The sequence below is a fragment of the Janthinobacterium sp. GW821-FHT03A03 genome (assembly GCF_059421435.1).
Map to the genome: position 1 here is coordinate 1 of NZ_JBWKUZ010000003.1, position 114,154 is coordinate 114,154.

Genomic DNA, 114,154 nt, shown 5'->3' on the forward strand with positions numbered 1-114,154 from the left:
CGCCAGGCGCCGCCCGCGAACGCGGCCGCCAGCAGCAGCGCGGCCGCGGCGGCGGCCGGCGCGTATGCGCGGCCGCCCGCCAGCAGCAGGGCCAGCGCGGAGGGCGCCAGGCACAGCAGGAACAGCAGGCCGGGCACGCCGGCCAGCGCAGCCACCTGCAGCACGGCAAGATTGTCGGCTTGGGAATACGCAAGGCTGCCCCAGTTACCATCGAGCAAGAAGGCCGCCATCACGGTATCGATGGCCACCCACAGCACGGGATAGGCCAGCACCGTCCAGGCTGCCCGGTAGCGCAGCACGAGGCGCCGCGTGGCCAGCACCACCAGCAGCCACAGCAATGCCTTGACGGCGAGCACGGCCAGCACGGCCGGCAAGGGCATGAGCAGGCGGAAATACGCGACGTTCGAGGACAGGCCCAGCATGGCGGCCAGCAAGGTCATCCAGGCCGCATCGCGGCGCGACGAGCGCAAGGCCAGCCACAGCACGGGCAGCGGCGCCAGCCAGGCCAGCCAGCCGACGGGCTGCGGTCCCAGCACCCAGTACAGGGGCAGGCCCGCCGCCAGCGCGGCGGCCAGTTGTGACAGGCGCGCGCGCAGCGCGCCACTGCCGGCAAACAAGGGGGGCGCAGACAGGATATTGAGCATGCTCAACCTTTCAAGGGCAGCCAGATTTCCACCCCGCCCACGCCGCTGGCCGGGTCGAAATGCTGGTCGTAGCGTTCGAAATCAGGCGCGTCGGCCGCTTCCAGGCCGGAGCGGGGCAGCCACTCGTTCCACACCGTATGCCAGGTGGCGCGGATGGTGGAAATGTGGCCGCGGTGATGAAACACGGCATAGCGCCGCGGGGCGATGCGCAGCCGCGTCCAGCCATCGGGGGCCTGGGAAAAGTCGTTCACCGGCATGGCGCACAGGTAATCGAAATTGCCCGCATCGTCATTGTTGCAGCACACGCCATACACGAGCTGGCCGGGCGCAGCATGGGGCAGGAAGCGCTGCCACAGGGCGGGAATGCCGGCAGCCGTTTCTGCGCGATAACGTTCGACGAGGCCCGCCAGCAGCAAGGCGGGGCCCTGCTCGAAACGGGGAGCTTCCAGGGCCACGCCAGGCGCCACATCCAGTTTGATGGCTTCCACCAGGGCCAGGTTGGCGACATGGCGCTGCGCCCGCACCATTTCCGGCGTGACCTTGAACTGCTCGCGGAAGGCGCGCGTAAACGCTTCGTGGGAGCCGTAGCCCGCCGCGAGCGCGACGGCAAGGATGTCCTGCGCGCCCTGCGCCAGCGCGCACGCCGCGACGCTGAGCCGGCGCGCCCGCACATAGCGCATCACGGAGTGGCCCGTCGCCAGGCCGAAAGCGCGCGTCAGGTGGCAGCGCGAGGCGCCGCCCACGCGGGCGATGTCATCGAGCGAAATATTGTCCGCATAGTGCGATTCGATATACCAGAGTGCCTTGGCCAGATAGTGCATATGCGCTTCCCGTGGAACGAGCAGCGACTGTAGCATTTCCGGGTGCGGAGGATTTGACTGGAATTGCGCAATACCGGGCGGGCGGCACGGGTATCCCTATTTGCGCGCGCGCTTTTCGTGCGCCAGCTGGCCGCCGCTGATGCGCGCCAGCTCCGCCATTTCCGCCGCCATGAAGGCCAGCAGGTCGTCGATGCTGACAATGCCGAAGAGGCCGCCAAGGCTGTTGACGACGGGCAAGCGGCGAATGCCGTTGACGCGCATGCGTTCGATGATGTCGTAGACGTCCTCGTCTTCGCTGGCCGTGAGCAGCTGCGCGCTCATGATGTCGCCCACCAGCAGGCTGGCGGGATCGAGGCCCAGGGCGATGACGGAGACGACGATGTCGCGGTCGGTGAGGATGCCGACGGGAACGCGCTCGCCATTGGGCTGCTCGGCCACGACCAGGTCGCCCACGTGGTGCTGGCGCATCATCAGCGCCGCCTGCTCCACGCTGGTGTCACGCTGGCAATGGATGGTTTGCTGGGTGCAGATATCGCCGATACGCATGTCGCCACTCCCTCACGTGCAGAAGTGTCAACGCTACGCCTGCCCGCCGGCACGGGCTTTGCGCCAGATCAATTGAAGCAGGCTTTACTTTTCTTCCGGCGGTGGCAGGAAGCAGGCTTCGACGATCTGCAAGTCGTTATCCTTGGCGAACTCGCGCACGAAGTGAAACGCCATCGGCTCGATCTCGCGCAGCTTGGTGTTGACGACCACGGATTTGACGCCATTGACGACGGTCGGGCGCACGTAGGGCGAATACTGGAGGTGCGCATTGCGCCCGCCGCCTTCGGGATTGAAACAGGACATCACACCGCAAAGGCGCTCGGCCCAATCGCTGGGTCGAAATTGCTTGCCATTGCTGGTGAGACCCAGGATGAAGAACTCGTCTGAGAGTTCGTTTTGAGATAACTCGGCCATGTGGCTTGTCGGGACTGGATTGCGTGAATGGCCCCGGCGGGTAGCCGGGCTGGTAGTTCAACTGCGTAACTGCGTGTACTGCGGTAAGCCAGTATTATATCTTATAGAAGACTTGGGTTCTACCTCGATCTGCCCCGCCATGCAAACAGGGGCTGGCGCGCATCGCACACCAGCCCCTATTTTAACCTTGTTCCACGCGCAGGGCGCGGGGACAGGCGGCAGGCGTCAGCCCAGCCAGACGGCGCCCGACATCAACAGCAGCAGCAGCATCCACAGCAGCAAGGCGCGCCACACGAGGCCCACCGTGCTCTGCAAGGCGCGCGCGCCAGGCTCTTCGCCGGGCAGGATATCGCTTTCGCTGTCGCTGTCATCGACGGCCATGTCCGGCGTGACGACCACGCGGGCCGCCGTCTCCGCCGGCGTGCCCAGGCGCACGCCCATGGCGCCGCCGCCGGCCGTCAGGATGATGCCGATGGCCTCGTCCTGCCAGCGCTGGGCGAAATTGCGCCAGGCATAGATGGCATCCTCGAAATTGCCGACCACGGCAAAGGCCACGGCCGTCAGGCGCACGGGGATCCAGTCGATCCAGTAAAAGGCGCGCGCGGCAAACTGGCCGAACGCTTCATTGCGCATGTGCTCGGGCTCGTTCCAGGCGCGCGCCAGGTATTCGGCCACGCGGTACATGACGGCGCAGGCAGGGCCCAGCGGCATCAAAAACCAGAAAAATACGCCAAAGACATTGCGGTGCGTGGTGACGAGGGCTTTTTCCACGGCGATGCGGGCGATTTCGCCCGCTTCCATGCCCACCGTGTCGAGCTTGGTCCAGTCGGCCAGCAAGGTGCGCGCGGTCGCTTCGTCGCCGGCGCTCAGGGCCAGCTGGATCGACGTGAAATAATGGCTGTAATGGCGAAAGCCCAGGGTCAGGTAGACGATGAGGACGTTCCAGGCAAAGGCCAGCAGGGACAGCTGATAATGCTGCAAGAGCCAGTACACGCCCGCCGTCGGCACCATCAGCGCGCCGATCATGAGGAACCAGCCCATGCGGCCATGGTTGGCGTGGCCGGCATTGAACCAGGTCTCCATGCGCATTGCCAGGCTCTTGATTTCGGCGTAGATGGGATTATCCGCGCGCAAAGGTTTGAGCTGCTCGATCAGCAATGCGCAAAGTATGGAGAGAAATGTCATCAAACGTCCTTTTTGTCTTTTTCAGCAATACCGCAATGCCCGCTACGATAGCGCAGTGCCGTGCTGGAATCAAACTTATTACGTGCGCGGCGCCATTTTACGCGCGCAAGAGGTGAAACAGATTGCGCAGCATGCCGGCCGTGGCGCCCCAGATATAGAAGCGCTCGTACGGCATGGCGTAGAACGAGCGCCGTCCGCCCGGCAATTCCACCGACAGGCGCTGATGGTTGAGGCCATCCATCAGGAAGGCCAGCGGCACTTCGAAGATTTCCGCCACTTCGGACGGATCGGCGCGCAGTTCGAACGGCGGCGTCACCAGGCCCACCACGGGCGTGACCTGGTAGCCGGTGCCCGTCAGGTAGTCGGGCAGGCAGCCGAGCACTTCGACGTGCCGGCGCGCCAGACCCACCTCTTCCTCCGTCTCGCGCAGGGCCGTGGCCACGGGCGAGCCGTCGAACGGTTCGCTGCGCCCGCCGGGAAAGCTGACCTGGCCCGCATGGCTGCTCAGGTGGTCCGTGCGCATGGTCAACAGGATGGTCAGGCCGTCCGGCCGCCGCACGAGGGGAATGAGCACGGCGGCGCGCACGGGCACGGCGCGGGCGGAGAGGAAATCCTGGGTAATCTCGGGCTGCCAGTCCGGCGGTTCGGCCAGGCGCTGGCGCAGCCAGTCCGGCGTCATGCGCGCGGCGTCCAGCGCCGCCTCGCCGGCGATCGAATCGATGGCGAGTTGCTTGGGATCAAATGCGATGGTGGCCATTGCCCCTCCCTCATGATTAACATCACCTGGCAAAAGCGGCGCGAGGGGAAGGAAGAGGCGGCCGAGACGCGCAACCGTACGCTAGTACGGCGAGCATCGCAGGCTACCTATGCCGACGCGCAGCAGCTTGGGCCAGGTGTCACCATAAAAAAAAGGGCACCCTGAGGCGCCCTTTTTTTCCAACGCAGGCGCTGATATTACGCGCTTGCTTTCGCCACAACGCGGCGATTTGGCAATTTTTCTTTGATACGCGCCGATTTACCCGAACGCTCACGCAGATAGTACAGCTTGGCGCGGCGAACATCACCACGGCGTTTCACTTCGATCGAAGCGATCAGCGGCGAGTACAGCTGGAACGTACGCTCGACGCCTTCGCCGGACGAGATCTTGCGAACGATGAAGTTCGAGTTCAGGCCACGGTTACGACGGGAGATAACGACGCCTTCGTAAGCCTGGGCGCGCTTGCGCGTGCCTTCGACTACGTTGACGCTGACGATAACGGTATCGCCTGGTGCGAAGTCAGGAATCGATTTACCCAGACGGGCGATCTCTTCTTGCTCTAATTGTTGAATCAAGTCCATTTTTAACACTCCGAAAACCATCATGCCGGCGCACTGTGGATAGCGAGTATCCGCCCGGTAGAGGATGGGTATTACCAATTTGGGCAACATGCCCGGCACTGCAAAGCCACCCTGCCGGCCGTCCGAAAACGGCTTACAGGCTGGCCAGGAATTTTTCGTCGGTCTTGCTGAGCAAGCCGGCGGCGCGCGCACTGACCAGCAGGTCAGGCCGCTTGCTCGCGGTCGCTTCCAGCATGCGCTGGCGGCGCCACTTGACGATCTCGGCATGATTGCCACCCATCAAGACGGGCGGCACGGCCATGCCTTCATACGTTTCCGGCCGCGTATAGTGCGGCGCATCGAGCAAGCCATTGACGAAGCTGTCCTCGATGGCCGATGCTTCCGTGTTCAGGACACCGGGCAGCAAGCGGATCACCGCATCCATCAGCGCCATGGCGGGCAACTCGCCGCCCGACAGGACGAAGTCGCCCATGCTGATCTCTTCGTCGACGCAGCGCTCCAGCAAACGCTGGTCCACGGCTTCATAGCGGCCGCACAGGATGACGAGGCCAGGCTCGGCTTTCAGCTGCGTGACGCGCTCATGCGTGAGCGGACGGCCTTGCGGCGACATGAACACCACGCGCGGCGCGGCCAGTCCCAGTTCCGTCTGGCGTTGCTTGGCGGCATTAATTGTCGCTTCGAGCGGACGGGCCATCATCACCATGCCGGGGCCGCCGCCATACGGGCGGTCATCCACGGTGCGGTGATTGTCGCTCGTGAAATCGCGGGGATTCCACAAGGACAAGCCACATTTGCCCTGCTCGAAGGCACGCCGGGTCACACCCGACTGCGTCAGCGCGGCAAACATTTCCGGGAACAGGGTCACGACATCAAATTGCATCGCTCGCCATCCTGAAAATATTGCCCGGCGCAAAGTTATGCGCAGGCGGTTTAATAATCGAGGCCCCAGTCGACCGTGATCTTGTTGGCAGCCTTGTCAACATTAATGACAAACTGGCCGACAAACGGGATCAGGCGCTCAGGCGCCTTGTCGACGGCGTCATCGGGATGGGCGACGGGCCTGATGCGCAAGATCGACTGCGGACCATTGCTCATCATGTCAGTCACTTCGCCGAGGCACTCGCCTTGCAAATTCTCAACTGTCAGTCCGATCAGATCGGACCAATAAAATTCATCGGCCGACAGCGTCGGGAAATGGCTACGCGGAATTTGCACAGACACGCCTTTCAGCGCTTCCGCGGCATCCCGCCCGACCACACCCACCAGCTGGGCCACGACGTCGCCGCCGTGTAACTTCGCTTGCCTGACTTGAACATCATGCAAGGTCGGTTTATCAAACCACCAGGTCTTGACGCTTAATAATGCATCCGCGTCGTCGGAGAAAGGAGTGATCCTGACCCCGCCAGCAATGCCATAGGCACCGGAGACATAGCCTACCTGTACCAGGTCATCGGGGACTTTCACCCCGGATGCAGTCTTGACCGTCAAACCAGTGATCTAATTAAGCTGCTGCTTTGCCGTTGCTGGCAACCAGACGAGCAACGGTTGGCGACAATTGTGCGCCAACGCCTTGCCAGTAGGCCAGACGGTCTGCGGTGATACGCAGTGGAACTTCGCCACCTTGCGCCATCGGGTTGTAAAAACCGATACGCTCAATGAAGCGACCATCGCGGCGATTGCGCGAATCAGTAGCGACGATGTTGAAGAACGGGCGCTTCTTGGCGCCTCCACGAGCTAAACGAATAACGACCATAATATTTCCAAAAAGTGTGCTGAGGCGGAAAAAGCCGCAAATTATAGCGCGCTTTACCGCCAGGCAGCAAGCGTTATGATGACGGGCGTGTAATTTGGGCTAATCGAACATTATGACCAGACATCGCCGAAGACGCAATAGGCGCGTGCGCCTATCGTGCCGGCAATGCGGCGGCTTTGCCACCGGATCACGCGACATCATCGCACAATGCCCGATGAAAATGCTATCGCTGCGGGCGACAATGAGCAATACTGACTATCTTTACCGATGAGCAACTCTGGAGTCCCATGAACACCACGACTGTTTTGCAACACTCGCACAAGAACAAGGCATGCACTTCCCTGCTGGCCTTCCTGCTGGGCGCCCTGGGCGCGCACCGCTTCTACCTGCACGGCGCCAGCGACCGCTGGGGCTGGCTGCACGTGGCCGCCCTGCCCGCCAGCCTGGCCCTGCGCCAGGCCTTTCCCGACGCCGACTGGTTTTACCAGATCCTGCCGCTGATCCTGTCCGCGCTGGCCGGCTTCCTCGAAGCCCTGGTGCTGGGCCTGATGCCGGACGACAAGTGGGATGCCCGCTACAACGCCGCCTCCGGGCGCCTGTCGGACACGGGCTGGCCCCTGGCCGTGGTGCTGGTCGCTACCTTGATGCTAGGCGCGGGCGTGCTGATCGCCACCATGGCGCGCCTGTTCGACTTGCTGTACACGGGCGGCGCCTACGGTTAATTTCCACGCAGAAATGACATCACATGGCGCGCGGCACACGCACATGTAAGTGTTGGTAAGCAATCATGATTTTCCTCTATACTGCATTCACAATGCCGACATTACCGGCACATTCAACACACCCCAGGAGAAGATCATGATTCGTCGCCCACTCATCCTCGCAATGGCCGTCACGGCCCTGTTCAGCACCTCCGCCTTCGCACAGAACCTGTCGCCGAAGGCGCAATATGCCTACGACACGAAACAAGCGAACACGCGCTATGCGGACGACAAGAAATTGTGCGCAGAAGAAAGCAGCTCGAAAGCCCGCATGCAATGCCTGCGCGACGCCAAGGGCGAATACGACCAGGCCATCATCAATGCCAAGGCCGCGCAAAAAGCGGGCAATTCCTACGCCGGCCAGCCTTCCAAACAGCCGCAGCACCAGATCTGCGCCGAGTGCGGCAAGGTGCTGGCAGTCAACGTCGCTGAAAAAGCCGGTGAAGGCGGCGCCCTGGGCATGATAGGCGGCGGCGTGGCCGGCGCCCTGCTGGGCCGCCAGGTCGGCGGCGGACGCGGCAAGGACCTGGCCACCCTGGCCGGCGCCGCCGGCGGCGCGTATGCCGGCAAGCAAGTCGAAGGCCACATGAAGAACGCCAAGACCTGGACCGTCACCGTGCAGTACGAAACGGGCGCCAAGGCCGACTTCGCGTTTGACCAGGACCCAGGGCTGGCTGCTGGCGACTTGGTGCGCAATTCCGGCAACGGCATCGCCCGCCGCTAAGAACGCAGGGAAAGCGTCCATGGCGGCGTTGCCCGAGTCTGGCCGACATTGCCGTACTAACGGCGGACGGCGACAAGGCGCCTTGCCCTGAGCGCTTTCTCAGGCGTTCTTAATATAGAAAAAGCGCTGGAGAGTGATCTCCAGCGCTTTTTTTTGCATTCAGCCGGCGAGCGCCGGCCAAGTTTCAACTTAAAACTGCTCTTCCGACAGCGCCATCACGCCGGCGCTGCCGTCGATGATGGTGGCGCGCAAGCCCGGTGCCTGCGACAGGATGTGGTCGGCAAAGAAGCGCGCCGTGGCGATCTTCGCCTTGTAGAACGCCGCGTCGCCGCTGCCCTCGCCCAGCTTTTGCTGCGCCGCCACGGCCGCGCGGGCCATCTGCCAGCCGCCCAGCACGATGCCGGCCAGTTTCAAATAGGGCACGCTGCCCGCGAAGACGGCCTTGATGTCCGACTTCATGTTCGCCACCACATACTCGACCACGGCTTCCAGCGCGGCGCTGCCTTCGGCCAGGTGGCGTTGCATGGCCTGGAAGTCGGCGCCGGTCAGCTCGCCCAGCTGGGCTTCCGTGGCGCGCACCTGGGCGATGATGGCTTTCGCCACGGCGCCGCCGTCGCGCACCGTCTTGCGCCCCACGAGGTCGTTCGCCTGGATGGCCGTCGTGCCTTCGTAGATGGTCAGAATCTTGGCGTCGCGGTAATGCTGGGCTGCGCCTGTTTCCTCAATGAAACCCATGCCGCCATGCACCTGCACGCCGTCACGCGTGACGTCCTGCGACATTTCCGTGGCCCAACCCTTGATCACGGGCACCAGGTATTCATAGGTGGCCAGGCTTTCCGCGCGCACGTCCGCGTCCTGATGGTGGTGCGCCACGTCGCTGATGGCCGCGCCCACGTAGGCCAGCGCGCGCGCCGCCTCGGTCTGCGAGCGCATCGACATGAGCATGCGACGCACGTCCGGGTGGTGGATGATGGAGACCGGACCGGCGGAACCGGCCAGGTCGCGCGACTGCACGCGGTCCTTGGCGAACGCCACGGCCTGCTGGTAGGCGCGCTCGGCCAGGCCGATGCCCTGCAGGCCCACGCCGAAGCGGGCCGCGTTCATCATGATGAACATGTATTCGAGGCCGCGGTTTTCCTCGCCCACCAGGGTGCCGATGGCGCCGCCGTGGTCGCCGAACTGCAGCACGGCCGTGGGGCTGGCCTTGATGCCCAGTTTATGTTCGATGGAAACGCAATGGGCGTCGTTGCGCGCGCCGAGGCTGCCGTCCGCGTTGACGAGGAACTTCGGCACGATGAACAGCGAAATGCCTTTCACGCCGGCCGGTGCGTCCGGCGTGCGGGCCAGCACCAGGTGGACGATGTTTTCCGCCATGTCGTGCTCGCCATACGTGATGAAAATCTTCGTGCCAAAGACTTTATAGGTGCCATCGTCCTGCGGCACGGCGCGCGTGCGCACGGCGGCCAGGTCGGAGCCGGCCTGCGGCTCCGTCAGGTTCATGGTGCCCGTCCACTTGCCCGATACCAGGTTTTCCAGGTAGGTGGCCTTCTGTTCGTCGCTGCCGGCCGTCAGCAGCGCTTCGATGGCGCCGTCCGACAGCAGGGCGACCAGGGCGAACGAGATGCTGGCCGAATTGAGCATTTCGATGCAGGGCGTGGCCAAGAGCTTGGGCAAGCCCTGGCCGCCAAATTCCGTCGGATGCTGCACGCCCTGCCAGCCCGCTTCGCCGTAGGCCTTGAACGCTTCCTTGAAGCCCTTTGACGTCGTGACCTGGCCGTCGTGCCAGAAGCTCGGTTCCTTGTCGCTGGGGCCGTTCAGGGGGGCCACCACGCCGCCGCAGAACTTGGCGTTCTCTTCCAGCACGGCTTCGGCCGTGTCGGGCGTGGCGTCTTCGCAGCCAGGCAAAGTATGGATTTCGGCCAGGCCGGCCAGTTCGTTCATCACGAACAACATGTCTTTCAGCGGGGCTTGATAGCTCATCTATTTCTCCAAGAAAAAAGCCACGCGCGGCTCGCCGTGTGGGGCGGGCCGGCGTGGCTTCGTGATATACAAAACCTGAATGGGTAAGACTTAGCCCAGTTCTTTGACCAGTTGCGGCACGATCTCGAACAGATCGCCCACGATGCCGTAGTCGGCCACGGCAAAGATCGGCGCTTCCGGATCCTTGTTGATGGCGACGATGGTCTTCGAGTCTTTCATGCCGGCCAGATGCTGGATCGCGCCCGAGATGCCGACGGCGATGTACAGCGAAGGCGCGACGATCTTGCCCGTCTGGCCCACTTGCCAGTCGTTCGGCACGAAGCCGGCGTCGACGGCGGCGCGCGAGGCGCCCATGGCGGCGCCCAGCTTGTCGGCCAGCGGCTCCAGGATGTGGAAGTTCTCGGCCGAACCCATGCCACGGCCGCCCGACACGATGATTTTCGCGGCGGTCAGTTCAGGACGGTCCGACTTGGCCAGTTCGCGGCCCACGAAGGCGGACTTGCCATTGTCGGCGACAGCGGCGACGGTTTCGGTGGCAGCCGAACCGCCGGTGGCGGCAGCGGCGTCGAAGCCGGTGGTGCGCACGGTGATGACCTTGACCTTGTCGCCAGATTGCACGGTGGCAATGGCGTTGCCGGCGTAGATCGGGCGCTCGAAGGTGTCGGGCGAATCGACCTTGGTGATTTCCGAGATTTGCGCTACGTCCAGCTTGGCGGCCACGCGCGGCAGGATGTTCTTGCCGTAGGCGGTGGCTGGTGCCAGGATGTGGCTGTAGTTGCCGGCGATGGCCAGCACTTGCTCGGCCACGTTTTCGGCCAGGCCGTCGGCAAAGTATGGCGCGTCGGCCACGATGACTTTCGTCACGCCGGCGATTTGCGCGGCGGCAGCGGCGGCAGCCGAGGCGTTCGAACCTGCGACCAGTACGTGCACGTCGCCGCCGCACTGGGCAGCCGCGGTCACGGTGTGGTGGGTGCTGCCCTTTAAGGTAGCGTTGTCGTGTTCAGCAATAACTAATGCGACCATGATATGTCCTGTAATTGTTCTGGAGTGACGGCAAAGCCGCTTAGATGACTTTGGCTTCGGTACGCAGCTTGGCGACCAGGGTGGCGACGTCCGGCACCTTGATGCCGGCCGAGCGCTTGGCTGGCTCGACGACTTTCAGGGTCTTCAGGCGTGGCGCGACGTCGACGCCCAGGTCTTCCGGCTTGACGGTCTCGAGCGGCTTTTTCTTTGCCTTCATGATGTTCGGCAGGGTCACATAGCGTGGCTCGTTCAAACGCAGGTCGGTGGTGATGATCGCTGGCAAGGTCAATGCCAGGGTTTCCAGGCCGCCATCGACTTCGCGCGTGACGGTGACTTTGCCGTCTTCCAGCACGACTTTCGAAGCGAACGTGGCTTGCGGCCAACCCAGCAGGGCAGCGAGCATCTGGCCGGTCTGGTTGCTGTCGTCGTCGATCGCCTGCTTGCCCAGGATGATCAGTTGCGGCTGTTCTTTCTCGGCCAGGGATTTGACCAGCTTGGCCACGGCCAGCGGTTCCAGTTCAGTCGTCGTTTCCACCAGGATGCCGCGGTCGGCGCCGATGGCCATGGCCGTGCGCAGGGTTTCCTGGCACTGCGTCACGCCGCAGGAGATGGCGACCACTTCGGTGACCTTGCCGGCTTCCTTCAGGCGCATCGCCTCTTCCAGCGCGATTTCATCGAAAGGGTTCATCGACATTTTGACGTTGGCGGTATCGACGCCAGTGCCGTCACTCTTGACGCGGACTTTGACGTTATAGTCGACCACGCGTTTGACGGGTACCAAGACTTTCATAGCTATGCCTTTGGGAAATTATAAAAATGACGGATCAAGTGCTGATTGTGCGTTCGATTATAAGAGAAATTTGAATCCTGAACCGAATTTAAGCACGATCGTGCGATTTTTTGTTAGAGCAATCCATCTAAACTGTCCAGCTTTGAGGATTCCGGGGAGTCGCCCGCTACGCTGCAGGGCAGCAAAAGGGGGCAGAAATGGCCCTGCGAGGAGAAAGCCAGGCCGCGCCGCGGCGGCCCCGGCCGGCACAATTATTTGCGTTGCATCAGGAAGACGAATTCGGTGCCCGTCTGCACATGCGACAGCAGGGCATTGCCCGTTTGCTTGGCGAAAGCCTGGAAGTCGCGCACGGAACCGGGATCGGTTGCCATGATGCGCAGCACTTCCCCACTCTGCAGCTCTGACAAAGCCTTTTTCGCCTTCAGAATCGGCAAGGGGCAATTCAAGCCGCGCGCGTCGAGTTCTTTGTGAAATTCCATAATCTCGGTATCAAGTAGTGTGTCGCTCATCATCAATATCCCACCATTTTTGTTGTACTGATTTTCGACATACTACTCTAAATCAGGGGCATTGACGCGCTGCACCAAAATAGTTCATCGGCTGTTGTGGGGTCACAACGGGATTCCAAAAGAAATAACGGCCCGCAAACACCGTCTGCGGGCCGTTTTCACGAGGCAGTGGGGTGAAGAACCCGCATGCCTGCAAGCTTACGCCTTATTTCACGCGTTCGCCGACCCAGGCCGGCACGCCGGCCAGGGCGTTCGCCAGGCCGCTCGGATCGGTGCCGCCGGCTTGCGCCATATCGGGGCGTCCGCCGCCTTTTCCGCCCACTTGCTGTGCAACGAAGTTCACCAGCTCGCCCGCTTTGACCTTGGAAGTCGCGTCCGCCGTCACGCCGGCGATCAGGCTGACCTTGCCGTCGGCCACGCTGGCCAGCACGATGGCGGCCGTCTTCAGCTTGTCCTTCAGCTTGTCCATGGTTTCGCGCAGGCGGGCCACGTCGGCGCCGTCGAGCACGGCGGCCAGCACCTTGACGCCGTTGACATCGACGGCCTGCGTGACCAGCTCATCGCCCTGGCCCGAGGCCAGTTTCGATTTCAGCGCGGCCAGCTCCTTCTCCAGCGCCTTCACGTGGTCCTGCACCTGGCCGATGCGGGCCGTCAGTTCTTCCGGCTGCGCCTTCAGGGCGTTGGCCGCTTCGACGAGGCGGCGGTTGATGGCCTGCACCAGCGCCAGCGCGCCCTCGCCCGTCACCGCTTCCACGCGGCGGATGCCGGCGGCCACGCCGCTTTCGGCGATGATCTTGAACAGGCCGATGTCGCCCGTGCGCTGCACGTGGACGCCGCCGCACAGCTCTTTCGAGCTGCCGATGTCGAGCACGCGCACTTCGTCGCCGTATTTCTCGCCGAACAGGGCCATCGCGCCATGCTTGACGGCGTCGTCAAACGACATCAAATGGGCTTGCGTGGCGCGGTTTTCCAGGATCTCCTTGTTGACGATCGTTTCCACGGCGGCGATCTGCTCGGCCGTCATCGGCGCATGGTGGCTGAAGTCGAAACGGGTCTTGTCCGGGTCGACCAGCGAGCCCTTTTGCGCCACGTGGCTGCCCAGCACTTCGCGCAAGGCCTTGTGCATCAGGTGCGTGGCCGAGTGGTTGCGGATGGTGCGCGCGCGCTTGGCCGTGTCCACTTCGGCCGAGACGGCGTCGCCCACTTTCAATACGCCCGATTCGAGCACGCCGTGGTGGCCGAAGACGTCGGCCTGGATTTTCAGGGTGTCGCTGACGGCAAAGCTGCCCGCGCCCGTGGCGATCACGCCCTGGTCGCCCACCTGGCCGCCCGATTCCGCGTAGAACGGCGTCGTATCGAGCACGACGATGCCCGTGTCACCGGCTTTCAGTTCAGTGACAGGCGTGCCGGCCGCGTACAGCGCGACGACCTTGCTGCTGAACGTCAATTGGTCGTAGCCGACGAATTTGTTTTTCTCGCCCGTGTACTCGACCTTGCTGTCCTTGTGCGTCTTGCCGCCCTTGCGCGACAGTTCCTGGCTTTCCTTCAGGGCCGCGTCGTAGCCCACCTGGTCGAACGTGATGTCGCGTTCGCGGCAGATGTCGGCCGTCAGGTCCGGCGGGAAGCCATAGGTTTCGTACAAGGTAAAAGCGGTGGCGCCGTCGATGCCCGTGGCATCCTTGGCCAGCTGCGCTTCCAGCACTTTCATGCCTGTTTCCAGGGTCTCGCCGAAACGCTCTTCCTCGGCTTTCAGCATGTTGGCGACGTTGTCTTTCGCCTCTTCCAGCTCGGGATAGGCGCCGCCCATCTCGATGGCGAGATCGGCCACCAGCTTGTAGAAGAACGGTTTCGTCTGGCCCAGCTTGTGGCCATGGCGCAAGGCGCGGCGGATGATGCGGCGCAAGACATACGCGCGGCCTTCGCTGCCCGGAATGATGCCGTCGACGATCATGAAGGCGGCGGAGCGGATGTGGTCGGCGATCACGCGCAGCGACTTGTTTTCCAGGTCCGTGGCGCCCGTTTCGCGCGCGGCAGCGTTGATCAGGTGCTGGAACAGGTCGATTTCATAGTTCGAATGCACGTGCTGCAGCACGGCGGCCAGGCGCTCCATGCCCATGCCCGTGTCGACGCACGGCTTGGGCAGCTTGTGCATGACGCCCGCTTCGTCGCGGTTGAACTGCATGAACACGAGGTTCCAGATTTCAATGAAGCGGTCGCCGTCTTCGTCCGGCGAGCCCGGCGGGCCGCCAGGAATGTCGGCGCCGTGGTCGTAGAAGATTTCCGTGCAGGGACCGCATGGGCCCGTGTCCGCCATCTGCCAGAAATTGTCGGACGCGTAGCGCGAGCCCTTGTTGTCGCCGATGCGGATGATGCGCTCGACGGGCACGCCGATTTCTTTCGCCCAGATGTCGTACGCTTCGTCATCTTCGATGTAGACGGTGACCGTCAGCTTGTCGGCCGGCAAGCCGTACACCTTGGTCAGCAGTTCCCAGGCGAAGTGGATCGCGTCGCGCTTGAAATAGTCGCCGAAGCTGAAGTTGCCCAGCATTTCAAAGAAAGTATGGTGGCGCGCCGTGTAGCCGACGTTTTCCAGGTCGTTGTGCTTGCCGCCGGCGCGCACGCAGCGCTGCACGGAAGTGGCGCGCGTGTACGGACGGCTGTCCATGCCCGTAAACACATCCTTGAATTGCACCATGCCGCTGTTCGTCAACAGCAAGGTCGGATCGTTGCCTGGCACCAGGGAGCTGGAACGGACGATGGAATGGCCCTTGGACTCGAAAAATTTGAGGAACTTGTCGCGGATTTCAGATGATTTCATGTTTTTTTGGCAAAAAGTGGCGGCAGCTTTAAAGGGAAGATTATACGTGATATGGGGTGCGGCAATGACGGGTAGCCAGGGCATTGTTGCGCCCGTGCCAACATCGACAGCCTGCCCGTTCAGGCCGGGTCGTAGTGGCTGGCGCAGGCCTGCGGTGTGGCTACGGCCGCGGGCGCCGTGGCGCCAGCGGTCGCATTGCAGTCGGCGCAGCGGCCGTACAGGGTCAGCTCGTGGCGCTCGACGACAAAGCCTTGCGGCGCCATGCGCTTCAAGTCGCCCGGGCAGTCATGCACGTCGAACACGCGCTGGCACGTGGTGCACTGGAAATGGTGGTGGTGATGATTGGCGGCCGTGTTCGACTCATAGCGCGGGTTTTCGCCCGGCAAGGTCACCACGTGCACTTTTTCTTCCAGCACCAGGGACTTCAAGTTGCGGTAAACGGTGGCGATGCCCAGCTGCGTCACCTGCAAGCTGGCCTGTTCGAGGATTTCCTGCGCCGACAGGGGGCGCTGGGCCGACTCGATGGCGGCTTGAATGGCGGTTTTTTGACGTGTTGTGCGTTCCATAGCCGACAGAATACACCATCCGCCTGCATCTACCGCCCGGAAAAACTGTCACACAGTAATGATAATGGGTTATCATTATCATCTTCTGGCAGCCAACCCATACGGCAATGGCCTGCCCCAACCCGCCACCACCGATAGCGAATAAGGAATTCTTGCCCATGTCCGTCCGTCCTCACCAACCCACTCCCCTCGCGCTGGCCATCATGCTGGCCTTTGCCGCGCCCGCCAGCGCCCTGGCGCAACAGGCAGCCACCTTGCCCGCCGTCACCGTTTCGGCCAGCGCCCTGGCCCTGGGCAGCGACGACATGAGCACGCCCGTCACCGTACTGGAAGGCGAGGCACTGGTGCTGGCAAGGTCAGTGACCCTGGGCGAAACCCTGGCCGGCCAGCCCGGTATCACGTCCAGCCATTTCGGTGCCGGCGCCAGCCGTCCCATCATCCGCGGCATGGATGGCCCGCGCGTCAAAATCCTGTCCGATGGCGCCGAAGTGCAGGATGCCTCGACCATCAGCCCCGACCATGCCGTGGCGGCCGAACCGATGCTGTCGGAACAGATTGAAGTGCTGCGCGGCCCGTCCGCGCTGGCCTACGGCGGCGGCGCCGTCGGCGGCGTCGTCAACGTGATCGACAAGAAAATCCCCACGCGCGTGCCGGCCAAGGGCTTCGAAGGCAGCGCGGAAGTACGCGCCAACTCAAACGCGCGCGAAAAGGCGGGCGCTTTTGAAGTGACCGGCGGCTCCGGCAACATCGCTTTCCACGCGGAAGGCGTCAAGCGCGATGCGAAGGAATACAAGGTCGGCAGCGGCTGGGAAGGCGGCTCCAAAGTAGCCGGCAGCTACAACAAGACGGACACGGGCAGCGTGGGCGTGTCGTGGGTGGGTCAGCGCGGCTTCCTGGGCCTGGCCTTCACCAGCCAGCACGCGGAATACGGCTTGCCTGGCCACAACCACGAATTCGAAAGCTGCCACCCGCACGGCACGCACCTGCATTGCGGCGGCCACGACGGCCACGACCATGGCGACGAAGACGAGCATGACCACGAGCATGGCAGCGTGCCCTACGTGAAGCTGAAGAGCGAGCGCTGGGACGTGCGCGGCGAATTGCGCGACCCCGTGCCCGGTTTCGCCAGGCTGCGCCTGCGCGCTTCGTTCACCGATTACAAGCACGATGAAATCGAAGGCACGGAAATCGCCACCACGTTCAAGAACAAGGGTCACGATGCGCGCCTGGAAATGGAACACCATCCCGTCTTCGGCTGGCGCGGCGTGGTCGGCCTGCAAACATCGAAGCGCGATTTCTCCGCCCTGGGCGAGGAAGCCTACGTGGCGCCGACGGTGACCAAAAAACACGCGGCTTTCCTGGTGGAAGAATACAAGCTGGACCAATGGCGCTTTGAGGCGGGCTTGCGCCACGAGTGGCAAGACATCGCGGTGGACAGCGCCACCCTGCAAGACCGCAGCGCCAAAGGCACCTCGATTTCCTTGGGCGCCGTGTGGAAGTTCGCACCGCAATATTCGCTCGGTTCGACCATCTCCCGCACGCACCGCCTGCCCAGCGCCGAGGAACTGTATGCGCACGGCGTGCACATGGCCACGGCCACATATGAACTGGGCAATCAAAACCTGGGCAAGGAAACGTCGAACAATATCGACTTGACCTTGCGCAAATATGCGGGCGCCACGACCTTCTCGGCCAGCGCCTACCGCAACAAGGTCGACAACTACATCTTCGGCTCCACCCTGGACAGCCACGAAGGCTTCCAGCTGATCCAGTATGCCCAGCGCGACGCCACGTTTACTGGCGTGGAAGGACAGATCCGCCAGCAATTGAACCCCATGTTCGGCGCCAGCGTGTTCGGCGACTACGTGCGGGCCAAGCTGGCCGACGGTGGCGCAGCTAACAATAACAACCTGCCGCGCATCCCGGCCCAGCGCTTCGGCGTGAAGGTCGACGCCAACTGGCAGGCGTGGAGCGGCGTGGCCGAGTTCTACCGCGTGGGCAAGCAAGACAAGGTGGCCGCGTTTGAGACGGCGACCCCGGGCTACAACATGCTCAACCTGTCCGCCAACTACGACACGCGCATCGGCACGACGCCGGCCCAGTTCTACATCAAGGCGAACAACCTGACGAATGAACTGGCGTACAGCCACACCTCGTTCATCAAGAATGCGGCGCCTTTGATGGGGCGCAACTTGACTGTGGGAATGCGCGTTACGTTTTAATCCTCAGGACGGCTTGATCAGGTCGATCCGGTCCGTGCAGAAACCGTCCACGCCCCAGGCCAGCAGCTCGCTGGCCCGTTCGGGCGTGTTGACGGTGTAGCAAAACAGTCCCAATCCCGCTTTCTTGACTTCCAGCGCCAGCGCGCGCGTCAACTGCTGGTGGTCGCAATGGAGCGCCACCACCTCCAGCTGTTTCGCCGTGTTCGCCCAGTCGTCCGGTATCTGTTCGACCAGCCAGCCGCGCGCCAGTTCCGGCGCCGCCTGGCGCGCCGCTTCCAGCGCGGCGATGCTGAACGACGAGAGCAAGGGCAATAATTCTCCAGCAGCAATTTCTTTTGCGAAATAATCGCGCGTAGCGCGCGCCACCGCCTCGCCCGTGGCTACGTCGAAGCCCGGCGCCGGCTTGATCTCGATATTCATCCAGATGCGCTGCGCCTTGCAATAGTCCACCACGGCCTCGAACGTGGGTACGCCCTCGCCCGCGAATTGCGGGCCGAACCAGGCGCCCGCCTCCATGGCCCCCAGCTGCGCAGCCGTATAGTCGCTGACCTGGCCGCTGCCGGCCACCGTGCGGCCCAGTTCGGGGTCGTGCACGACGACGGGCACGCCGTCGGACGCCAGCATGACGTCGAATTCCACGGCGCGGTAGCCGTAGGCGAGGCCGCAGCGCAGGGCGGCCAGGGTGTTTTCAGGCGCCAGGGTGCCGCCGCCGCGGTGCGCCAGGGTGCGTGGGTAAGGCCACATGATATTCCTTTATAGCAACTATATGGATGCAAGACTGTCTTGCCATACTATCCCGTGCCCATCCTGAAAAGTAAAGCGGCCCCGTTTGGCGACGCGCCGCGGCGAATGGCGGCTTGCCAGCGCCGTTTCATCGCAGTCCTGTTGCGCCCTGGCCCGCGCTGGCACACAATGCCCAATCGTTACCAGTAGACAACTATATGAAACCCGACGCCCCCTCCGCCGACGCGCCAGCTGCCAAGCGCCGCTCGCCCTACTACCGCATGCTGCACGATGTGCGTTATGCGCTGGTGCTGAACGTGATCTGTGCGCTGGTCATTACCTTCATCCTCAATCCGGGCAGCCATTTCGGACAAAACCTCGTCGCCTCGATGTGCATCGGCACGATCGCCTTCCTGCTGATCGACGGCCTGCGCCTGACCCTGTGGGGCGCAGACCAGCGCCCGAGATTCCTGCCTTTCATGCTCATCATCCTGATTTCCGTGCCAGCGGCGCAAATGCTGGGCCTGGCCCTGTTCAGCTGGCTGACGGGCGTGGACGTGGGCGGCATCGAGAACATGCTGCCTACGCAAATGATGGGCACGCTCGTCTTCACCCTGCTGGCCACGGGCGGCGCCGTGCTGTTTTTCTCCAGCCGCGAAAAGATTGCCCGCCTGCAAATGACGGCGGCCCAGGAAAAGGCCCGCGCCGAATCCGTGGCGCGCCAGGCCATGCAGGCGCAGCTGCAATTGCTGCAGGCGCAGATCGAACCGCACATGCTGTTCAACACCCTGGCCAACCTGCAGGGCCTGATCAGCCTTGATCCGCAGCGCGCCCAGCAGCTGCTCGATCAATTGATCCAGTACCTGCGCGCCACCCTCTCTTCCTCGCGGGCGGAATCCACTACCCTGGAGCAGGAGTTTTCCCTGATGCAAGCCTATCTGGGCCTGATGTCGATACGCATGGGCGCGCGCCTGGGCTACGCGCTGGACTTGCCCGAGGCCTTGCGCGATATCAAGGTGCCACCCATGCTGCTGCAGCCGCTGGTGGAAAACGCCATCCAGCACGGCCTGGAACCGAAGATCGAAGGCGGCCACGTCCACGTGCAGGCGTCCACGGACGGCGGCATGCTGATCCTGACGGTTGCCGACGATGGACTGGGCCTCGGCCATCCGGGCCAGAGCAAGGGCACGCAGCTGGGCGTGGCGAACATCCGCGAACGCCTGCACGCCATGCACGGCAATGCCGCCAGCCTGGTGCTGGCCGCCAACACGCCGGCAGGCGTCGTCGCCCGCCTTCAATTACCGATTCACTCCACCACCGCGAGCCCCACGCCATGACCAGCCCCACCCCGCGCGCCCTGATCGCCGAAGACGAACCCATACTCGCCGCCGCCCTCGCGCACGCCTTGCAGCGGCTGTGGCCGGAACTCGACATCGTCGCCACCTGCCCCAACGGCGTGGACGCCGTGCACCAGGGCCTGGCACTGCTGCCCGACATTCTGTTTCTTGACATCAAGATGCCTGGCAAGACAGGCCTGGAAGCGGCCGAGGAACTGGCCGAGCAGTGGCCGGACGGCACGCCCTTCCCCTGCATCGTGTTTGTCACCGCCTACGACGAATACGCGCTGGCCGCCTTCGAGCACGCGGCCGCCGATTACGTCTTAAAACCCGTCAACGATGCGCGCCTGGGCAAGACGGTGGAACGCTTGCGGCAGCGCCTGCGCGTCAGCGGCAGCGGCAACGCTGCGGCGGCCACGGCGGCGCCCGTGACGGCAGCCGTCACCGCGTCCGCCAGCGACGACAACATGGCCCGCCTGCTGAGCCAGCTGCAAGCCATGCTGCCGCCCGCGCCGCGCCTGCAGATGATACGGGCAGCCGTCGGCAACAGCGTGCGCATGATCGCCCTGGCCGACGTCGTGTACTTCGAGGCGCTGGACAAATACATCAACGTCGTATGCCAGGACAGCGAAGCGCTGATACGCACGAGCCTGAAGGAGCTGCTGCCCCAGCTGGACCCGCAACAATTCTGGCAAATCCACCGGGGCACCATCGTCAACGCCAGCGCCATCGCCACGGCCGTGCGCGACGAGGCGGGCAAGCTGTCGCTGACCCTGCGCCAGCATCCGGCGCAGCTGCGCGTCAGTCCCTTATATGCCCATCTGTTCCGGCAGATGTAAGGCGCGCAAGAGCCAGGTTCTAATGGAGCTGATGCTTCAGGTCCGACAGTTCATCGTGGACTTTCTGCACGGCACTCTTCATTTCCGGCGTCAGGCTGGACGCCGTGCCGCACGCCCGCTTGGCGCGGTCGCCCAGCGATTCCATCTGGTCGACGGCTTGCCGGATGCGCACATCATCCTGCGTGTCGATGGCTTGCCGCACGGCGCTCTTTTGCTGGTCCAGCTGGTTGATGCAATCCTTCAAGTCCATCGGCATGCCCTGCTGCTTGCCGCACAGCCGGGCCGCCTGGCCGATCGCGTGTTCGATGGCGCCAAAGCGCCGTGCCACTTCCTTTGCCTGCATCATGATGTGTCCTCCCATGGTGAGTGGAGTTGGATCGCCAGGCCGGCCCAGGGTTCCCCGCCGGCGGCCATGGCGTCGAAATTTCCATGTGGCACTTTTTTTGTAAGCGCTTGTGACATTTTAGATAATTATCAAATGTCTCAGATACATTGGCGTACCTGAACCACCACGTCCGCCATGACTTCGCTGCCCACCCTGCCCCGCCGCGCTCCCGGCCTGCTGCTGATCGTCCTGCTGCACGCGGGGCTGGCCCATGTCGTGCTGCAGTCGCGGCCCCGCCCTGTCGCGGACGAGCACCTGCCGCAGGGCCCGGCCATCGCCTGGCTGCGCTACACGGCTCCTGCGCCGCCCAGGCCCGTAGCCTTGCCCAGCGCCAAACCAGCCGCCGCACGCCTGCCGGGTTTGCCCATCCTGGCACCCGCCAGCCGTCCCTTGCCCCCACCTGCCGTCGAGCCGGCGCCGGCACCGGCAACGCCGGAAGCGATCACGCTCGTCACGCCGCCGAGCGCGGCCGATATCCTGGCGCAAGCCAAACGCGACGTGGGCAAGATCGACAAGGATTTACGCAAGGAATTCCCGCAGCGGGGAGAACAAAAACCCGACGACACGGCCTTCAAGCGCATGCAGCAAGGCTTTGCCGAAGCCTACGCGGCCGTGCCGCCGAAATGGTACGAGGCATCGAAAATCGAGGAAGTGGGCGCGAATGAGGCCAGGGGCAGCCGCACGTATAAAATCACCAGCGCGCTGGGCACCTTGTGCGTGACCACGCGCGCCGGCAAGCAGGGCGAAACGATGATAGGCATGTGCCCCAAATAACCGGGCTCAAGCCACCACTTCGCGCGCCCCCAGCGGCTGCAGGTGGCGCAGGCGCAAGGCGATCAGCACGCCGCCGCCCAGGCACAGGCCCAGCATGATGATGACGCCCGTCCAGCCGTCGAAGCCCCACATCATGCCCGAGGCCGAGCCGATCAGGCTGGAACCGAGGTAATAGAACAGCAGATAGAAGGCCGAGGCCAGCGCCTGCGGCGCGCGGGCGCGGCGGCTGACCCAGCTGCTGGCGATCGAATGCGAGGCAAAGAAGCCGAAGGTGGCCAGCGCCATGCCGGCGACGATCAGCGGCAGCGAGTCGAACAGGGTCAATACAATGCCACTGAGCATTACCGCCAGCATGATCCACAGCACGCCCCGCCGTCCCAGCCGGTCCACCAGGCGGCCCGCCCACACGGAGCTGAAGATGCCGATCAGATACAGAAAGGCCAGCAAGCCGACCGTACTCTGGCGCAAGCTGAACGGCGCGGCCAGCAAACGGTAGCCGATGTAGTTATACAGGCTGACGAAACAGCCCATCAGCAGAAACGCCAGGCAGAACAGCCACGGCAGGCCCCGGTCGGAAAAATGCTGTTTTATCGCGTGCGGCAAGGCGTTCCAACCCTTGGTACTGGGCACGAAGTTCTTCGACGCGGGCAGGCTGCGCCAGAATTCCGCCGCCGCCAGCACGCCGGCCACGCCCAGCACGCCCAGGGCCCAGCGCCACGACAGAAAATCGCTGAGCATGGAGGCGATCAAGCGTCCCGACATGCCGCCGAACGCGCTGCCGGCAATATACAAGCCCATCGACAGCCCCAGCGACGGCCCCTCGATTTCCTCGCCCAGGTAAGCCATGGCCACGGCCGGCATGCCACCGAGAGCGATGCCCAGCGCCGCGCGGATGGCCAGCAGCTGCGCATAATCCTGGGCGAAGGCGGACAAGATCGTCAATATCGCGGCGGAAAACATCGACGCCACCATCAGCGGCTTGCGTCCCACCCGGTCCGACACGGCACTGAGCAGCACCAGCGAGATGGCCAGCAAGCCGCTGGAGACGGACAGCGACCAGCTGCTTTGCGCCGGCGTCAGATGAAACTGCTGCGACAGCAGCGGGAACAGCGGTTGTATGCAGTACAGCAAGCTGAAGGTGGAAAAGCCGCCGAAGAACAGGGCGCGGTTGCTGCGCTTGAATTCGATGGAACCCTTGGCGATGGCCGTGCGGGCAGCGGGAGCGGAAACCGGGATGGCGGAAGGGGCGGCGGGGGCAAAAGCGAGCGATGAATCAGACATGGCCGTGTTTCGGAAAGGAAGCGAGTCTTCATCTTAGGATTGCCAACTCATATCGTCCAATATATATTCAAGGCCCAACTCATACTTTTAAAATATTACTTATATGGAACTGCGCCACCTGCGCTACTTTGTCGCCGTTGCCGAAGAGCTGCACTTCACGCGCGCGGCCGAGCGCCTGCACATCGGCCAGCCGCCCCTGAGCCAGCAGATCCAGGCGCTGGAAGGGGAACTCGGTGCGCAGTTGTTCGAACGCAACAAGCGCTCCGTGCGGCTGACGCAGGCAGGCCGCCTGTTTCTCGACGATGCGCGGCGCATCCTGGCCCTGTCGGAACAGGCGGCAGTGACGGCGCGCCGGGCCCAGCGGGGCGAAGCGGGCGAATTGCGCATCGGCTTTACCTTTTCCACGCCGTTTACGCCCTACTTCGCCACCGTCATCAACCGCTACCGCCAGCAGTTTCCCCACGTCACCTTGACCCTGCACGAGATGGCGACCCTGCATCAGCTGGAAGCGATCTCGGGCAGGACGATGGACCTGGGTTTCGTGCGCCCGCCGGAAACGACGTATCCGGACGACATCCGCCTGACGCAATTGCGCCAGGACCCGCTGTTCCTCGTGCTGCCCGTCGCCCACGCGCTGGCGGCCAAGCAGGAAATCGCCATCGCCGACATGGCGGGCGAAGGCTTTGTCATGTACCCGAAAGATGCGGGCACGGGGATTTATCCGCAGATCTTCCGCCTGTGCAAGGCGGCCGGCTTCGTGCCCCAGGTCACGCAGGAAGCGGGCGAGGCGTCGACCATCATCGGCCTGGTGGCGGCCGGCTGCGGCATTTCCGTGCTGCCCGCCTCGTTCGACCGCATCCGCATGGATGGCGTGTGCTACCGCCCCATTGCCGATCCGCAGGCAACGACCAGCTTGTTACTTGCACAACGGGAAGAAGAGACGTCGCCGCTGGTGGCGGCGTTCGTGAAACTGGCCGAAGAAGCGGCCATGGAAGGGGGAGCGTAGGCCGGCAGGCGCCAGCCTACGTACGCTGCCTTACGAGTAGTCGGCGTCCAGCTCGGAACCGGCGTAATTCTCCAGGTCCTCGAACAGGCTCTTCATGCTGGCCCGCGTGAGGATTTTATGCACGACGGTGCAGCTGCGGCGGTAGGCATCGATGCGGTCGAGCAGCACCGGATGATGCTGCACGGGCACCTTGGCCACCAGGGCGGCCCAGCCTTCCTCGAAGTCGGGCTTGTTCTTGCGCACGGAACGCACGAAGCGTTCAAACTCCTTCTGCCCCGTGCGCGCGACGATGCGCCCTCCCCCCTCGATGGCGAAGATGATGGCCAGGGCGATGACGCCCTCGGCATTCAGGTCGCTGTCGCTGACGGGGCCGTTATCGTGGTGGCGGCGCAGCCAGCCGGCCAGGCGCACGACGGCTTGCACTTCCTTGCGCTGTTGCAATTGCAGCGCATACTTTTCGTAGCCGGCCCAGTTCTGGTTCGGGTCGGCCTGGCAAATATCGATGAACAGTTCGCGCAAGCGGCGCTGCAAATACACGGGGTCCTGGTCGTATTCGCCCACGAGGGCGTCCTCGGGCAGCTGCGACAATTCCTTGATCAGGCGGAAACCCACCTGGAACGCGTGCTCGGCGCCGTGCTCGACGAGGAAATCGAGCGCGGCCTGGTCGCCTTCATGCGTGACGGCCTGTTCCAGGCCCAAGGACACGCCGCCCACCGTCAGGTACAGCGCTTTCTGGATGCCGTCGGCCGTGCGTTCATTCGTGAACTTCTCGGCCACCATGGCCGTGATGCCCGTCAATTCGTCGGCCAGGTTCAGCGCCGCGTCCTCGCGCGGGTCGCCCGGCAACAGCTTGATGGCGCGCACGAGGCGCGGAAGATTCTCTACAACAATTGCTGGCAGCATTAGTCGATCCCTGCTTTCATCACGAGAAAATGCCCGTGCCCAGGCTGCGGCGCGTGCTGGAACGCGGCGCGCTGCGCGTGCTCGGCACTTGCTTGCGCAGGCGGTACAGCAATTCCTTGGTACTGCGCTGCAACATGGTCGGCTCTTCGTCTGGATCGTCCGAGTATTCGGCGTCGGCCAGGTCGGCGCTGTGGCGGAAGTCGGGGAACAGCTCGAACAGCGAGCGGTCCCAGCCGTCTTCATTGGCTTGCGCCAGCTCGATGGCCAGCGGCACGACGTCGTTGTCGGACGAGGTCACGCCCGTCACGTACGGTCCCTTGATGACGATCTCGCCCGCCACTTCGAGGATTTCCTTCGGCGCCATCGAGAACAGGATGGCGAACGCCGTGGCGCCCCAGTCGGTGGCGGACGCTTCGAGCAGCAGCTCGCGGCGGCGCTCGGCGTCGTCGGTGGAAAACACCACGCCGTGGATGTGCGCGAACAGCGCTTCGGCGATGCGTTCCGGATCATCCTCGATCTGGTCGTCGCTCCAGGTGGCGGCGATGAAGGCCAGGCTGTCGGCCCACGCCTTCGGCGGCACCAGCAGGGTGGCCAGCGACATCTTGCCGCCGTCGAAGCCGGCCAGGTGCAGGGCCGTCACCTGCGGCGGGATGGCGCTCAGTACTTCCACTACGGCAAGATCGCCGTACTGGTCGGCCGCGTCGGCAAACGCCTGCTCGGCATGGCCCAGCGAACCGGACAGCACCAGTTCCGTGACCTGCTTCGTCAGCGCGGGCAGGTTGCTTTTTTGTTCATCCTTGTTATCGGCCATGGTCGTCTCCATCCTGGTCAAACATCTGGGCGAAATCGTCGGTGGCTTCGTCTTCGTCGTGCTCGTCGTCGCCGTCGTCATTGGCGGCCAGCTGGTCGAGCGACTGGTCGTCGTCGTCCCACAGGCGCGGATTCTTGTGCAGGAAGGCCGTGATGATGGCCTGGCGCGCCAGGTCGGGGAAGCTCTCTTCGATGGCGGCGTACATCTTCGCCGCTTCCGGCGCGGCGCACGTCGCCATGGAAAACACGCGGGACGGGTCGCCGAACTCGTAGTCTTCGCTTTCGGCCAGCAAACCCTTCGGGTCGCTGAAAGTGATGTGGTCGACCAGCGCGAAGGCCAGCATGTTCACGTCTTCGATGCCGCCGCCGCTGGCGTACTCGCTCACCAGCGCGTCGACCATGCTTTTGTAGTTCTTGCGGTTCGGCGGGTCGCCGAGGATGCCGTCGATCTGGCCTTCCAGCTCGCGCGACTGGTACGCGAATTCAGGGTGTACTCTTCTCATGCTGTGCTTTCCAATGTGATGCGCGGTACTTTTACTTAAAAGCAAAAGCACCATTGTTTGTTGTTTTTTAAATCATCCGGGCTGTACCGAACAGCCATCAGCGTGCTTAGTCGGCCGGCAGTACCGTGCCGTGAAGGCGGAACACGCCGCACCACAGGGCATAGGCTTCCGCTTCCGGATCGATGATGATGCGGTGGTTCACGCTCTGGTCGTATTCGGCGCGCTTAGCCGGGTCGGCCAGGATTTCATACGCCTTGGTCACGCTCTTGAAGCGCGCCTCGGCGCCGGGGGCCTGGTTGCGGTCGGGGTGGAAGCGCATGGCCAGCGAACGGTAAACCTTCTTGATTTCATCGTCGCTGGCATTGGGCGCGACACCGAGGACGTTATACAAATTTTCCATAAATGGCTCCGGGGTCACGTTTTGTTTGCTAATTAAAGGCGAATTATCCTATAGAACGGCGCCGGCGTCGCTTGCATGCTGGGATATGGGGGCAAATACGTGCTTATAAAGCGCTTGCGGTACGGTAAAATGCTTTTTACTGTCACTCTTCCGCATTGATCAATGAGCAACGATAAACCGAATACCGCCGCGCCAGCGCTGGCGCCCAATTTCTTGCGTAACATCATCGAAGCCGACCTGGCTGCCGGCACCCACGTGCGTCCCGGCATGCCCCAGGTGATCACGCGTTTCCCGCCGGAGCCGAACGGCTACCTGCACGTGGGCCACGCCAAGTCGATCTGCGTCAACTTCGGCCTGGCGCGCGACTACGCCGGCCAGTGCAACCTGCGCTTCGACGACACCAACCCGGCCAAGGAAGAGCAGGAATACGTCGATACCATCATGGACAGCGTGAAATGGCTGGGCTTTGACTGGGAACCGCAGCATGCCGATGGCCAGAGCCACCTGCACTACGCGAGCGACTATTTCGACCAGCTGTACGCGATGGCCGAATACCTGATCACGGCCGGCTTTGCCTACGTGGACAGCCAGAGCGCCGAAGACATGGCCGCCAACCGGGGCAATTTCGGCCAGGCCGGCAAGAATTCGCCGTTCCGCGACCGTCCGCGCGACGAATCGCTGGCCCTGTTCCGCGCCATGAAGGCGGGCCAGTTCAAGGATGGCGAACACATCCTGCGCGCGAAGATCAGCGAAGATGCCATGAGTTCGCCGAACATGAACTTGCGCGACCCGGCCATCTACCGCATCCGCCACGCGCACCACCACCGCACGGGCGACGCCTGGTGCATCTATCCGATGTACGACTACACGCACCCGATCTCGGACGCGCTGGAAAACATCACGCATTCGATCTGCACGCTGGAATTCCAGGACCACCGCCCGTTCTACGACTGGCTGCTGGAAACCCTGGCCGCCGGCGGCTTTTTCCAGCAGCCCGTGCCGCACCAGTTCGAATTCTCGCGCCTGAACCTGACCTACATCGTCACCAGCAAGCGCAAGCTGCGCCAGCTGGTGGAAGAACAGATCGTCGACGGCTGGGACGACCCGCGCATGCCGACCCTGGTGGGCATGCGCCGCCGTGGCTACACGCCGGAAGCGATTCAATTGATGTGCGAACGCACGGGCGTGACGAAATCGGACGGCTGGATCGACTACAGCGTGCTCGAAGGCTGTTTGCGCGAAGACCTGGACCCGAAGGCGCCGCGCACGGTGGCCGTGCTGCGTCCGTTGAAGTTGATTATCGACAATTTCCCCGAAAACGAGAGCGTCGAGTGCACGGCGCCCGTGCATCCGCATTTCCCGGAACGGGGCTTGCGCACCTTCCCCATCTCGCGCGAGCTGTGGATCGAGGAAGACGACTTCATGGAAGTGCCGAATAAGGGCTATTTCCGTTTGTATCCGCCGATCGACGACAAGCCGGGCAGCCGCGTGCGCCTGCGCTACGGCTACGTGATCGAGTGCACGGGCTTTGACAGGGATGCGGACGGCAAAGTGAGCGCCGTGCATTGCACGTACTTCCCGGACAGCAAGTCGGGCACGGAAGGCAGCGCCAACTACAAGGTCAAGGGCAATATGCACTGGATCAGCGCGCCGACGGCGATTGCCGCCGAAGTACGCCTGTACGACCGCCTGTTTACGGACCCGCAGCCGGACGCGGGCGGCAAGGACTTCAAGCTGGCCCTGAATCCGCTGGCCAAGGAAGTGGTGCAGGCGTGGCTGGAACCGGGCGCGGAGCTGGCCCTGCCGGAACAGCGCTTCCAGTTCGAGCGCCACGGCTATTTCGCGGCCGACCGGGTCGACAGCCAGCCGGGCAAACCCGTGTTCAACCGCATCGTCACGCTGAAAGACAGCTGGCAGCCGGCAAAATAAGCCGTCATGTGGCTCACAAAAAAACCGCTGCGGCGGTTTTTTTTCGTCACAGCAACAGACATCTTCAAAGAAATATTGCCTGTTGACTATATTCACGAAAATTTTGTATATTAGGCAGCTATTGAGCAATTTACAATATCGATAGTGCTTGTACAACGCAGCCTAGCCACCGCCACCGAGGCGGCACCCGATTCCTCTTCCTGATACGGATGGCGATGTCCTCTACTGCTGGTGAACAACAGTTATCGCTGGAAAAAAAGCCGCTGTGGCTGCTCGGCTTCGCGCTCTCCCTGATGGTCGGCTTGCTGTTCTACATGGCCGCCTCGCTGTCGATCGAAAGCGATGCCAGCGATATGTTCAACAATCTGGCGCGCAATACCCGGCAAAACATCGAATCGCGCGTGAAGTCCTACGCCAATTTGCTGCGCGGCGCGGCCAGCCTGTTCCGCGCCAACGAACATGTGAGCCGCGAGCAATTCCACCGCTACGTGGCGAACATGGGCTTGCAGCAAAACTATCCGGGCGTGATGAATCTCAATTACAGCCAGGAACTGGATGAAGCCCAGCGCCCCGCCTTCGAAGCGGCCATGCGGCGCGACTATCCGCCCGGGCGCGACGGCTATCCCGCCTTTGCCATCCACCCCTCGCCGCCCCGCGAGCACTACTCCGTGCTGGTGTACATCGAGCCCATCGCCAGCGCCGCGGACCGGTATGGCCACGACATCGCCGCGCGGCCCCTGATCGCCGAGGCGCTGGCGCTGTCGCGCGATTCCGGGCGCATCAGCAATTCCGGCTTGCCCGTGCCCATGGATGGCCGGCCCCAGCTGACGGGCATGGCCATGCGCATGCCCGTCTACCGGCTCGGCATGCCGACCGACACCGTGGCGCAGCGGCGCGCGGCCCACATCGGCTCCGTCGGCATCGGTTACGACCTGGTGACGATGGTGCGCAGCGCGCTGGCCGACATGCCGGTACGCAATGTCCGCCTGACCCTGTTCGACATCGGCCCGCAAGTCACGCAAGCGCTGGACCTGCCGCATGACATGCGCCCCATCTTCGACAGCACGGCGGCGGGCCTGCACGCGCCGTGGTGGCAGCCGGGCAACTCGGGCAAGTACCTGAGCAGCACAATGTTGATTGAATACAATGGCCGCGTATGGCAAGCGCTGTTCAGCGTGCGCAAGAGCGACCTGTATAGCCGCTTCGATGCCTTTTTACCATGGCTGGCCCTGCTGGCGGGCTTCGCCAGCTCCATGCTGCTGTACATCCTGTTCCACACGCTGGCGTCGTCGCGCCGGCGCGCCATCCAGATGGCGAACGGCATGACGGAGGAATTGCGGGCCAGCCAGATCCGCCTGCAGCTGTCGCACCAGAAACTGCGCCGCCTGGCGGCCCACGCCGACCAGATCAAGGAAGAGGAGCGCAAGCGCATCGCCCGCGAAATCCACGACGACCTGGGGCAAAACCTGCTGGTGCTGCGCATCGACGCCGACATGCTGGCCTCGCGCACGCAGCGCCGCCACCCGCGCCTGAACGCCCGCGCCCGCTCCACCCTGGAGCAGATCGACGCCACCATCAAGAGCGTGCGCCAGATCATCAACGACTTGCGCCCCACCGTGCTCGACCTGGGCGTGAATGCGGCCGTCGAATGGCAGGTGGCGCAGTTCCGCCAGCGCACGGGCATCGCCTGCGAGGTCAGCGAAAGTCACGACGATATCTGCCTGAGCGACCAGTGCGCGACGGCCCTGTTCCGCATCCTGCAGGAATCACTGAGCAATATTTCCCAGCATGCCAATGCCAGCCGCGTCCAGGTGCAGCTGGAAAAATGCAGCGACACCGTCTCGATGAGCGTGAGCGACAACGGCGTGGGCGCGGCCTTCGACGGGCGCAACAAGCTGGGCTCGTTCGGCCTGGTCGGCATCGAGGAGCGCATCAAATTGCTGGGTGGCACTTTCTACATCGTCAGCAGCCCCGGCGCCGGCATGAGCGTGCACGTCAGCGTGCCGCTGGGCGCCGACGCCACCCGCTTTCCCTACCAGGACGAGGCCAGCACCTGAGCGGGGCCTCCGGCCCGGAAGCGGACTGGGCTTGCGTATTTTGTGATTAAGTGCAATATTGATGTAGAACAACTCTTACTGCCTGCCGCTCGCTGCCCAGGCGCCCATCCACCTGCCAGGAGTCCACGCCACCAGCCAGCATCTTCCTCTTTCCCGCCGTTTTTCCCCACTCTGCTCTTTACATACAAGGATACTCATGGATACGAACGACAGTTTCAAGGCTATAGCGGATTTGAATTTGGACGCGATCAAGGTCAAGCTGATGCACCGGGAATCAGGTGAAGGATGGAGCCTGGAAAAGGCGAATGCGGTGGAGTTCGAGTACCGGCGCTTCCTCATCCTCATGAAGCAGTTTCCGCAGGAAGAAACGGCGCCGCTGATGGATGTCGACACCTTCTGGCACTACCATATCCTCGACACCCTGAAATATGCGGCCGATTGCGAACAGGTGTTCGGCTACTTCCTCCACCACTTCCCCTACATCGGCCTGCGCGGCGAAGACGACGAAGCGGCGCACCACCGCGTGGGCGAGCGCATGAAACAATTGTACGAGCAGACATTCGGCGAGGATTATATCCGCGCAGAAACGGCGTATTCGGGACGCGCCGTACAGGCGGCATATTCGGGCAGGGCCGTCAAAACGGCGTTTTCCAGCGCTGCGGTGCAGGCGACCGCGTATTCAGGCCGGGCCGTGCAGCAGACGGCGTATTCGGGACGGGCGGTACAGGCTGCGTTTTCCAGTGCGGCGGTGCAAGCGACGGCGTATTCGGGCCGCGCCACCGGTGCTGCGCAGACCGCGTTTTCCAGCGCCCCCGGCACATTGGCCGCAGCGCTCGTCGAGTCGTCCACGACCGGGCTGGAAATGGGACGTTTCTATACCGATCGCCCGGCGCTGAGTCCGGACGCGCAATAGAAAACAAGAAAGACAGATTTGGCTGCCGCACGCGGCAAGCCTGACTTGCGCAGACGGCACCTCTCAGTTTGCCGTCTGTCGGGCGCTCTTAGGCAGCCATCAACTCGCGCAGTTCACGAATGCTGAAATCGCTGATTTCATGCATGCGGATAAGGATCGTGGCGCCGATCGGCAAGGTGTTGTGACGAATCTTGCTGATGACAGGCGGCGCCACTTCCAGTGCGCGCGACAGGGCTGCATCGTTTTTCAGCTGCAGCTTGTCGATGATCGCATCGAGGACGCGATTCGGGTTGTAGGTAGGCAAAGAGGTAATTTGTTTGAGAGACATGGTCGAAAATCCGTACTTGTTGTATTAGTGCCAAAAGAAACCGAATGTCTCTTCTGCAATAATTCAGGGTAAACACACTAAAAAGCGCCATCACTTATGCGGTTTTAATGCCGCAAACAATATAATACACGCTATTGTTGATTTTTGCGTAACTTGAAGCAAAATTGTGATAATTGAAGAGATTTGACGCACTTGGAATGTGCTAGAGGATAACCCAAAATGAAAAAATTTGCTGCAAGTCATCAATTATTACAATGAGAAACGCCGCTATGCATGAGCCAGGCAATGGTCATCAAGGTGCCCAGGCGGGCCATATCGGCTGACAAGTGCCAGCCTTGCGCGGCCAGGCCGGCCGCTGTGGCATGCATGCCGGCGTCCACGCCGGCCCTGACGCGGCACCAGGCCAGCTGGCGGCGGATTTCGTGGGGCGGCGGCGGCGGCTGCAGCGCATGTTCGCGGCGCCGCATGTAGGCGCGCACCTGCTCCTTGCTGGGATGGCTCATGACATGCATAGCACGCTCCTGCGGACGGGACACATCGTCGCGCGAACTCCACTACTGCCCAGCCCGCCATAAATCGGCGACATGCGTGACGACATTGCTCACCATATCGCCAGCCCGCCATGGCGCGTTTGCGCTATATCAATGGCAACGGCTTGCGCCCAGGCCCGCCCGCGGCGTCCAGACGGGGCGGCGCAGCATCTTCAGCTTATTTCATTATTTCTTTTGCTGGCGCACGCGCTGCTGCTGCTTTTCCTGCGTCTGCTGGCGGTTCTGCTTGCGCTCGAACAGGGTCACCGCGTCTTTCTTGGCGTTCTCCGCCGTGCGCATGGCTTCGTGCGCGTCGTGCGGCACGAAGAACTCGGCGTCCTGCGCCGCCACGACCAGCTTGATGGCGGCGTCGTCGTCGAGGTCATACAATTCCGTCAGGACGGTGGTGACCTCGTCCAGGTATTCTTCGTAAGTGAGGGTGGTCATGCTGGCTTCCTTAAATGAATGGCGTGCGGCAGGAACGGCGCGCGGCGCGCCGGCCCCTGAAAAGTGCGGAGATAACCGGCCATTTTACCCGATGCCGGCCCCGCCGGCTGCCATCGCCTGCAAGGCATCGGCCACGCGCGGGTAGCGCAGGCGCACGCCCAGCTCGCGCCGGATGCGCGCATTGTCCATGCGGCGCGACTCGGACATGAACGACAGCAGCATCGGCGTGACCACCGTCTGCAGCTGCGCGCGCGGCAGGCGTGGCGGCCTGGGCAGCTTGAAGGTGTCGGCCACGGCATCGAAATACTCGGCCATTTTCAGTTCGCTGTCGTCGCTGGCGTGGTACACGCGGCCCGGCCGGGTCCGCCACAGGGCCCGCTCGATGATGCGCGCCAGGTCGTCCGCATGGATGTGATTGGTGTACACATCGTCGCTGGCCGCCAGCGCCGGCGTGCCCTCGCGCAAGCGCTTCAGCGGCAGCCTGTCGTCCGCATAAATGCCGGGCACGCGCAGGATGGCCAGGCGTCCCTGGCGGCGCGCATTCCAGCCCCGCAAGACCTGTTCGGCATCCACGCGCCGCTTCGCCCGCGCATTGGCCGGCGCCACGGGCCGCGTTTCCGCCACCGTGGCGCCGCCGCAATCGCCATACACGCCGCTGGTGCTCACATACACCAGGCGCGCGTGCTCGGGTAAAATGGCGGCCAGATTGCGCGTGCGCCGGTCCAGCAAGCCAGACGACTGGGGCGGCGCCAGGTGCACCACGTACGGCGCCAGTCCGGCCAGCCGCCGCAGGCTGGCGCGGTCGTCGAGGTTGGCCACGATGGGCACGGCGCCGGCCGCGCGCAGTTGCGCGCAGCGGGCGGGCTGGCTGGTGACGGCAAAAACGCGAAAACGCGCGCGCAGCAGGGGCAGCAGCCGCATGCCGACATCGCCGCAGCCGAGGATCAGCAGGCGCGGCAGGCCCACCGGCTTGCGCAAAGATTGCATTAACATATTTTTCATCTCAAGGATTGTATGACTTTTCAAGTTACTGTTCAGCCCAGCGGCCACCAATTCAGCTGCGAAGCGGACGAAACCGTGCTGGCTGCGGCGATCCGCGCCGGCGTGGGCTTGCCCTATGGCTGCAAAAATGGCGCCTGCGGCTCCTGCAAGGGCAAGGTTGTTTCCGGCACCGTCCAGCACAAGGCGCACCAGCAGCGCGCGCTGACGCCGGAAGAGGAAGCGGCGGGCTTTTCCCTGTTCTGCTGCGCCACAGCAAGCGGCGACCTCGTCATCGAGGCGCGCGAAGTGGCCGGCAGCAGCGACTACCCGATCAAGAAAATGCCGTCGCGCGTGACCACGATCGAAAAAGTCGCCCCCGATGTCGTCGTGCTGACCCTGCAGCTGCCCGCCAGCGAGCGCCTGAACTACCGCGCCGGACAGTATATCGAATTCATGCTGCGCGACAACAAACGCCGCAGCTACAGCATGGCCAGCGCGCCCGCCGATGGCGGCCCCGTGACGCTGCACATCCGCCACATCCCGGGCGGCCTGTTCACCGACCAGATATTTGGCACGCTGAAGGAGCGCGACATCCTGCGCTTCGAAGGCCCGATGGGCACCTTCTTCCTGCGCGAGGACAGCGACAAACCCATCGTGCTGCTGGCCTCGGGCACGGGCTTTGCCCCGCTCAAGGCCATCGTCGAGCACATGATAGCCGAACAGTCGGCGCGCCCGATCACCCTGTACTGGGGCGGCCGCCGCCCGCACGACCTGTACATGGATGCCCTGTGCCGCCAGTGGGCCGCCGACTTGCCCCAGTTCACCTATGTGCCCGTCGTCTCGGACGCCCTGCCGCAAGACGCGTGGAGCGGCCGCACGGGCTTCGTGCACCAGGCCGTCATGGCCGACCTGCCCGACCTGTCCGGCCACCAGGTGTATGCCTGCGGCGCGCCCGTGATGGTCGATTCGGCCAGGCACGACTTCGTGCAGCAATGCGGCTTGCCGGAAGACGAGTTCTACGCCGACGCCTTCACCACCGAAGCCGACCTGGCCAGGTAAGCATCTCCTTCCAGACAGCGGGGCGCTGCTGGCGCGGCATCCGCTGCGTTCGCCTCCCTGCCACCCCGCTGTCCCCTGGAAATGTCATGTCTCTCGCCTCCGCCGGCAACGGCTTCAGCATTCTCCGTCACCGCAACTTCGCCTGTTACCTGTCCGCCCGCGTGCTGGGCACCGTGGCCGTGCAGATGCAAAGCGTGGCCATCGGCTGGCAGGTGTACCAGATCACGGGCAGCCTGTTCGACCTGGGCCTGATCGGCCTGGCCCAGTTCGCCCCCTTCCTCGTGCTGATCCTGCCCGCCGGCCATGTGGCCGACCGCTACAACCGCCGCAACATCATCGCCTGGTGCCTGACGGCGCAGCTGGCCTGCGCGCTGGCCTTGCTGGCATTTACATTAAGTAATCTTTCCATCGTCTGGCCCGTGTTTGCCGTGCTGGTGCTGTTCGGCAGCGCGCGCGCCTTCATGATGCCGGCCACGCAAGCCGTGCTGGTCAACATGGTGCCCACGCAGCACTTCAGCCGCGCCCTCGCGCTCAGCTCGTCAAGCTCGCATGTGGCCATCATCCTGGGACCTACCCTGGGCGGCCTGCTGTATTACTTCGGCCCCAAGGCGGTGTATCTGATCTCGTCGGCGCTGCTGGTGCTGTCCGTGCTGCTGATGCGCGCCACCACGCCCGCGCCGCAAGTGGTGAAACGCGAACCCGTCAGCTGGCATGCCCTGCTCGAAGGCTTGCGCTTCGTCTGGTCCAAACCCATCGTGCTGGGCGCCATTTCGCTCGACCTGTTTGCCGTGCTGTTCGGCGGCGCCACGGCCCTGCTGCCGGCGCTGGCGCACGACGTGCTGCATATCGGCCCCGGCGGCCTGGGCCTGCTGCGCACGGCGCCGGGCGCCGGCGCGGCCCTGTGTTCGATCGCGCTGGCCTTCTTCCCCATCACGCGCCGGGTCGGCGCCTGGATGTTCGGCGGCGTGGCCGTCTTCGGCCTGGGCACCCTGGTGCTGGGCAGCACCAGCCATTTCGCGCTGGCGCTGGCGGCCCTGTTCCTGATGGGCGCCGGCGACATGGTCAGCGTCTACATCCGCCACCTGCTGGTGCAGTTCGAGACACCGGACGAGATTCGCGGCCGGGTCAGCGCCGTCAATGCCGTCTTCATCGGCGCCTCGAACGAGCTGGGCGAGTTCGAATCGGGCTTGACGGCCGGCTGGTTCGGCCTCGTGCGCGCCGTGCTCTTCGGCGGCGCCGCCACCCTGGCCGTGACGGGCATCTGGGCCGTGCTGTTCCCCGTGCTGTCGCGCATGGACCGCTTTCCCCATCACGAGAAGGAAGCGGCCTCCCGGACGGCCACCGCGGCTGGCCCATAAGGACTAAGATGCGCTATTGCCACTGACCAAGCCGCACCATGAAAATCACGCTTCCGTTTCACAGCTTCATCCGCAGCCGCCCCCACCTGAGCCTGGCCACGGCCATCGGCGTGGCGGCCGGCCTGCTGCTGCCCTCGTCCTGGCAACAGATGACGCGCTTGCTGACGGCGTGGAACGTCGCCGTCTGGTTTTACCTGGCCACCATGGCCTGGATGATGATGCGCGCCAACCACCACCGGGTCAGGCTGATGGCGGCGCGCCAGGATGAACGGGCCGCCACGGTGCTGTCGGCCCTGTCCGTGGCGTCGGTGATGAGCCTGGTGGCCATCGTCTCGCAACTGTCGGCCATGAAGGACATGGCGCCGGACGAGCGCGCGCTGCATTACGGCTTGACGATCCTCACCCTGGTCGGCTCCTGGTTCCTCGTCGGCACCCTGTTCTGCTTTCACTATGCCCACCTGTATTACCAGGCCGGCGCCGGCCAGCGCCCGCTGAAGTTTCCCGACGACGAGCAAAACCCCGATTACTGGGATTTCCTGTATTTCTCGTTCACCATCGCCGTGGCCGTGCAGACGTCGGACGTGTCCGTGCAGACGCGGCCGATGCGGCAAATCGTGCTGGGACAATCCGTGCTGAGCTTTTTCTTCAACCTGGTCGTGCTGGGCCTGTCGATCAATATCGCCGCCGGCCTGATCAATGGCTGACAGGCGGGCCGACGGCAAATAATTTCTTAGTGGAAACTTGACCTGCGTGTAGGGTTAAGCTCATCTTAATCGTGCGCCCCCTCTTGAAATACTGGAAACAGGAGTAAGATAAGTTCCATGCACAGAGGTCATGTGCATGAGGCAGCAACCAGGCCGCAGCACGCCTGAGATGGGTTTTTTTTGAATTGACAGGAGTAAGCATATGCAAATCAATATTCATACCGACAGCACCATCGCCAACACCGCTGGACTGAACGAACATGTGCAATCCGTACTGGAAGCCGCACTGAGCCGCTTCCGCGACAACCTGACCCGCATCGAAGTCCACATCAGCGATACGAACGGCCCGAAAGGCGGCGCCGACGATATCCGCTGCGTCATGGAAGCACGCGTTGCTGGCTATCAACCGATTGCCGTGACCGAACAGAACGCCACCGTGCATCAATCCGTTGCCGGCGCCACCGACAAACTGAAACGCGCCATCGATAGCGCCCTGGGCCGCCTGCAAGACAGCAAGCGCCATGCCACCGGCAAGAATGCCGTGATCGATACGGCCGAAGCGGAAGAAACCGCCGAGTAATTCCCACCCCGCAAGATTTCCAGAGACTGAGGCAGCCGTTCAAGGCTGCCTTTGCACATCCGGGCCAGGATATTCACCTTCCCTGCGCGACAACATCCATGGCAGAACAGCAAGTGTTCCTGCGCATTGAGGCGACAATGAAATAATTGTCGTATTTCCCACAGTAAGTGACATCAAGCAAGCCTTTGCCGTTACGGCCAAGGCTGCTTTAAGCTATCATGAAGATACCGGCCCTCTGCTCGCGCGCGCCGGCTTTTTGAAAGTGTGATTGTGGAACAGATCGGCAACTTCGGTGCTTCAGGCTGCAACATCGGCGATTTACAGCTATTTCGCGATGGGGCGGACGGCCAGACGGCCGCCATCCTGGCGCCCTGTCCCGTCATGCGCCTGGAAGCGGGCGAGGCCATCAGCGACACGCACGGCGCCAGGCTGTACATCGTCCTGCGCGGCTCGCTGGCCGTGGCCGCCGACACCCATACCGGCATGGACGACGGCACCGTCAGCAAGGTCTTGCCCGGCGAAAGCGTGGGCGAACAGTCGGTGCTCGATGAAGCGAGCAATCTGGCCGCCATTTCCGCCCTGGAAGAAACAGATCTGCTGGTGATCGACGCGGCCACCGTCTGGGAATTGATCGAGCAGTCGAACGGCCTGGCGCGCAACCTGCTGCGCTTGTTGTCGTTCCGCATACGCGCCGCCAACGCCCTGCTGCGCCGCCGGCAGAAACTGGGCGAATTCTACCGCCAGCTGTCGATGGTCGACAGCCTGACGGGCCTGTACAACCGCGCCTGGCTGACCGACTTGCTGCCGAATATGATCGTCACGGCCCACGGCAGCAGCGCGCCGCTGTCGCTGGTGATGATCGACCTCGACCACTTCAAGCGCTTCAACGATACGCACGGCCACCAGGCGGGCGACCAGGCCCTGCGCATCGCGGCGCAAGTGCTGGGCGCGGCCCTGCGTCCCACGGATTTTGCCGTGCGTTACGGCGGCGAGGAATTGATGGTAATCTTGCCAGACACCAATGAAAACGTGGCCCTGCGCGTGGCCGAGCGCCTGTGCGCGCGCATGCAGCAAGCCGTCATCTTCAACGACATGCGCAGCCCGCTGCCGCACATCACGGGTTCCTTCGGCGTGGCCAGCCTGGCGGCGGCGCAGGACGACGAGGCGCTGATCGCCACGGCCGATGCGGCGCTGTACCGGGCCAAGGCCGGCGGGCGCAACCGCGTAAGCACCTGAGATTCTCAGGCGCTCCGGCGCTTCAAATAATGATGGTCAGGCAGCCTTGCTGTCGGCCGGCTTGGCGCCATCCGGCTTGGCGGCGTCATCCTTCTTGCTGCTGTGCGCGGCAACGAAATCCGCATAACCCTTCTGCACCAGCGCATACGTCTTGTCGATATTGCCGGCGATATCGCCGTTCAGCACTTTCAAGCCGCCCAGGATGTCGCGCGCTTCCTTGAAGCCTTTTTCCATGCCGCCGCTGATGGTGTCCATGAACTTGGTCAGCGCCGTATCGTCGTCCATGCCGGGATTCTGCTTCTTGTAGGCGTCAAAGAATCCCGTCGACAGCGAGACGATGCGGCTCGCCGTCGCTTCGGCGCTGTTGTCCTGCGAGGCCGCGTTCTGGATGGCGTCCTCGCCGTACTGGCCCTTCAGCGCTTCATTGATGTTGGTGATGGCCGTCTTGTACAGCAGCGCCAGCGGCTCGTTTTCCGAACCGATGGACACATTCAGCGACGCCTGCATGATGGAAGCGTTCAATTGCAGCTTGCTGCGGTCATTCACGCTCATTTCAGCGTTGACGCCGTCTTTTTGCTGGACTTTATCGTCCTTGCCGGCAACGCCGGCACTGACGGAAGTCACGGAAGGGGTGGAATTGCCGCTGGCGGCGATGGGAATTGACACGATAGGTCTCCTTGAACGGGCAATATATGCCACCATGCGGGAAACGCGATGATGACCATCCTCTCGTGTAGTATCGGCAGGTTTTCAGAAAACTGAAGCGGCGGCTTGTTTTTAGCGGCCCGGATAAACAATTAAGCAACGACCATCAATGACTAACCAGACCTTTCTTTGGCACGACTACGAAACCTTTGGCGCCCAGCCGCGCCGCGACCGCCCGGCCCAGTTCGCCGCCATCCGCACGGATGCCGAACTCAACGAGATCGGCGAACCGATCATGTTGTATTGTCAGCCTGCCAATGATTTCCTGCCCGACCCGCAATCGTGCCTGATCACGGGCATCACGCCGCAGCAGTGTCTGCAGCTGGGCGTGCCCGAGCACCAGTTCGCCGCCACCATCGAAGCGGCCTTTTCGGAGCCGGGCACCATCGGCGTGGGCTACAACACCATCCGTTTCGACGATGAAGTCACGCGTTTCCTGTTCTGGCGCAACCTGATCGATCCGTATGCGCGCGAATGGAAAAACCATTGCGGCCGCTGGGACCTCCTCGACGTGGTGCGCATGACGCACGCGCTGCGCCCGGAAGGCATACATTGGCCCAAGCGCGACGACGGCCAGACCAGTTTCAAACTGGAACACTTGAGCAAGGCCAATGGCCTCGTCCACGAAGCGGCGCATGATGCCTTGTCCGACGTGCGCGCCACCATCGCCCTGGCCCGCCTGATCCGCGAAAAGCAGCCGAAACTGTTCGAATTCTGCCTGGCCCTGCACAAGAAGGACCGGGTCGCCAGCGAAATGGGCATGCACCTGGCCGCCGGCGAGCGCCAGCCCTTCTTGCACGTGTCGGGCATGTTCCCGGCCGAACGGGGCTGCCTGGGCGTCGTCTGGCCGCTGGCCACGCACCCGGGCAATAAAAACGAAATCCTCGTCTGGGATTGCGCCTACGACCCGCGTGAACTGTTCACGCTGGACGCCGACACCATCCGCACGCGTTTGTTCACGCGCAATGACGCCATGCCGGAAGGCATGACGCGCCTGCCCGTGAAAAGCGTGCATTTGAACAAGTCGCCCATGCTGGTCGGCAATTTAAAGACCCTGTCGCCGGCCATGGCCGCGCAATGGGGCATCGATGTGGAGGCGGCGCGCGCCAACGCGCACCTGGCGGCCGCGGCGCCGAACATGGACGCCATCTGGGCCGCAGTCTTCCAGCGTCCGGGCGCCAATGCGGCCCTGGACGTGGATGAGGATTTGTACAATGGTTTCGTCAGCAACGACGACCGCCGCCTGCTCGAATCGCTGCGCCGCGACACGCCGGCCAGGCTGGCCACGGCCCGCCCCTCGTTCGCCGACGAGCGCCTGCAGGAATTGCTGTTCCGCTACCGCGCCCGCAATTTCCCGCAAACCCTGAGCGAGGCGGAAAGCCTGCGCTGGGAACAGCACCGCGCCGCCCGATTATTCGACGGCGACGGCGGCGCCCGCACCATCGAAATGCTGTTTACGGAAATCGACGTGCTGTCGGAATCGGTCGATGAGCGGGGAGAGGAAATTCTGGGAGAGCTGTACGACTATGCGGAAATCGTCGCCCCGCAGCGCGACTAAATGCAAAATGCCGGGCTAGCCCGGCATTTTGCATGGATGAGACTTAAACAGCGCGATGTTGATTAATCGCATCGCGCGTGTCAATGGCCACGCGGCGGGCCGCGTCGGCCCAGTCTTCGCCGTCCTGCGGCGTGGCGTAGATGATGGCGCGCGAGGAGCTGATCATCATGCCCGTGCCGTTCGCCGTCTGGCCAGCGCCGACGGTGGCGGCAATATCTCCGCCCTGGGCACCGATGCCGGGCACCAGCAGCGGCATGTCGCCCACGATGGCGCGCACTTGCGCCAGTTCTTCAGGGAAAGTGGCGCCGACGACGAGCGCGCACTGGCCGTTCTTGTTCCATTTCTCGGCCACCAGGCGCGCCACGCGCTGGTACAGGGGCACGCCGTCCGTGTCGAGAAATTGCAGGTCCGAGCCGCCCGGGTTCGAGGTGCGGCACAGGATGATCACGCCGCGGTCCGTCCACGCCAGGTAGGGGTCGAGCGAATCCTCGCCCATGTAGGGGTTCACCGTGACGGCGTCGGCGCCGTAGCGCTCGAACGCCTCGCGCGCGTATTGCGTGGCCGTGGCGCCGATATCGCCCCGCTTCGCGTCGAGGATCAGGGGGATGTGCGGGTAGTTTTCGCGCACGTAGCGGCAGATGTCTTCCAGCTGCCGTTCCGCGCCCAGCGCGGCGAAATACGCGATCTGCGGCTTGAAGGCGCAGGCCAGGTCGGCCGTGGCGTCGATGATGCGCGTGCAAAAGGTGGTGATTCCATCGGGCAAGTCGCGCAGTTCGGCCGGCAGTTTCGCCAGGTCGGGGTCCAGGCCCACGCACAGCAGGGAATTATTGGCCGTCCACGCGGCGGATAATTTATTGATGAAATTCACGGCACACCCTCTATATTCAGTTGCAAACCCCGTATTGTAACGCGGCGCGGACCTGTCAAGTCAGCCGGTGGCGGCGGCCGGCGCTTATTAAACCGACATGGCGGGCCGTTTCAGGTATATTTGCCCCACCTCCTTTACTCTGCACGGAACCCATCATGCAAATCACCAAACAATTCACCAAATGGCTGCGCCTGGCGCTGAGCGTTACCGTCCTGGCCGGCATCCTGACGGGCTGCGGCTACAACGACTTCCAGAGCAAGGACGAAGCCACCAAGGCGGCCTGGGGCGAAGTGGTCAACCAGTACCAGCGCCGCGCCGACCTGATCCCCAACCTGGTCAATACCGTCAAGGGCTATGCCACGCACGAGCGCGAAACGCTGGAAGCGGTGACCAAGGCGCGCGCCGCCGCCACCAGCTTCCAGATCACGCCGGAAGTGCTGAACGACCCGGCCGCCTTCGAGAAATTCCAGCAGGTGCAAGGGCAGCTGTCGTCGGCCCTGTCGCGCCTGATGGTGGTGTCCGAGAAATACCCGGACCTGAAGGCCGATACCAGCTTCCGCGACCTGCAGTCGCAGCTGGAAGGCACGGAAAACCGCATCACCGTGGCGCGCCAGCGCTACATCGCCGCCGTGCAGGATTACAACGTGCATGCGCGCAGCTTCCCGAACAACCTGACGGCCATGGTCTTCGGCTACAAGGTCAAGCCATCGTTCACGGTGGAAAATGAAAAGTCCATCTCGACCGCGCCGACCGTCAACTTCGGCAAATAAGATGAAAGCCTGGTCTTATCTGGCGGCGCTGGCGACGGCGCTGCTGCTGTGGACGATGGCGCCGGCCGGCGCGCAGGGCTTGCAGCCCGTGCCGCCGCTGGCCGCACGCGTGACGGACAACGCCGGCATGCTCGACGCCAGGCAGAAAGCGGCGCTGGAAGGCGTGCTGGCCGACTACGAAGCGAGGACGGGCAGCCAGATCGCCGTGCTGCTGGTCAAGACTACGGAGCCGGAAGCCATCGAGCAGTACAGCATCCGCGTGACGGATGCGTGGAAGCTGGGCCGCAAGGGCGTCGATGACGGCGTGCTGCTGATGGTGGCGAAGGACAATCCCTCGTCCTTGCGCCGCCTGCGCATCGAGGCGGGCCGCGGCGTGCAGGGCGTGCTGACGGATGCGCAATCGAAACGCATCCTGCAGGACGTCATCGCCCCCCACTTCAAGCAGAACGACTATTACGGCGGCCTGGTGGCCGGCGTGGGCGCCATTGCCACCCTGCTCAACGAGGAACAGTTCCCCGCCCCGGCGCAGAAACAGGCGCCGGCCACGGTGGACGCGGGCGGCCTGACATTCTGGCTGCCGCTGCTGTTCTTCGGCTTTCTCGTCGTGCTGACCCTGTTCCGCTCGCGCGGCGGGCCGAACCGGCTGCAGCGCGGCAGCAACTGGTCCAGCGGCGCCACGGGCGTGGTGCTGGGCAGCATCCTGAACCAGGCGCTGAACAACCGGGGCGGCGGTGGCGGCTTCGGCGGTGGCGGTGGCGGTGGCGGTGGCGGCTTCGGCGGCGGAGGCGGCGGTGGCGGCTTCGGTGGCGGCGGCGGCGGTTTTGACGGCGGCGGCGCCTCGGGAGATTGGTAATGACGAAACAACTGACATTCGGACAGCGCTGCGGACGCGCCATAAAACATTTGCGCGGCACGCCGGCGACGGCGCGCCATGCGTTTCCGGAACGCACCCTGAAAGCCATCGAGACGGCGATTGCCGACGGCGAAGCGATGCACCAGGCGGAAGTGCGCCTGATCGTCGAAGCGGCGCTGACGCCGGGCATGGCTTACCACGGCGTGAGCAACCGCGAACGGGCGCGCGAACTGTTCGCCCGGTATGGCGTGTGGGATACGGAAGACAACGTCGGCATACTGATCTATATCAACCTGGCCGAACACCAGGTCGACATCGTGGCCGACCGCAACGTGGGCCGGCGCGTGACGCCGGAGCAATGGCAAGCCGTATGCCGCACCATGACCAAAGGGTTCAAGGATGGCAATTACCACGACAGCACCCTGGAAGCGTTGCAGCAGCTGAACACCTTGCTGCAAAGCCACTTCCCTGCCGATGGCACGCGCGGCAACCAGTTGCCGAACGAACCCATCCTCCTCTGAATCCCGGACAGGGATTAAAATCCGCCATGGCTCCGCAGCATGGCGGCGCCCCCACCCCGCCGAGGAGAACACATGAAACTGGTCAATAAAACCGCCATCGTCACGGGCGCCACGCAAGGCATCGGCCTGGCCTGCGCCAGCCGCCTGATCGCCGAGGGCGCACAGGTGATGCTGGTCGACATCAAGGAAGAAGGCGCGCAGGCGGCCGCCGCCCTCGGCCCGCAGGCGCACTTCTTTTGCGCCGACGTCAGCCAGAAGGCGGACGTGGACGCCATGCTGAAGGAAACCCTGGCCCGGTTCGGCCACATCGATATCCTCGTCAACAATGCGGGCGTCACGCATGCGGCCGATTTCCTCGACGTCTGCGAAGACGATTTCGACCGGGTCATGCGCATCAACCTGAAATCGATGTTCCTGTGCGGCCAGGCCGTGGCGCGCGAGATGGTCAAGCGCAACAGCGGCTGCATCATCAATATGTCCAGCGTGAATGCGGAGCTGGCCATTCCGAACCAGGTGCCGTACGTGGTGTCGAAAGGCGCCATCAACCAGCTGACCAAGGTCATGGCCCTGAACCTGGCCTCGCACGGCGTGCGCGTGAACGGCATCGGCCCGGGCACCATCCTGACGGAACTGGCCAGGCAGGCGGTACTGTCGAGCCCGCAGGCGCGCCACACGATTTTGTCGCGCACGCCGCTGGGCCGCTGCGGCGAGCCGGAAGAAGTAGCCGGCATCGCCGCCTTCCTGGCCAGCGACGACGCCAGCTACATGACGGGCCAGACCATCTATGTCGATGGCGGGCGCATGGCGCTCAACTACACGGTGGCCGTGCAGGATTAGCCGGGGGAATTCAAGTTATATCAAAAATCAATAATGGATATCTGAAAATACCATTAGACACATATCGTGCGACGCAGCATAATGCACCTGTCTCCACTATTCTCCTCCAAGAAAATAGTTTTAAGCCCGCTTTCACCAGCGGGCTTTTTTTTTGCTGTCGCCACTGAAACATGGTCATTCTTGCCATGCGGCCCGATTTTTTCCATCAATATGCGGGTTTCCTCAAAAATGTTGCGGCGTGTCATAGCCCCGTCATTTTCGGCCCCTATACTTGCTTCATCTGCTGTACAGGCAACCGATATGCCTGACTACAGACAGGTGTGCCGCAATGGCACACCACTCCCCTTTCATGACCGTGGCGCGCGCCGGCAAGGCGGGCGACATGGTAAGTACCGAGCACTTCTCAACTCTTGACCCTTTTCATTTGGGTTTTTGGCCCGCGCCCCCGCGGGCCTTTTTTTGCCCGCCGTATTCTGCCTTGCGTAAAAGCATGGCCGTTAGCCACGTGGAATGTTATTGTTGCCCTTTCCGCCTTTCCCGATACATCATGCCCGCACCATTTCTGGAACTCTGTTTTGCCGATCGTCATGAACGCCTGCGCTACCGCATCGCGTTGCTGCTGTACGCGCTGGTGATATTGATCGGCGACATACCTGGCGTGCGCGCCGATGTCGGCCAGTACGCGTCAGGCGGCGTGCTGCATTCGCTCGGCTATGGCGTGCTGGCCCTGATCCTGTTCAGCGGCACGCGCGGCGGCATGGCGCGCCGCGCCGTGCTGGCCGTGCTGATGGTGGCCGCCATGGGGGCGCTGGACGAGTTCATCCAGAGTTTCCTGCCCTACCGCCGCGGCGCCGTCAGCGACTGGGTGGTCGATGTCACGGCGGCCGTAGCGGTCTGCCTGCCCCTGTGTTTCCTGTGGCCGAAGATGGTCGCCGCCGCCCTCGGCAAGGCTGCGCCGCTGCCCGAAGCCTGAACGGGCGCACGGCCCGTCAGGCGCGGTCCGCTTCGCTGTCCTGCAATTCCAGCGGCAGCTGCCCCTGGCCGCGCGTACCGCGCGTGCCCACGCGCCGCATCAGGGCGCGCATTTCACGCCGGCTGCCGGCGCCCAGCGCGCGTGCCGCGTCGCGCTGCATGTCCAGCAACTGTTCCGAGCGCGCCAGCCGCACCAGGCCATGCAAGGCTTGCGCCAGCACATGGCGCGCACGGGCATCATGCGCAGTGCCGGCGATGGCCAGCACCAACTCGTCGATCAGTTTTACGGTAGGGCCAGATGACATTTTTTCTCCCGATTGAACAGTGAGGAAACGCGCGAGCGCGCGAAATGTTGATTGCCAACATCTCTTATACCAAGCGCGACAACTAGCCGCTTGATCTAGCTCAATCAGCAATGATGGCCGCCGAACATCCCCGCCCCGCCATGCTCTTACATGCAGCAATCGCTGCTATCCGCCTCACCGCGGGTGCCGATCCTGAGTGTGCGACCATGAGGAGACCAAGATGAGATCGAAAACAACCCTGCTGCTGACCGGCATGACATGCGCCTTGCTGGCGGCCTGCCATTCCTCGGACAATGCCAGCCTGGCCCGCAGCAATAGCGGCGAAACCTATGCCGCGCCGGCCGGCACGACGCCGCAAGGCAGCACGCCGGCCAGCAGCACGGCCAGCACCGCCACCGATACCGGCAACACCATGAGCCATGGCACTAGCGGCATGAACAACGACATGGGGCAATCCACCATGAACATCAGCTCGGCCACGGTGCAATCGATAGAAACCGTGCCGCGCAGCATGGAGCAAGGCAGTGCCGACATGCAGGCGGGCACGTCGGGCACCGCCGGCAGCACCTCTGGCGCGACGGGCAATATGCTCTACCGCGTTACCTTGCGCCTGGACGACGGCACGACGCGCACCTTCATGCAAAACACCCAGCCCGCCTTCCAGATCGGCGACCGGGTCAGCGTGCAGAAAGGCGTGATGCAGCGCTACTGATACGAGATACGGGCCGATGGGCCGACGTCCGCCGCTGCTACGGGCTGCCGCATGCGGCGCCCACCCGGCGCCGCCTGGGATGCCAGCCAGGCGGCAGGCTGCCCAGGCCGCTCCCGCACCAGGCGGAGCTAGGCCAGTGCCAGGGTCAGCGGCCGGCTGCGCCCCTGCACCACGGCCGAAGGCCAGGCAGGGTCGTGGGTCAGGTTGTGCAACTGGCCGCCGTCGAGCAGGAAGGTGTCTTCCACGGTGCTGCCGGGCAAGCTGGGGTGGAAGGCCAGCGCCATGCCGCGCTTGAGGATGATTTCCGTGTGCGCGCCGGCCGCCACTTCGGGCGCCAGGTAGCCATGGATGCCGCCCTGGCGGCTGGTGCGCACCGTGTCGGGCTGGCCCGCATATGCGTAGGCGCTGTCAAGCGCGTGGTACACCATGCTCAGCGCATGGCCCGTCTCGCACGCGTCGAGGGCGACCGCTTCCAGCGCCAGCATGGCGGCATCGGCATCGTCCATGACCACGGCCGCGACATCGGCGCGATGCTGCGCCGGACCGAAGCGCCGCTGACGGCTGAGGCTGGCGCACAGGCCGAAGCGCCGCGCGCACAGGGCCAGCACGGCTTGCGCACCGAGCAGCACATGGGCTGGCGGTGCGCGGCGATACCGCTGCTGGCGTTCGACTCCGCTGACCAGCACGTGCACGGCTTGCAAGCCCCGCAGCCACAGCGCGCGCACGCAGGCGGCGGCCAGTTCCTGCTCGCTCCAGTCAGGACGGGCCTGGCGCAAGGCGTCCGCAGCCGCGCTGGCGGCCAGTTGGCCCACCTGCCGGTAACGCAGCTGTTCCGACTCCAGCAGCACCAGCCGCTCTTCGCGCAGGGCGATGGGCAGGCTGCGCTCATGCAAGCCCGGCCGGTCAGACAGGATGGGCGCGCCGCCGGCCACATGCTGCACGAAATGCTCGCGCAATTCATACAGCTGCGGCTGCATCCAGGGCGACACTTGCCACGTCCATGGCCCGCGCACCTCTTCCTCGCGCATGCGCATGGCTTCGGCCTCGTCCGTCAGGATATAGGCCGCGTCGCGCGTGACCAGCACTTCCGCACAGCCGCACTCGGCCGTCTGGCAATGGCTGTTCGACGCCCCCGCCGTGGCCCAGGCAAACCAGTCCACGCCGCGCAGGCGCACGGCGCCGGCACGCTGGTCTTCCAGCCAGCCGCGCATCTGCGCCAGCTTGTGCGCCACTTCCAGTTCCAGCGGCCAGTTCATGGCCGCTCCTTGCCCGGGACCTGGCGTGACGCCGCCCCGCCTGCCCTGCCTGGCGCCAGCCGGGCGTCCTGTCGACTATGCATAGCTGCTCCCTTCCCACATGGAAACGTATGACCCGCGCGCAAACAAAAAGTTCCGCACCCGGACTTGTCCCAGGCTTGCAGTCTATGACTTCCCTTTATTTTTTCAAGCGGCTATTTCGCCAGTTCGATCAGCACGGCCGTGTACATCTGCAAGTTCAGCAGCAGTTGCTTTTCCGTGATGAACTCGTGTTCCGAATGCCCCGTGTAGACCGTGTGCGGCATGGCCGGGCCGAAGCTGACGGCGTTCGGGAACAGGCGCGAATTGGTGCCGCCGCCGATGGCGACCGGTTGCGGATGCGCCATGCCCGTGTAGTGCGCGAAGACGGACAATAAAGTGGGAATCTGCGGCGCGTCCGTCTGCAGCCATGGCTCGCCGATCTGCACCTGCAGGGCGGCCGGCACCTGGCGCCGCGCCTTCCAGCCGTCGAAGGCGGCCGTCACCTGCTGCTGCAGCACGGCCGCCGTCTTGCCTTGCGGACGGCGCAGGTTGATATTGAGTTCCAGTTCTCCGCCTTGCTGCCTGAGCACGGTCGGCGCCACCGTCATCGGCCCCATGAAGCTGTCGCGGTAGGCGATCTGGCCGAAGCGCTCGCCGTAAATGCCGGTACCCACCAGTTCATTCAGGAACGACAGCATGTCGGCCGCCTGCGTGCCCCGCCACGGCTGCACGGCCAGGGCGTCGGCCAGCATGCTGATGGCGTTGACGCCGTCTTCCGGCTTCGACGAGTGGGCCGACACGCCCAGCGCCGTCACCGTCAAGGTCTCGCCGGCGCGCGCGTAGCTGTAGCGCATGCCCTTCTGCTGCAGCGCGCGGACGCGGATGGCCGCTTCCAGCGCGGCCGGCGCGCGTTCGATGACGGCTTGTGCGTCCTCCGGGATCTGGCTGCCGAAAAAGCCGCCCGTCAGGCTCTTCAGCACGGGGCCGCCGTCGGCCGGCATGGCCGTGCGCGGCGGCAAGGTCAGCTTGATGGAGCCATAGCCCTTCTCGGCCGTCACCACCGGGTATTCCGCATCGATGGTGATGTTCACTTGCGGCGGCGTATGGGTCTTGAGAAACTGTTTCAGCGGTTCCCAGTCCGATTCCTCGGCCATGTACACGTACAGCTCGATGCGCTTGCTCAACGGCACTTGCTTGTCCTGGATGGCTTTCATCGCGTACAGGGCCGTGGCGATGGGGCCCTTGTCGTCTTCCGTGCCCCGTCCCAGCAGTTTGCCAGGTTCGCTGGTGCGGTCCAGCTCGAACGGCGAGCGGGCCCACTTGGCGGGATTGACGGGCTGCACGTCGCCGTGCGTGATCACGCCCACCCGCTCGCTGCCCCTGCCCATGCCGACGATCAGCACGTGGCCGTGATCATGGAAGTCGAAACCGAGGCGCTGCGCCTCGGCCGCCAGGTAGCGTTTAAAACCCGTGTGCTGGGGATTCTCGGCATACGGCACGGCCGGGTCGGCCACCGTGTTGAAACTGACCATTTTCGCCAGGCTGGCGATCAGCGCTTCGGGATAGGTGGCCAGCGCGTAGCGGGCCGTCTCCTGCGCCTGCGGGCTGACGGGCGCGGCGTGAACGGAGGGCTGCAGCAGCAGGCCAAGCAGGGACAACAGCAGGGGTTTCTTGAACATGGCCGGGCGCATAAAGTAGGGAGGTCCACTCTAGCATCGCCCGCACCGATTTCCAATCAACACGAGTTTTTTACCGATCAGTACGCAAATTCCCGATTCGCATTATCATGTGCCCAGCCTGTCTTCCCCGCCACGCCGTCATGGGTGACCCTGCCAGCGTCAGGGGATAGACAAATCGTCCATTGTGATTTTCCACCACGTCCCGATATCGCTACCATGATTCCATTTTCCATACTTGACCTCGCGCCCATCGCCGAAGGCAGCAACGCCAGCCAGTCGTTCAAGAACACGCTGGACCTGGCGCAGCACGGCGAACGCTGGGGCTACAACCGCTACTGGCTGGCCGAACACCACGGCATGCCCGGCATCGCCAGCGCCGCCACGGCCGTCGTCATCGCCCATGTGGCGGCCGGCACGAACACCATCCGCGTGGGCGCGGGCGGCGTGATGCTGCCGAACCACTCGCCGCTCGTCATCGCGGAACAGTTCGGCACACTGGAAGCGCTGCACCCGGGCCGCATCGACCTGGGCCTGGGCCGCGCGCCCGGCTCCGACCAGACGACGGCGCGCGCCCTGCGCCGCGACCTGCAGTCCGACGCGGAGCAGTTTCCGCAGGACGTGCTGGAATTGATCGACTACATGTCCGACGAGCCGCGCCAGCGCGTGCTGGCCGTGCCCGGCAAGGGCGCGAAAGTGCCCGTGTGGATACTCGGGTCCAGCCTGTTCGGCGCCCAGCTGGCCGCCCACCTGGGCTTGCCGTATGCGTTCGCCTCGCACTTCGCGCCGCAAATGATGCTGCAGGCCGTGGCGTATTACCGCGAGCACTTCAAGCCGTCGAAGCAATTGGCGCAACCCTACGTGATGCTGGGCTTTAACGTGTTCGCCGCCGATACGGATGCCGAGGCGCACCTGCGCGCCACGTCGATGCAGCAGGCCTTCGTCAACCTGCGCACGGGCCGCCCGTCGCGTCTGCAGCCGCCCGTGCCCGCCTACCTGGAGCAGCTGGGCCCGCAGGAACGCGCCATGCTCGACTCCGTCCTGTCGTGCACGGCCATCGGCGCGCCGGACACGGTCAAGGCGAAAATGGCCGCCTTCATCGCCGAAACGGGCGCCGACGAACTGATGATCACCTCGCAAATCTTCGAACACCAGCACCGCCTGCGTTCGTATGAAATCACGGCGCAGGTGCATGCGGAGCTGGCGCGCGCGCAGTAACTTCACTGTCTCTCCCGGTATTTCCCCAAATACCCTTTTCCCGGCCGTCGGCAACGATCGCCGGGATTTTTTTGCCTGCTGTTTTGCCTGCTGTTTTGCCCGCCTTCCCGCCGCAAAATCGGCCCTGCCCGGCAAGAAATGCGCAGCCCCGCTATCATGCTCATCCAAAAGCATTATTCCAAGAAAGCTGTACCGCATGAAATCCGCACCATCTTCCGTCGACGCCGGCACCCTGCTCAGTTCCACCCGCATCCTGTTGTTCGCCCTGTCCGCCGGCGTACTCGTCGCCAGCCTGTACTACGTGCAGCCGCTCACGTCCATGCTGGCCGCCTCGTTTGGCGTCAGCGTGCCGCAGGCGGGCTACCTGGTCACGGCCACGCAGATCGGCTACGTGCTGGGCATCGTCTTCCTGGTGCCCCTCAGCGATGTGCTGAACCGCCGCCAGTTGCTGACGTGGATGCTGATCGCCAAGATCGGCGCCCTGCTGCTGGCCGCTACCAGTCAGAATATTATCGTCTTTGCCATCGCCAGCGTATTGATGGGGATCACGGCCAGCGCATTGATGGTCGTCACGGCCATGGTGGCTTCGTATGCGCCCGACCACAGCCGGGGCCGCATGGTAGGCACCGTCATGACGGGTTTATTATTGGGCATCTTGCTGGCGCGTACCGTGTCCGGCACGGTGTCGCAGATCAGCGGCGGCTGGCGCACCGTCTACGTGCTGGCCGCCATCGTCGTGGCCGCCCTGCTCGTCATGCTGCGCCGCATCCTGCCCAACGAGACGCCGCGTGGCAAGCTGCAGTACGGCAAGCTGATGGCCTCGCTGGCCGACATCATCCGCCAGGAACCGCTGCTGCGCCAGCGCGCCCTGTTCTCGGGCCTGGGCCTGGGCACTTTCAGCGTGTTCTGGACGGGCCTGACCTTCTTGCTCAGCGGCGCGCCCTATCACTATTCGGAAATGCAGATCGGCCTGTTCGGCCTGGCCGGCGCCACCGGCGCCTTTGCCGCCAACACGGCGGGCCGCATGGCCGACCGAGGCTACGCGCGCCAGGCCACGTGGCTGCTGGCCGTCGCCTCGATCGCGGGCTGGGCCCTGATCGGCTTCGGCGCCCATTCGCTGGTGCTGCTGTTGATCGGCATCGTCCTGCTGGACATGGGCGTGATGGGCTTGCAAGTGACGCACCAGTCCATCATCTATAAACTGGCGCCGCATGCGCGGGCGCGGGTCACCACTGTCTTCATCGCGGGCGGCTTCATCGGCGCGTCGGCCGGCTCGGCCCTGGCCAGCGCCAGCTTTGCCGCCGGCGGCTGGCCCGCCCTGTGCATGGTCGGCGGCGCCATGCCGCTGCTGATGCTGCTGGTGTGGAGCAAGTACCGCCACGCGCAGCGCCGGCTGGAACGGGCAAGCTCAACCTGACCAGCGCAAAAAAAACCGCTCGACAGAGCGGTTTTTTACGTCCTTACTTCGCCTGCCCGCGCGCCTTGCCGAATGCATCGCCCGCCTTCCAGGCCGGCATTTTCGCCGCGTTGGCCACCGCTTGCCCCAGGTTCAGGGTGAACTGCGCCTGCTGCGTCATGCCGGACAAATCCCAGCTGGCGTCGTACTCGTCGCTCACCTGATGGTAGCGGGGACCGTAGGCGGCCGCCTTGGCTTTCGACGCGGCCACGTCCTTGATGTAGTCGCGTCCGCCATTGATGGAAAACGCGGGCACGCCCGCCTTGGCAAAACTGAAATGGTCGCTGCGGAAATAGCCGCCGGCCAAGTCGGGGCGGGCTGGCGCGATATGCATGCCCATGGCTTTGGCCGTCGCCGCCGCCATGGCGCCCAGCTCCGTGCGCTCGCTGCCCTGCGCGCCGATGTCATGCGTGGCGCCCACGAAATTGAGGCTGTCGAGGTTCAGGGCGGCGGCCGTCTTGTCCAGCGGCCACAGCGGGTCCGCCGCGTAGGCGGCGCTGCCCAATAGCCCCTGCTCTTCGGCCGCCACCCACAGGAAGATCTGCGTGCGCTTCGCCGGCTTTTTCACGGCTTCCTGCGCCATGGCCAGCAGGCCGGCCGTGCCCGAGGCATTGTCGACGGCGCCGTTGTAGATGGTATCGCCCGAATTACCCTGCTTGCCCAGGTGGTCCCAGTGGCCGCTGTAGATGACGGCTTCATCTTTCAATGTCGGGTCGGTACCCGGCACCATGCCGGCGATATTGAACTGCTCCACCTTGCGCACGATGGACTTCATCTCGCCCGACAGCTTGGCGTTCAAGGCGACGGCCTGGAAATCCTTGCTTTCCGCCTTGGCGCGCAAGGCGTCCAGGTCCTGTCCGCCGGCCGCAAACAGGCGGCGCGCCGCGTCTTCCGCGATCCAGCCCTGCAGGGGCGTGCCGGCCGTGCGGTCTGCCAGTTGAAAACGTTCGCTGCCGCTCCAGCTGTTCTGCACGACGCTCCAGTCATACGAGGCCGATGGTTTCGTGTGGATCAGCAACACACCGGCCGCGCCCTGGCGTTTGGCTTCCTCGAATTTATACGTCCAGCGGCCGTAATAGGTGAGCGCCTTGCCGCCGAAGCGGTTCGGATCGAGCGCGGTCGGCTGCGGGTCGTTGACCATCATGACGACGATCTTGTTTTTGACATCGGCGCCCTTGAAATCGTTCCAGCCCTCTTCCGGCGCCGTGATGCCGTAGCCGACGAACACCAGCGGCGCATCGAACGCGTGGGCGGCAACGGAATCGCCCGTGGCCCACACCCAGTCGGGGCCGAAGGCCAGCGGCACGGGCTTGCCGCCAGCCACCGCCTGCAGGCTGCTGTCTTGTGGCAAGGATTTCACGCCGGCGATCTGCACGCTCTGGCGGTAGCTGTTGCCGCGCACGGGTTGCAATCCGGCCATCTGCGCCTGGGTTTCCAGGTAAGCCACCGTCAGGTCGGCGCCGCGCTGGCCCGTGCCGCGGCCTTCCAATAAATCGTTGGACAGGAAGGCCAGGTGGGCGCGCAGCGGCGCTTCCTGCACCACGGGCAAGTCATGCGCAGCATAAGCGGGAAAGGCCAGCGCCAGGCCGGAAGCGAGTGCCGTGACGGCCAGGGAAAAAAACAGCTTCTGCATAAAATCCTTTGGGTAAGAGGAGACATTCAGTCCGGCGGATGGCCGAGCCGGCGATTGTATGCCATGGCGAAGACTCAGCAAAATGCGGACGAAAAAAATCCCCGCGGCAAGGGCGGGGATGTCATCGAGGGGTAAATTACACCAGCAGGGCGGCCGCCAAGGATTCGATCTCTTCGGCCGATTCCTCGAGGATAGTGTGCAGGGTGCTGCCGCCAATCCCAAAATCGATCTTCGCCGCAGCCAGGCGCCGCGCGGCGCTTTCCGGCGGGTGCAGGGGCGAGCCGACGGGCGACAGATCATTGGCCAGCACCAGGGTCGCGCCCAGGGTGCGGGGCGGGAACGGGCTGCCGCCGTGCCACATGCCTTCCACGGCCTGCAAGACCATGTCGGGCACTTGCAGCTGGCGCAACACGCCGCGGCCGATCAGTTTTTCGCCGTATTCGATCCAGTCTTCGGTGTTGTCGTCGAGCAAGCCCGGATATTCCTCGGCGCGCGACAGCAGATAAAAGCCGCCCACTTCATGCACGATGGCGGCGAACATGGCCGTTTCCACGTCCACGCGCGTGACTTTTCTGGCGATGACCTGGCTCAGCGCGGCCACGTGGGCCGTGTGTTCCCACAGCCTGGCCGCCTTGGCGCGCAATTGCGGGTCCGTGATCTGGCTGCCCAGCTGGCGCACGATGACGGACGCCACCATCGATTTCAAGGTGGCAAAGCCCAGGCGCGAGACGGCTGCGCGCACATTGGCGATTTCATTGCCGGAACGGTTGTAGGCGGCCGAATTGGCCAAGGCCACGACCCGCGCCGACAGCAGGGGCTCGGCCATGACCATGCGGGCGGCCGCCTCGATATGGCATTCGGGGTCATCGAGCGCTTCCTGCAACTTCAAGGTGGCCTTGACGTTGGCGGGGAAGGTCAGCTCGCCCTTGCTCGCTTGCAGCGCGATAATCTTGAATACTTCCAGTCTATCCATGATGCTGTCTCCGTTACGCGCCAATGCTGGCCTTGCTGTGTGGATGGGCCGGGAATGCGCTCCCGGCCCGGCTCCCGTTTCCGGCAATATTACAGCAAGTTTATACGCAACCCTATTACTTTCCGGAAACTTTACCCGCCACGCCTTCGACAAAATAATCCATCTTCGTCAGCGCCGCATCGTCCAGCACACCCTTGTCCAGCCGCACCTTGCCGTCGTTATCCTTGATGGGCGCGCTGAAAGGATTGAGTTTTCCTGCAACCAAGTCTTTCTCACGCGCCAATACGAACTGTTTCACGTCCGCCGGCACGGCCGCATTGATGCCTTCCAGCTTGACCATGCCATCCTTGATGCCGCCCCAGGTGCTGCTGGACTTCCACGTGCCGTCCAGCACGGCCTGTGCCTGCTTCGTGTAGTACTCGCCCCAATGGTGGGTGACGGCGGCCAGCTGCGCCTTCGGTCCGTACTTTTTCATGTCCGAGTGGTAGGCGATCGCATACTTGCCCTTCTCTTCCGCTGCCTGCACCACGGCCGTCGAGTCCGTGTGGTGGGTGACCACGTCGGCGCCCTGGCCGATCAGGGTGATGGCCGCGTCGCGTTCCTTGCCCGGATCGAACCAGCTATTGACCCACACCACTTTCACTTCCGCCTTGGGGTCGACGCTGCGCATGCCGCGCGTGAAAGCGTTAACTCCCTGCAACACTTCCGGGATGGGAAACGCCGCCACGTAGCCGGCCACGTGGGTCTTGCTCATCTTGCCTGCCAGCACGCCGGCCAGGTAGCGGCCTTCGTAGAAACGCGCATTCGTGTTGGCCACGTTGGGCGCCGTCTTGTAGCCCGTCAAATGGATGAACTTCACATTAGGAAATTGTTTCGCCACTTTCAAGGTGGGATTCATGTAGCCGAACGAGGTCGTGATGACCAGCTTGCTGCCCGTCTGCGCCAGGTCGCGGATCACGCGCTCGGCATCGGCGCTCTCCGGCACGTTTTCCACGAACCGGGTGCTGATCTTGTTGCCCAGCGCCTTTTCCATTTCCTTGCGGGCCAGGTCGTGCTGGGTGGTCCAGCCAGCGTCGCCGATGGGGCTGATGTACACGAAGCCGACGTTCAGCGGAACGGTGGCCGGTGCGGCAGCCATGACGGGCATCAAAACAACACTGCAGACGGCGGCGCACAATAGTTTCTTGGACATGGTTTTCCTTGTGTGAGTGATTAATTTCCGGGAGTGAAATTTTTCCCCAATGAAGCGGGCATGTTCAGCTTGATGTAACTGGCATTGCTGGAGATCAGCACCAGCACGACGATGGCCGCCACGTAGGGCAGCATCGACAGCAGCTGCGAGGCGATGGGCACGCCCAGCGCCTGCGCGTGGAAGGTCAGAATCGTGATGCCGCCGAACAGGTAGGCGCCGCCCACCACGCGCGCCGGGCGCCAGGTGGCAAACGTGGTCAGCGCCAGGGCGATCCATCCGCGTCCCGCCACCATGCCCTCGACCCACAGCGGCGTATAGACGAGCGACAAAAAGGCGCCGGCCAGGCCGCAGCAGGCGCCGCCGAACAGCACGGCCGCCAGGCGGATGCGGCGCACGGGATAGCCGAGCGCATGCGCGGACGCTGGCGACTCGCCCACGGCGCGCAGCACGAGTCCCGCCCGCGTGCGGTACAAGAACCAGGCGATGGCCAGGCACAGCAAGAGCGCCAGATACACCATCGGATGCTGGCGGAACAGGGCCGGCCCCAGCACGGGAATGTCTTCCAGTAAAGGGATGCCGAAGCGGCCGTTGTGCAGGCTGTTGCCCACGTACTTCAGGCCGATATACGTGGACGCGCCCGCGCCGAACAGAGATAAAGCCAGGCCCGTCGCGTACTGGTTCGTGCCCAGCCACACGGTCAGCCAGGCAAAGAAGCCCGACAGCGCCATGCTGGCCCCCGCCCCCGCCAGAAAACCCAGCGTGGGGCTGCCCGTGTTGACGGCCACGGCAAAGCCCGTGATGGCCGAGACCAGCATCATGCCCTCCGCGCCCAGGTTCACCACGCCCGCTTTTTCATTCACCAATAAACCGAGGGCGGCCAGCATCAGCGGCGTGCCCGCGTTGATGCTGGCGGCGATCAAGGGCGCGATCGTCAGGGCCAGGTTATCCATGTTTCCTCCAGCGCAGTTTGTATTGGATCAACACGTCGCAAGCGAGCAAGGCAAACAGCAGGATGCCCTGGAACACGCCCGTGATGGCGCTGGGCAGACCCAGGCGCGATTGCGCCAGTTCGCCGCCGATATAGAACAGGGCCATGACGAAGCTGGAAAAAATCACGCCCACGGGATGCAGCCGTCCCACGAAGGCGACGATGATGGCGGCAAAGCCGTAGCCGGGCGAGACCGTGGGTGTCAGCTGTCCCATCGGCCCCAGCACTTCGCACACGCCCGCCAGGCCGGACAGGGCGCCGCAGATCAGCATCGACGACCATAGGGTCTTGCGCGAGGAAAAGCCCGCGTAACGGGCGGCGGCGGGCGCCATGCCGCCCACGCGCAGGCGGAAGCCGGCTATGCTGCGCGACAGATACAGCCAGCCGCCCAGCGAGGCCAGCAGGGCAAACACGATACCCACGTGCAAGCGCGTATCGCTGACGAGCATCGGCAGCAGCAAGCCGTCGGACAGCAGTTTCGATTGTGGAAAATTGTAGCCTTCCGGGTCGCGCAGCACGCCATACACGAGATAGCTGAGCAGCAACTGGGCGATGTAGACCAGCATCAGCGAGACGAGGATTTCGCTGGCGTTGTAGCGGTCGCGCAGCCAGGCCACCAGCCCCGCCCACGCCATGCCGCCCGCCATGCCGGCCAGCAGGGAAATGCCGATGACGGCCGCGCCGCCGATTCCGTCGTCGAGGTACAGGGCCGCCGCGCCGCCGCAGATGGCGCCCAGGGTCAGCTGCCCTTCCGCGCCGATGTTGTAGATGTTGGCGCGAAAGCAGATGGCCAGGCCGACGGCGATCAAGAGCAGGGGCGCCACCTTGATGCCCAGCTCGGACCAGCCGTGCGCGTCGCGCAAGGGTTCGACGAAAAACACGGCCAGGCCGGCCAAGGGATCGTGTCCCAGCGCAACAAACAGCAGCGCGCCGCACAGCACGGTCAGCAGCACGGCCAGCACGGGCGACAGCCACGACATCAGCCGCGACGGCGTCGGACGGGCTTCCAGGCGCAAGGCGAACTTAGCCATGGACAGCCTCCCGCGGCCACAGCCCGCTCATCCATTGCCCCACGAGATCCACGCTGGCCTCGGCCACGTCCAGGGACGGCGAAATTTTTCCTTTTGCCATCACCAGCAGGCGGTCGCTGATCTCGAACAATTCATCGAGTTCTTCCGACACGATGAGCAAGGCACAGCCCGCGTCGCGCAGGGCCAGCAACTCGGCGCGGATTTGCGCGGCCGCGCCCACGTCCACGCCCCAGGTCGGCTGCGCCACCACCAGCACCGTGGGTTCGCGCATGACTTCGCGTCCGACTATGTATTTCTGCAAATTACCTCCAGACAGGCTGCGCGCCAGCGCCTGCGGCCCGCCCGCCTTCACCTGGAAGCGGGCGATGATGGCGGCGGCCCGCTGCGCGATCGCGCCACGGCGCAGGAAGCCGTGGCGGATGGTGGCCGGGGTCTGCAAGCTCAACAACACGTTGTCGGCCAGCGCCATGTCGGGCACGGCACCGCGTCCCAGCCGCTCCTCCGGCACGAAGCCGAAACCGAGGGCGCGGCGGCGGCCCGGCGGCAAGCGCCCGGCAGGCGTGCCGTTGAGCACGATGCTGGCGGCGGCCGCGCGCAAGTCCTCGCCCGACAGGGCCGCCAGCAACTCCTGCTGGCCATTGCCGGACACGCCGGCGATGCCGACGATCTCGCCGGCCCGCACGTCGAAATGGATATCGATCAATTGCGTGGCGAACGGATGGCTCTTCGGCAAATGCAGATTGCGCACGCTCAACATGGCCGCGCCGGGCGTGCGCGCCACGCGCGTGACGGCGGGCGGCTCGGCGCCTATCATCATGCGCGACAGGCTGGCTGCCGACTCTTGCGACGGGTCGCACACGCCCGCATTCTTGCCGGCGCGCACCACCGTGCACGTATGGCACAGGGCGCGGATTTCGTCGAGCTTGTGGCTGATGTACAGGATGCTGCAGCCTTCGGCCGCCAGCTGGCGCAGGGTAGCGAACAGCTTTTCCACGGCGCCCGGCGTCAGCACGGAGGTCGGTTCATCGAGGATCAGCAGTTGCGGCTTGGCCAGCAGGGCGCGCACGATTTCCACGCGCTGGCATTCGCCGACGGACAGCGTGTGGACGTGGCGCTGCGGCTCCAGGTCCAGGCCGTACTGGCGCGCCGTCGCTTCGATGCGCTGGGCCAGCTCCGCCATGTTGGTGCCGGCGGGCAAACCGAGGGCGATGTTTTCCGTCACGGTGAGCGTGTCGAACAGGGAAAAGTGCTGGAACACCATGGCGATGCCGAGCGCGCGCGCGGCCGACGGGTTGGCGATGTCGACCTCGCGGCCATTCCACACGATGCGCCCGCCGTCGGGCTGCACGGCGCCGTAGATGATTTTCATTAAGGTCGACTTGCCGGCGCCGTTTTCGCCGAGCACGGCGTGGATCTGCCCCGGCGCGACGGTGAGATCGATGCCGTCATTAGCCACCACGGACGGATAGCGCTTGCTGATGTCGTGTAATTCCAGGCGTGCCGTCATTGTTTTTTTCGTGCCTCGCTGCGGGGGTCGCCGGCATGGTCGCCGGTATAAAAATCAAGCTGTTGTCTCTATCGTATCGGCATCCGCGGCGCTTGGGGGATGGCGTGGCGGCGCGCATTTCTATTTCCACAAAAAAACAACACCTGTCTACAATTTTGAAAAAAATTATCAGCTTTACAGCGGCCGCCTTGCCCCGCAAGGGCGAGAAGGTGCGATGATTATATGCAAGAACTGATAGTAAGTATGCAGACAAGACATATCGCCCGACGCGGCGATGCTCGCATCATGGATTGAACGGCGCGCAGTGCCGCATTGCGGCGCTACCTGCGCGCTAGTGGGCGCCCCCCTGCGCCCTGCCATCCCCCGTTCCCGTTTTCCAACACCGCCATCAGGAGCCGAAAGTGCCAAAAACCATACCGTGTCTGTTGCTCTGCCTCACTACCACCCTTGGCGTGGGTGCGACCGCCCAGGCTGCCGAATGGAGCGATACCGCGCTGAGCTGGCGCGCCGGCAATGATTACCGCGAGCCGTTCAACCCGGACGACATCAAGAAAAACATCTTTGCCATCACGCACGCCAGCGGCTACAAATACGGCAGCAACTTCGTCAACCTGGACTTTTTGATCTCGGACAGCAAGGACCCCGGCGCGCTCGGCAAGACGTCCGGCGCGCAAGAGGCCTACCTGGTATACCGCAACACCATCGACATCGGCAAGGTGCGCGGCAGCGACATCAAGTTCGGCCCCGTGCGCGGCGTCGGCGTCACCCTCGGCTTCGACGTCAACACGAAAAATGACGTCGGCTACAACTCGCGCAAGCGCATGCTGGTGGCCGGCCCCACCCTGATGTGGGACGTGCCCGGCTTCTTCAACACCAGCCTGCTGTTGCTGCGCGAAAGCAACGCCCCCAGCGGCGCCTTCCCGCCCATCTCGCAAGTGACGGGACGCTACACGTATAAAACGCACGCCATGCTGACGGGCGCCTGGGCCATCCCCTTGTCGCCGCTGTTCTCGTTCGAAGGCTTTTTCAACCTCATCGATTCAAAAGGCAAGGATGAAGTGGGGCGCGACACGGCCGCGGAAACGAATATCGACATGCAGGTGATGTACGACGTGGGCGCGGCTCTGGGCAGCGCCAAGAATACCTTCCGCGTAGGCATCGAGTACCAGTACTGGAAGAACAAGTTCGGCAATTCGGCCGCCACCACGGGCAATGTGGGGCAAACGGCGAAGACGCCGATGATACGCGCGGAGTACCATTTCTAAGAATCATTGTCACGTATCAACACCCACGATCGCGCCTGATGCCAGCATGAAGCTTTCCAGCTGGCGAAGAGCGCGACCGTGGAACAACTGCTGCCGTATTACGAACGTGAGCTGGGCCTGTTCCGCCAGTACACGCGCGCGTTTTCCAGCCGCTATCCGAAAGCGGCCGGGCGCCTGCTGATCGCCGGCGAGACGTGCGAAGACCCGCACGTCGAACGCCTGATCCAGTCCGTCGCCCTGCTCACGGCCAGGGTCGCCAAGCGCCTCGACGACGCCTATCCGCAGTTCACCAATTCCCTACTGGAAACCTTGTACCCGCACTACCTGCGGCCGTTTCCCTCGTGCTCCATCGTCCGCATGGCCCAGGAAGAAGCGCCGGGCGGCCAGCTGACGCACGTTGCGCGCGGCACCGTGCTGCGCTCGCAGCCGGTGCGGGGCGTGGCCTGCAAGTTCACCAGCGCGTATGACGTGACCCTGGCGCCGCTGGCCATTTCTCGCCTGCATTTCTCGCCCCTCCTGGACGCGCCGCCCGGCCTGCGCCTGCCGCAAGGCGCCAGCGCCCTGCTCAGCATCGAGTTCAGCAGCAGCAGCGACCTTTACCATCTGGACCAGGCGGGGCTTGCCAATCTGCGCGTGTTTGCCGATGGGGAACCGTCCGTGCGCGCGGCCCTGCTCGACGCCCTGTTCCTGCGCGGCGCGGGCGCGTACGTGGCGCTGGAGGAAGGCGGCCCGTGGCATGCCGTCGACGGCATGCCGCTGGCCCCGGCCGGCTACGCGCAAGACGACGCGCTGATCCCGTTTTGCGCCCGCTCGCATCCGGCCCTGCGCCTGCTGACCGAGTATTTCGCCTTTCCGGAAAAATTTCATTTCGTCGATATCGCCTGGTCCCTGCTGGCCGCCCTGCTGCCGAAACAGTGCCGCCGGTTCATCCTGCACCTGCCGCTCAAGGGCGTGCGCAGCGACAGCCACGAAGCACGGCTATTGTCCGGCGTCAGCCGCGACAATCTGCTGCTGGGCTGCACGCCCGTCGTCAACCTGTTCGCCAAGTCCGGCGTGCCGATCCGCCTCGCGCATACGCAGCCCGACCATGCGCTGGTGGCCGACGCCACGCATGCATTCGCCTACGACATCCACAGCATCGATGCCGTCACCCTCGCGCGCAAGGATGCGGCCGGGGAACGCCTGAGCACGTTTCTGCCGCTGTATGCCTCGCTGCAGGGTTCTCAGGCCGGGCAGGACCAGGAACATGGCCTATACTGGCTGGCGCGCCGCGACGAAGCCGTGGCCGCCGTCAGCCCCGGCCATGAAATGCGCCTGAGCCTGATCGACCCGCAGTTTTCGCCGGGCAGCGCGGCCTGCGCCACGGTCTCGACGCGGCTGCTGTGCAGCAACCGCGACTTGCCCGCTCACCTGCACTACGGCTTGCCCGGCGGCGACTTGCTGGCCGAGGAGGTGCCGGACGGCGTCCCCGTGCGCTTCCTGCGCAAGCCCTCGGCCAGCATGCGTTTCAGTACGGAGAATGACGCACAGTGGCAATTGATCTCGCACCTGTCGCTCAATTACTCCAGCCTGACGCAGGCGGGACTGGCTGAATTCCAGAAAATGCTCAGCCTGTACGACCTGCCCCGCTCGCCCGCCACGCAAGTCCTGATCCAGGGCATCGTCACGCTCGAACACGGCAGCACGCGCGACTGGATGCCAACCGTCCCGTTTCCCTCCCTGATGCCCGGCATCGCCATCCGCCTGGGCATCGACGAGCACGCCTTTGTCGGCAGCAGCGTGTACATCTTCGCGCAGGTGCTGCAGCGCTATTTCGCCATGAACAGCCAGCTCAACTGCTTTAGCCAACTGACGCTGCTCTCTGCGCGCAGCGGCAAGGAACTCATACGATGCCCAGCCTGCTTCGCCGAAACGACGTCAGCATAATCGGCCAGCTGCTCGCCGCGCCGCAGCGCTTCGAGTGCTTCCAGGCCCTGCACCTGCTGCTGGCGTGGCTGGGAGAACACGGCTTCGATGAAGACGCGGCGCTGGCGAACATCGTGCGCTTCGACAACAGCATCTCGCTGCGCTTCCCTGCCAGCCAGATCGAGACGCTGGCGGCGCAGGACAACGCCGCTGCCCTGCTGCAGGCACTGCAGTCCGGCCAGCTGCGGCAGCTGCACCTCACGCCCACGTTCATGGGCCTCTTGGGCAGCAACGGCGTCTTGCCCAGCCACTACTCGGAGCGCATCGCGGCCCACCAGCACGACGAGCGCGACCACGCTCCGCGCGCCTTTCTCGACCTGTTTTCCAGCCGCGCCATCGCCCTGTTCTACCAGGCCTGGCGCAAATACCGCATCGAACACGGCCCCCTGCGCCAGGCCTTCCTGCCCAGCTTGCTGGCCCTGGCAGGCTGCCGTCCCGGCGGCGGCGAGGACGAAGCCATCGGCCTGTACAGCGGCTTGCTACAGCAACGCAACATCTCGTCCATCGCCATGGCGCGCATCCTCGCCGACCACTTCGGCGTGCCGTTTCATGTGCAGGAGGCGACGGGCACCATGGCGGCCCTGGCGCCGCGCGAGCAAACGGCGCTGGGCGGCGCGAACGCCGTGCTGGGCCGGCGCGCCATCGTGGGCGAGCGCTGCCGCCGCCCCGACCTGGCCGTGCGCCTGCGCATCGGCCCGCTCACAGCAGCACAGCACGCCCGCTTTTTGCCGCGCGGCCCGGCCAGCGCCCAGCTTCGGCAGATGCTGATGCTGTTTGGCCAGCCGCTGCTGCGCTACGACATCGTGCTGCTGCTGCACGCCAGTGACGTGCACGGCCTGTCCCTGCCGCCCAGCGGGCAAGGCGGCCTCGGCTGCAACAGTTTCCTCGGCAATCCAGCCACGCCGCGCCACCGCGATGACAAGCATTACGAAATGCAACTGATGCCTTCGCTCAACGATTGAACCTTGCGGCTGCGCAAAACGCCTGTGCCTGCGATTGTTACAGTCAGCCAACGATCCTTACCGTGAAGCGATGCGTGATGAGTCTGTTCCCGGACACGACGGCGGCATTCCCCCAGCTCGTGGGCGACATGCAGGGCCAGCGCCTGCTGCGCCTGCATTTCCCGCACGGCGATGCGCCCGCCAGCAGCCTGCTGGCCAACAGCCTGAGCGCCAGCGAAAGCCTGTCGCGCGATTTTTCCTATGTCGTGGAAGTGCTTTCCGACGACGCCTGCATCGCGCCCGACAAGCTGATGGGCAAGATGGCGACCGTCGAGCTGGTGCGCGAAGATGGCAGCTTGCGCTACTTCAATGGTTACGTGTTCGAGTTCCGTTTCGTCCGCACGGACGGCGGCTTCGCCTTTTATGAAATGGTGCTGGAGCCATGGCTGTCGCACCTGCGCTTGCGGCAAAACAATGTCGCCTTCCACGGCCTGACCGTGGCGGCGCTCACGGACAAGGTCTTCGATGACTACCTGATGCGCGACTACAAGCTGGCCGCCAGCGGCCTGGATCCCGCCATCACCTACACCTGCCAGCACAACGAGAGCGACCATAATCTGCTGCACCGCCACTGGGAGCAGCTGGGATGGCATTACCGCTACGAACACCGCTGCGACGGCCACACCTTGTGGCTGTCCGACGACAGCACCACCGGCCAGGCCATCGACGGTGAACGGAACGAAATGCCCTTCCAGCACCAGGCCGGTTCCCTGGAAGACGATGGCGTGCATCAATGGAGCACGGTGCGGCGCATGGCCCCAAGCCAGATGACGGTAGCCAGCTTCAATTTCAAGAATCCGCGCAGCGCCCGCGCCAGCCGCGACTCGCTGAACCGGCAAGGCGCCGTGCCGTCTCTGGAAGTGTATGAAAACACGGGCAGCTACGGTTTTAAAAACTTCGACGACGGCGAGCAACTGGCCCAGCGCCGCATGGAAGAGCGCGATGCCCAGGGCCAGCTGTTCGAAGCGCAGGGCAATGACCGCACGGCGCAACCGGGACGCTGGTTCACGCTGGGCGGGCATTTCGATAGTACCGACAGCGAATACCTGATCCTGTCCGTGCACCACTACGCCAGCAACAACTATCAGCAGGGACGCAACGCCACTTCACACTACAGCAACACCTTTACCTGCATCGCCCGTGACATCCCCTGGCGCCCCGGCCGCAATTTCCATAGCCGGGAACCGAAGATCTATGGCGTGCAGACGGCCACCGTGGTCGGGCCACCCGGCGAGGAAATCCATACGGATGGTTACGGACGGGTGAAGGTGCAATTCCACTGGGACCGCCTGGGCAACTTCGACGACAGGAGTTCGCCGTGGATCAGGGTAGTGTCAAACTGGGCCGGACCGAATTTCGGCCACATCAGCCTGCCCCGGGTGGGCATGGAAGTGGCCGTCCAATTTCTCGACGGTAACGTCGCCATGCCCATCATCATCGGCTGCATCTACAACGCGCGCAATATGCCGCCATGGGAGCTACCGGCCAACAAGACGCAAAGCGGCATGCTGAGCCGCTCGTCAAAAAAGGGTTCCGCCGCGCACGCCAACGCCCTGCGCTTCGAGGACCGCAAGGATGCGGAAGAGCTGTGGCTGCATGCAGAAAAAGACCAGCGCATCGAAGTCGAGCATGACGAGTCGCACTGGGTCGGCAACGACCGGCGCAAAACCGTCGACCGCGATGAAACCGTGCACGTCAAGCGCGACCGCACGGAGACGGTGGGCCACGATGAAGACATCACCGTGCACAACAACCGCAAGGAACGCGTCGACCATGACGAACACATCGACATCGGCGACAACCGCCGCGAACACGTGGGCGGCAACGAGCAGGTGCAGATCGACGGCCACCGTTCGGAACGGGTGACCCTGGCCAAGGACGAAACCATCGGCCTGGCCAAGGTGCTGACCATCGGCGCCGCCTACCAGACCACCGTCATCGGCGCCATGAACACCACCGTGGTGCTGGCGCAGGCGGAGCAGATCGGCCTGGCGAAAAGCGTCATCGTCGGCGCCGGCAGCACGCTCACGGCCACCGATTCGCACACCATGACGGTAGGCACGTCCAGCATCACCATCACGCCGGGACGCATCGAACTCGTTGCCGATGAAATCATCATCCGCGGCAGGTCCAAGGTGCAGATCCACGGTGACGACATCGACAACAACCCGGGCTGACGATGAACGACGCCGGCACCGCCCATTTCAACATCCCCAACCTGCTGTTCGACAACCGCACGCCGCACGCGGCCAGCCAGTTCGACATGGTTGATCAATTCGGCGCAGCCTTTCACGTGGTGGTGGCGCGCATGGGCTACACCTTCGGTCCCTGCGGCGCGGACGGCGTGGCCAGCCTGCTGCCCATGGCGCGCCAGTCGCCGCTGGCCACGGAAGACCGGCACCTGCACGGCGACACGCAGGCAGGCACCGTGCAGGAGAGCGACTTCGCGCCCTACAAGCCGCGCTGCGACGTGATCGTCAATGGCATGGCGCACGCGCCGCGCGGGCAGGCAATGCCGCAATTTCTCGTCAACCTGAAGGTGCGGTCGGAAAAGAAGAGCCTGATCGACAAGACCCTGCAAGTGTGCGGCGAGCGCGCCTTCCGCAAGAAAGCCATCCTGACGCGCCTGGCGCAAGGCTGCGCCCGCATTGCCACGGCGGGCTTGCTGCGGCCCAATCCGTGGTACTTGTCCACGCCTGAACCGTTCCTGCAATTGCCGCTGCACTACGCCTGCGCCTATGGCGGGCAATGCCGTATCGAGGCCGACGACTGCAACGCGGCGAAGCACGATTCCTGCCAGGCCAATCCGCTGGGGCTCGGTTTTGCGCGGCACTGGTATCTGGATGGAAAACATATCGATGAGGTGCCCGCCCCCCGCATCACGCAGCCGTCGCTGCCGTGCACGGCCGCCCAGTTCTGGCAAGGCGCGGGCGGCAAGGAGCTTCCCGCGCCGGCGGGGCTGGCCGCTATCGGCCGAGGCTGGCTGCCGCGCCGCGCACTGGCCGGACACATCGTGGAAAAAGACACATGGGGTGCCGACGAAGTCCCCTTGTTACCGGAAGACTTCGATTTCGCGTACTGGAACAGCACGCCGCCCGACCAGCAATGCCCGCACCTGGCGGGACTGGAGCAATTTACGTTGACCAATCTGTGCCGCCACGACCATCCGTCGGCCCGCATCGACCCGCGCGGCAACACCGTGCTGCGCTTCGCCCTGCCCCAACAAGTGATGTGCCTGCTACTGGCGGACAAGAACGATCAGTTGCTCGTCTGGCGCCTGGCCATCGATACGGTGCTGATCGCCCCTGAAGCGGCCAGCGTGGAACTGGTGTGGCGCGCCATCGTGCCGGCCGACGCGGGCCAGGTCGCGTCGCGCCTGCTGCACGTGATGGAGCCGGCGCAGATCGCACGCATAGCACTGCTGGAACAGGCCCAGGAAGCACTGGGCAAGGCGGCCGGGCAAGGTCAAAACAATGACAAATGAAACCGTCACCAAAGCCTCGCGCTTCTATTGCGTCAGCCTCAGCCCCGACATTTGCAAGACGCCCGTCGGCTCCAGCACGCCCCCTATTCCCTACAACATCATCGGTGAATTTGCGGAAGCACAAAACGCCTCGCCCAACGTCAAGTCGCACAGCGAGCCCGTCATCCTGCACCAGCGCAGCACCATTCCCACCGTCAAGGGCGACGCGGCCGGCAAGGCGGGCGGCATCAAGAGCGGCACCGTCGGCAAGCAGGTCGACACGAAGGTCGCCAGCCCCATCCACCGCGCCAACGGCGCCAGCCTGGTGCAGATGGGGCGCGAAGTATGGATGAATTCGCGCAATACCGTGGGCAAGATCTATGAGCGGGGCGCGGAGGCGGCCAAGCCCGTGCTCAAGGAACTGAAGGCGGCGATACGGGAGGCGGCACAAGACTACAAGGATCATGGCTCCAAGAAAATGCATGGCGCCGCCGAAGACCTGGTGGACGCGGGCGGCACCGTCCTGACAGGCAGCGCCGTATTGGGCGTGGCTGGCGTTGGCGTGGCGGCAACGGGAGTGGGCGCCCCCGTTGCCGCCGCGATGGAAGCGGGAGCGGCAGCAGGCGCCGTTGCCGGCACGGCGACCGTTGCCAGTGGAACGGCAGTGGAAGCCTCTGCCACGGTGCTCGACCAGGCGGCCGATTACATATTGACAGGCAAGACACCGGATCTACTGAGCACCGCTGCGGACATCGGCATGAATGTCGCCGGCAACGTATTGCAAGCGGCAGTCTTCAGCAAGATTCCCGGCGGAAAAATACTGAGCAAGTTTCTCGGCAAGAAAGCGGCACCGACCATCAACAAGGTCAAGGACAAGCTGGTCGGCCAGAAACCGGACAAGCCGCCGCCAAAACTCGACAAACCTCCCCCGAAAAACGGCGGCGACGACGGCAAGAGCCGTGGCAAGAAGGAGCCGAAATCGGAACCGCCGTCCGACTGCTGTCCCAAGGATAGCGGCCCGGCGAAAAAACCCGTCAAGGGCCGCAAGCCCGTGCATTTCGGCACGGGCCAGGAAATCCTGTACCAGACGGATTTCGCGCTCGAGCGCAGCATCCCCATCGCCTGGACGCGCTGCTACCGCTCCGGCGCCGAATGCGAAGACTGGGGCTTGCTGGGCGCGCGCTGGTCCACGCCCTACACCACCAGCCTGTCGCTGTGCGAAGCCGGCATCGTGTTTCACGACGACAGCGGCCGCGCCCTGCGCCTTCCTGGCTTGGCACCGGGCCAGCAGCACGACAGCCGCAAGGAAGGTTTTTCGCTCACGCGCGACGGCGCCGACACCTTTACCGTGCTGTGGCGCGACGGCAGCAGCGACCGCTACGCGCGCGCAGAAGGCGGCTGGCTGCCGCACGGCTACGACGGCGTCAACGCCATGCTGGCCCCGTCCGCGCCGATTGCCGCGCAGCGTTTTGCGCTCGTGCGCAGCGAAGGGCGCGATGGACGCGGCGTCAGCATCGACCGCGTCATGGAGGCCAAGCCGGGCGAAGTGCTGCTGCGCCTGCGCAGCGACGATGGCAGCGTGCTCGAAGCCATGCGCGGAGAGACAGAACTGTCCTGCAGCATCGGCCGGGTTGACGAAGCGCTGGCGGACGGCAGCCGGCTCTGCCATGTCCGCTACGCCTATGCCAGCGAAACAGACGATAGCCAGCCGCCCTTCGCGCCCCGCTACAACCTGGTCAGCCAGTCGAATGCCCTGGGCGACACGCGCCGCTACAGCTATCGCCACCACCTGCTCACGTCGTGCAGCAGCTACACGGGTTTTACGTACGAACTGGAATGGATCAGCCTGGACGCGCTGCGCGCCCGCTGGCGCGGCTCGCCATTGAGCGAACAGGAACTGGCGCAGCGCCATCCCGTCACCGTGGCCAACAGCTACCAGGCGCGCGCCATCGCCACGCGCGCCCGGGATGGCAGCGAGCACACGCGCATCGATTACGTGGACAACGACACGAGCCACGTCACGGAAAACGGCGGCGTCCTCGAATACACCTTCGACGCCAACTGGCTGGTCACCGAAGTGCGCCGCGTGATCGACGGCAAGGCCGCCTCGCTGGGCCAGCGTGAATGGGACCGCGATGGCATGCTGCTGGCCGATATCGACGCCAACGGCGCCGCCACGCGCTACGCCTACGATACCGCCGGCAACCTGACCCGCAGCACCGATGCCAAGGGGCACGGCAGCAACATCGACTACGACGGCCAGAACCAGCCCGTCGCCTTCACGGATGCGCTGGGCAATATCACACGCCGCGAATACGATGCGGCAGGCCGCCCCGTCAGCATCACCGATGCGCTGGGCCACGTCACGTGCTACCGCTACGACCAGCGCGGCCAGCTGGTGGAACTGGTCGACGCCAGGGGCGGCAGCAAGCATTTCCAGTACAGCCGCCAGGGCTTGCTCACCGCCTATACGGATTGCTCCGGCCACACCAGCGAATACAGCTACGACAAGCAGGGAAGATTGACGGCGGCACGCGATGCCATGGGCCACGTCAGCAGCTATGAATACGATGGCCTCGGCCGCCTGACCGGACTCATCGCACCAGACAAAACACGGGAACACTACGCCTACGATGCGGACGGCAATCTGGTCTCGCACGTGGGTGCCGCCGGCCAGCAGACGCGCTACCGCTACAACGGCCAGGGCTTGCCCGTGGAGCGCACGGACGCCATCGGCCAGACGGTGCAGTACCGCTACGATGCCGCGCTGCAACTGACGGAATTGATCAACGCCAAGGGCGAAAGCTACCGGCTCGCGTATCACACGGAAGGCTGGCTGGCGTCGGAAACGGGCTTCGACGGCAAGCGCACGCAATACAGCTACGACCAGGCCGGGAACCTCACCGCCACCGAGTGCGGCAGCCAGCGCACGCAGCTGCTGCGCGACGCGCTCGGTTTGTTATCCGTCAAGACCACGGCGGACGGCGTGGTGCGCTACGCCTACGATGCGCTGGGGCGGTTGACAGCCGTATCCGCGCCGCAAGCCGAACAGCGCTTTGTCCACGATGCGCTGGGCCAGCTGACCGAAGAGCGCAGCGCATATTTCCTGCAATCCCTGCCCGACGCCGGCAGGCTGCCCAACGCCCCGCGCGTGCCGGATGCCAGCTTTGCCATGACGCACGCCTATGACGAACTGGGCAACCGTATCCAGACGGTTTTGCCGAACGGCCGCCGCATCGACACGCTGCGCTACGGTTCCGGCCACTGGCATGGCGTGCTGTGGCAAGGCCAGACCGTGGTCGATGTCGAGCGCGACAAACTGCACCGCGAAAAACAGCGCACTCTGGGCAACAGCGGCCTGCTCGCCACGCGCCAGTACGATCCGCAATCGCGGCTCACCCAGCTGACCCTGGCGCGCGGCGCCGACGCACCCGCCCCCGTGCGCGAACGCCGCTTCGAATACGATGCGCAAGGCAACCTGACCACCATCGTTCAAACGGGCGCCACCACTGCCGGCCCGCTTGGCAAACTCAGCTATACCTACGATCCCGTCGGCCAGCTGCTGGCCGCCGTGCAGCCGGGCCTGGCGGAACGGTTCGCCTTCGACCCCGCTGGCAATCTGATCGACAAGGCTCCCGCACCCGGCAACGTCGTGAACAACTATGGCGATGCCGACTACGATTACGACGAGCAAGGCAACGCCACCGGCAAGCGCTTCCATCCGCCGGGCAGGGAGTCGGCCTGGAGCGACCTGGAACTGCAATACGACGCCGAAAACCGCCTCAGCCACGCCAGCAGGACGGAACGCCAGTCGCGCCACCGCGCCCGCTACTGTTATGACGCCTTCAGCCGTCGCATCGCCAAGCGGGTAGAAGAAGCACGCTGGAGCAAGCAACAAGACATCAGCAAAGACCAGCCCGCCCGCACGAGCGCCACCACCACCTTCTTCATCTGGGATGGCGACACGCTTGCACAGGAACTTGGGCAGGAAGAGACAGTCACATAACTGTACGAGCCGGACAGCTTCGTGCCGCTGGCCAGAATCGCTTCGCCAGCCTGCCGACAGGCAAACGCCGTACACCGGCCACGCTTGGCGCAGTGGGATTTACCCGCCACCCGGGACGATGCCGAACTGCAAGCGGCGATTGCGCAAGAACAAGCGGATACCGAAGCACTGCATGTCTCCGCATGGCAGCACATCCAAGCGGCAGCCGACGGCGCGGCAGTACACGACCACATCACCCACTACCACTGCGACCACCTGGGCACGCCGCGCGAGCTGACGGATGCGCAAGGCAACGTGGTCTGGAGCGGGCGCTACAAGGCATGGGGACGCCTACTGCACGTCGAGGGAGAAATCAAGCAGCCGCTGCGGTTTCAGGGGCAGTATGAAGATGGGGAAACGGGGCTGTTTTACAACCGGTATCGGTACTATGAGCCTGATTGCGGACGCTATCTTAGTCAAGATCCTATCGGCATTCTAGGTGGACTGAATGGCTACGCATATGCAACAAATCCTATTCAGTGGAGCGACCCATTAGGACTGGCAAAATGCAGAGTCATCATTTCCAGCGCCGTAGACGAAATAAAAAACTTACCAGCATTGAATAATATGCTTCCAAGTGATATAAGAAAAATTTTACGGAGAAGAGGTTACACCATGGTGGGTTCCAGAACTAACCCTTCAGGATCCAATAAACGAGGGCAAGTCTGGACAAAGAACCTACCAGATGGAAATACAGCAGCAGTGCGCATTGACCCAGCTGAAAAACGCGCTATACCACTAGGAAATGCAGATGAAGTACCTCATGCCCACAAGGAAATTGTTCCGACATCTAGCGTAACCAACGGAAATTATGCCCCGCCAAAAATCTCTGGAGCAAAGTTATGTGATGACACTGGAAAACCAGCCGCAGCCGGTGACTACAAAGCTATGCACATTGAAATTAAAAATGGAATATTGGGAAAATGAAAAAATCAATAAATTCAAAAATATTAGACATCATAAAAAAAGGTGGAGTAATTGAATTGGAGGATCTATCAAGATCATCCAACGAAAAAACATTGGAAGATGAACACTTAAATGAAATATTTAAACAAATCAATCAGAAAAACACAAGCGCAAGAAAAAAAGAAATACTCTGGCTAATCGCATTAAAAGGAAATAAAAATAGCGAATTACTGAAATTAGCCAAGAAAGAAATACAATCCATAAAAAACTTCGAAGAATATTCAACCGTTTCACATAGTTTAAATTACGCAATATGTTACGCACTATTTAAATCAGAAAATAATGACATCAAAAGCATTGAAAATGAATTACTTAAAAATAAATCAGGCGAAATTCGACTATTAGTTGCCGAATTTTATTTACACAAAAAACAAATTGAAAATACGATAGAAATAATAATAAAAATTCTAGATGAAACGAACATTGATCACAATGTAGCGAATGCAATTGACATGGACATAGAAAAAATTGCAAATATTGAAATACTAAAGAAAATGAAGGATAAGTACATCAACAACAAATCAGCCATCACCAACGGGATAAAACATGTAATTTCCGTCATAGAAACCGCCATTTCAAAAAAATAATTCCACGATGCCCATCAAAAAACCCGCGATCAATACGACGTATTATCCATCCCCTAGAAATATTAATAAATTACTCATTTAAGTAGTAAAAATTAGCAATGCATTTGACTTGACATATACTCTGAACGATACTTGCCACTGCCTGCATTGCAGCCAATAACAAGTCATCCATAAATCGCGCCACAACTATACAGAATCAACAGTTCTCCGTATGCCCTCCCCCTACATCGGCCGCTTCGCCCCCTCCCCCTCCGGTCCCCTGCACATGGGCTCGCTTGTTGCCGCCATGGCCAGCTATCTCGATGCCAAGGTGCATCGCGGTACGTGGCTGTTGCGCATCGAGGACCTGGACTACGACCGCAATGTCGAGGGCGCCGATACGAGCATCCTGGCCAGCCTGCGGCGCTGCGGCATGCACTGGGATGGCGAGGCGACGTGGCAGAGCCGGCGGCTGCCGCTGTACGAGGCGGCGCTCAAGCGCTTGCAGGACGACGGCCTCGTGTATGCATGCGGCTGTTCGCGCAAGGAGATCCAGGATTCGGTGCTGCAAGCGGGCGCGCCCAAGGGGGGCGTCGCCGTGTATCCGGGCACCTGCCGCCATGGCCTGGCGCCGGGCAAGGCGGCGCGGGCCTGGCGGCTGCGCGTGCCGCAGGGAGCCGATGCGGTGTACTCTTTTACGGACCGCTGGGTGGGGCCGCAGCAACAGGACCTGGCCAAGGAAGTGGGCGACTTCATCGTGCTGCGCGGCGACGGTTTTTGGGCGTATCAGCTGGCCGTGGTGGTCGACGATGGCGCGCAGGGCGTCACGCAGGTGGTGCGCGGCGCGGACTTGCTCGACTCCACGCCGCGCCAGCTGTATCTGCAGGATGTGCTGGGCTTGCCCCATCCGGGCTTCTTGCACGTGCCCGTCGTCGTCAATGACAGCGGCGAGAAACTGTCGAAGCAGACGGGCGCCCTCGCCTTCGACACGGGCACCGGTGCGGCCGAACTGCTGGCGTCGGCATTGCTGCCGGCCGCCCGCTTCCTCGGTCTCGACGTGCGTGCCGACAACGTGGAAGACTTCTGGCGGCAAGCCATTCCCGCCTGGGCGCAGCGGCTGGCGCGCCTTCCTGAGCGGGCATAAAAAAACCCGCCGCGGCGCGAGCCGTCGGCGGGTTGAAGCAGGCGCCAGCCGCAAGGGCCGGCGCCAGGCATCAGGCAATTAGAAGTTGCCTTTGAATTGCACGCCAAATTGACGTGGCTCATTGATGAAGCCCGTGCGGTTGTTGAAGTCGATGGCGCCCGTGATACGCTGGGTGTCGGTGATGTTGCGGCCAAAAACGGCCATTTCATACTTGCCGGCATCCCAGGTATAACCGACGCGCAAGCCGCCTTCGACCATCGGCTTGCCGGTAAACTCGGTTGCCTCATACAGGAAGAAATTGATCTTGCTGCGGTAAGCCCAGTCCGTGAAGACGAAGAATTCGCCGTTTTCCATCGGGATCGAATAGCGGCCCGTGGCGGTGATCGTCCACTTCGGCGCTTGCGGCAACGGATTGCCGTCGATGACGGCGCGGTTCGCAGCGTTGATCGGATCGGTCACCGTGCAGCGCGTCTTGTCGCAGGTGGCGATCGACAGGCTCGGGTCCTTGATTTCCGTGAAGTTGTAGCTGCCGCCCAGCGACATCTTCAGGCTCGGCGTGACAAAGCCTTCCAGTTCCAGTTCCGCGCCGCGGCCGTTCGTCTTGGCCGCATTGATCAGGCGCGTCACGTTCGACGTGCCACCGACCACCGTCAGTTGCTGGTTTTTCACCTGGTAGTCGTACACGCTGAACGCCACGCGGGCGCGGCGGTTGAACAGGTCGGCCTTGACGCCCGCTTCGAACGAGGTGATGGTTTCCGCATCGGCCACCGTCACGGATACTTTGTCGCTGGCCGGGGCGATACTTGGCGCGCGGAAACCGGTGGCGATACGGCCGTAGAAATTCACGTCCTTGTTGTATTTATAGGTGCCGCTCAGGTCCCAGTTGACCTTGGCTTTGCTGACATCGGCGCTGGTCGGGTTGACCTGCACGATGTTGGTCGCTTCCACCGTGTTGAAATCTTTCTTGTCCTTGGTGTAGCGCAAGCCGGCGCGCAGCATGAAGTCATCGTTGACGGCGTAGTTCACGGAACCAAACGTTGCCCAGGCCGAGTTCTTCTGGCGGCTGGCCAGGTGCGTGGTCAGCACATGCGTGTCGGTGTCGAAGTTGTCGGTAAAACCGTTGGCATCTTCGTTGAAATAGTACACGCCAGCCTGCCAGTTCAACGGGCCGGCATTCTTCGATTCGGCACGGAATTCCTGCGAGTATTGTTTCACGCTGGTAATGCCGCCAGCCGTTTCAACCTGGAAAGGAATGAAGTTGGGGCTGGTCGGGCCAAGGCCGTTCGGCGTGCCGCCGTCGATGTCGCCGTGCGACACATAATTGCCGACCTGTTCCAAGCCGGTGATCGAGTACAGTTTAATACCGTCGAGGTCCCAGCTCAGGCGGGCGCTGGCGCCGTTGGTGCGCAGGCGCTGGAAATTCGGCGCATTCGTGAACGATTTCTTCGGGTCGAAACCGTCGACGATGTCGTTCGTGCCCTGCTTGATCAGGTTGGCGTAGAACACGCGCGCGCTGCCCGTGGTGTTGCGCTGGTGCACATTGAACAGGGCGTTGAACGTGGTGTTCGGTGCGTACAGCAGTTGCACGCGCTCCGCATGTTCGTTGTAGCCGTCCAGCGCATTCTTCTGGCCCGTAAACGTGTTGTCGACGTAATCGTCGCGGTGCTGGCGCAGGGTCGAGACGCGCAGCGCCCATTCCTTGCTCAGCGGCACGTTGACGGCGCCGTCGAAGTTGGTCGTGTTGTGCGTGGCGGCGGAAACGTTGTAATAGCCTTCAACCTTGTCCAGCTTCGGCTTGACGGATTCGAACTTGACCACGCCGGCCGGCGTATTGCGGCCGAACAAGGTGCCTTGCGGGCCGCGCAGCACTTCCACGCCGGCCACGTCGAAAATCGGATAGCCCTTGAGAATAGGGTTTTCCTGCACGACGTCGTCGTAAATCAGGGAAACAGGTTGCGATGCAAAGATGTTGAAGTCGGTATTGCCGTAGCCGCGGATGTAGAAGCGGGGGAAGGTGCGTCCGTTCGACGATTCCACGTTCAGGCTCGGCACTTTGCCGGCCAGCACGCGGATGTCTTGCCCACCGGAGACCAGCACGTCGAGCTTCTCGTCGCGCAGCAGCGACACGGAGACGGGCACGTCGCGGATATTTTCCTTGCGGCGCTGCGCCGTGACGGTCACGGTTTCCAGCTGGCTGGCGGCAGGGGCCGTATCAGCAGCGACTTCATCAGCGTAAGCCGAGCCGATAGGCAAGGCAGCGGACAGTGCCAGCATTGCAGCGCTTTTGGCGCACAAACGCTGGTGCATCTTGGACATCTTGATCATGTGGTTTCCCAGAAGTTTAAAAAAAGAATTGCGAAATCTGTCTTTCTTGCAACCTGTCTCCCGGTTATATACGGCGCTGGACGATCGTTTGCACCATCACAGTGCAGCAGCGCGAGCGGATGTTCCCCCGCTCTCGGCGTCACTGGCTCTGTCCTGGCTGTCACTCAAGTTGACAGCGGTTCCGGCCGCATCTCTGGGATGTCTGATGAACACCAACTTTTAAGTAAGGCGCCAATTTAATTCAAGCAGCTTATGCACGGCAAGAATATTGTTATGTAAAATATTTATTCACCAACATTCAAGGCTGACTAGTGGTTATTCAGCCACAATATGGACGAGACCTTGCTGTATTCGCGTTTTCCAGCCCGGGCGCCGCGATTTCCGCAAAGCGGCGACGCGGTCCCTGAAGGACACCCCCGGGCGGAGATTTGACTGTAATATCGCCGTACCTGACCCAGCCGTGCTGCCACATCCCGGTGCAGCGGCGGCGCGCCGCACCATTACGTACCCTATCCATGCCAGAACCCAGCCTGCATAGCCACGACTTGCCCACTTCTCCCGCCGCCGCCCGGGCCGCGCATATGCTGCTGGGCGCCCATTGCGACATCGTCTGGAGCACGAAAACCTTCGGCCAGTTCGATGCCGACCAGCCCTCGTGGCGCGCCTTCACGGGCCAGACGGAAGCCGAACTGCTGGGCCGCGGCTGGCTCAATGCCCTGCATCCGGACGACCGCAACTTGCCTTATGTCATGCCATCGCATCTGACGACCGTGTTCGAAGCGGAATACCGGCTGCGCCACGTCAGCGGCAGCTACCGCAACGTCATCGTGCGCATGCTGCCCGTGCTGGCGCCCGACGGCAGCATCGTTGAATGGCTGGGCTCGCATTGCGACGTGACGCAGCAACGGCAGACGGAACAACGCTTGCGCCTGGCCATGCAGGGCGGCCGCATGGGCACGTGGGAAATCGACCTGGGGAGCGGCAGCATGAGCTGCTCCGACGCGTTCAAGGCCAATCTGGGCCTGCCGCCCGCCAGCAACATCGATTACGCGCAACTGACGGGGGCCATGCTCGACGGCGACCTGCAGCACTGGCAGACGGCGGTGCACGCGGCCATCGCCAGCGCCAGCGATTTCGAGGTCGAAATCCGCGTGCGCTGGGCCGATGGCTCGCTGCACTGGGCGCACATGCGCGGCACCTGCGCCAGTGACGGCGCCGGCAATGTCATCGCCCTGTCCGGCATCTCGCTCGACTTGACGGCCAGCAAGCAGAACGAGGAAACCTTGCGCCTGACCCTGGCGGCCGGCGAAGTGGCCACGTGGAACTGGGATATCGTCGCTGACCGCGTGACTGCCGACAACAACATGGCGCGCTTGTTCCCCGTCAATGCCGGCGCGGCCACGGCGGCGCCGCTGGCGCGCTACCTTGACATCATCCACCCCGATGACCGTGAGCGAGTCAGCGCGCAGATTGAGCAGGCCGTGCGCGCGCATGCGCCTTTCGAAGCGAGCTACCGCATCGGCGACCACGACGGCCGCTACCGCTCGGTCATCGCGCGGGGGCGCGTGGACTATGCGCCGGACGGCACGCCCTTGCAATTGCCCGGCGTCCTGCTCGACATCACGCGCCAGAAACAGGTGGAAGACGCGCTGCGCAGCAGCGAGGAACGCTACCGCACCCTGATCGAACTGATGGACCAGGCTTTTTGCGTCATTGAAATGCTGTACGACGAGCATGGCCGTCCCGTGGATTTCCGCTACCTGGAAGGCAACCCCGCCTTCGTCAAGCAGTCGGGCCTGGACAATGCCATCGGCAAGACCATCCGCAGCTTCGTGCCCGAGCACGACCAGCACTGGTTCGACCTGTACGACCACGTCGTCAAGACTGGCGAGCCCGTGCGCTACGAAAACGAGGCCGTGGCCATGGAGCGCTGGTTCGAAGTCTTCGCCGCGCGCCTGGGCGGCCCCGGCAGCCGCCTGCTGACGGTGCTGTTCAGCGATATCAGCGAACGCAAGCGCTCGGAACAGCAGTTGCGCCAGCTGGCAGACAACCTGTCCGAAATGGACCGGCGCAAGACGGAATTCCTAGCCACCCTGGCGCACGAACTGCGCAACCCGCTCGCGCCCATCCGCAATGGCTTGCAGATCATGCGCCTGGCTGCCGACAAGCCCGCCACCGTGGCGAGAGTGCGCGACGTGATGGAGCGGCAAGTCAATCAGATGGTGCACCTGGTCAACGACTTGCTGGACGTGGCCCGCATCACGCGCGGGCAGATCGAACTGCGGCTGGAACGCACGGACTTGAAAACCATCATCGCCGGCGCCGTGGAAACGAGCATGCCGCTGATCGAGGCGAGCCGCCACCAGCTGCAGGTGCAACTTGCTGAAGAGCCGCTGCCGCTCGACGCCGACCCCACGCGCCTGGCGCAAGTGCTGGGCAATTTGCTCAACAACGCCGCCAAGTACACGCCGGCCGGCGGCCACATCGCCTTGCGCGCAGTACGCGACGGCAACGAAGCATTGATCGAGGTCAAGGACAGCGGCGTGGGCATCCCCGCCGAATCGATCGCCACCGTGTTCGACATGTTCACCCAGGTGGGCCAGAACATGGGCCGCGCCCAGGGCGGGCTGGGCATCGGCCTGTCGCTGGTGCGGCGCCTGGCCGAGCTGCATGGCGGCAGCGCCACGGCGGCCAGTCCCGGCGCCGGCCTGGGCAGCACCTTCAGCGTGCGCCTGCCGCTGCTGGCAGAGGAAGCCCAAACACCCGCCGCGACGGTCGCCCCCGCCAGCGCCGCCGCCCCCCACTTCCGCGTGCTGGTGGTGGACGACAATGTCGATGCGGCCGAGACCCTGGCGGCCGTGCTCGACATGATGGGCCATGCCACGCAAGTGGCCCACGACGGCGCGCAGGCGCTGGCCGTGGCGCCGCAATTCTTGCCTGACGTCATATTCCTCGACATCGGCCTGCCCGGCATGAACGGCTACGAAGTGGCGCGCGCGCTGCGCCGGACAGCGGCCGGCGCAGCTGCCGTGCTCGTCGCATTGACGGGCTGGGGCGCCGAAAACGACCGCAGTCAATCGAGCGCGGCAGGCTTCGACCACCATCTGACCAAGCCGGCCAACCTGCATGCCATCGGCGAACTGCTGGCCACCCTTTCCACTCCAAACATAGCGACAGACCATGACTGACTCCCCGAACCACGTTCGCCGCACCCTCCTGCTGGCCAGCGGCGCCGCCCTGCTGTGCCCGGCGCCGCTGCTGTTTGCCGCGCCCGCCACCGGCATCGCCGCCGCCCAAACTCAGCTGGCCGCGCTGGAACAGGTCGCCGGCGGACGCCTCGGCGTTGCCGCCTGGCGCCAGGGCAGCGAGCAGCGTGTGGCCTACCGCGCCGACGAACGCTTCCCCCTGTGCAGCACCTTCAAGGCGATGCTGGCGGGCGCCGTGCTGGCCCGCAGCGCCAGCCAGCCGGGCTTGCTGGAACAGCAGGTGCGCTACGAGAAAAAGGAACTGGTCACCTATTCGCCCATCACGGAAAAGCATCTGGCCGACGGCATGAGCGTGGCGGACCTGTGCGCCGCCACCTTGCAGTACAGCGACAATAGCGCAGCCAATTTCCTGATGACAATACTGGGCGGGCCGCAAGCCGTGACGGCGTTTGCGCGCAGCATCGGCAACACGGTATTCCAGCTGGAGCGCTGGGAAACGGAATTGAATAGTGCCATCCCCGGCGAAGTGCGCGACACGGCCAGCCCCGCGTCGATGGCGCACAGCTTGCAGCAATTGTTATTGGGAAATAGTTTGCCGGCCCCGCAGCGCCAGCAGCTCGATAGCTGGATGCGCGGCAACACGACGGGCGACAAGCGCATCCGCGCCGGCGTGCCGGCCGGCTGGCAGGTGGCCGATAAAACGGGCTCGGGCGCCTACGGCAGCGTCAACGACATCGGCGTCGCCTACCCGCCCGGCGGCGCGCCGCTGCTCATCGCCGTGTACTACACGCGCGAACAGAAAAACGCGGACACGAATCAGGACATCATCACGGCCGCCACGCGCATCGTGACGGCTGCGCTGGTGTAATTACTTCGGCAGGGCGGCCATGAAGCCCGCATAAGTCGACCAGGCGGGATCGGCCGCGCTGCGGATTTCAATCGGAAACTTCGGGCGCGGCGCCAGGGCCGTGTTGAGGCGGTTGAAGAATTCTTCGCCCGACTGCGTGTAATAAATCCATTCGCGCAAGTTTTCGCCCGTCGATACCAGCGCCAGGGTGGCGAAGCCCTCTTCTTCCACCACGGGCGCCAGCGCCGCTTCCAGCTCTTCCATATGCTCGCGCTCGTTCGGCGCGGGCATGCCCGTTTCATCCTCATAGCGCCAGGCGATGATGATGCGGTCCGGCTGCGACGACAAATCCCAGTCGTCATGGAAGGCGTCGACGTAGCGGTAGATGATGGCCATCTCGTCGCTATGCGTGACGATGGTGCCCCAGCTGCGGGCGGAAGTGGAATTTTCGTTCATGGTTGCAACAGTCAAAAAGTAAAATCGGGCAAAGGGCGAGCAGTCTACAGCACTGGAGGGCAAGTGACATTCCAGGCGTCATACTGGGCACCGCTCTTGCGCAGCCAGATGCGGGCGTAGCTGCCGCGGTCGCTCTTGAACACGAGCGCATAGCGCTCCTCGGCACGCGGCGCGGCGGCGCCCACGTCGACGGCCGCCAGCGAAAATTTCAGCGCGCGCAGCGGTGCGCAGGCCGTGTTACCCGCCATCAATAATCGCGCCCGTTCCAGCAGCGGCTTCTGGTACAGCAAGACGCCTTCCAGTTCCACATCGGGTATCCGCTGCAACATGCGCACGGGTTCGGCCACGGGGCGGCACGCGCCACGGTCGAGCCAGGCGAAGTATTCCATGCCCGCCTCTTGCCAGCCGGTGCCGTGCAGCACGAACTTGGTGCGCTGCGTGCGGCACAGCGCGCCATGCCCGCGATACGGCGGCGTTTCCACGCTGCCCACCACTTCGCTGCCACGTCCCCCCACGATGGGTACGCTCTCGAACACGGTGCGCGCCGCCGGTTCGCCCGGATATTGCTGCGCATAAAATGCCAGCAAGGACGCGCGCTGCTGCGCATCCACCGCCACGGCCTCGGCGGCGCTGGCTGAGAGGTATACGGCCGATACGGTAAAAAGCGCGACAGAGCGCATGAAATATCCTGGCATGGCATTCCTTCAATCGACGTTCAGGGACGGGTATCGCCCAAGCGCCGATTATATAGTTACCAGAAAATGCCGGGCGGACGGCCTGTCAGCAGGTGCGCAAGGTGGCGAAAGCGAAACAGACTTGATATTTAGTAAGAATCTGTCTTGCTGCGCAATACATCCAGCAACAATTGCCGCTTCGCCAGCAAGGCCGGATCGAATGCCGTCCACTGCTGCAGCCGCAACGCATACGCGGGGGTCATCATCCAGCCGAACACCTCCGCCTTGTCTTCCTCGGGGCCGTAGGCGGCGTACAGGCTCACCAGGGCGGGCTGCGGGTGGCCCAGGTTCTGGAAACCCTTGCCGTAGGCCGTGGCGCCGCCCTGGCCGTAGGCCGTGCCGGGCGGATTCAGGGCCAGCCAGGCGGGGTCGCGGTAATAGAAATCGTTGAACAGCCGGTGTTCGATGAAGTGGTAGTACTCGTGGTGTACGCGCAATTCCATGCCGGATGGACACAGGGCGGCCAGCAGGTTGTCGACGTAGACGACGCTGTCGATGTCCGGCGCCGGCATGGCCAGGCGGCGCTGGCCATCCACGCTCAAGTCCTTCACCAGCACGACGCGGCGCAAGCCCGTGCGCGCGAAGACGCCGGCCGGGTAGCGCTCCATGGCCGGCAGCACGATGCTGAGCAGCAATTGCAGGCCGGCACGGTCTTGCGCCGAGTCGGTAAACGGCTGCGCCTCGCTGGCGGGCATGGCCAGGGTCCAGGCGGGCGCCAGTTGCAGGACCGCCAGGCGCGCCGTGGCGATGGCCTGCAATTGCGCCACGCTGGCGTCCTTGGGTGCGACGGGTGCATAGCGCACGTTCCAGTCGCACTCGCTGCGCATGCTGTCTTGCTGGGCCGCACGCTCGAACGCTTGCGTGTAGGCAGCCGATGGCGCGGACGGGCCGCCGCCGGCGCAGGCGGACAGCAATACAAGGGCAAGACAGGACGGCAAACGGCAAGCGGGCATGGGATCTTTCACAGGCATAAAAATGGGGCGCAATCGCCGCGCCCCATTGTACAAGCTGCAATTTCCTCACGGCATCAGCGCTGGTAATTCCTGAAGAAATGCCAGCTGATGACAGTGGCGTCCGGGCCCAGTTCATCGCTGAAGGGCCAGCCCGGAGGACCGCCGCTCCACGCGTGGTTCATGCCCTCGACCGTGTACTTTTGCGCGATGACGGCGCCGTTATGCAGATACGTGTCGATGGAATAGCTGCGGCCGTAAGGCACGGTCTGGCGCACGATGCTGTCGGCACGGTAGCGCACGCTGTCATTGTCGAGGCCATCGTCGCCGTAATCGCTGGTCTGCAGGAATTGCTCGATGGTTTGCTCGCCGTTGACGGGGTTGACGACGATGTCGGCCGTGCCGTGGAACACCATCGTCGGCATCAGCCGGCGCGGCGAACCGGAGCAGCGCCACGCATCCTTGCCCCGCACCTTCGGGTCAAAGGAACTGCCGTTGAACAGCGAGTCGGCGGCCGTAATCATGCCGATGGCGCCCTTGTACATGCCGCCCGAATGCACCATCACGGCGGCGAAGACGTCGGAGTAACAGGCGGCCATGATGGAGGCCATGGCGCCGCCGGCCGAGATGCCCGTCACGTACACGCGGCTGTCCTGCACCGCATATTTGCCCTTGACCTTGTTCAAGATGCCCATCAGCACGGCCGGCTCGCCCGTGCCCCGCTCCTGGTTCAGCGGCAACATGAAATTCCAGCAGCGCATGGGGTTGGCCGTGACGTTCTGGCGCGGGTAGACGACGATGAAATTCTCGCGGTCGGCCAGCTCGTTGTAGCGGCTGACGGCAGCCATGCTGTTCGGCTCGGAACCGCAGCCGTGCAGCATCAGCACCACGGGCAGCGGGGTATTCGGATTGTAATTGCTCGGCAGCCAGACCTGGTATTCGCGCGAGCCCCACAGACTCGCATACAGGCCGAAATCCCACTGCCCGGCGGCAGCCGGCAGCGCGGCCAGCAAGCCGCAGGCGGCGATGAGTGCAGATAACAAGTGACGCAGTTGCTGATGCAGATGTGCCATGCCAGTCTCCTGATTATTATTCACGACGAAAACAGCGACAACGAAGCGGCTTGATACACATCAAGCCGGTACTTCTACAAGCCCTTAAAATTTGTAGCCTGCCTTGGCGATAATCTGGCGCGGCGGGCCATAGAAACCGTCTAGGATGAACACGGCCGGAATGTTGTAGCCATCCGTGCGGTAACGCTTGTTGCCCAGATTGCTGCCGTGCAGGCTGAAGGTCCAGTTCTTCGGTGCTTCCCACACGAGGCCGGCCGTCCAGATGCTGTAGCCGCCCTGCGCCAGGGTTTCGCTCAAGTCCGTGGTCGGGTAGACCTTGCTGCGATAGCCATAGCCGACCATGCTGCGCAGCGCGCCGCCGAACACGCCGCGGTCCGTGCGCGTCACGTTCAAGCCCGCTTGCCGGGCCGGCGTATTGCTGAACTTTTGCGTATCCGCAATGTTCTTGCCGCCGCTCATGAACTCGTCATAGCCGGCATTGAGCAGGGCCAGGAAACCGTTGACTTCCCACTGGCGGTTCGGCCGCCACGAGAATTCGAACTCCGCGCCCTTGACGGTGCCCTTGCCCGCATTCGTGAAGTCGCCATAGAAGCCCGGCACGCCGCCCGGCTGCACGTAGCTGGTGAAGACGGACAATTGAATATCCTTGTAGCGGTTGTAGAACAGGGCCACGTTGGCGTCGAAAGTGTCGTCCGGCGCCGCGTACTTCATGCCCACTTCCAGCGCGTCGAGTTTTTCGTCCTTGTAGGGACGCGCGGAATCGGGTACCACCAGGTTGTTGGCGCGCACGTTGTAGCCGCCGGACTTGAAGCCGCGCGACAGGTTGCTGTAGAAATTCGTCGTCTTCGACGCTTCATAGCGCACGGAGATTTTCGGCGAGGTATTGCTCACCGACAAGGACTTGTCGAAGTCGGCCGCCGTCTGGATGGGCCGCGTGAAACCCACGTCGGCAAAGGCGCGGTTGAGTACGATGGCGCGCTTGTCCTCGCGCGTGTGGCGCAAGCCCGCGTTGATGCTCCACACCTTGCCCAGCGGCCAGGTCCAGTCCGTGTACAGCGCCGTGCTGTCCGTTTCCACCGTGCTGACGGCGGCCGTGAACTGGCGTCCCAGGAAGTTGTTGTAGATGCCGCCGCCGGCCTTGCCTTCAAAGCGGTACAGGCCGATCACGCCGGCGCCGTAGTCGCCGCTGTACGAGGCCTGCAATTCCAGGCTTTTCTGCTCGTCGCGCGAATCGCCGAAGACGTCGGCGATAGGCTGCTGCAAGCCGTCGAAGTCGATGGTTTGCTCGGAGGTGCTGTGCCGCCGGGCGCCGATCACTTTCACGGACCAGTCGTTCGACAAGGTGTAGTTGGCCACCAGCGAACCGCCCCGGTTATGCGTGAAGTTGTGGCCAGGCATGCCGCTCTCGATATCGTAGGCGCTGGTGCTGGCGGGCCGCTTGAGCGGGTCGAAAGCGCTCACGCCCATGCGCTGGAAGCCGCGCACGCCGGATTCGTCATCGGTGGCGTCCACGCTCAGCACAACGGTGAGCGGGATGTCCTGCGGAAAATAGCCGACGGACAGGCGCGCGGCCGTGCTGTCCTGGTTGCTGACCTGTTCGCCGTTAAACGTGTTGCGGCCGAAACCGTCGCGGTCCAGCTTGGCGGCGGCCAGGCGCGCGCGCCAGGTGCCGCTCTCGTTGGCCACGTTGAAGGCGGCCTTGAAGTTGCGCTGATTGTAATTGCCGAGGCCCACTTCGGCCGAGGCGCCGTTTTCCTTCGCCAGCGGGCGCGAAATATACTTGATGGCGCCGCCGATGGTGTTCTTGCCGTACAGGGTGCCTTGCGGGCCGCGCAGCACTTCGATGCGCTGCACGTCGAACACGTCGAGCAGGGCGCCTTGCGGCCGGGCCATGTAGACGTCGTCGAAATAAATGCCCACGCCCGGGTCCACGCCCCAGACGGGGTCGGCCTGGCCCACGCCGCGGATGAAGGCCGTCAAGGTGGTATTCGTGCCGCGCGAGGCGTACACGGTCAGGTTCGGCACGCGCTCCTGCAGGTCGGCCAGGTTCTGGATATTCGCCCGTTCCAGGGCCTTGGCGGAAAACGCCGTGACGGCCAGCGGCACGTCCTGCAGCCGCTCTTCGCGGCGGCGGGCGGAAACGGTGACGGTGTCCATGCGTTCTTTCGCGTCGCTGGCTTCGCTGGCGCTCTGGGCGCTGGCGGCGGCAGGCGCGGCCGCCTCCTGCGCCAGGGCCTGGGTGGAAAAGCTGAAGGCGCCGGCCAGGGCGAGGGAAGCGGATAAGGGGTTCAAAGCAAGTTTCATAGCGTCTCCATGTTTTTCATGCTCGCTGGCAACATTGGCGGACGGCCGGTTTGCAGAATCACAAGACGTAACGATACCGGCGCGCAAAAAGCGTGCACCCGTCCTGCGATGGCTGATTCCCGGCCCCCTGCCCCTGCGGCAAGCGGCCTGTTTATTTTGAATGTATGGCGAGGAAGGACTGCAACAAGGTATTCACACGCTGCGCCTGGTCCAGGGGCGTGGCGTGGCGCGAGTTCGCGATGATTTCAAACTCGCAATGCTGAATCTGTGCGGCAAAGGCCCGCTTGCTGGCGACGGGCGTGTAATCCTGGTCGGCCGCCATGATGAGGACGGGCATGGCCAGGGCCTGGAAATGGATGTCGATATCCCAGTGAAAGATGGCGTCGAGGGCGGCCAGGTAGGCGCGCTTGTCCATGCCCGCCATCTGCGCGGCGAAACGCTCGACGAGCGCCTGCTGTGGCGGATCGGGAAACAGTTTCTTGCCGATAATCTTGCCCATGGGCCTCAAGCCCACGGTGGCGATCACCGTGCGCCGCAGCCAGTAGGCAAACAGCAGCGAGGCGGGCTTGCTGCCCTGGAACGGTTGCGAGTTGATCAGGCACAAACTGGCCACCCGGCCAGGGGCGCGGTTGGCCATTTCCAGGCCCACCATGCCGCCCAGGGAAAAACCGACGATGTGCGCGCGCGCCACGTCGAGCTGGTCCATCAGGTTGAAGAGGTCGTTGGCGAAGTCGCCGATCTGCCAGTCGCCGCCTGGCGCGGGACTGGCGCCATGGCCGCGCAGGTCGGGCACGATCAGGCGGTAGCTTGTGCCGAGGGCGTCGATCTGCGGGCGCCAGTCTGCGGCGCAGGAGCCGAGGCCGTGCAGCAAAAACACAGGATCTCCCTGCCCCTTGCCCAGGTCGAGGTAATGCAATGGAACATCGGATGTCGTGTGACGCCGCATTCTGTCTCCTTGCTGTTGAACATGCTTTGTGTTCAGGTGCAGGAATATGTTTTCCTGCTGTTGGAAAACATAATACGGAATCCGAATTCCGATTTCAAGTTAAATCGCTAAATATCTGAAGTCAGGTAATTCAAAGCAACACGCACCAGTTCATCCTCGAGCGCCGCGCCCGACAAAAAGGATAGCGAGCCCGTCAAGGTATGCTGGTTCAGTATGCCCAGCAGCACGGGCGGCACGACCATCATGGCCTGCGTGGGGTTCGGGTGGCGGATGCTGGACGACTTGCTGGCCAGCACGGCGACCGTGCGCTGCGAGATCAGATGATTGATCTGGTGCACCCTGTCGCGGAATTGTGCATCCTGCGACGCGCGCGTGATCAGGGCGCGCAGCACGCCGCGCCGGCCCGTGTTGACGGCCACGAACATGGCCACCATGGCGCGGATGAACTCCTCCAGGCTGCGCCCTTCCCACTGGCGCAGCTCCGTCAGGGTCTCGACCTTTTCCACCATGTCGGAAAAAAAACGCTGCAGCAGCAAGCGGCTCAGGGTGTCCTTGTCGCCCAATAAACGGTAAAACGTGCCGACCGAGGTTTCCGCCAGCCGGGCCAGGTCGGCCACGCCGATTTCATCGAAACGGTTTTCCGCCAGCAACTGTTCGCCCACCAGCAGCAGGCGCTCGAAGGCCTGCTTGCTGCGCGCCTGGGTGGGCTCCGGTGGAACGATCATCTGCGGGAAGGGCATCGGGAAGGAAGGCATGCGGCGTCGGCGTCTCTCGATAGTGGAACCACGGTTCCGTTATGGGAGCACGTATTGTAACGCGGGAGACGGCCGATGGGGAGCGCCGCGTGGCGCCCTGGCGCGTGCTACCTGCCCTGCCACTCCATGTAGACGTCGGCGCGCTGGTAATGGGCGTCGCCGGCCGGCCGCGCCACGTGGGTAAAACCGCTGCTTTCATACAGGCCGATGGCGGGCCCCAGCTTGCTGTTCGACTCCAGGAACAGCAGCTTGGCGCCGCTCGCCTCGAAGGCGTCGAAGGCCCGTTCGATCAACCGGCGCGCGATGCCCAGCCCCTGGCATGCGGGCGTGACGGCCATCTTCGACAGCTCGATGCTGTTTCCGCCGGCGCGGATCAGGGCGCAGGTGCCGACGATCTTGCCGTCCAAACGCGCGAGGAAAATCTGCCCGCCGTCGTCGAGGATAGAGCGTTGCGGGTCGGACAGCACCTGGTCGTCGAGCGCCTCGACATAAAAGTATCGTTCCAGCCAGGCGATATTGAGGCGCTTGAAATCGGCCGCAAACGGCGGCGCATAGTCGATGATCTCCACGGCGGCCCGCTCGCGCTGGCGCCGGCAGGCGGCGATCGTCTCGCCGAAGCCTTGCGCCTGCAAGCGCGCTTCGGCCCGGTCCAGGCTGGCCATCAGCTGCGGCGTGCCCTGTTCGAACACGGCGTCGACGGCGGCGCGCACGTCGTCCCACAGGGGCGCCATGTTGCGCAGCAAGGCTTGCCCCGCGTCGGACAGCGCCAGCAGGCGGCGCCGCTCATCCCTGGCGTCCGGCAGCTCCAGCACCACACCGGCATCGAGCAGCTTGCGCCCCAGCTGCACCACCACCGGATGCGTCTGCCCGATCTGCGCGGCCAGGGCCGTGATAGCCGTAGGGCCGTTGTCGCGCAGCAGCAATAACAAGGGGAAACAGCGCGACGTCAGCTCGACGCCGGCCGCCAGATAGCTGGTATCGACGCCCGCATACAGTTGATCGGAAAGACGGCGCAGGCGGCTGGCCAGCATCAGCGAGCCATAGGTTTGCAGGTTGGAAGACATGAGATCAGAATATATGTAAGTAATTACGTATACCCTAACGTAAACCATCATCCTGGGTCAAGAGGCTGAGGATGCTGCGTGAGTGCAAGATGCTGATCTGCAGAAGATTGAAAGGACAGCGCTCGAAACATAGGGATATGTTCAAGCAGATGCACGAAATGATAAAACTGAATCGCGGTTAAACAAAAGCAAAGCCGACCATTCAGGACGTACTGATACGTTCATTCAGATTTATTCTGAAATAATTCCCACTGTTGATAAATTGCTGCAACAGACGGCTTACTATCCTCAGCATGCGGCACAAAAGGAGTCTTTCCTTGCAACACTCGATAAGTTTCATCTGCAATACTTTCGTTTACAACGATGCTATTGTCGTGCGGATGAATCGCAATCAATCCCAAATCCCATAGCGAATGGATGTCTGCACGAAGAAGGATGCCATTTTTCTTGAGATTTGTAGCTGGACCGAGATAGGGTGTGATGTGGGCCACTTCAAGTATTGGTAAAACACCACATCCTGTGATCGCACATTTGGCACCATACACTTCTATGAGTTCTTTCCGAAATTTCGGCTGCCCACGCCGCACAACGATCTCACGAAGCACCTTGTTACGAGCATCATTCTGATCCTTAGGGCAAAATTCCGACTGTATAGTAGCTGTCACCTCTAATGCAGAAATCTGCTTCGAAAAGTGGCCATTTGCAACTATGGTCCCCGCCAAGGTTTCGCCAAGAAAATCCGCATACTTTCGCAACGCCGCGGCGTACATACCATGGCCACGTAAATTTCGATCTTCGAACTCCGGCGTGATTACGATTTTCTCAGAAATAGATGCAAAAATATCCGTATCGGCAATTTCATACAAAGAGTCCGCCTCAACGATTCTGTGCATTCGCGCCCAGGTTGTCAAAGGGCCAGCAATCGCACTCCTGTATTTTTCTGCGGTTGATGTCGAAAGACCTTCGGAAATCATCCACTCTTCAAATTCCATATATTCATCCACAAGTAAGTTTCATTGAGACAATAACACTTACTTGGTTGATCGACATTATTGCAATCAGAATATTCTATCGAAGATTGATAATGCAGCATATTGAGGTAGCCAATTCAGCCACGCGAAGACTTTCACTTATTCCTCGTCATCGGCCAGCGCCGCCTGCAGCCTGGCCCGGAACACGGTCTCGACCACCTCCCCCAGTCCCGGCCACAGCTGCGTCAGCCAGCGCCTGCCATCCTCGCTCAGCTCCACATACGGCGCGTCGCGCCTGGCGCAGTCCAGGCCGATTGCAATGACCTCGCCCGCATCCTCGAGGCCACCGGCGATCATGGCGTCGATGGGGCATGCAATCAGCTCGGCGGTCAGATGCGGACGCAGCAGGCAGGCTGGGGCGATGATGGCGAACGATGCTTCCACATAACTCCAGCAATTGGTGGGCCAGTGGGCAGCTTTCACGTTTGCCAGGAAGACAGCGTCACTGATTGTTTCAGGATGGGCTTGCGCCCGCGCATAGAAGGCGGCGAGGGCGACGAGTTGGGGCGGGGAAGTCCAGGTGGGCATCGACGTGATCCAGGAAGGCCGCGCCAGGCTGGCGGCAAAGGCGGACTGTAGCATGTTCAACCGGCACGCTAAAACACGGCTGGCGCGGGCATAATAATCACCTTCGTCACTCTCGCCAGTCACACCGATGCCGACAGCCTTTGAACTCTGGAAAGCCGAATTATTAATTGTGGGTAACGTCGTCCAGGATGACGACACCGTCATGCCGCCCGAGGAAGCCCAGCGGCGTTTCCGGCGCTACTGCGCCATGCTCGATGCGCTGACGGGGAATGAAGGCGCGCACTACGCACTGGCCATTTTTCAGTCCGTGCAAGCCGAACACGATTACGGCGCCTACCAGACGGCCAGCCGCGCCGCCTGGCGCTTCGGCGAGACGGCGTATTGCGCCGCCCTGCTGCAGGAACTGCCGCGCCTGATCGCCACCTTGCCCGACTGGGCAGGCGACTTTCTCGTCGGCATCGCCAACGGCGCCGGCACGCCCCACGCTTCGGCGATTAATTGCTTCAACACCCTGCTGGCCGCCGCGCCGCCGACGCAGCAAGCACTGATCGCGGCGTTTATTGCCACGGAAGAAGACGATGGCTGGTTCGAGCATTGCCCGGGCGTGCTGGGCGCCGTTGCCGGCGAGCGCTACGCGGGCGTCATGCCTGGCCAGGATGGCGGCGCCAGTTACGAGCTGTTCCTGCTGCCCGGCGAGGCCGATGCCCTGCCCTGGCAAGCGGCGCTGGACTGGGCCGCGGCGCGCGGCGCCTGTTTGCCGACGCGCAGCGAACTGGCCTTGCTGCACGCCAACCTGGGCCACGCGTTTCCCGCTGCGTGGTACTGGTCGTCGGAAGCGGACGCCATCCTGCCCCGCATGGCCTGGAGCCACGATTTCGACAACGGCACCCAGTACAACTTTCGCAAGACCTACTCAGGCCGCGCCTGTGCCGTGCGCCGCGCCGAACTGCCGCCCTCGGCCGCCGCGCCCGTCCCCCTGCAGCAGGGCGAACGCTATGCCGGCCTGATCCTCGGCGCGGATGGCGCGCCCGACTACCACCTGGTGCTGCTGCCGGACGAGTGCGAGCTGGAGTACCAGTCCTGGCAAGCGGCATCCAACTGGGCCGCCAGCCTGGGCCACAGCCTGCCGGATCGGCGCGAGCAGACCTTGCTGTATGCGACCTTGAAAGACGCATTCCGCCCCAACTGGCACTGGTCGAGCGAACCGGGCGACAGCGAAGACGAAGCCTGGTGCAAGGATTTCGACACGGGCGTTGCCTACCAAAATGCGCACGCGCTTGACGGCTATGCGCGCTGCGTGCGCCGCGTGCTTGTATAGTGCGCGTTTGCCCAGGCGGGCACTGTTCCATGAAGGAAACCCATGCTGCTATCACTCGACGATCCCATCTGGCCCACCCTGGAAGGCGGCTACCGCGTGCCTTACGACGTGGCCGCGGCGCTCAAGGCCATGCAGGCGGGCGAGGATGTCTGGCATGAGCTGTGGGACGAGCTGCACCACCAGGGCGACGTGGGTGTCGCCTCGTATGCGGCCGTGCCCCAGCTCGTCCACATGCTGGGCGGCGCCTATGCGCGCGAGGAAGATTTCTATGCGCTCATCGCCCTGATCGAGCTGGAACGCCACCGCAAGCACAATCCGCCGCTGCCGGACTGGCTGGCCGCCAGCTACCAGGCGGCCTGGGCGCAGCTGCCCGCCATCGCCGCGCGCGACCTGCAGGGCCAGCTCGACCCCGTCATGCTCGAATCCGTGTTCGCCGTGCTGGCGCTTGCCAAGGGCCAACTGCGGCTGGGCGCGCTGCTGCTGCAGATGGACTCGTCCGAGGCGGATGAGTGGCTGGAAGAGCGTCTCGGCTGGAGCGCAGTCTACGGCGACGACGCCTAACGGCTAGAAGCGCTCGTCGCGCAGCGCCGGCATCACCAGCTCGCGCACGAAGGACACGTTCGACAGGCTCAGCAAGGCGCGCACGACGGTGACGACGTCATGCACGGGGATCAGCTCGCCCTCGCCCCGCGCGGCGGCGTCCGCCAGCGGCACGGCCAAGCCATCGTAGGTATTCAGATAGCCGAGCTGCAGCGCCGTCACGGCCAGTCCCTGTGCGCGGAAGCTTTCGCGCAAGGCGTCGGCGATGCCGTTCAGGGCGAACTTCGAGGCGCTGAACGCCACTTCCGGGCGGCCGCTCTGGCGCAAGCCGGAGGTGGAGCCCGTCAATATCAGCAGCGGCTTGGAGCTGGCGAGCAGGCGCGGCACGAGGCGCTTGAGCAGCAATATCGTGGCCGTGATGTTGATATTGATCATGTCGACGATGGCCTCGTCCCCGTCGTCGAGAAAAGCGTAGTCATCGGTGAACGCCTTTTCTTCCCACACGCCCAGGTTGTAGATCAGCACGTCGAGGTCGGCCGGCGCCTCGCGCGCGATCTGCTCGACCGCCGCCATGGGTTCGGCCATGTCCGCCGCGATCCACTGCACGGCGGCGCCATCGCCCGCATCGGCGCCCGCGGGCCGCTGGCGCGACACGCCGACCAGCTCGTTTCCCTCGCTCAGCCCGTCGACGAGCGCGCGTCCCAGGCCCCGGCTGGCGCCCACGATCATGATTTTCATGCGATGTCCTTTCCAATGAAGTCAACGCTGATGATAGCGGCGTTGTATTAAGCGCAGCTGAGGCGGCTCCCCATACGCGCCGCATTTACTCACGCGGCGGAAATGCGTATGCTAGATCTGGCAATCTCCGATAACACACAAGAACGAGACACATGCCTACTTCCAACACCGCCGCCATCCACGCCGCAAGCCGTCCCCTCACCCAGCAAGACTACAAGACCCTGTCGCTGGCCGCCCTCGGCGGCGCGCTGGAATTCTACGATTTCATCATCTTCGTCTTCTTCGCCAACGCCATCGGCCAGTTGTTCTTCCCGCCGGAAATGCCGGACTGGCTGCGCTTGCTGCAAACCTTCGGCATCTTCGCCGCCGGCTACGTCGTGCGTCCGCTGGGCGGCATCGTCATGGCCCACTTCGGCGACTTGCTCGGCCGCAAGCGCATGTTCACATTGTCCATCCTGATGATGGCCGTGCCGACACTGCTGATCGGCCTGCTGCCCACCTACGCCAGCATCGGCCTGGCAGCCCCGCTGCTGCTGCTGCTGATGCGCATCTTCCAGGGCGCGGCCGTGGGCGGCGAAGTGCCGGGCGCCTGGGTGTTTGTCTCGGAACACGTACCGAGCCGCTACACGGGCTTTGCCTGCGGCGTGCTGACGGCGGGCCTGACGGTGGGCATCCTGCTCGGTTCGCTCGTCGCGACGGGCCTCAACACCGTCTATACGCCGGCGGAAATCGCCGACGGCGCCTGGCGCTATCCGTTCTTGCTGGGCGGTATCTTCGGCTTCGGCGCCATGTATCTGCGCCGCTGGCTGCATGAAACCCCGGTCTTTGCGGAAATGCAGCAGCGCAAGGCGCTGGCGACGGAAATGCCTTTGAAATCCGTGCTGCGCAGCCACCGCGGCGCCGTCGTCGTGTCGATGCTGCTGACGTGGATGCTGTCGGCCGGCATCGTCGTCGTCATCCTGATGACACCTGCCCTGCTGCAAAAAATCCACCACATCGCGCCGCGCACCACGCTGGTGGCCAATACCGTGGCGACCCTGTGCCTGGCCTTCGGCTGCATCATCGCCGGCATGCTGGCCGACCGCCTGGGCGGCAAGCGCGTGATCTTCACCGGCTCCGTGCTGCTGGCCATCAGTACCTATCTCTTCTACACCACCGTCGGCACCCGCCCCGACCTGCTGCTGCCTCTGTACGCGATGACGGGCCTGTTCGTCGGCGTCGTCGGCGCCGTACCCTACGTGCTGGTGCAGGCGTTCCCGGCCCAGGTGCGCTTCTCGGGACTGTCGTTTTCCTACAACTTGTCGTACGCGATCTTCGGCGGCCTGACGCCCGTGGTCGTGACCCTGATGTTGAAAAACAACGTGCTGGGCCCCGCCTATTATGTGATCGGCGTGTGCGTGATCGGCATGCTGACGGCGCTGTTCATCAAGGATCAGCGGCAGACGGTGGGACGCTAAGTAATCTTCAGGAAATTATTGTGAATTTATGACGAACAGAACTGGATGCTATGCAAGGCGCCCGCTGCGACGCAGTGCGAGCACTGTTAGCAGCGGGCAACGCCGCAGAGCGCCGGTTATGGAAGTCAGAAATCACAATAATTTATTGGGGGTTACTTAGACTCGGGCAGCGCGCGGACTTGCCTCGCGCGCTGCAGCAGTTGCCCCGGTAAGCGATCAAGAAAATAGCAATAGAAAGTCTTCAAGGGAGTTTGAAATCTTCCGCCAGTAATCATCGTCCCACAAGATGACAGAGGGCGCGCCCCGGGCGCCCCTGAAATCGAGACAGAATTGACTGCCGTCACCGGCCATGCCGAAACAAATGATTTCTGTAAAATCAACGATGTCCGGCATGGCTCCCGGGCCAGCACTGCCGCTTCCGGGCTCTCCATAGCAGCCATCGCCGACGAAATACGCCCCAAGCTGCGCTGTCCGGGCAGTCAATTCGACGGCATCCGTATAGATGTGAGCCAATTCCGTCTGCAGCACGCGACCGAAAGAATCAAACTCCTCCTTCAGCCTCAAATTGCAGAATCCTGCCGCATCCCGATATCTTGCCGCAAAGGCAATATACTCGACGGGTAAATCCATACCGTTAATCTGCATCGCTGACGTTACCTTTCACAAGCGGATCATGATATTAAAACAAATGTACCGCTACGCCACCTTCGGGCGGCTTTTTTTCGCCCCGATTTGTCGCGCTGCACCAAATTCTGAAAAGGCGTTTCACATCGCAAAATCTCAAGCAGCAAACTCAGCCATTAGTTCTCTCACTTTTTGAAAATTCATTTCACATCCTGAAAAATTATAATTAAGTCGTTGAAAAAGAACGATTAAATTTAAGTTATATGTCTTATATAAGACTTGAAGATCGGTGCGAATCGGCCTACTATTTAGTCATGCAGTTTGCTTCGACAAGACGTTGTGGCGCACTCGGCGATTTTCTCAAACATAGCTTTTCTTTTTAGGAGATTCACATGTCCCAATATCAAGACGACATCAAAGCTGTTGCCGGTTTGAAAGACCAACAAGGCAGCGCCTGGAACGCCATCAATCCCGAGTCCGCCGCCCGCATGCGCGCCCAGAACAAGTTCAAGACCGGCCTGGACATCGCCAAGTACACGGCGAAGATCATGCGCAACGACATGGCCGCCTACGATGCGGACCCATCCAAGTACACCCAGTCGCTCGGCTGCTGGCACGGTTTCATCGGTCAACAGAAGATGATCTCGATCAAGAAGCACTTCAACAGCACCGACCGCCGCTACCTCTACCTGTCCGGCTGGATGGTCGCCGCCCTGCGCTCCGAGTTCGGCCCGCTGCCGGACCAGTCCATGCATGAAAAAACTGCCGTCTCGGCACTGATCAAGGAACTGTATACTTTCCTGCGCCAGGCCGATGCCCGCGAACTGGGCGGCCTGTTCCGCCAGCTGGACGCAGCACAAGGTGCTGAGAAGCAAGCCATCCAGGCCAAGATCGACGGCCACGTCACCCACGTCGTGCCCATCATCGCCGACATCGACGCCGGTTTCGGCAATGCCGAAGCAACGTACCTGCTGGCGAAACAGTTCATCGAAGCGGGCGCCTGCTGCATCCAGATCGAAAACCAGGTATCCGACGAGAAACAATGCGGCCACCAGGACGGTAAAGTCACGGTGCCGCACGAAGACTTCCTGGCCAAGATCCGCGCCATCCGCTATGCGTTCCTGGAACTGGGCGTGGATGACGGCATCATCGTCGCCCGCACCGACTCGCTGGGCGCCGGCCTGACCAAACAGATCGCCGTCACGAATGAACCAGGCGACCTGGGCGACCAATACAATTCCTTCCTCGACTGCGAAGAAGTGTCGGCCGACGCGCTGGGCAATGGCGACGTCATCATCAAGCGCGAAGGCAAGCTGCTGCGTCCAAAACGCCTGCCGAGCAACCTGTTCCAGTTCCGCACCGGTTCCGGCGAAGAGCGTTGCGTGCTCGACTGCATCACCTCGCTGCAAAACGGCGCCGACCTGCTGTGGATCGAAACGGAAAAACCGCATATCGCGCAAATCGGCGGCATGGTCAGCGAAATCCGCAAGGTCATCCCGAACGCCAAGCTGGTGTACAACAACAGCCCGTCGTTCAACTGGACCCTGAACTTCCGCCAGCAAATCTTCGATGCGATGAAAGCGGCAGGCAAGGACGTGTCCGCCTACGACCGCGCCCAGCTGATGAGCGTGGAATACGACCAGACGGAACTGGCGGTCCAGGCCGACGAAAAGATCCGCACCTTCCAGGCCGACTCGGCCCGCGAAGCGGGCATCTTCCACCACCTGATCACCCTGCCGACCTACCACACGGCCGCCTTGTCGACCGACAACCTGGCCAAGGAATACTTCGGCGACCAGGGCATGCTGGGCTACGTGGCCGGCGTGCAGCGCAAGGAAATCCGCCAGGGCATCGCCTGCGTGAAACATCAAAACATGTCCGGCTCGGACATCGGCGACGACCACAAGGATTACTTCAGCGGCGAAGCGGCATTGAAAGCTGCCGGCAAAGACAACACCATGAACCAGTTCTGAGCTTTTGGCTTGACGGTAGAGTGACCAAGCCCGCTTCGGCGGGCTTTTTTGCGTCTGGGCCGCTGGCGGGCGGCAGTTGCGTAGGTCGGCATAGCGGAACGCGTAAGCCGACATGCACAGGCGCAGGTGCTGTTGGCAGAGGCCTGCTGTCGCGTGCGGCGCTCTGCTTGATCGAGGCCGAAGCCAAGGGAGGCGGTGCGCGGTGAGGTAAAGCGCGGAGCCCGGCAATACCGGCGATGCCAAAATGAATCAGCGGCAATCGATATCGATCTCGTTCTGCCCGGCCTTACGGCCTTTCCTGTAAGTGAACTCGCACAGGCTGACGCTGTCGTCCATCCTCCGCGACAGCGTGACTTCGCCATGCACGCCGTAGCTGCATTGCAGCCACTTGCCCTCTGGATAGCGGCCTTCCAGGCGGTAGCTGAGCGTCGTTTGCCCTTGCTTCGTGCGCTCCCCGCTGGGCACGAGCTGCCCCCTGCGCGCCGGCGCGCCGTCGATAGGCGCCGCGGCGCTCAGGTAGAGCGGGCTGCCGATATACGGCGTCCAGCCAGCCGGCACGGCGTTCAGGCTGATCGATGCCTCGGGCACGCTGTCCGGGCAAGCGTGGGCGGCGGGCATCGCAGCCTGCGCGAACACGGGGAATAGACAGCAGGCGATGCCGGTCAACCAACGTTGATGTTGCATGGATGCTCCCCTATTCGATGACGAAAAAGGCGTCGGCATTGTTGCTAGGATCGATATACAAGCCATTCTTGTAGCAGCCTTTGGAACGCAAGGTCCGCGACGTCACGAGAGGCGGGCGCTTGTCCTTCCACTGATCCATGACAAGGATGCCGTCCAGCGCCTGCCCCATGTACAGGGCCGCGTGATTGCCATGTTGCAAATTCGCATACTTGCCGTCGACGAAAGTGGCAATGGCCGTGCCCTTGCGCAGCAAACGGTTCCCCAGCACCGCCTCGCCCTGCTTCCAGGCCAGGGTAGTTGGGGCGCCCGCGTAATGGCGGACCAGCGCCACGCATTGATGATTGCCGACCATGGTGGTTTTTTCCAGGTCGTCGACTTTGGTGTAGGTGTAGGACATGGGGCTCTCCTAGCTTTGTGGGAGAGGCTTACGATACATGCGGGAAACTGTGAGGGGGTTGAGATGGGATAAGGTTTGGGGGGCTTGGGATATTCGTGGTGATGAGCTGGGATGTTCCGCCAATGCAGATGCCGCTCAGAAATGGAGAGGGGGATTCAAATCATGGCTCACATGGTGCATAAATTGCTAATTTCGACAGGTGGAAACTGGAGAAATACCCCAAACTATACCCTTACCCTAAAGTTAACCGGCAGCATCACAAATAATGGAAAAGCTATTCAAGCTCAGATTGAAGTTATTGTACTAGTTGCTGGATTCCCACATGTCCGCCAAGTCCACCCAGTGTATAACGTCCACTAGTACAAGTGAACCTGGGCATTTTCGAATTCGCAATCCTTGGGCTTTAGTCAAGTTCTGGACCATGCCCCCTCTCAGATTAAATGACAAAAATCTTGTTGCACCAACAAGACCACCAAATGTCACAATCTCTCATTCTCCTTGACCAATATTCTCTATTATCCAAGACTGTCAAACACGCATTGTCTCTTTGCAAATAGAAATGATGTTTTTTCATGCATACAGATGAATATGTTATCTAGCGGTAACAAGTCACGTTCGCGCTATGGCGCGCTGGCTTGCCAATCTCACTACTTCAAGGACAGAGGAACAGATGAATATGCCAGAGCCGATTGTAGCCAAAATTGCTGTCGACCCATTTGAGACATGGTTGGCAGAACGGCCTCAATGGCTGCAGACTGCCGCCGCTCAAATGATTGAGAACCGACATCTACCCGACGAAGACGGCATAGCCGCGCTTGTCTTGCTATGTAAGGACGAAGTTGCAGGTAAAAAGAATGGAGTATTCGCTGGGGTTCCAGCGGGCAGCCTAGCTGCGGCGCCAGGTAATCCAGCGATCCATATCCGCCAATTGTTCGAAGTTAGTGGCGTGAACGCTCTCAAGGAAGGAACAGGTATCGATTTCGGCACTGCCAACATTACGGTCATTTACGGGCAGAATGGCTCGGGAAAGTCTGGATTTTCCAGACTATTGAAACATGCATGCGGGTCACGAGCAAAAGAGGACATCCTGTCGAACGTATTTGAGGCGGGCGACTCCGTTCCTAAGGCAAAAATCAGTATTGCGAAAGCCGGGGAAGTGCAGCCTCCAATTGACTGGACTATCGATGCACCAACGCATCGCTTCTTGCGTGACATACACGTATTCGACTCAAAGTCAGCGCAACTTTACATGGGACCAAAAAATGAAGCCCGGTACGAACCGCGAAAAATGCGATTCCTATCATCGTTAATAACAATTTGCGACAGCGTTACCAGGAGCCTGGAGGCGGAAAAGATTGCGCTCGTCAAGAAGATGCCAGCCACTCCACCTGACTTGGCGGCTACAACAGGGGCCAAATGGGCCAACGGCCTCTCGGGGGCGACAACTATCGCCGATGTCGAGAGACGCTGCACCTACGAGCAAGCGCACGACGATGAACGGATCGCAGGCGAACAGGCGCTGAACGAAAAGGACATTCCTGGAAAACTTGCGCTAGTCGCGAAAAGCGTTTCCACCCTTCAAGCGTTGCAGGCGAGCCTTAGCGCGCTGAAGTTATCTTTCAGCATCGAAAAAATAACACCTTTGGTTGTGACACGAAAAGACGCCCAATCGAAACGGAAGGCGGCCTCCGAAGATGCGAAAAAGGTCTTTGCCCAAGCGCCGTTAGACGGAGTAGGTCAAGATTCTTGGCTCGCACTTTGGAAACAGGCACAGAAGTATTCGGAGTCACTTGCATATCCAAATATGGCATTTCCCGTCATTGCGGACCAAGGTCGCTGCGTGCTATGTCAGCAGTCGCTTGACGATCACGCGAAGCAACGACTGCATTCGTTCGAAGCGTTCGTGAAAAGTGGATTAGAGGCAGAGGCGGTCGCAGCTGAAAAGATCCTGAAGGACGAAAACGCGAATATCCCAAACATGCCTACCCAAGAGGCATGGAGGTTGCAATGTGGGATTTTAAAACTCAACACGGAGGTTGCAGACGCGACTTTCTCAGCATTGCAAGCACGGTGGAATGCCATAAGTACGGCCACCGAACTAGCTATGCTCCCAGCGTTCGAATGGAGCCTTTTCGAAGACCAATTGACTTCGCTAACGCTAACTTACACCACGGAGCAGAAAACACTTACCGCCTTGTTGCTGGACGATAATCGGAAATTACTTGCAACACGAATCCTCGACCTCAGGATCTCGCAATGGTTGAGCCAGAATAAAGACTCCATTGCCGAAGAAATCGCCCGCCTTGCAGCCCTCAAACGCATAGAGAAGGCGGGAACACTTGCGAAGACAAATGCCCTTACCACAAAGAAGAACGAATTGGGCGAGAACGAACTCAGCATCGAGTACCAAGCCCGCTTTAATGCCGAACTAACAGAACTAGGCGGGACGCGGATCTCAATCACGTCAGAAAGCAAAAAGGAGGGAAAAGGAAAGATAAGTTTCGGGCTGACGATGAAGGACTCGAAGAAGCCATCAAATGCCTCACGCGTGCTAAGCGAGGGGGAAACTCGAATAGTTACACTAGCAGCCTTCCTCGCAGACATGGGAGGATCTTCGGATCCCAGTCCATTCATTTTCGATGATCCCATTTCCTCGCTCGACCAATCGTTCGAAGAACGGGTTGTCAGCAGACTCGTAGATCTCTCGAAGTCTAGACAAGTCGTAGTGTTCACCCATCGCTTATCGCTTCTTACTCTAATCGAGAACACAATCGAGCGCCTGAAAGGGCAAGCCAAGATGGCAGGGAGAGAGGCCCCAGTTACGCTGCAGATCCAATCGCTCCGGAGGATGGGGAAGGTCGCGGGCATCACAAACCCTTTAATTAGCATTCGCGACGCAAATCCCCAGAGCGCAGCGAACCGTCTTAGAGACGAGGCTGTGCCTCAATTGGCCAAGCTGTTTGTAGCAGGAAAGGCGGAAGAATATGAGGAGCGCGCCAAAAGTGTGTGCAGTGACTTCCGGATATTGGTTGAGCGCTGTGTGGAAAAAGTCCTGATAAATGACGTACTGACGCGCTTCCGAAGATCAGTCGAGACAAAAAACAAGATAGGAGCGCTGGCCAAAATAACGCCAGAGGACTGCCAACTCGTCGATACCCTCATGACGCGCTATTCCAGTTTCGAGCACTCGCAGCCGGACGAACTGCCTGGTGAACTGCCCGATTTCGAGGAGATCAAGAGGGACGTGACAGAACTCGCAGCCTGGATTGACGGGTTCAAAAAGCGGCTTGCCTAGTGCCGATACCAACTAAGTAATCCTCAGGAAAGTATTGTGAATTAGGAGCAAGGGTCAGGTCCGCCATTTGGACACGGATTGGTGCTGTGGTTGCAGTAGAATCCCTTCGGTCTTTGTCGGCAGCATCGCGTGCAGAGGACGTGCGTTAGATGCTATAACTGACCGGGCTTCTGAAGTACTCAATGCATCAGCCCGTGGCCAAATGGCGGACCTGACCCCGACCCTTCCGAGGGTCGCCAGTTAGCAGTTTCGACATCAAACGAGTCGATTCTGACTATTTCGAGGGAGAAAATGTGTAACGTGCATCAATGCGCATAGCGGATCCTTGCAAGTAAATACTCAGACTATCAAAAACTTATACTACCGTTGCTCCGCTCCGCATCGGAACCATTAGAAATATTTGCAGAAGTCGAATATTAAATTCCGCCAGCTCAATTGCAAAACAGAAGGGTTAAAAAAAATAGATCGCACGCCTATTTTAAAGCTTCTTCGCAATAATCAGTGATTCCATGACTTTGCGAGACCGATCCTTACTTCTGCCCATCGTCATATGCGTGTGGTTCATCTCTTCAAACCAGACACGGTAACCTCGGCCAAATGTATTGCTCGCAAGTCCAATAAGCTCATCAATATCAATCATGCCAGTATTCGAATAGCTCAACAGCAAATCACTCTTAGAGTCTTTGACCCCTTCGAACATATCAACGAACGCCCCCTGGACCTGCGTCTTAATGCAGAATGGTGACTGATGCCTATCTACTCGATAGCGCCCCTTAACAACCGAGTCTTTCATAAATTGAAGCTCTGGATAATCATATCTAACAAGCGTCTCCATTGCATGATAGAAGCGCGAGTAATGAACAAACGCATATGGAGGATCGGCGTAAACGACAGACTTCTTAATCTTTCCAAGACACTCGCGATAATCGAGTGCCACTAATTCATGGTCTAGGTCAACCACGTGTTTCAAGTGCCATGCAAGTAACAAATCAAACTTACGTCGAAAGATTACTGGAACAGAAGTGCGGCGATATTTATTGATATCTGCCATACCCTCGACCGTCTTCGCATCGCGGTACTGAGCGTAATGTCCCGTTCCTTGGCTAGTATACGCCATAGCATGGAGCAAGCAGGTTAGCCCAAAATTGAAGTCGGCCTTGAGGATATGCCCATCCTGGTATAGTCCATCCAATACCTCTCGAATGGCATCGATCCATATACATTGCTCCGCACTCCACCAGGTCCCGGAGTATATTCGCGTAAAAAGGTGATGCGATGTGCTGAACTCCTTCATCAACAAAGATCGATTGCACTTCTCAATTTTGTTGAATGACGCAAGCGTCGATGTCGCAGGATAGTGCATCGTGGCTGGTAGCTCCGCAATGTTTCGCTCTGCAATTACGCTCGCCAAAGCGACCAAATCGAAGTTACCGATCCTTTCAGCCCGCTTGAGATATGTACTGGCAATAACGGACGAATACTCCTGGATGTCATTGGACACCACTTTAAACCTATCACCAAAGCCAGCGGTAATAGCACATGCTCCAGCAAAAAGATCGACCAACGGGCGACCGTGAGCACTGACTGCAGAAAGCCCTTCACCGACGAAATCCAAGATTTGGGCTTTTGATCCCATGTATTTGATAACTTGCGGATACGCGCGAGGCTCGTACTCGCCGATGGTTTGCCCACTGGAGCTTACGGGCATTTTTGATGCATTTTTGATATTTTTTTCAACTAGGAGCTCCATCAACTCTTTCTTTCTAAACAACTGCATTTCCGAGGGACTGGATCTTTTTCGAAAAGTATGATAACCCAAGATGGAAGCATACCAAAATTATTCTTCATTGTTGCTCTTTAGGCATTAATTGACGAAGTGCGGCACTCTGCAACTTGCAGGGCTGATGGTATGCAGGAGTTGTTTTCTCACACGGTCGCCCGAATTTGGCGCGTAACATGACTCCATATCAACACAATGAAGGAACGGCAAGCGAGCAGCCCAAAACAGCTACACGCGTATCAATCGCAATATTTGGCGGCAATGCCAACGGTAACTATATGGAGGGAACGCCCCGGCGACCCTCGCACAGAGGGAAGTTACATCGTCCGGCACGATACTAGATGAATTCCGCCAAAGGATCAGCCGGAGGGGCCGCCACGACCGCATCCGTTTCATCGTCTTGCTCGTCTTCGACAACTTCGATGATTGCGTGTCGATCGAACGTCACGATCGACGCAGGCATACCGATTAGTAGCAATGGGCAGGGGTTGCCAACACCACGATCAACCCGATCCATTAACTTCTTCCAGTGCGTTTGGGCTGCGCCGAATTTATTCGACACAAAGTTCTGCATCCAAGCTTCAGCGAAAGGTAAAGGGTCTTTCACCCGCGAAACCCGTTTGTTGACTGCGGCCCGCTGCTTTGGAGTTGGATCTAGTCCAATCGCGGTCAAATCGTCATAGGAACGAATATTTCGCTCTCGAGTGAACCTGGAAACCAATGAACGCATATCATCTTGCAGAGTTGTCCCCCTGGTAATAATGATGCCAACGCTAATTGCTCCCTCTGCATGAAGGCGCTTGAAGTTTTCGAGGTCGCGATCAAAGAATGGGTCCTTGTTGTTCCATTCAATCTCAAGCGCTACCACAGTACCATCAGGAAAAGTTCTGACATGATCAACCTCATGAGAAATCGACTCAAGCACTCTGCCGTTGATGGTCTTCTTGATCTCAAAATTTGTTTTCACCCAGCCCAAATCCGCCAGACTACGCCGCAAGCGTTGAGTGCCCTTGGTCTCCCCACCACCGGAACCAATAATCTCAGTAATGGGAATCTCGAAGTTGGCCAGACTCTGCTCAAGCTCATTGAGAACTACAGGGAAGTCTTTCTCCAAGATCGCAGCCGCATGCGAGAGAAGGTGAATCTCAAAACCACGTTGTGCAAGTTGGTCAAGCAAGATGTGCCCTCGATCGGTTCGACAACCTCGCATTGTATGCCAGCAAAACAATTCCAGCTAGATATAGAGGCTAACAACCTCGCGTCATTGCTGTGAAATCTGGAGCACGTTTTGTCATTTAGCGGGGACGGAAGCTTGCCCTGCGCGATCTCAGTCACTGTTCTTACCCCATGCACAACCTCCAGACCAATCTTGCAAGCTACTACCGATCCGGCCGCATTGCTCATTCTCTCGTTCAGATGCCCCCACGACTGGCATCAATGCAGCGCTGCTGCCACTGAGCGATTTCCTCTGCGTCCCACGCGACGGACTTGGGACCGATAGGAATTGGTGCTGGCAACACACCTGCCTTCACCTTGCGCCAGATTGTGGCGCGGGACCAGCCGGTGGCCTCGATTACCGCAGGCAAGCGGAGGAATTTTTTAGTCGTGGTCATAAGACTCTCCTTCGATTGATGAACTGCAAACAATGGAGAGTCATGCCGACTCTCCGCGATCATTCCGGCAGCCCCAGCGCTGCCCCTTCTGCATCTTTTCTATTCCATGCGCTTCGGCCCTGATGCAAGTGAGCGGTCATCTGCCCAGATAGATGGAAGTGACCTGTTCACGTCCATGTCCCATCTCCGTCGAAATCTTCATCCGCGCAGCTTGATCTGCGAGTTTTTGTGAAGCATCCAACTGCCTGGACGTCGCCCCGCCACTGGCCGGACTAGGTCGGCCAGTCAGCTCGGCATAGCGCCGCTGCGCGTACTCATGACGCAGCCCATGCACGCCATGGATGCCAGCCTTGTCGCACTGCGCCCGAAAGCGGTTCAACTGGTCCCGATACCGCAACTGCGCCGGAATCAAGCTGCCTTTGCCCGCCAGCGCCTTGGCCGCTTCCAGCACGGCGCGCTGCTGCGTAGTGGCAATCGGCACCTCCCGGTATTTGCCTCCCTTGGTCCAGCTATCCTTCAGCCGCAAGACGCTCCCGCCATCGGCCCATCCCGGCTTGATCTTGATGCTTTCCTCGCGCCGCAAACCAAACGCCGCCTGCAACTGCAGGGACATGCGCGTATACGGATCATTCACGCGGGCCAGCGTGTCGGCGTCCAGCACCTTCGCCTTCGATACATTCGTGACAAACACCCGCTCCGCGATCCCGTATTCGCCGTTGGTGCGGGCAATGATGTTCTCCTTGCCGATTTTCTCGGCCCACCAGCGCAGGGCGCTCATGCGATTCTTGATCGTTCCGGTACTGACACCATCCTGCTTCCACTTGTCGAGCAGCGCCGCCACATGCTTTGGTTTCAGACTGTCCACGCTCATATGCTGGAAGCCTCGGTCCGCCAGGTCGTTGGCGCACAGGTTTAATAGGCGCTCGCGGTCGACCTGCGTCGCAAAGCTGCCATCCCGGTTGCGGTGACACAGTTGCTTGAGCTGGTAGTTCAAGTCGCGCATGGCAAAGTCATCCTTCCGATCATTGGTTTTCACATCGATGCCGCGTGGTGTAATCCTGTCTGGTAAGTGTTTCTGGCCACCCTCACTGCCTCGGCAGAAAAGGTTGAATCAAGGGCCTCGGGACACCACTCCCGTGTATGCGGTTGCTGTTACTGCCTGCCCGCGCCGCATGCGCGTGTGGCACCGCTGCGCGCTCCCGGAGGGAGCTGCCGCAGCGGGGACCAATCACCCAGGGTCCATGGAGTGCACCTCGTGCACGGATCAACTTCAACTAATCAGCCCGTAGCGGGCGAAGGAAATCGCAAGGCTAGCCTGCGATGGAGAGGCATCTGGCCTCGTCACTGAACACCGTCACGCGGATGCTCTGTACTTGCCGCCTGGGCCTATGCCGTCGGCGGCGCGTCGTCACTGGCAGCACGCCGCCAGTAACGACGCGCGCACGTAGCCATGGCATGTGACGGCATACATGCCAGCATCGCACTTGCGGTGACGATACTGGCGACTCTGAAGCACATGCGCTGGCGGCAGCCGCGATGGCATCGCATCGCTGGCATTTCTGCTGACGGTGCGGCTTGCGGCAACGCCATGCTGTGCTTCATACGGTGCGCTACCTCGTGGGGCATGCGAACCAATCGGGGCAGGAGTCTTGCTCCTGTTTGAGGAAGCGCCCATCGGGCGCAATCATCCAGGCAATCCGACTTGCGGATTGTGGGATATGAAGACGCTGAAGGCAGCGCTTTATCGTGCCGAGATGTGCATGCTTCTGCATGGCCCGGCGATATATCTAGCAGAAACTGCTAAGTATCATGGTGGCGGGTGACGACCGCAACGCCTATGCCGCTAAGCATAGGGACATGCTCGATGCATGCCCTCGTGGGAGCGATTCCCACATAAGAGAGCTTCATTCTATGCCTGATATCGACGTTTGCAAGTGGTTCGTTTCGTCAAGTGCGCTTTTCGTAGTACGCAGAATTGGGACCGGCGCGGACTGGGCTGCTGCTACTGGCATTGACCGGCAGCGTTGCAGTCCGGACAAAGGCTCCGATAGCTAGTTTATGTAATTTTTCCTTGGAAGCGGTCTGCTTGATAAGCGCATCCGTGAGGCGCAATACATACTTAGACATGGTGCCCTCCTGTTCCGCCATCCCGGCTGAATTCGCCGCTAACCAGCGTTAATCTGGGCGTCTGCGGCGGCGCTCCCTTGCCGCTGACGGCATCGATATAGTCGGCCCAATCCTGCATCATCTTGCGCCGTTCCGCCAGGAACTGCGCCCGGTCATAGGCACTGGCCACCTTGTCCTTCGGTGCATGTGCCAATTGCCGGTCCACGACTTCATGCCGGTAGCCCAGGCGCTCCTTGATGGTGCTCATGGCCAGCGCCCGGAAGCCATGGCCGGTCATCTTTCCCTTGTATCCCATGCGTCCAAGCGCCACCAGTATCGTGTTATTGCTGATCGGCTTTTCGTGGTCGCGCTGATTCGGGAACAGATACTTGCTGCGGCCCGTGATCGCATGCAGTTCACGCAACAGCTCCAGCGCCTGGCGCGACAGGCAGACGTGATGGTTGGTCATATCCGGATTGACGGTCAGCTTGCCGCGCTTCATGCGTTGCCATGGAATGATCCACTCGCCGCGCTCCAGATCGATTTCACTCCAGGGCGTCTCGATCAACTCGCTGGTGCGCACAAAGCACAGCAGCATCAGCCGCAGCGCAATGCGCGTCGGCGCGAACATGCGTGCTTCGTTGCGGTCCAGAATGGCCAGGAACTGCGGTAGTTCGTCGGCGTTGATGGCGGCGAAGTGTCCGGCGCGGACGGTCTTCAACACATCCTTCATATCGGTGACCAGATTGCGCTCTGTGAATCCGCATTGAATCGCATAGCTGAAAATTGACGCACATACCGCCCTCAGGCGATGGGCGACTTCGCTTGCGCCACGCTCCTCGATCTTGCGCAGCGCGGCAATCAGATCGAGGTGCTTTATCTCATCGATCGGCATGCGACCGATGGCTGGAAAGATGTCCGCTTGCAGGCGCTGGATGGTGTTCTTGGCGGTGCGTTCGCTCCAGGTCGGCACTTTGTTGGCGTGCCACTCGCGGGCAATCTTTTCAAATGTGTTGGCGGCGCGCTCCTTCAATCGCCGCTTGGCGTCATCGCGGTGCTTGCCGGGATCGATCCCTTGCAGAATCAGGCGGCGGGTCTCCAGGCGCTTTTCGCGAGCATGCTGCAGCGTGATTTCCGGATATGGGCCGAAGGTCAGCAGGTTGTCCTTGCCGTTGGCCTGTCGGAACTTGAAGCGCCAGATGCGCGAACCGCTTGGTGTCACCTCGATGTACAAGCCGTCGCCATCAAACAGTTTGTACAACTTCTCGCGTGGCTTGGCGTTCCTGATCCGAGCGTCAGTCAGCGGAGCAATGATCTTGGGCATGATGCACCTCCACGTCAACGTGTTGAAAGAACACTATAGACAAGATGGTACAAATTAAAAGAGTAGACGATCAAGGGTATGCCGCCGATTCCACATCACCTACCCTAAAAAAAGCGCGATGCATTGAAATGGGCTGACACGACCTGAGACGCCGAAAAACGAAAAAACCGCTTAGAATCAAGGCTCTAAGCGGTTTTTGAGGGACTTCCTGAGACGTCCTGATCTTACTTAATTACTATCCGTGGCGGAGAGAGGGGGATTCGAACCCCCGATAGGCTATGAACCTATACACGCTTTCCAGGCGTGCGACTTCAACCACTCATCCACCTCTCCTGCAGGCAATGCGCCTTACTTGCACACACTGCGTACTATTTCTCGCTTGTCGCGAAGCCGCAGATTATAGCAAAGATTCTACGGACTGCCAAAGTTATTTACCGTGGGGTAAAACATTCAGGCATCGAAAGCAAACCCGCAAGGACTGGGGTCGGCCCCTGAGTGAGGGTCCGACCCCAGATGTTGATTTGGGTTTCGACTACCCAAGCATCATCGGCATACTTGGAGCGCCCGACCCCAGGTGTTGCTTGGGGCTGTTAAGACGCTTCCTTCAGCTGCTCCAGAATCGCCGGATTTTCCAGCGTCGACACGTCTTGCGTAATCGTCTCGCCCTTGGCCAGCACGCGCAGCAGGCGGCGCATGATTTTGCCGGAGCGGGTTTTCGGCAGGTTGTCGCCGAAACGGATTTCCTTCGGTTTCGCAATCGGGCCAATTTCCTTGCCGACCCAGTTGCGCAGCTCCAGGGCCAGTTTCTTCGCCTCCTCGCCTGTCGGACGCGCCTGCTTGAGCACCACGAAGGCGCAGATCGATTCGCCTGTCGTGTCGTCCGGACGGCCGACTACCGCCGCTTCGGCCACCAGCGGGTTGGCCACCAGGGCCGACTCGATTTCCATCGTGCCCATGCGGTGGCCCGACACGTTCAGGACGTCATCGATGCGGCCCGTGATGGTGAAGTAGCCCGTGTCCTTGTTGCGGATGGCGCCGTCGCCTGCCAGGTACATCTTGCCGCCCAGTTCTTCCGGGAAATAGCTGGACTTGAAGCGCTCGGGGTTGTTCCAGATCGTGCGGATCATCGATGGCCATGGGCGCTTTACCACCAAAATGCCGCCCTGGCCGTTCGGCACGTCCTGGCCCGCTTCGTCGACGATGGCGGCCATGATGCCCGGCAATGGCAGGGTACAGGAACCGGGGACCATCGGCGTGGCGCCCGGCAATGGCGTGATCATGTGGCCGCCCGTTTCCGTTTGCCAGAAGGTATCGACGATCGGGCATTTCTCGGCACCGATGTGCTTGTAGTACCACATCCACGCTTCCGGATTGATCGGCTCGCCGACCGTGCCCAGCAGGCGCAAGCTTGTCAGGTCGTAGTTGCTTGGATGAACTTTCGGGTCCACGTCGGCCGCCTTGATCAGCGAACGGATGGCCGTGGGGGCCGTGTAGAAAATGCTGACGTCGTGTTTCTTGATGGTTTCCCAGAAACGGCCCGCATTCGGGTAGGTCGGGATGCCTTCGAACACCACCTGCGTGGCGCCCACGGCCATCGGGCCATACGCGATGTAGCTGTGGCCCGTCACCCAGCCGATGTCGGCCGTGCACCAGAACACGTCGTCGGGCTTGATGTCGAAACTCCACTTCATCGTCAGCGCGGCCCACAGCAGGTAGCCGCCGCTCGAGTGCTGCACGCCCTTCGGCGTGCCCGTCGAACCGGAGGTGTACAGGATGAACAGTGGATGCTCGGCATCGACCCATTCCGGCTCGCATTGCGCGCTCTGGCCTTCGACCAGGTCGTGCAGCCAGGTGTCGCGGCCAGCCACCATCGGCAGGTCGCTGCCCGTGCGTTGATACACGATGACGTTTTTCACGGAATCGCAGCCGCCCAGCGCCAGCGCTTCGTCGACGATGGATTTCAACGGCAGTTTTTTGCCGCCGCGCAATTGCTCGTCGCCCGTGATGACGGCCACGGCGCCCGCGTCGATGATGCGTTCCTGCAAGGACTTGGCCGAGAAGCCGCCGAAGACGACGGAATGGGTGGCGCCGATGCGCGCGCAGGCTTGCATGGCGGCAACGCCTTCGACGGACATCGACATATAGATGATGACGCGGTCGCCCTTGGCGATGCCCTTGGCTTTCAGGCCGTTGGCGAATTTGCAGACTTTTTCGTGCAACTGTTTATATGTTGCCTTGGTAACGGTGCCGTCGTCCGCTTCGAAGATGATGGCCGTCTTGTCGCCCAGGCCATTTTCGATGTTGCGGTCCAGGCAGTTGTAGGACACGTTCAGCTGGCCATCTTCGAACCATTTGTAGAATGGCGCGTTGTCTTCGTTCAGGGTGCGGGTGAACGGCTTTTTCCAGCTCAGGTTTTCGCGCGCCAGTTTGGCCCAGAAGCCCTCGTAGTCGCGTTCGGCGTCGGCCACCATGGCGCGGTAGGCGTCCATGCCGGAAATCGTTGCCTGTGCGGCAAACGCCGCCGACGGTTCAAATACGCGCGACTCTTCTGGTCCCTGCTGCTGTGTGCCCTGCCCTTGGTTCTCTGTACCGGCCATGCTAGTCTCCAGTGTAGTAATTGTTTGCTAACACGATAAGCGCCGTGTCTTACGGACGCCTTACAGTCAGCGTTTTCCTCTATCAATTCTAACCATAATCGCCACAAGCGACAGGCGTCAAGGGAACGCCCTACGGCATTCTGGATGGAAAAACTGATAACGCGCCAACTACTTGATGCCGCTTTGCGTTTCATCAAGGCCAAGAATCCAGATTGAGGGCATGCGCAGTGATCAGCAGCAAGTGTAAAATGTCGGGCATACCAAAAATTGGTATTTACCCCCAGGAAACTCCAGATGATCGACCACTTACAAAAGCCCAAACATAGCAAACTGCATCCCCTGTCCGCCTTCATCTTCATGTCGCGCTGGCTGCAGCTGCCGCTGTACCTGGGCCTGATCCTTGCGCAATGCGTGTACGTATTTCATTTCTGGGTGGAACTGTCGGACCTGATCGGCGCCGTGTTCGGCAATGACGCGGCCCTGCAGCACGTCTTGACGGCCGTGGCCGTACCGGGCGGCGCCCTGCCGACCAAGCTCAACGAAGCGACCATCATGCTGGTGGTGCTGGGCCTGATCGACGTGGTCATGATCTCGAATCTGTTGATCATGGTCATCATCGGCGGCTATGAAACGTTTGTCTCGCGCATGCACCTCGACGACCACCCGGACCAGCCGGAATGGCTGTCGCATGTGAATGCGTCCGTGCTGAAGACGAAACTGGCGATGGCCATCATCGGCATTTCGTCCATCCACCTGCTGAAGACCTTCATCAATGCCAACTCGTACAAGATCGAAGTGATCATCGCGCAAACGGTGATACACATGGTCTTCATCCTGTCGGCCATGGCGATTGCCTACACGGACCGCATCATGACCGTGACGCAGAACCAGGCAAGAGCACCCCATTAACAAGAAGCCCATGGCTGCCAGCGGCGGCCATGGGCTTTTGTCATTCCAATGCAGTAACTAGTATGAGTAAAGAGTCTTACCCTTCTTATCCACCGCGAGAACACCATGACTGTCATAAAGCAAGAAGACCTGATCGAATCCGTCGCCGCAGCGTTGCAGTACATTAGCTACTACCACCCTGCTGATTACATCGAGCACCTGGCGCGCGCCTACGCGGCCGAGCAAAGCCCGGCGGCAAAGGATGCGATCGCGCAAATCCTGACCAACTCGCGCATGTGCGCGGAAGGCAAGCGTCCTATCTGCCAGGACACGGGTATCGTCAACGTCTTCCTGAAAATCGGCATGGGCGTGCGCTTCGAGGGCTTCTCCGGCACCGTCACCGACGCCGTCAACGAAGGCGTGCGCCGCGCCTACAATTTCGACGACAACAAGCTGCGCGCCTCCATCGTGGCCGACCCGCATTTCGACCGCAAGAACACCAAGGACAACACGCCGGCCGTGGTCCACATGGAACTGGTCGAAGGCAATACCGTCGACGTGAAGGTCGCCGCCAAGGGCGGCGGCTCGGAAAACAAGTCGAAGATGATCATGATGAACCCGTCCGATTCGCTGGTGGACTGGGTCATGAAGACCGTGCCGACCATGGGCGCCGGCTGGTGCCCGCCCGGCATGCTGGGCATCGGCATCGGCGGCACGGCCGAGAAAGCCATGCTGATGGCAAAAGAAGTGTTGATGGAAGACATCGACATGTTTGAGCTGAAGCAACGCGGCCCGCAGAATAAACTGGAAGAATTGCGTATCGAGCTGTGCGACAAGATCAACTCGCTGGGCATCGGCGCGCAAGGCCTGGGCGGCCTGACGACCGTGCTCGACGTGAAAATCATGATGCACCCGACGCACGCCGCGTCGAAGCCGGTCGCCATGATCCCGAACTGCGCCGCCACGCGCCACGGCCACTTCGTGCTCGACGGCTCCGGTCCTGCCTACATGACGCCGCCATCGCTGTCGTCGTGGCCGGAAGTGCACTGGACGCCGGACACGGAAAAATCCAAGCGCGTCGACCTGAACACCCTGACGAAAGAAGAAGTCGCTTCGTGGACGCCGGGCCAGACCTTGCTGTTGAACGGCAAGATGCTGACGGGCCGCGACGCCGCGCACAAGCGCATCCAGGACATGCTGGCCAAAGGCGAGGAATTGCCGGTCGATTTTAAAAACCGCGTGATCTACTACGTCGGTCCCGTCGACCCCGTGCGCGACGAAGCCGTCGGCCCGGCAGGTCCGACGACGGCCACGCGCATGGACAAGTTCACCGACATGATGCTGGAAAAGACGGGCCTGATCGCCATGATCGGCAAGGCCGAACGTGGCCCTGTCGCCATCGAATCGATCCAGAAGCACCAGTCGGCCTACCTGATGGCCGTGGGCGGCGCCGCCTACCTGGTGTCGAAAGCCATCAAGCACGCCAAGGTGCTGGGCTTTGCCGACATGGGCATGGAAGCCATCTACGAATTTGACGTCGTCGACATGCCGGTGACGGTGGCCGTCGACGCGAAGGGTACGTCGGTGCACAACACGGGCCCGAAAGAGTGGCAGGCGAAGATCGAGCAACTTAATAGCGTCAGCAAGATTCCCGTGACGGTCGCTTAAACAAGCTCTACCATAGACGCCGCGCGGCAACACCAGCGCGGCGTTTTTTTATTTTCATCGGCTTCGGCTTTATATGACTTTTACCTTAAGTAATAGCGCAAATCTGGGGTCAGTCCCTTCGGGATCTGCTCCACTGGAGCAGATTCCCCCAGCGGGTCTGTCCCCGGCAGTCAAGCTGCCTGTCGGCATTTTTGACTCCGGCGTGGGCGGCCTGTCCGTGCTGCGCCATATCCGCGCGCAGCTGCCGCAGGAGGATTTGATTTACTTTGCCGATTCCGCCTACGCCCCG

General features: G+C 62.1%; 103 protein-coding genes and 1 tRNA gene (1 of these 104 cut by a window edge). 43 read left to right on the forward strand and 61 right to left on the reverse strand.

From position 1 onward, the window contains the following. The 10 genes from AC07VI_RS09595 to rpsP form a co-directional block, all read right to left on the reverse strand. Positions 1–644: hypothetical protein (locus AC07VI_RS09595; protein WP_494808785.1), on the reverse strand; the 644-nt coding region annotated here is incomplete at its 3' end. A gap of 2 nt (positions 645–646) precedes the next feature. Continuing rightward, positions 647–1,465, reverse strand: a complete 819-nt coding sequence (locus AC07VI_RS09600) for an AraC family transcriptional regulator (RefSeq protein WP_086145073.1) — start codon at positions 1,463–1,465, stop codon at positions 647–649. Between the two features lie 96 nt (positions 1,466–1,561). Further along, positions 1,562–2,011, reverse strand: a complete 450-nt coding sequence (locus AC07VI_RS09605) for a CBS domain-containing protein (RefSeq protein WP_492992825.1) — start codon at positions 2,009–2,011, stop codon at positions 1,562–1,564. Positions 2,012–2,095: 84 nt separating this feature from the next. Further along, positions 2,096–2,425, reverse strand: coding sequence for a DUF3579 domain-containing protein (locus AC07VI_RS09610; protein WP_071324990.1), 330 nt, complete (start codon positions 2,423–2,425; stop codon positions 2,096–2,098). A gap of 225 nt (positions 2,426–2,650) precedes the next feature. Beyond that, positions 2,651–3,610 carry a CobD/CbiB family protein gene (locus AC07VI_RS09615; RefSeq protein ID WP_086145071.1) on the reverse strand — a complete coding sequence of 320 codons (960 nt, stop codon included), beginning with the start codon at positions 3,608–3,610 and terminating at the stop codon, positions 2,651–2,653. A gap of 97 nt (positions 3,611–3,707) precedes the next feature. Further along, the gene (locus tag AC07VI_RS09620; RefSeq protein ID WP_086145070.1) at positions 3,708–4,367 is read right to left on the reverse strand and encodes a CoA pyrophosphatase; all 660 of its coding nucleotides are present in this window, start codon (positions 4,365–4,367) and stop codon (positions 3,708–3,710) included. A gap of 197 nt (positions 4,368–4,564) precedes the next feature. Further along, positions 4,565–4,948: a 50S ribosomal protein L19 gene (rplS, locus tag AC07VI_RS09625; RefSeq protein ID WP_035825414.1), complete on the reverse strand. Its 384-nt coding sequence runs from the start codon at positions 4,946–4,948 to the stop codon at positions 4,565–4,567. Between the two features lie 133 nt (positions 4,949–5,081). Next, positions 5,082–5,828 (reverse strand): tRNA (guanosine(37)-N1)-methyltransferase TrmD, encoded by a 747-nt coding sequence (gene trmD / locus AC07VI_RS09630; protein WP_086145069.1) that lies wholly within the window; start codon positions 5,826–5,828, stop codon positions 5,082–5,084. 50 nt (positions 5,829–5,878) lie between these two features. Beyond that, on the reverse strand, positions 5,879–6,436 hold the full coding sequence (rimM, locus tag AC07VI_RS09635) for a ribosome maturation factor RimM (protein ID WP_086145068.1): 558 nt from the start codon (positions 6,434–6,436) through the stop codon (positions 5,879–5,881). A 13-nt stretch (positions 6,437–6,449) separates the two neighbouring features. Continuing rightward, positions 6,450–6,701, reverse strand: coding sequence for a 30S ribosomal protein S16 (gene rpsP / locus AC07VI_RS09640; RefSeq protein ID WP_076567307.1), 252 nt, complete (start codon positions 6,699–6,701; stop codon positions 6,450–6,452). A gap of 287 nt (positions 6,702–6,988) precedes the next feature. Here rpsP and AC07VI_RS09645 point away from each other — a divergent pair, with 287 nt between their 5' ends. Beyond that, positions 6,989–7,423 carry an NINE protein gene (locus AC07VI_RS09645; protein ID WP_086145067.1) on the forward strand — a complete coding sequence of 145 codons (435 nt, stop codon included), beginning with the start codon at positions 6,989–6,991 and terminating at the stop codon, positions 7,421–7,423. 136 nt (positions 7,424–7,559) lie between these two features. After that, complete coding sequence (locus tag AC07VI_RS09650) at positions 7,560–8,186, forward strand: glycine zipper 2TM domain-containing protein (RefSeq protein WP_086145066.1); 627 nt, start codon at positions 7,560–7,562, stop codon at positions 8,184–8,186. Positions 8,187–8,375: 189 nt separating this feature from the next. Here AC07VI_RS09650 and AC07VI_RS09655 read toward each other — a convergent pair whose 3' ends face one another. The 6 genes from AC07VI_RS09655 to AC07VI_RS09680 all read right to left on the reverse strand — a co-directional run bounded on the left by AC07VI_RS09655 (position 8,376) and on the right by AC07VI_RS09680 (position 15,872). Further along, entirely contained in the window at positions 8,376–10,166 is a 1,791-nt protein-coding gene (locus tag AC07VI_RS09655) for an acyl-CoA dehydrogenase (protein ID WP_086145065.1), read from the reverse strand. A gap of 90 nt (positions 10,167–10,256) precedes the next feature. Then, positions 10,257–11,189, reverse strand: a complete 933-nt coding sequence (locus tag AC07VI_RS09660) for an electron transfer flavoprotein subunit alpha/FixB family protein (protein WP_086145064.1) — start codon at positions 11,187–11,189, stop codon at positions 10,257–10,259. A gap of 40 nt (positions 11,190–11,229) precedes the next feature. Then, positions 11,230–11,979, reverse strand: coding sequence for an electron transfer flavoprotein subunit beta/FixA family protein (locus AC07VI_RS09665; RefSeq protein ID WP_034759884.1), 750 nt, complete (start codon positions 11,977–11,979; stop codon positions 11,230–11,232). A gap of 251 nt (positions 11,980–12,230) precedes the next feature. Beyond that, on the reverse strand, positions 12,231–12,458 hold the full coding sequence (locus AC07VI_RS09670; RefSeq protein WP_010395510.1) for a sulfurtransferase TusA family protein: 228 nt from the start codon (positions 12,456–12,458) through the stop codon (positions 12,231–12,233). A gap of 235 nt (positions 12,459–12,693) precedes the next feature. Further along, positions 12,694–15,306, reverse strand: coding sequence for an alanine--tRNA ligase (gene alaS, locus AC07VI_RS09675; RefSeq protein WP_492992821.1), 2,613 nt, complete (start codon positions 15,304–15,306; stop codon positions 12,694–12,696). Between the two features lie 119 nt (positions 15,307–15,425). Further along, the gene (locus AC07VI_RS09680; RefSeq protein WP_492992820.1) at positions 15,426–15,872 is read right to left on the reverse strand and encodes a Fur family transcriptional regulator; all 447 of its coding nucleotides are present in this window, start codon (positions 15,870–15,872) and stop codon (positions 15,426–15,428) included. 158 nt (positions 15,873–16,030) lie between these two features. On the opposite strand from AC07VI_RS09680, the gene AC07VI_RS09685 reads away from it, so the two are divergent. Continuing rightward, entirely contained in the window at positions 16,031–18,094 is a 2,064-nt protein-coding gene (locus tag AC07VI_RS09685; RefSeq protein WP_492992818.1) for a TonB-dependent receptor domain-containing protein, read from the forward strand. A 3-nt stretch (positions 18,095–18,097) separates the two neighbouring features. Here the strand turns inward: AC07VI_RS09685 and ugpQ are convergent, their stop codons facing one another. Further along, on the reverse strand, positions 18,098–18,838 hold the full coding sequence (gene ugpQ, locus AC07VI_RS09690) for a glycerophosphodiester phosphodiesterase (protein WP_086145061.1): 741 nt from the start codon (positions 18,836–18,838) through the stop codon (positions 18,098–18,100). A 197-nt stretch (positions 18,839–19,035) separates the two neighbouring features. On the opposite strand from ugpQ, the gene AC07VI_RS09695 reads away from it, so the two are divergent. Further along, positions 19,036–20,154 (forward strand): sensor histidine kinase, encoded by a 1,119-nt coding sequence (locus AC07VI_RS09695; protein ID WP_226936074.1) that lies wholly within the window; start codon positions 19,036–19,038, stop codon positions 20,152–20,154. Next, entirely contained in the window at positions 20,151–20,993 is an 843-nt protein-coding gene (locus AC07VI_RS09700) for a LytR/AlgR family response regulator transcription factor (protein WP_086145060.1), read from the forward strand. Before AC07VI_RS09695 ends, AC07VI_RS09700 begins: the two co-directional genes overlap by 4 nt. Positions 20,994–21,012: 19 nt before the next feature. On the opposite strand, the gene AC07VI_RS09705 is transcribed toward AC07VI_RS09700, so the two are convergent. Continuing rightward, on the reverse strand, positions 21,013–21,339 hold the full coding sequence (locus AC07VI_RS09705; protein WP_086145059.1) for a hypothetical protein: 327 nt from the start codon (positions 21,337–21,339) through the stop codon (positions 21,013–21,015). Positions 21,340–21,513: 174 nt separating this feature from the next. On the opposite strand from AC07VI_RS09705, the gene AC07VI_RS09710 reads away from it, so the two are divergent. Next, a complete protein-coding gene (locus AC07VI_RS09710) occupies positions 21,514–22,152 on the forward strand; it encodes a hypothetical protein (RefSeq protein WP_099374680.1) in 639 nt (212 codons plus the stop codon). Between the two features lie 6 nt (positions 22,153–22,158). On the opposite strand, the gene AC07VI_RS09715 is transcribed toward AC07VI_RS09710, so the two are convergent. Further along, on the reverse strand, positions 22,159–23,433 hold the full coding sequence (locus AC07VI_RS09715) for an MFS transporter (RefSeq protein ID WP_172404711.1): 1,275 nt from the start codon (positions 23,431–23,433) through the stop codon (positions 22,159–22,161). Positions 23,434–23,536: 103 nt separating this feature from the next. Here AC07VI_RS09715 and AC07VI_RS09720 point away from each other — a divergent pair, with 103 nt between their 5' ends. After that, positions 23,537–24,439: a LysR family transcriptional regulator gene (locus AC07VI_RS09720; protein ID WP_086145057.1), complete on the forward strand. Its 903-nt coding sequence runs from the start codon at positions 23,537–23,539 to the stop codon at positions 24,437–24,439. A 30-nt stretch (positions 24,440–24,469) separates the two neighbouring features. Here AC07VI_RS09720 and AC07VI_RS09725 read toward each other — a convergent pair whose 3' ends face one another. The 4 genes from AC07VI_RS09725 to AC07VI_RS09740 all read right to left on the reverse strand — a co-directional run bounded on the left by AC07VI_RS09725 (position 24,470) and on the right by AC07VI_RS09740 (position 27,055). Further along, positions 24,470–25,342: a hypothetical protein gene (locus AC07VI_RS09725; protein ID WP_086145056.1), complete on the reverse strand. Its 873-nt coding sequence runs from the start codon at positions 25,340–25,342 to the stop codon at positions 24,470–24,472. Between the two features lie 19 nt (positions 25,343–25,361). Further along, on the reverse strand, positions 25,362–26,153 hold the full coding sequence (locus tag AC07VI_RS09730; protein WP_086145055.1) for a hypothetical protein: 792 nt from the start codon (positions 26,151–26,153) through the stop codon (positions 25,362–25,364). Continuing rightward, on the reverse strand, positions 26,143–26,655 hold the full coding sequence (locus AC07VI_RS09735; RefSeq protein ID WP_086145054.1) for a hypothetical protein: 513 nt from the start codon (positions 26,653–26,655) through the stop codon (positions 26,143–26,145). The genes AC07VI_RS09730 and AC07VI_RS09735 overlap by 11 nt, the downstream gene beginning before the upstream one ends. Positions 26,656–26,761: 106 nt before the next feature. Next, positions 26,762–27,055, reverse strand: a complete 294-nt coding sequence (locus tag AC07VI_RS09740) for a DnaJ domain-containing protein (RefSeq protein ID WP_010395442.1) — start codon at positions 27,053–27,055, stop codon at positions 26,762–26,764. Positions 27,056–27,217: 162 nt separating this feature from the next. On the opposite strand from AC07VI_RS09740, the gene AC07VI_RS09745 reads away from it, so the two are divergent. From AC07VI_RS09745 to AC07VI_RS09755, 3 genes are all read left to right on the forward strand, one after another. Then, the gene (locus AC07VI_RS09745; RefSeq protein WP_492992813.1) at positions 27,218–28,984 is read left to right on the forward strand and encodes a glutamine--tRNA ligase/YqeY domain fusion protein; all 1,767 of its coding nucleotides are present in this window, start codon (positions 27,218–27,220) and stop codon (positions 28,982–28,984) included. 215 nt (positions 28,985–29,199) lie between these two features. Then, positions 29,200–31,041 carry a CHASE domain-containing protein gene (locus AC07VI_RS09750; RefSeq protein WP_492992811.1) on the forward strand — a complete coding sequence of 614 codons (1,842 nt, stop codon included), beginning with the start codon at positions 29,200–29,202 and terminating at the stop codon, positions 31,039–31,041. 196 nt (positions 31,042–31,237) lie between these two features. After that, entirely contained in the window at positions 31,238–31,954 is a 717-nt protein-coding gene (locus tag AC07VI_RS09755; RefSeq protein WP_086145052.1) for a glycine-rich domain-containing protein, read from the forward strand. An 88-nt stretch (positions 31,955–32,042) separates the two neighbouring features. Here AC07VI_RS09755 and AC07VI_RS09760 read toward each other — a convergent pair whose 3' ends face one another. The 4 genes from AC07VI_RS09760 to AC07VI_RS09775 form a co-directional block, all read right to left on the reverse strand. Continuing rightward, complete coding sequence (locus AC07VI_RS09760) at positions 32,043–32,282, reverse strand: hypothetical protein (protein ID WP_029496207.1); 240 nt, start codon at positions 32,280–32,282, stop codon at positions 32,043–32,045. 242 nt (positions 32,283–32,524) lie between these two features. Continuing rightward, positions 32,525–32,794 carry a hypothetical protein gene (locus AC07VI_RS09765; protein ID WP_086145051.1) on the reverse strand — a complete coding sequence of 90 codons (270 nt, stop codon included), beginning with the start codon at positions 32,792–32,794 and terminating at the stop codon, positions 32,525–32,527. A 204-nt stretch (positions 32,795–32,998) separates the two neighbouring features. Then, complete coding sequence (locus AC07VI_RS09770) at positions 32,999–33,259, reverse strand: hypothetical protein (protein WP_086145050.1); 261 nt, start codon at positions 33,257–33,259, stop codon at positions 32,999–33,001. A gap of 84 nt (positions 33,260–33,343) precedes the next feature. Continuing rightward, a complete protein-coding gene (locus tag AC07VI_RS09775; RefSeq protein WP_492992808.1) occupies positions 33,344–34,261 on the reverse strand; it encodes an SDR family oxidoreductase in 918 nt (305 codons plus the stop codon). Positions 34,262–34,273: 12 nt separating this feature from the next. Between AC07VI_RS09775 and AC07VI_RS09780 the strand changes: the two genes are divergently transcribed. The 5 genes from AC07VI_RS09780 to AC07VI_RS09800 all read left to right on the forward strand — a co-directional run bounded on the left by AC07VI_RS09780 (position 34,274) and on the right by AC07VI_RS09800 (position 39,177). Next, positions 34,274–35,299 (forward strand): CDP-6-deoxy-delta-3,4-glucoseen reductase, encoded by a 1,026-nt coding sequence (locus tag AC07VI_RS09780; protein WP_492992806.1) that lies wholly within the window; start codon positions 34,274–34,276, stop codon positions 35,297–35,299. An 86-nt stretch (positions 35,300–35,385) separates the two neighbouring features. After that, complete coding sequence (locus tag AC07VI_RS09785; RefSeq protein WP_099420643.1) at positions 35,386–36,657, forward strand: MFS transporter; 1,272 nt, start codon at positions 35,386–35,388, stop codon at positions 36,655–36,657. A 38-nt stretch (positions 36,658–36,695) separates the two neighbouring features. Further along, positions 36,696–37,361 (forward strand): DUF1345 domain-containing protein, encoded by a 666-nt coding sequence (locus AC07VI_RS09790; protein WP_086145046.1) that lies wholly within the window; start codon positions 36,696–36,698, stop codon positions 37,359–37,361. 202 nt (positions 37,362–37,563) lie between these two features. Further along, positions 37,564–37,941, forward strand: a complete 378-nt coding sequence (locus AC07VI_RS09795; protein WP_492992803.1) for an HPF/RaiA family ribosome-associated protein — start codon at positions 37,564–37,566, stop codon at positions 37,939–37,941. A gap of 270 nt (positions 37,942–38,211) precedes the next feature. Continuing rightward, positions 38,212–39,177 carry a GGDEF domain-containing protein gene (locus AC07VI_RS09800; RefSeq protein WP_086145084.1) on the forward strand — a complete coding sequence of 322 codons (966 nt, stop codon included), beginning with the start codon at positions 38,212–38,214 and terminating at the stop codon, positions 39,175–39,177. A 36-nt stretch (positions 39,178–39,213) separates the two neighbouring features. Here the strand turns inward: AC07VI_RS09800 and AC07VI_RS09805 are convergent, their stop codons facing one another. Continuing rightward, the gene (locus AC07VI_RS09805) at positions 39,214–39,843 is read right to left on the reverse strand and encodes a DUF5610 domain-containing protein (RefSeq protein WP_253251912.1); all 630 of its coding nucleotides are present in this window, start codon (positions 39,841–39,843) and stop codon (positions 39,214–39,216) included. 148 nt (positions 39,844–39,991) lie between these two features. Between AC07VI_RS09805 and sbcB the strand changes: the two genes are divergently transcribed. Then, positions 39,992–41,440 carry an exodeoxyribonuclease I gene (sbcB, locus tag AC07VI_RS09810; RefSeq protein WP_492992800.1) on the forward strand — a complete coding sequence of 483 codons (1,449 nt, stop codon included), beginning with the start codon at positions 39,992–39,994 and terminating at the stop codon, positions 41,438–41,440. Between the two features lie 43 nt (positions 41,441–41,483). On the opposite strand, the gene pyrF is transcribed toward sbcB, so the two are convergent. Next, positions 41,484–42,308 carry an orotidine-5'-phosphate decarboxylase gene (gene pyrF / locus AC07VI_RS09815; RefSeq protein ID WP_086145043.1) on the reverse strand — a complete coding sequence of 275 codons (825 nt, stop codon included), beginning with the start codon at positions 42,306–42,308 and terminating at the stop codon, positions 41,484–41,486. 155 nt (positions 42,309–42,463) lie between these two features. Between pyrF and AC07VI_RS09820 the strand changes: the two genes are divergently transcribed. The 5 genes from AC07VI_RS09820 to AC07VI_RS09840 all read left to right on the forward strand — a co-directional run bounded on the left by AC07VI_RS09820 (position 42,464) and on the right by AC07VI_RS09840 (position 46,262). Continuing rightward, positions 42,464–43,078: a LemA family protein gene (locus AC07VI_RS09820; RefSeq protein WP_226936070.1), complete on the forward strand. Its 615-nt coding sequence runs from the start codon at positions 42,464–42,466 to the stop codon at positions 43,076–43,078. Position 43,079: 1 nt separating this feature from the next. After that, positions 43,080–43,931, forward strand: a complete 852-nt coding sequence (locus AC07VI_RS09825) for a TPM domain-containing protein (protein WP_492992798.1) — start codon at positions 43,080–43,082, stop codon at positions 43,929–43,931. Beyond that, positions 43,931–44,452: a TPM domain-containing protein gene (locus AC07VI_RS09830; protein WP_086145041.1), complete on the forward strand. Its 522-nt coding sequence runs from the start codon at positions 43,931–43,933 to the stop codon at positions 44,450–44,452. The genes AC07VI_RS09825 and AC07VI_RS09830 overlap by 1 nt, the downstream gene beginning before the upstream one ends. A 72-nt stretch (positions 44,453–44,524) precedes the next feature. Continuing rightward, a complete protein-coding gene (locus tag AC07VI_RS09835) occupies positions 44,525–45,289 on the forward strand; it encodes an SDR family NAD(P)-dependent oxidoreductase (protein ID WP_086145040.1) in 765 nt (254 codons plus the stop codon). 547 nt (positions 45,290–45,836) lie between these two features. Then, positions 45,837–46,262, forward strand: coding sequence for a VanZ family protein (locus AC07VI_RS09840; protein ID WP_492992795.1), 426 nt, complete (start codon positions 45,837–45,839; stop codon positions 46,260–46,262). A 16-nt stretch (positions 46,263–46,278) separates the two neighbouring features. On the opposite strand, the gene AC07VI_RS09845 is transcribed toward AC07VI_RS09840, so the two are convergent. Beyond that, a complete protein-coding gene (locus tag AC07VI_RS09845; protein WP_139842443.1) occupies positions 46,279–46,566 on the reverse strand; it encodes a hypothetical protein in 288 nt (95 codons plus the stop codon). Between the two features lie 220 nt (positions 46,567–46,786). On the opposite strand from AC07VI_RS09845, the gene AC07VI_RS09850 reads away from it, so the two are divergent. Next, positions 46,787–47,278: a hypothetical protein gene (locus tag AC07VI_RS09850; protein WP_086145037.1), complete on the forward strand. Its 492-nt coding sequence runs from the start codon at positions 46,787–46,789 to the stop codon at positions 47,276–47,278. Positions 47,279–47,406: 128 nt separating this feature from the next. Here the strand turns inward: AC07VI_RS09850 and AC07VI_RS09855 are convergent, their stop codons facing one another. Both AC07VI_RS09855 and AC07VI_RS09860 read right to left on the reverse strand, forming a co-directional pair. Continuing rightward, positions 47,407–48,534 (reverse strand): M24 family metallopeptidase, encoded by a 1,128-nt coding sequence (locus AC07VI_RS09855; RefSeq protein WP_492992793.1) that lies wholly within the window; start codon positions 48,532–48,534, stop codon positions 47,407–47,409. A 194-nt stretch (positions 48,535–48,728) separates the two neighbouring features. Beyond that, complete coding sequence (locus tag AC07VI_RS09860) at positions 48,729–50,234, reverse strand: dipeptidase (RefSeq protein ID WP_086145035.1); 1,506 nt, start codon at positions 50,232–50,234, stop codon at positions 48,729–48,731. Between the two features lie 216 nt (positions 50,235–50,450). Here AC07VI_RS09860 and AC07VI_RS09865 point away from each other — a divergent pair, with 216 nt between their 5' ends. Continuing rightward, the gene (locus AC07VI_RS09865) at positions 50,451–51,449 is read left to right on the forward strand and encodes an LLM class flavin-dependent oxidoreductase (protein WP_086145034.1); all 999 of its coding nucleotides are present in this window, start codon (positions 50,451–50,453) and stop codon (positions 51,447–51,449) included. Positions 51,450–51,645: 196 nt separating this feature from the next. After that, on the forward strand, positions 51,646–52,866 hold the full coding sequence (locus AC07VI_RS09870; RefSeq protein ID WP_086145033.1) for an MFS transporter: 1,221 nt from the start codon (positions 51,646–51,648) through the stop codon (positions 52,864–52,866). 43 nt (positions 52,867–52,909) lie between these two features. On the opposite strand, the gene AC07VI_RS09875 is transcribed toward AC07VI_RS09870, so the two are convergent. From AC07VI_RS09875 to AC07VI_RS09900, 6 genes are all read right to left on the reverse strand, one after another. Then, positions 52,910–54,538 carry a M28 family peptidase gene (locus tag AC07VI_RS09875; RefSeq protein ID WP_099374685.1) on the reverse strand — a complete coding sequence of 543 codons (1,629 nt, stop codon included), beginning with the start codon at positions 54,536–54,538 and terminating at the stop codon, positions 52,910–52,912. A gap of 136 nt (positions 54,539–54,674) precedes the next feature. Beyond that, positions 54,675–55,511: an HDOD domain-containing protein gene (locus AC07VI_RS09880; protein WP_099419555.1), complete on the reverse strand. Its 837-nt coding sequence runs from the start codon at positions 55,509–55,511 to the stop codon at positions 54,675–54,677. Positions 55,512–55,626: 115 nt separating this feature from the next. Next, the gene (locus tag AC07VI_RS09885; RefSeq protein ID WP_086145030.1) at positions 55,627–56,703 is read right to left on the reverse strand and encodes a BMP family ABC transporter substrate-binding protein; all 1,077 of its coding nucleotides are present in this window, start codon (positions 56,701–56,703) and stop codon (positions 55,627–55,629) included. A 20-nt stretch (positions 56,704–56,723) separates the two neighbouring features. After that, a complete protein-coding gene (locus AC07VI_RS09890) occupies positions 56,724–57,653 on the reverse strand; it encodes an ABC transporter permease (protein ID WP_099419556.1) in 930 nt (309 codons plus the stop codon). After that, the gene (locus tag AC07VI_RS09895; protein WP_086145028.1) at positions 57,646–58,722 is read right to left on the reverse strand and encodes an ABC transporter permease; all 1,077 of its coding nucleotides are present in this window, start codon (positions 58,720–58,722) and stop codon (positions 57,646–57,648) included. Before AC07VI_RS09895 ends, AC07VI_RS09890 begins: the two co-directional genes overlap by 8 nt. Further along, positions 58,715–60,229, reverse strand: a complete 1,515-nt coding sequence (locus AC07VI_RS09900) for an ABC transporter ATP-binding protein (RefSeq protein ID WP_086145027.1) — start codon at positions 60,227–60,229, stop codon at positions 58,715–58,717. The genes AC07VI_RS09895 and AC07VI_RS09900 overlap by 8 nt, the downstream gene beginning before the upstream one ends. A gap of 452 nt (positions 60,230–60,681) precedes the next feature. Here AC07VI_RS09900 and AC07VI_RS09905 point away from each other — a divergent pair, with 452 nt between their 5' ends. The 9 genes from AC07VI_RS09905 to gluQRS all read left to right on the forward strand — a co-directional run bounded on the left by AC07VI_RS09905 (position 60,682) and on the right by gluQRS (position 74,644). Next, entirely contained in the window at positions 60,682–61,494 is an 813-nt protein-coding gene (locus tag AC07VI_RS09905; protein ID WP_086145081.1) for an outer envelope protein, read from the forward strand. A gap of 78 nt (positions 61,495–61,572) precedes the next feature. Next, positions 61,573–63,420, forward strand: coding sequence for a type VI secretion system baseplate subunit TssF (gene tssF, locus AC07VI_RS09910; protein ID WP_086145026.1), 1,848 nt, complete (start codon positions 61,573–61,575; stop codon positions 63,418–63,420). Beyond that, positions 63,384–64,421, forward strand: coding sequence for a type VI secretion system baseplate subunit TssG (gene tssG, locus AC07VI_RS09915; RefSeq protein ID WP_492992788.1), 1,038 nt, complete (start codon positions 63,384–63,386; stop codon positions 64,419–64,421). Before tssF ends, tssG begins: the two co-directional genes overlap by 37 nt. Before the next feature lie 77 nt (positions 64,422–64,498). Continuing rightward, entirely contained in the window at positions 64,499–66,637 is a 2,139-nt protein-coding gene (locus AC07VI_RS09920; protein ID WP_492996268.1) for a type VI secretion system Vgr family protein, read from the forward strand. A 2-nt stretch (positions 66,638–66,639) separates the two neighbouring features. Beyond that, on the forward strand, positions 66,640–67,944 hold the full coding sequence (locus AC07VI_RS09925) for a DUF2169 family type VI secretion system accessory protein (RefSeq protein WP_086145023.1): 1,305 nt from the start codon (positions 66,640–66,642) through the stop codon (positions 67,942–67,944). Further along, positions 67,934–71,929: a PAAR-like domain-containing protein gene (locus AC07VI_RS09930; RefSeq protein WP_492992786.1), complete on the forward strand. Its 3,996-nt coding sequence runs from the start codon at positions 67,934–67,936 to the stop codon at positions 71,927–71,929. The genes AC07VI_RS09925 and AC07VI_RS09930 overlap by 11 nt, the downstream gene beginning before the upstream one ends. A gap of 21 nt (positions 71,930–71,950) precedes the next feature. Further along, the gene (locus tag AC07VI_RS09935; protein ID WP_492992784.1) at positions 71,951–72,895 is read left to right on the forward strand and encodes an RHS repeat domain-containing protein; all 945 of its coding nucleotides are present in this window, start codon (positions 71,951–71,953) and stop codon (positions 72,893–72,895) included. Next, positions 72,892–73,521 (forward strand): hypothetical protein, encoded by a 630-nt coding sequence (locus AC07VI_RS09940; RefSeq protein ID WP_492992782.1) that lies wholly within the window; start codon positions 72,892–72,894, stop codon positions 73,519–73,521. Before AC07VI_RS09935 ends, AC07VI_RS09940 begins: the two co-directional genes overlap by 4 nt. A gap of 166 nt (positions 73,522–73,687) precedes the next feature. Further along, positions 73,688–74,644: a tRNA glutamyl-Q(34) synthetase GluQRS gene (gene gluQRS, locus AC07VI_RS09945; RefSeq protein ID WP_413465899.1), complete on the forward strand. Its 957-nt coding sequence runs from the start codon at positions 73,688–73,690 to the stop codon at positions 74,642–74,644. A 78-nt stretch (positions 74,645–74,722) separates the two neighbouring features. Here gluQRS and AC07VI_RS09950 read toward each other — a convergent pair whose 3' ends face one another. Next, positions 74,723–76,969, reverse strand: a complete 2,247-nt coding sequence (locus tag AC07VI_RS09950; RefSeq protein WP_086145020.1) for a TonB-dependent receptor — start codon at positions 76,967–76,969, stop codon at positions 74,723–74,725. A 515-nt stretch (positions 76,970–77,484) separates the two neighbouring features. Here AC07VI_RS09950 and AC07VI_RS09955 point away from each other — a divergent pair. Beyond that, the gene (locus AC07VI_RS09955; RefSeq protein WP_492992780.1) at positions 77,485–80,157 is read left to right on the forward strand and encodes a hybrid sensor histidine kinase/response regulator; all 2,673 of its coding nucleotides are present in this window, start codon (positions 77,485–77,487) and stop codon (positions 80,155–80,157) included. Continuing rightward, positions 80,150–81,043, forward strand: coding sequence for a class A beta-lactamase (bla, locus tag AC07VI_RS09960; RefSeq protein ID WP_086145018.1), 894 nt, complete (start codon positions 80,150–80,152; stop codon positions 81,041–81,043). Before AC07VI_RS09955 ends, bla begins: the two co-directional genes overlap by 8 nt. Here the strand turns inward: bla and AC07VI_RS09965 are convergent, their stop codons facing one another. From AC07VI_RS09965 to AC07VI_RS10010, 10 genes are all read right to left on the reverse strand, one after another. Further along, positions 81,044–81,478: a DUF695 domain-containing protein gene (locus tag AC07VI_RS09965; protein WP_076567214.1), complete on the reverse strand. Its 435-nt coding sequence runs from the start codon at positions 81,476–81,478 to the stop codon at positions 81,044–81,046. A gap of 44 nt (positions 81,479–81,522) precedes the next feature. Beyond that, the gene (locus AC07VI_RS09970; RefSeq protein ID WP_492992777.1) at positions 81,523–82,158 is read right to left on the reverse strand and encodes a hypothetical protein; all 636 of its coding nucleotides are present in this window, start codon (positions 82,156–82,158) and stop codon (positions 81,523–81,525) included. A gap of 143 nt (positions 82,159–82,301) precedes the next feature. Further along, the gene (locus AC07VI_RS09975) at positions 82,302–83,165 is read right to left on the reverse strand and encodes a hypothetical protein (protein ID WP_492992776.1); all 864 of its coding nucleotides are present in this window, start codon (positions 83,163–83,165) and stop codon (positions 82,302–82,304) included. A gap of 74 nt (positions 83,166–83,239) precedes the next feature. Next, positions 83,240–84,235, reverse strand: coding sequence for an extracellular catalytic domain type 1 short-chain-length polyhydroxyalkanoate depolymerase (locus tag AC07VI_RS09980; RefSeq protein ID WP_086145015.1), 996 nt, complete (start codon positions 84,233–84,235; stop codon positions 83,240–83,242). Between the two features lie 84 nt (positions 84,236–84,319). Beyond that, positions 84,320–86,539, reverse strand: a complete 2,220-nt coding sequence (locus tag AC07VI_RS09985) for a TonB-dependent receptor (RefSeq protein ID WP_086145014.1) — start codon at positions 86,537–86,539, stop codon at positions 84,320–84,322. Positions 86,540–86,690: 151 nt separating this feature from the next. Continuing rightward, on the reverse strand, positions 86,691–87,485 hold the full coding sequence (locus AC07VI_RS09990; RefSeq protein WP_492992773.1) for an alpha/beta fold hydrolase: 795 nt from the start codon (positions 87,483–87,485) through the stop codon (positions 86,691–86,693). A 107-nt stretch (positions 87,486–87,592) separates the two neighbouring features. Continuing rightward, positions 87,593–88,240 carry a TetR/AcrR family transcriptional regulator gene (locus tag AC07VI_RS09995; protein WP_492992771.1) on the reverse strand — a complete coding sequence of 216 codons (648 nt, stop codon included), beginning with the start codon at positions 88,238–88,240 and terminating at the stop codon, positions 87,593–87,595. Between the two features lie 107 nt (positions 88,241–88,347). Further along, positions 88,348–89,304, reverse strand: coding sequence for a bifunctional helix-turn-helix transcriptional regulator/GNAT family N-acetyltransferase (locus AC07VI_RS10000; RefSeq protein WP_099374697.1), 957 nt, complete (start codon positions 89,302–89,304; stop codon positions 88,348–88,350). Positions 89,305–89,525: 221 nt separating this feature from the next. Continuing rightward, positions 89,526–90,296: an HNH endonuclease gene (locus AC07VI_RS10005; RefSeq protein ID WP_492992769.1), complete on the reverse strand. Its 771-nt coding sequence runs from the start codon at positions 90,294–90,296 to the stop codon at positions 89,526–89,528. Between the two features lie 138 nt (positions 90,297–90,434). Beyond that, positions 90,435–90,917 (reverse strand): hypothetical protein, encoded by a 483-nt coding sequence (locus AC07VI_RS10010; protein ID WP_492992767.1) that lies wholly within the window; start codon positions 90,915–90,917, stop codon positions 90,435–90,437. A gap of 115 nt (positions 90,918–91,032) precedes the next feature. On the opposite strand from AC07VI_RS10010, the gene AC07VI_RS10015 reads away from it, so the two are divergent. Both AC07VI_RS10015 and AC07VI_RS10020 read left to right on the forward strand, forming a co-directional pair. After that, positions 91,033–92,181 (forward strand): Lcl C-terminal domain-containing protein, encoded by a 1,149-nt coding sequence (locus tag AC07VI_RS10015; protein WP_492992765.1) that lies wholly within the window; start codon positions 91,033–91,035, stop codon positions 92,179–92,181. 42 nt (positions 92,182–92,223) lie between these two features. Then, positions 92,224–92,742 (forward strand): hypothetical protein, encoded by a 519-nt coding sequence (locus tag AC07VI_RS10020; RefSeq protein WP_086145009.1) that lies wholly within the window; start codon positions 92,224–92,226, stop codon positions 92,740–92,742. A gap of 3 nt (positions 92,743–92,745) precedes the next feature. Here AC07VI_RS10020 and AC07VI_RS10025 read toward each other — a convergent pair whose 3' ends face one another. Continuing rightward, the gene (locus tag AC07VI_RS10025; RefSeq protein WP_099374700.1) at positions 92,746–93,459 is read right to left on the reverse strand and encodes an SDR family NAD(P)-dependent oxidoreductase; all 714 of its coding nucleotides are present in this window, start codon (positions 93,457–93,459) and stop codon (positions 92,746–92,748) included. Between the two features lie 152 nt (positions 93,460–93,611). Between AC07VI_RS10025 and AC07VI_RS10030 the strand changes: the two genes are divergently transcribed. Next, complete coding sequence (locus tag AC07VI_RS10030; RefSeq protein ID WP_099374701.1) at positions 93,612–94,916, forward strand: MFS transporter; 1,305 nt, start codon at positions 93,612–93,614, stop codon at positions 94,914–94,916. A gap of 216 nt (positions 94,917–95,132) precedes the next feature. On the opposite strand, the gene AC07VI_RS10035 is transcribed toward AC07VI_RS10030, so the two are convergent. Then, the gene (locus tag AC07VI_RS10035; protein WP_492992762.1) at positions 95,133–95,546 is read right to left on the reverse strand and encodes an SMI1/KNR4 family protein; all 414 of its coding nucleotides are present in this window, start codon (positions 95,544–95,546) and stop codon (positions 95,133–95,135) included. A 386-nt stretch (positions 95,547–95,932) separates the two neighbouring features. Here AC07VI_RS10035 and AC07VI_RS10040 point away from each other — a divergent pair, with 386 nt between their 5' ends. Then, positions 95,933–97,513 carry an isocitrate lyase gene (locus tag AC07VI_RS10040; protein WP_099374703.1) on the forward strand — a complete coding sequence of 527 codons (1,581 nt, stop codon included), beginning with the start codon at positions 95,933–95,935 and terminating at the stop codon, positions 97,511–97,513. A 249-nt stretch (positions 97,514–97,762) separates the two neighbouring features. Here AC07VI_RS10040 and AC07VI_RS10045 read toward each other — a convergent pair whose 3' ends face one another. Both AC07VI_RS10045 and AC07VI_RS10050 read right to left on the reverse strand, forming a co-directional pair. Further along, positions 97,763–98,197 (reverse strand): STY0301 family protein, encoded by a 435-nt coding sequence (locus AC07VI_RS10045; RefSeq protein WP_139842440.1) that lies wholly within the window; start codon positions 98,195–98,197, stop codon positions 97,763–97,765. A 10-nt stretch (positions 98,198–98,207) separates the two neighbouring features. Further along, positions 98,208–98,594 (reverse strand): BPSL0067 family protein, encoded by a 387-nt coding sequence (locus AC07VI_RS10050; protein ID WP_492992759.1) that lies wholly within the window; start codon positions 98,592–98,594, stop codon positions 98,208–98,210. A gap of 670 nt (positions 98,595–99,264) precedes the next feature. On the opposite strand from AC07VI_RS10050, the gene AC07VI_RS10055 reads away from it, so the two are divergent. Beyond that, positions 99,265–101,889, forward strand: a complete 2,625-nt coding sequence (locus AC07VI_RS10055; RefSeq protein WP_492992757.1) for an AAA family ATPase — start codon at positions 99,265–99,267, stop codon at positions 101,887–101,889. A 478-nt stretch (positions 101,890–102,367) separates the two neighbouring features. Here the strand turns inward: AC07VI_RS10055 and AC07VI_RS10060 are convergent, their stop codons facing one another. The 8 genes from AC07VI_RS10060 to acs all read right to left on the reverse strand — a co-directional run bounded on the left by AC07VI_RS10060 (position 102,368) and on the right by acs (position 111,309). Further along, positions 102,368–103,660 (reverse strand): DNA adenine methylase, encoded by a 1,293-nt coding sequence (locus AC07VI_RS10060; RefSeq protein ID WP_494808786.1) that lies wholly within the window; start codon positions 103,658–103,660, stop codon positions 102,368–102,370. A gap of 346 nt (positions 103,661–104,006) precedes the next feature. Continuing rightward, a complete protein-coding gene (locus tag AC07VI_RS10065; RefSeq protein WP_492992753.1) occupies positions 104,007–104,846 on the reverse strand; it encodes a BglII/BstYI family type II restriction endonuclease in 840 nt (279 codons plus the stop codon). Between the two features lie 235 nt (positions 104,847–105,081). Further along, positions 105,082–105,282 carry a helix-turn-helix transcriptional regulator gene (locus AC07VI_RS10070; RefSeq protein ID WP_492992751.1) on the reverse strand — a complete coding sequence of 67 codons (201 nt, stop codon included), beginning with the start codon at positions 105,280–105,282 and terminating at the stop codon, positions 105,082–105,084. A gap of 136 nt (positions 105,283–105,418) precedes the next feature. Then, positions 105,419–106,285: a phage integrase N-terminal domain-containing protein gene (locus AC07VI_RS10075; protein WP_492992749.1), complete on the reverse strand. Its 867-nt coding sequence runs from the start codon at positions 106,283–106,285 to the stop codon at positions 105,419–105,421. 944 nt (positions 106,286–107,229) lie between these two features. Then, positions 107,230–107,409, reverse strand: a complete 180-nt coding sequence (locus AC07VI_RS10080) for a hypothetical protein (protein ID WP_492992747.1) — start codon at positions 107,407–107,409, stop codon at positions 107,230–107,232. Next, positions 107,402–108,712, reverse strand: coding sequence for a tyrosine-type recombinase/integrase (locus tag AC07VI_RS10085; protein ID WP_492992745.1), 1,311 nt, complete (start codon positions 108,710–108,712; stop codon positions 107,402–107,404). Before AC07VI_RS10085 ends, AC07VI_RS10080 begins: the two co-directional genes overlap by 8 nt. 242 nt (positions 108,713–108,954) lie before the next feature. Further along, positions 108,955–109,045, reverse strand: a tRNA-Ser gene (locus tag AC07VI_RS10090). A gap of 257 nt (positions 109,046–109,302) precedes the next feature. Further along, positions 109,303–111,309 carry an acetate--CoA ligase gene (gene acs / locus AC07VI_RS10095; RefSeq protein ID WP_099374709.1) on the reverse strand — a complete coding sequence of 669 codons (2,007 nt, stop codon included), beginning with the start codon at positions 111,307–111,309 and terminating at the stop codon, positions 109,303–109,305. A gap of 294 nt (positions 111,310–111,603) precedes the next feature. Here acs and AC07VI_RS10100 point away from each other — a divergent pair, with 294 nt between their 5' ends. The 3 genes from AC07VI_RS10100 to murI form a co-directional block, all read left to right on the forward strand. Next, positions 111,604–112,218, forward strand: a complete 615-nt coding sequence (locus AC07VI_RS10100) for a YqhA family protein (RefSeq protein WP_070291168.1) — start codon at positions 111,604–111,606, stop codon at positions 112,216–112,218. Between the two features lie 105 nt (positions 112,219–112,323). Next, on the forward strand, positions 112,324–113,865 hold the full coding sequence (locus AC07VI_RS10105) for a fumarate hydratase (protein WP_086144995.1): 1,542 nt from the start codon (positions 112,324–112,326) through the stop codon (positions 113,863–113,865). A gap of 187 nt (positions 113,866–114,052) precedes the next feature. Further along, positions 114,053–114,154 carry the start of a glutamate racemase gene (murI, locus tag AC07VI_RS10110; protein WP_086145077.1) on the forward strand. Its footprint extends 699 nt past the window's final position, so 102 of the gene's 801 nt are visible here — the first part of the coding sequence; it begins with the start codon at positions 114,053–114,055; its stop codon lies beyond the right edge, outside the window.

What these genes read in the sequence shown, in the direction of transcription:
- AC07VI_RS09600 (WP_086145073.1), bottom strand. Translation starts at nt 1,465, where the DNA reads ATGCACTATCTGGCCAAGGCACTCTGGTATATCGAATCGCACTATGCG.
- AC07VI_RS09605 (WP_492992825.1), bottom strand. Translation starts at nt 2,011, where the DNA reads ATGCGTATCGGCGATATCTGCACCCAGCAAACCATCCATTGCCAGCGT.
- AC07VI_RS09610 (WP_071324990.1), bottom strand. Translation starts at nt 2,425, where the DNA reads ATGGCCGAGTTATCTCAAAACGAACTCTCAGACGAGTTCTTCATCCTG.
- AC07VI_RS09615 (WP_086145071.1), bottom strand. Translation starts at nt 3,610, where the DNA reads ATGACATTTCTCTCCATACTTTGCGCATTGCTGATCGAGCAGCTCAAA.
- AC07VI_RS09620 (WP_086145070.1), bottom strand. Translation starts at nt 4,367, where the DNA reads ATGGCCACCATCGCATTTGATCCCAAGCAACTCGCCATCGATTCGATC.
- rplS (WP_035825414.1), bottom strand. Translation starts at nt 4,948, where the DNA reads ATGGACTTGATTCAACAATTAGAGCAAGAAGAGATCGCCCGTCTGGGT.
- trmD (WP_086145069.1), bottom strand. Translation starts at nt 5,828, where the DNA reads ATGCAATTTGATGTCGTGACCCTGTTCCCGGAAATGTTTGCCGCGCTG.
- rpsP (WP_076567307.1), bottom strand. Translation starts at nt 6,701, where the DNA reads ATGGTCGTTATTCGTTTAGCTCGTGGAGGCGCCAAGAAGCGCCCGTTC.
- AC07VI_RS09645 (WP_086145067.1), top strand. Translation starts at nt 6,989, where the DNA reads ATGAACACCACGACTGTTTTGCAACACTCGCACAAGAACAAGGCATGC.
- AC07VI_RS09650 (WP_086145066.1), top strand. Translation starts at nt 7,560, where the DNA reads ATGATTCGTCGCCCACTCATCCTCGCAATGGCCGTCACGGCCCTGTTC.
- AC07VI_RS09655 (WP_086145065.1), bottom strand. Translation starts at nt 10,166, where the DNA reads ATGAGCTATCAAGCCCCGCTGAAAGACATGTTGTTCGTGATGAACGAA.
- AC07VI_RS09660 (WP_086145064.1), bottom strand. Translation starts at nt 11,189, where the DNA reads ATGGTCGCATTAGTTATTGCTGAACACGACAACGCTACCTTAAAGGGC.
- AC07VI_RS09665 (WP_034759884.1), bottom strand. Translation starts at nt 11,979, where the DNA reads ATGAAAGTCTTGGTACCCGTCAAACGCGTGGTCGACTATAACGTCAAA.
- AC07VI_RS09670 (WP_010395510.1), bottom strand. Translation starts at nt 12,458, where the DNA reads ATGGAATTTCACAAAGAACTCGACGCGCGCGGCTTGAATTGCCCCTTG.
- alaS (WP_492992821.1), bottom strand. Translation starts at nt 15,306, where the DNA reads ATGAAATCATCTGAAATCCGCGACAAGTTCCTCAAATTTTTCGAGTCC.
- AC07VI_RS09680 (WP_492992820.1), bottom strand. Translation starts at nt 15,872, where the DNA reads ATGGAACGCACAACACGTCAAAAAACCGCCATTCAAGCCGCCATCGAG.
- AC07VI_RS09685 (WP_492992818.1), top strand. Translation starts at nt 16,031, where the DNA reads ATGTCCGTCCGTCCTCACCAACCCACTCCCCTCGCGCTGGCCATCATG.
- ugpQ (WP_086145061.1), bottom strand. Translation starts at nt 18,838, where the DNA reads ATGTGGCCTTACCCACGCACCCTGGCGCACCGCGGCGGCGGCACCCTG.
- AC07VI_RS09695 (WP_226936074.1), top strand. Translation starts at nt 19,036, where the DNA reads ATGAAACCCGACGCCCCCTCCGCCGACGCGCCAGCTGCCAAGCGCCGC.
- AC07VI_RS09700 (WP_086145060.1), top strand. Translation starts at nt 20,151, where the DNA reads ATGACCAGCCCCACCCCGCGCGCCCTGATCGCCGAAGACGAACCCATA.
- AC07VI_RS09705 (WP_086145059.1), bottom strand. Translation starts at nt 21,339, where the DNA reads ATGATGCAGGCAAAGGAAGTGGCACGGCGCTTTGGCGCCATCGAACAC.
- AC07VI_RS09710 (WP_099374680.1), top strand. Translation starts at nt 21,514, where the DNA reads ATGACTTCGCTGCCCACCCTGCCCCGCCGCGCTCCCGGCCTGCTGCTG.
- AC07VI_RS09715 (WP_172404711.1), bottom strand. Translation starts at nt 23,433, where the DNA reads ATGTCTGATTCATCGCTCGCTTTTGCCCCCGCCGCCCCTTCCGCCATC.
- AC07VI_RS09720 (WP_086145057.1), top strand. Translation starts at nt 23,537, where the DNA reads ATGGAACTGCGCCACCTGCGCTACTTTGTCGCCGTTGCCGAAGAGCTG.
- AC07VI_RS09725 (WP_086145056.1), bottom strand. Translation starts at nt 25,342, where the DNA reads ATGCTGCCAGCAATTGTTGTAGAGAATCTTCCGCGCCTCGTGCGCGCC.
- AC07VI_RS09730 (WP_086145055.1), bottom strand. Translation starts at nt 26,153, where the DNA reads ATGGCCGATAACAAGGATGAACAAAAAAGCAACCTGCCCGCGCTGACG.
- AC07VI_RS09735 (WP_086145054.1), bottom strand. Translation starts at nt 26,655, where the DNA reads ATGAGAAGAGTACACCCTGAATTCGCGTACCAGTCGCGCGAGCTGGAA.
- AC07VI_RS09740 (WP_010395442.1), bottom strand. Translation starts at nt 27,055, where the DNA reads ATGGAAAATTTGTATAACGTCCTCGGTGTCGCGCCCAATGCCAGCGAC.
- AC07VI_RS09745 (WP_492992813.1), top strand. Translation starts at nt 27,218, where the DNA reads ATGAGCAACGATAAACCGAATACCGCCGCGCCAGCGCTGGCGCCCAAT.
- AC07VI_RS09750 (WP_492992811.1), top strand. Translation starts at nt 29,200, where the DNA reads ATGTCCTCTACTGCTGGTGAACAACAGTTATCGCTGGAAAAAAAGCCG.
- AC07VI_RS09755 (WP_086145052.1), top strand. Translation starts at nt 31,238, where the DNA reads ATGGATACGAACGACAGTTTCAAGGCTATAGCGGATTTGAATTTGGAC.
- AC07VI_RS09760 (WP_029496207.1), bottom strand. Translation starts at nt 32,282, where the DNA reads ATGTCTCTCAAACAAATTACCTCTTTGCCTACCTACAACCCGAATCGC.
- AC07VI_RS09765 (WP_086145051.1), bottom strand. Translation starts at nt 32,794, where the DNA reads ATGCATGTCATGAGCCATCCCAGCAAGGAGCAGGTGCGCGCCTACATG.
- AC07VI_RS09770 (WP_086145050.1), bottom strand. Translation starts at nt 33,259, where the DNA reads ATGACCACCCTCACTTACGAAGAATACCTGGACGAGGTCACCACCGTC.
- AC07VI_RS09775 (WP_492992808.1), bottom strand. Translation starts at nt 34,261, where the DNA reads ATGAAAAATATGTTAATGCAATCTTTGCGCAAGCCGGTGGGCCTGCCG.
- AC07VI_RS09780 (WP_492992806.1), top strand. Translation starts at nt 34,274, where the DNA reads ATGACTTTTCAAGTTACTGTTCAGCCCAGCGGCCACCAATTCAGCTGC.
- AC07VI_RS09785 (WP_099420643.1), top strand. Translation starts at nt 35,386, where the DNA reads ATGTCTCTCGCCTCCGCCGGCAACGGCTTCAGCATTCTCCGTCACCGC.
- AC07VI_RS09790 (WP_086145046.1), top strand. Translation starts at nt 36,696, where the DNA reads ATGAAAATCACGCTTCCGTTTCACAGCTTCATCCGCAGCCGCCCCCAC.
- AC07VI_RS09795 (WP_492992803.1), top strand. Translation starts at nt 37,564, where the DNA reads ATGCAAATCAATATTCATACCGACAGCACCATCGCCAACACCGCTGGA.
- sbcB (WP_492992800.1), top strand. Translation starts at nt 39,992, where the DNA reads ATGACTAACCAGACCTTTCTTTGGCACGACTACGAAACCTTTGGCGCC.
- AC07VI_RS09820 (WP_226936070.1), top strand. Translation starts at nt 42,464, where the DNA reads ATGCAAATCACCAAACAATTCACCAAATGGCTGCGCCTGGCGCTGAGC.
- AC07VI_RS09825 (WP_492992798.1), top strand. Translation starts at nt 43,080, where the DNA reads ATGAAAGCCTGGTCTTATCTGGCGGCGCTGGCGACGGCGCTGCTGCTG.
- AC07VI_RS09830 (WP_086145041.1), top strand. Translation starts at nt 43,931, where the DNA reads ATGACGAAACAACTGACATTCGGACAGCGCTGCGGACGCGCCATAAAA.
- AC07VI_RS09835 (WP_086145040.1), top strand. Translation starts at nt 44,525, where the DNA reads ATGAAACTGGTCAATAAAACCGCCATCGTCACGGGCGCCACGCAAGGC.
- AC07VI_RS09840 (WP_492992795.1), top strand. Translation starts at nt 45,837, where the DNA reads ATGCCCGCACCATTTCTGGAACTCTGTTTTGCCGATCGTCATGAACGC.
- AC07VI_RS09845 (WP_139842443.1), bottom strand. Translation starts at nt 46,566, where the DNA reads ATGTCATCTGGCCCTACCGTAAAACTGATCGACGAGTTGGTGCTGGCC.
- AC07VI_RS09850 (WP_086145037.1), top strand. Translation starts at nt 46,787, where the DNA reads ATGAGATCGAAAACAACCCTGCTGCTGACCGGCATGACATGCGCCTTG.
- AC07VI_RS09855 (WP_492992793.1), bottom strand. Translation starts at nt 48,534, where the DNA reads ATGAACTGGCCGCTGGAACTGGAAGTGGCGCACAAGCTGGCGCAGATG.
- AC07VI_RS09860 (WP_086145035.1), bottom strand. Translation starts at nt 50,234, where the DNA reads ATGTTCAAGAAACCCCTGCTGTTGTCCCTGCTTGGCCTGCTGCTGCAG.
- AC07VI_RS09865 (WP_086145034.1), top strand. Translation starts at nt 50,451, where the DNA reads ATGATTCCATTTTCCATACTTGACCTCGCGCCCATCGCCGAAGGCAGC.
- AC07VI_RS09870 (WP_086145033.1), top strand. Translation starts at nt 51,646, where the DNA reads ATGAAATCCGCACCATCTTCCGTCGACGCCGGCACCCTGCTCAGTTCC.
- AC07VI_RS09875 (WP_099374685.1), bottom strand. Translation starts at nt 54,538, where the DNA reads ATGCAGAAGCTGTTTTTTTCCCTGGCCGTCACGGCACTCGCTTCCGGC.
- AC07VI_RS09880 (WP_099419555.1), bottom strand. Translation starts at nt 55,511, where the DNA reads ATGGATAGACTGGAAGTATTCAAGATTATCGCGCTGCAAGCGAGCAAG.
- AC07VI_RS09885 (WP_086145030.1), bottom strand. Translation starts at nt 56,703, where the DNA reads ATGTCCAAGAAACTATTGTGCGCCGCCGTCTGCAGTGTTGTTTTGATG.
- AC07VI_RS09890 (WP_099419556.1), bottom strand. Translation starts at nt 57,653, where the DNA reads ATGGATAACCTGGCCCTGACGATCGCGCCCTTGATCGCCGCCAGCATC.
- AC07VI_RS09895 (WP_086145028.1), bottom strand. Translation starts at nt 58,722, where the DNA reads ATGGCTAAGTTCGCCTTGCGCCTGGAAGCCCGTCCGACGCCGTCGCGG.
- AC07VI_RS09900 (WP_086145027.1), bottom strand. Translation starts at nt 60,229, where the DNA reads ATGACGGCACGCCTGGAATTACACGACATCAGCAAGCGCTATCCGTCC.
- tssG (WP_492992788.1), top strand. Translation starts at nt 63,384, where the DNA reads ATGCCCAGCCTGCTTCGCCGAAACGACGTCAGCATAATCGGCCAGCTG.
- AC07VI_RS09920 (WP_492996268.1), top strand. Translation starts at nt 64,499, where the DNA reads ATGAGTCTGTTCCCGGACACGACGGCGGCATTCCCCCAGCTCGTGGGC.
- AC07VI_RS09925 (WP_086145023.1), top strand. Translation starts at nt 66,640, where the DNA reads ATGAACGACGCCGGCACCGCCCATTTCAACATCCCCAACCTGCTGTTC.
- AC07VI_RS09930 (WP_492992786.1), top strand. Translation starts at nt 67,934, where the DNA reads ATGACAAATGAAACCGTCACCAAAGCCTCGCGCTTCTATTGCGTCAGC.
- AC07VI_RS09940 (WP_492992782.1), top strand. Translation starts at nt 72,892, where the DNA reads ATGAAAAAATCAATAAATTCAAAAATATTAGACATCATAAAAAAAGGT.
- AC07VI_RS09950 (WP_086145020.1), bottom strand. Translation starts at nt 76,969, where the DNA reads ATGATCAAGATGTCCAAGATGCACCAGCGTTTGTGCGCCAAAAGCGCT.
- AC07VI_RS09955 (WP_492992780.1), top strand. Translation starts at nt 77,485, where the DNA reads ATGCCAGAACCCAGCCTGCATAGCCACGACTTGCCCACTTCTCCCGCC.
- bla (WP_086145018.1), top strand. Translation starts at nt 80,150, where the DNA reads ATGACTGACTCCCCGAACCACGTTCGCCGCACCCTCCTGCTGGCCAGC.
- AC07VI_RS09965 (WP_076567214.1), bottom strand. Translation starts at nt 81,478, where the DNA reads ATGAACGAAAATTCCACTTCCGCCCGCAGCTGGGGCACCATCGTCACG.
- AC07VI_RS09970 (WP_492992777.1), bottom strand. Translation starts at nt 82,158, where the DNA reads ATGCGCTCTGTCGCGCTTTTTACCGTATCGGCCGTATACCTCTCAGCC.
- AC07VI_RS09975 (WP_492992776.1), bottom strand. Translation starts at nt 83,165, where the DNA reads ATGCCCGCTTGCCGTTTGCCGTCCTGTCTTGCCCTTGTATTGCTGTCC.
- AC07VI_RS09980 (WP_086145015.1), bottom strand. Translation starts at nt 84,235, where the DNA reads ATGGCACATCTGCATCAGCAACTGCGTCACTTGTTATCTGCACTCATC.
- AC07VI_RS09985 (WP_086145014.1), bottom strand. Translation starts at nt 86,539, where the DNA reads ATGAAACTTGCTTTGAACCCCTTATCCGCTTCCCTCGCCCTGGCCGGC.
- AC07VI_RS09990 (WP_492992773.1), bottom strand. Translation starts at nt 87,485, where the DNA reads ATGCGGCGTCACACGACATCCGATGTTCCATTGCATTACCTCGACCTG.
- AC07VI_RS09995 (WP_492992771.1), bottom strand. Translation starts at nt 88,240, where the DNA reads ATGCCTTCCTTCCCGATGCCCTTCCCGCAGATGATCGTTCCACCGGAG.
- AC07VI_RS10000 (WP_099374697.1), bottom strand. Translation starts at nt 89,304, where the DNA reads ATGTCTTCCAACCTGCAAACCTATGGCTCGCTGATGCTGGCCAGCCGC.
- AC07VI_RS10005 (WP_492992769.1), bottom strand. Translation starts at nt 90,296, where the DNA reads ATGGAATTTGAAGAGTGGATGATTTCCGAAGGTCTTTCGACATCAACC.
- AC07VI_RS10010 (WP_492992767.1), bottom strand. Translation starts at nt 90,917, where the DNA reads ATGCTACAGTCCGCCTTTGCCGCCAGCCTGGCGCGGCCTTCCTGGATC.
- AC07VI_RS10020 (WP_086145009.1), top strand. Translation starts at nt 92,224, where the DNA reads ATGCTGCTATCACTCGACGATCCCATCTGGCCCACCCTGGAAGGCGGC.
- AC07VI_RS10025 (WP_099374700.1), bottom strand. Translation starts at nt 93,459, where the DNA reads ATGAAAATCATGATCGTGGGCGCCAGCCGGGGCCTGGGACGCGCGCTC.
- AC07VI_RS10030 (WP_099374701.1), top strand. Translation starts at nt 93,612, where the DNA reads ATGCCTACTTCCAACACCGCCGCCATCCACGCCGCAAGCCGTCCCCTC.
- AC07VI_RS10035 (WP_492992762.1), bottom strand. Translation starts at nt 95,546, where the DNA reads ATGGATTTACCCGTCGAGTATATTGCCTTTGCGGCAAGATATCGGGAT.
- AC07VI_RS10040 (WP_099374703.1), top strand. Translation starts at nt 95,933, where the DNA reads ATGTCCCAATATCAAGACGACATCAAAGCTGTTGCCGGTTTGAAAGAC.
- AC07VI_RS10045 (WP_139842440.1), bottom strand. Translation starts at nt 98,197, where the DNA reads ATGCAACATCAACGTTGGTTGACCGGCATCGCCTGCTGTCTATTCCCC.
- AC07VI_RS10050 (WP_492992759.1), bottom strand. Translation starts at nt 98,594, where the DNA reads ATGTCCTACACCTACACCAAAGTCGACGACCTGGAAAAAACCACCATG.
- AC07VI_RS10055 (WP_492992757.1), top strand. Translation starts at nt 99,265, where the DNA reads ATGAATATGCCAGAGCCGATTGTAGCCAAAATTGCTGTCGACCCATTT.
- AC07VI_RS10070 (WP_492992751.1), bottom strand. Translation starts at nt 105,282, where the DNA reads ATGACCACGACTAAAAAATTCCTCCGCTTGCCTGCGGTAATCGAGGCC.
- AC07VI_RS10075 (WP_492992749.1), bottom strand. Translation starts at nt 106,285, where the DNA reads ATGCGCGACTTGAACTACCAGCTCAAGCAACTGTGTCACCGCAACCGG.
- AC07VI_RS10080 (WP_492992747.1), bottom strand. Translation starts at nt 107,409, where the DNA reads ATGTCTAAGTATGTATTGCGCCTCACGGATGCGCTTATCAAGCAGACC.
- AC07VI_RS10085 (WP_492992745.1), bottom strand. Translation starts at nt 108,712, where the DNA reads ATGCCCAAGATCATTGCTCCGCTGACTGACGCTCGGATCAGGAACGCC.
- acs (WP_099374709.1), bottom strand. Translation starts at nt 111,309, where the DNA reads ATGGCCGGTACAGAGAACCAAGGGCAGGGCACACAGCAGCAGGGACCA.
- AC07VI_RS10100 (WP_070291168.1), top strand. Translation starts at nt 111,604, where the DNA reads ATGATCGACCACTTACAAAAGCCCAAACATAGCAAACTGCATCCCCTG.
- AC07VI_RS10105 (WP_086144995.1), top strand. Translation starts at nt 112,324, where the DNA reads ATGACTGTCATAAAGCAAGAAGACCTGATCGAATCCGTCGCCGCAGCG.